At 33.1% G+C, this 115,343-nt stretch carries 113 protein-coding genes and 5 pseudogenes (2 of these 118 cut by a window edge); 29 read left to right on the top strand and 89 right to left on the bottom strand.

Features of this window, described 5'->3' with window-relative positions; genetic code table 11:
* The 12 genes from argS to ACF91D_RS07800 form a co-directional block, all read right to left on the bottom strand.
* Positions 1 to 352, bottom strand: the start of a protein-coding gene (argS, locus tag ACF91D_RS07745) for an arginine--tRNA ligase (protein ID WP_107527007.1). It extends 1,316 nt beyond the left edge of the window; only the first 352 of its 1,668 coding nucleotides appear in the window; its start codon is at positions 350 to 352; its stop codon lies off the left edge, out of view.
* A complete protein-coding gene (locus ACF91D_RS07750) occupies positions 349 to 765 on the bottom strand; it encodes a YwiB family protein (RefSeq protein ID WP_042738089.1) in 417 nt (138 codons plus the stop codon). The genes argS and ACF91D_RS07750 overlap by 4 nt, the downstream gene beginning before the upstream one ends.
* Positions 766 to 947: 182 nt before the next feature.
* Positions 948 to 1,475, bottom strand: coding sequence for a YwhD family protein (locus ACF91D_RS07755; RefSeq protein WP_107527018.1), 528 nt, complete (start codon positions 1,473 to 1,475; stop codon positions 948 to 950).
* Between the two features lie 106 nt (positions 1,476 to 1,581).
* Positions 1,582 to 2,898 (bottom strand): HD domain-containing protein, encoded by a 1,317-nt coding sequence (locus tag ACF91D_RS07760; RefSeq protein WP_182475061.1) that lies wholly within the window; start codon positions 2,896 to 2,898, stop codon positions 1,582 to 1,584.
* Between the two features lie 20 nt (positions 2,899 to 2,918).
* Positions 2,919 to 3,395 carry a GNAT family N-acetyltransferase gene (locus ACF91D_RS07765; protein ID WP_107527008.1) on the bottom strand — a complete coding sequence of 159 codons (477 nt, stop codon included), beginning with the start codon at positions 3,393 to 3,395 and terminating at the stop codon, positions 2,919 to 2,921.
* 132 nt (positions 3,396 to 3,527) lie between these two features.
* Complete coding sequence (locus tag ACF91D_RS07770; RefSeq protein ID WP_107527009.1) at positions 3,528 to 4,073, bottom strand: flavodoxin family protein; 546 nt, start codon at positions 4,071 to 4,073, stop codon at positions 3,528 to 3,530.
* 453 nt (positions 4,074 to 4,526) lie between these two features.
* Positions 4,527 to 5,465, bottom strand: a complete 939-nt coding sequence (locus tag ACF91D_RS07775; RefSeq protein WP_107527010.1) for an aldo/keto reductase — start codon at positions 5,463 to 5,465, stop codon at positions 4,527 to 4,529.
* 465 nt (positions 5,466 to 5,930) lie between these two features.
* A complete protein-coding gene (locus tag ACF91D_RS07780; protein ID WP_107512339.1) occupies positions 5,931 to 6,278 on the bottom strand; it encodes a YuzB family protein in 348 nt (115 codons plus the stop codon).
* A gap of 365 nt (positions 6,279 to 6,643) precedes the next feature.
* Positions 6,644 to 7,612 carry a sugar phosphate isomerase/epimerase family protein gene (locus tag ACF91D_RS07785; RefSeq protein ID WP_107527011.1) on the bottom strand — a complete coding sequence of 323 codons (969 nt, stop codon included), beginning with the start codon at positions 7,610 to 7,612 and terminating at the stop codon, positions 6,644 to 6,646.
* Between the two features lie 19 nt (positions 7,613 to 7,631).
* Positions 7,632 to 8,672, bottom strand: a complete 1,041-nt coding sequence (locus ACF91D_RS07790) for a Gfo/Idh/MocA family protein (RefSeq protein ID WP_107527012.1) — start codon at positions 8,670 to 8,672, stop codon at positions 7,632 to 7,634.
* Between the two features lie 21 nt (positions 8,673 to 8,693).
* Complete coding sequence (locus ACF91D_RS07795; protein ID WP_107527013.1) at positions 8,694 to 9,410, bottom strand: ThuA domain-containing protein; 717 nt, start codon at positions 9,408 to 9,410, stop codon at positions 8,694 to 8,696.
* Positions 9,411 to 9,423: 13 nt separating this feature from the next.
* On the bottom strand, positions 9,424 to 10,509 hold the full coding sequence (locus tag ACF91D_RS07800; protein ID WP_107527014.1) for a Gfo/Idh/MocA family protein: 1,086 nt from the start codon (positions 10,507 to 10,509) through the stop codon (positions 9,424 to 9,426).
* Positions 10,510 to 10,730: 221 nt separating this feature from the next.
* Here ACF91D_RS07800 and ACF91D_RS07805 point away from each other — a divergent pair, with 221 nt between their 5' ends.
* A complete protein-coding gene (locus ACF91D_RS07805) occupies positions 10,731 to 11,498 on the top strand; it encodes a MurR/RpiR family transcriptional regulator (protein WP_107527015.1) in 768 nt (255 codons plus the stop codon).
* Between the two features lie 65 nt (positions 11,499 to 11,563).
* On the opposite strand, the gene ACF91D_RS07810 is transcribed toward ACF91D_RS07805, so the two are convergent.
* The 6 genes from ACF91D_RS07810 to pta all read right to left on the bottom strand — a co-directional run bounded on the left by ACF91D_RS07810 (position 11,564) and on the right by pta (position 19,039).
* Positions 11,564 to 13,195: an alpha-glucoside-specific PTS transporter subunit IIBC gene (locus tag ACF91D_RS07810; RefSeq protein WP_107527016.1), complete on the bottom strand. Its 1,632-nt coding sequence runs from the start codon at positions 13,193 to 13,195 to the stop codon at positions 11,564 to 11,566.
* Between the two features lie 251 nt (positions 13,196 to 13,446).
* Complete coding sequence (locus tag ACF91D_RS07815) at positions 13,447 to 14,523, bottom strand: phosphomevalonate kinase (RefSeq protein ID WP_042738076.1); 1,077 nt, start codon at positions 14,521 to 14,523, stop codon at positions 13,447 to 13,449.
* Between the two features lie 12 nt (positions 14,524 to 14,535).
* Positions 14,536 to 15,519, bottom strand: a complete 984-nt coding sequence (gene mvaD, locus ACF91D_RS07820) for a diphosphomevalonate decarboxylase (protein WP_107512332.1) — start codon at positions 15,517 to 15,519, stop codon at positions 14,536 to 14,538.
* Between the two features lie 5 nt (positions 15,520 to 15,524).
* Positions 15,525 to 16,448, bottom strand: coding sequence for a mevalonate kinase (mvk, locus tag ACF91D_RS07825; protein WP_107512331.1), 924 nt, complete (start codon positions 16,446 to 16,448; stop codon positions 15,525 to 15,527).
* Positions 16,449 to 17,213: 765 nt separating this feature from the next.
* Positions 17,214 to 18,050, bottom strand: a complete 837-nt coding sequence (locus ACF91D_RS07830) for a lipoate--protein ligase family protein (RefSeq protein ID WP_042738073.1) — start codon at positions 18,048 to 18,050, stop codon at positions 17,214 to 17,216.
* Positions 18,050 to 19,039: a phosphate acetyltransferase gene (gene pta, locus ACF91D_RS07835; RefSeq protein ID WP_162846339.1), complete on the bottom strand. Its 990-nt coding sequence runs from the start codon at positions 19,037 to 19,039 to the stop codon at positions 18,050 to 18,052. Before pta ends, ACF91D_RS07830 begins: the two co-directional genes overlap by 1 nt.
* A gap of 160 nt (positions 19,040 to 19,199) precedes the next feature.
* Here pta and hemQ point away from each other — a divergent pair, with 160 nt between their 5' ends.
* From hemQ to ACF91D_RS07850, 3 genes are all read left to right on the top strand, one after another.
* Entirely contained in the window at positions 19,200 to 19,949 is a 750-nt protein-coding gene (hemQ, locus tag ACF91D_RS07840) for a hydrogen peroxide-dependent heme synthase (RefSeq protein ID WP_042738071.1), read from the top strand.
* A gap of 576 nt (positions 19,950 to 20,525) precedes the next feature.
* Positions 20,526 to 21,299, top strand: coding sequence for a threonine/serine exporter family protein (locus ACF91D_RS07845; RefSeq protein ID WP_107512329.1), 774 nt, complete (start codon positions 20,526 to 20,528; stop codon positions 21,297 to 21,299).
* Between the two features lie 11 nt (positions 21,300 to 21,310).
* Complete coding sequence (locus ACF91D_RS07850) at positions 21,311 to 21,769, top strand: threonine/serine exporter family protein (protein WP_042738069.1); 459 nt, start codon at positions 21,311 to 21,313, stop codon at positions 21,767 to 21,769.
* A 337-nt stretch (positions 21,770 to 22,106) separates the two neighbouring features.
* Here ACF91D_RS07850 and ACF91D_RS07855 read toward each other — a convergent pair whose 3' ends face one another.
* The 6 genes from ACF91D_RS07855 to ACF91D_RS07880 form a co-directional block, all read right to left on the bottom strand.
* A complete protein-coding gene (locus ACF91D_RS07855; RefSeq protein WP_107527375.1) occupies positions 22,107 to 23,504 on the bottom strand; it encodes a DHA2 family efflux MFS transporter permease subunit in 1,398 nt (465 codons plus the stop codon).
* 120 nt (positions 23,505 to 23,624) lie between these two features.
* The gene (locus ACF91D_RS07860; protein WP_107527374.1) at positions 23,625 to 24,080 is read right to left on the bottom strand and encodes a MarR family transcriptional regulator; all 456 of its coding nucleotides are present in this window, start codon (positions 24,078 to 24,080) and stop codon (positions 23,625 to 23,627) included.
* 178 nt (positions 24,081 to 24,258) lie between these two features.
* Positions 24,259 to 25,746 carry an APC family permease gene (locus tag ACF91D_RS07865; RefSeq protein WP_107527373.1) on the bottom strand — a complete coding sequence of 496 codons (1,488 nt, stop codon included), beginning with the start codon at positions 25,744 to 25,746 and terminating at the stop codon, positions 24,259 to 24,261.
* 54 nt (positions 25,747 to 25,800) lie between these two features.
* The gene (locus ACF91D_RS07870) at positions 25,801 to 26,163 is read right to left on the bottom strand and encodes a DUF423 domain-containing protein (RefSeq protein ID WP_107512341.1); all 363 of its coding nucleotides are present in this window, start codon (positions 26,161 to 26,163) and stop codon (positions 25,801 to 25,803) included.
* Positions 26,164 to 26,187: 24 nt separating this feature from the next.
* Positions 26,188 to 26,571, bottom strand: a complete 384-nt coding sequence (locus tag ACF91D_RS07875) for a DUF5327 family protein (protein ID WP_107527372.1) — start codon at positions 26,569 to 26,571, stop codon at positions 26,188 to 26,190.
* A gap of 3 nt (positions 26,572 to 26,574) precedes the next feature.
* Entirely contained in the window at positions 26,575 to 27,231 is a 657-nt protein-coding gene (locus ACF91D_RS07880; RefSeq protein WP_107527371.1) for a uracil-DNA glycosylase, read from the bottom strand.
* Positions 27,232 to 27,400: 169 nt separating this feature from the next.
* On the opposite strand from ACF91D_RS07880, the gene thiD reads away from it, so the two are divergent.
* On the top strand, positions 27,401 to 28,231 hold the full coding sequence (thiD, locus tag ACF91D_RS07885) for a bifunctional hydroxymethylpyrimidine kinase/phosphomethylpyrimidine kinase (RefSeq protein WP_042738062.1): 831 nt from the start codon (positions 27,401 to 27,403) through the stop codon (positions 28,229 to 28,231).
* Positions 28,232 to 28,571: 340 nt separating this feature from the next.
* The gene (vraX, locus tag ACF91D_RS07890) at positions 28,572 to 28,742 is read left to right on the top strand and encodes a C1q-binding complement inhibitor VraX (protein WP_042738061.1); all 171 of its coding nucleotides are present in this window, start codon (positions 28,572 to 28,574) and stop codon (positions 28,740 to 28,742) included.
* A 706-nt stretch (positions 28,743 to 29,448) separates the two neighbouring features.
* On the opposite strand, the gene ACF91D_RS07895 is transcribed toward vraX, so the two are convergent.
* The 8 genes from ACF91D_RS07895 to nagB all read right to left on the bottom strand — a co-directional run bounded on the left by ACF91D_RS07895 (position 29,449) and on the right by nagB (position 36,524).
* A complete protein-coding gene (locus ACF91D_RS07895; RefSeq protein ID WP_107527370.1) occupies positions 29,449 to 30,861 on the bottom strand; it encodes an MFS transporter in 1,413 nt (470 codons plus the stop codon).
* A gap of 190 nt (positions 30,862 to 31,051) precedes the next feature.
* Positions 31,052 to 31,315: a hypothetical protein gene (locus ACF91D_RS07900; RefSeq protein WP_119624527.1), complete on the bottom strand. Its 264-nt coding sequence runs from the start codon at positions 31,313 to 31,315 to the stop codon at positions 31,052 to 31,054.
* Positions 31,315 to 31,680 (bottom strand): hypothetical protein, encoded by a 366-nt coding sequence (locus ACF91D_RS07905; RefSeq protein ID WP_107527648.1) that lies wholly within the window; start codon positions 31,678 to 31,680, stop codon positions 31,315 to 31,317. The genes ACF91D_RS07900 and ACF91D_RS07905 overlap by 1 nt, the downstream gene beginning before the upstream one ends.
* Positions 31,637 to 32,794, bottom strand: coding sequence for a thiolase family protein (locus ACF91D_RS07910; protein WP_107527647.1), 1,158 nt, complete (start codon positions 32,792 to 32,794; stop codon positions 31,637 to 31,639). The genes ACF91D_RS07905 and ACF91D_RS07910 overlap by 44 nt, the downstream gene beginning before the upstream one ends.
* Positions 32,791 to 34,164, bottom strand: a complete 1,374-nt coding sequence (locus ACF91D_RS07915) for an AMP-binding protein (RefSeq protein ID WP_241958657.1) — start codon at positions 34,162 to 34,164, stop codon at positions 32,791 to 32,793. Before ACF91D_RS07915 ends, ACF91D_RS07910 begins: the two co-directional genes overlap by 4 nt.
* A 327-nt stretch (positions 34,165 to 34,491) precedes the next feature.
* Positions 34,492 to 35,040 carry a 6-phospho-3-hexuloisomerase gene (gene hxlB, locus ACF91D_RS07920; protein WP_107527649.1) on the bottom strand — a complete coding sequence of 183 codons (549 nt, stop codon included), beginning with the start codon at positions 35,038 to 35,040 and terminating at the stop codon, positions 34,492 to 34,494.
* A gap of 2 nt (positions 35,041 to 35,042) precedes the next feature.
* The gene (gene hxlA / locus ACF91D_RS07925) at positions 35,043 to 35,675 is read right to left on the bottom strand and encodes a 3-hexulose-6-phosphate synthase (protein ID WP_107527645.1); all 633 of its coding nucleotides are present in this window, start codon (positions 35,673 to 35,675) and stop codon (positions 35,043 to 35,045) included.
* A gap of 108 nt (positions 35,676 to 35,783) precedes the next feature.
* The gene (gene nagB, locus ACF91D_RS07930; protein WP_107527644.1) at positions 35,784 to 36,524 is read right to left on the bottom strand and encodes a glucosamine-6-phosphate deaminase; all 741 of its coding nucleotides are present in this window, start codon (positions 36,522 to 36,524) and stop codon (positions 35,784 to 35,786) included.
* Positions 36,525 to 36,895: 371 nt separating this feature from the next.
* Between nagB and ACF91D_RS07935 the strand changes: the two genes are divergently transcribed.
* The 5 genes from ACF91D_RS07935 (at position 36,896) to ACF91D_RS07955 (ending at position 40,534) form a co-directional block, all read left to right on the top strand.
* Positions 36,896 to 37,255: a YojF family protein gene (locus ACF91D_RS07935; protein WP_107527643.1), complete on the top strand. Its 360-nt coding sequence runs from the start codon at positions 36,896 to 36,898 to the stop codon at positions 37,253 to 37,255.
* A 12-nt stretch (positions 37,256 to 37,267) separates the two neighbouring features.
* Positions 37,268 to 37,933 carry a bacillithiol biosynthesis deacetylase BshB2 gene (bshB2, locus tag ACF91D_RS07940; RefSeq protein ID WP_107527642.1) on the top strand — a complete coding sequence of 222 codons (666 nt, stop codon included), beginning with the start codon at positions 37,268 to 37,270 and terminating at the stop codon, positions 37,931 to 37,933.
* Positions 37,934 to 37,947: 14 nt separating this feature from the next.
* Positions 37,948 to 38,826 carry a GTP cyclohydrolase FolE2 gene (gene folE2 / locus ACF91D_RS07945; RefSeq protein WP_107527641.1) on the top strand — a complete coding sequence of 293 codons (879 nt, stop codon included), beginning with the start codon at positions 37,948 to 37,950 and terminating at the stop codon, positions 38,824 to 38,826.
* Between the two features lie 803 nt (positions 38,827 to 39,629).
* Positions 39,630 to 40,139 (top strand): helix-turn-helix transcriptional regulator, encoded by a 510-nt coding sequence (locus ACF91D_RS07950; RefSeq protein ID WP_133170336.1) that lies wholly within the window; start codon positions 39,630 to 39,632, stop codon positions 40,137 to 40,139.
* A gap of 59 nt (positions 40,140 to 40,198) precedes the next feature.
* Positions 40,199 to 40,534, top strand: coding sequence for a transcriptional regulator, SarA/Rot family (locus tag ACF91D_RS07955; RefSeq protein WP_107512761.1), 336 nt, complete (start codon positions 40,199 to 40,201; stop codon positions 40,532 to 40,534).
* A 227-nt stretch (positions 40,535 to 40,761) separates the two neighbouring features.
* Here the strand turns inward: ACF91D_RS07955 and ACF91D_RS07960 are convergent, their stop codons facing one another.
* The 3 genes from ACF91D_RS07960 to tadA all read right to left on the bottom strand — a co-directional run bounded on the left by ACF91D_RS07960 (position 40,762) and on the right by tadA (position 42,812).
* Positions 40,762 to 41,328: an NADPH-dependent FMN reductase gene (locus ACF91D_RS07960; protein WP_042738047.1), complete on the bottom strand. Its 567-nt coding sequence runs from the start codon at positions 41,326 to 41,328 to the stop codon at positions 40,762 to 40,764.
* A 19-nt stretch (positions 41,329 to 41,347) separates the two neighbouring features.
* Entirely contained in the window at positions 41,348 to 42,220 is an 873-nt protein-coding gene (locus ACF91D_RS07965) for a Cof-type HAD-IIB family hydrolase (protein ID WP_107527299.1), read from the bottom strand.
* A 100-nt stretch (positions 42,221 to 42,320) separates the two neighbouring features.
* Entirely contained in the window at positions 42,321 to 42,812 is a 492-nt protein-coding gene (gene tadA, locus ACF91D_RS07970; protein ID WP_042738045.1) for a tRNA adenosine(34) deaminase TadA, read from the bottom strand.
* A gap of 62 nt (positions 42,813 to 42,874) precedes the next feature.
* Here tadA and ACF91D_RS07975 point away from each other — a divergent pair, with 62 nt between their 5' ends.
* The gene (locus tag ACF91D_RS07975; protein ID WP_042738044.1) at positions 42,875 to 43,492 is read left to right on the top strand and encodes a deoxynucleoside kinase; all 618 of its coding nucleotides are present in this window, start codon (positions 42,875 to 42,877) and stop codon (positions 43,490 to 43,492) included.
* The gene (locus tag ACF91D_RS07980; protein ID WP_107527301.1) at positions 43,485 to 44,147 is read left to right on the top strand and encodes a deoxynucleoside kinase; all 663 of its coding nucleotides are present in this window, start codon (positions 43,485 to 43,487) and stop codon (positions 44,145 to 44,147) included. Before ACF91D_RS07975 ends, ACF91D_RS07980 begins: the two co-directional genes overlap by 8 nt.
* 69 nt (positions 44,148 to 44,216) lie before the next feature.
* On the opposite strand, the gene ACF91D_RS07985 is transcribed toward ACF91D_RS07980, so the two are convergent.
* The 7 genes from ACF91D_RS07985 to ACF91D_RS08015 form a co-directional block, all read right to left on the bottom strand.
* Positions 44,217 to 44,606, bottom strand: a complete 390-nt coding sequence (locus tag ACF91D_RS07985) for a hypothetical protein (protein WP_042738042.1) — start codon at positions 44,604 to 44,606, stop codon at positions 44,217 to 44,219.
* Between the two features lie 87 nt (positions 44,607 to 44,693).
* Positions 44,694 to 45,386: an HAD family hydrolase gene (locus tag ACF91D_RS07990; protein ID WP_107512764.1), complete on the bottom strand. Its 693-nt coding sequence runs from the start codon at positions 45,384 to 45,386 to the stop codon at positions 44,694 to 44,696.
* Between the two features lie 186 nt (positions 45,387 to 45,572).
* Positions 45,573 to 46,649 carry a branched-chain amino acid aminotransferase gene (locus ACF91D_RS07995; RefSeq protein ID WP_107527302.1) on the bottom strand — a complete coding sequence of 359 codons (1,077 nt, stop codon included), beginning with the start codon at positions 46,647 to 46,649 and terminating at the stop codon, positions 45,573 to 45,575.
* Between the two features lie 251 nt (positions 46,650 to 46,900).
* On the bottom strand, positions 46,901 to 47,941 hold the full coding sequence (locus tag ACF91D_RS08000; protein ID WP_107527303.1) for an NAD(P)-dependent alcohol dehydrogenase: 1,041 nt from the start codon (positions 47,939 to 47,941) through the stop codon (positions 46,901 to 46,903).
* A gap of 417 nt (positions 47,942 to 48,358) precedes the next feature.
* Entirely contained in the window at positions 48,359 to 49,318 is a 960-nt protein-coding gene (locus ACF91D_RS08005; protein ID WP_107512766.1) for an NAD-dependent epimerase/dehydratase family protein, read from the bottom strand.
* Positions 49,319 to 49,620: 302 nt separating this feature from the next.
* Entirely contained in the window at positions 49,621 to 50,247 is a 627-nt protein-coding gene (locus ACF91D_RS08010; protein WP_107527304.1) for an LPXTG cell wall anchor domain-containing protein, read from the bottom strand.
* A 216-nt stretch (positions 50,248 to 50,463) separates the two neighbouring features.
* Positions 50,464 to 51,354 (bottom strand): LysR family transcriptional regulator, encoded by an 891-nt coding sequence (locus tag ACF91D_RS08015; protein ID WP_119624526.1) that lies wholly within the window; start codon positions 51,352 to 51,354, stop codon positions 50,464 to 50,466.
* Positions 51,355 to 51,479: 125 nt separating this feature from the next.
* Between ACF91D_RS08015 and ACF91D_RS08020 the strand changes: the two genes are divergently transcribed.
* Positions 51,480 to 52,667 (top strand): MFS transporter, encoded by a 1,188-nt coding sequence (locus ACF91D_RS08020; protein WP_042738036.1) that lies wholly within the window; start codon positions 51,480 to 51,482, stop codon positions 52,665 to 52,667.
* 432 nt (positions 52,668 to 53,099) lie between these two features.
* Here the strand turns inward: ACF91D_RS08020 and ACF91D_RS08025 are convergent, their stop codons facing one another.
* Both ACF91D_RS08025 and ACF91D_RS08030 read right to left on the bottom strand, forming a co-directional pair.
* Complete coding sequence (locus tag ACF91D_RS08025) at positions 53,100 to 53,573, bottom strand: SRPBCC domain-containing protein (protein ID WP_107527877.1); 474 nt, start codon at positions 53,571 to 53,573, stop codon at positions 53,100 to 53,102.
* 95 nt (positions 53,574 to 53,668) lie between these two features.
* A pseudogene (locus ACF91D_RS08030) lies at positions 53,669 to 55,069 on the bottom strand (amino acid permease).
* Between the two features lie 604 nt (positions 55,070 to 55,673).
* Between ACF91D_RS08030 and ACF91D_RS08035 the strand changes: the two are divergent.
* Positions 55,674 to 56,678, top strand: coding sequence for a fatty acid desaturase (locus ACF91D_RS08035; RefSeq protein WP_107527798.1), 1,005 nt, complete (start codon positions 55,674 to 55,676; stop codon positions 56,676 to 56,678).
* Positions 56,679 to 56,947: 269 nt separating this feature from the next.
* On the opposite strand, the gene mmuM is transcribed toward ACF91D_RS08035, so the two are convergent.
* The 10 genes and pseudogenes from mmuM to ACF91D_RS08085 all read right to left on the bottom strand — a co-directional run bounded on the left by mmuM (position 56,948) and on the right by ACF91D_RS08085 (position 69,290).
* The gene (gene mmuM, locus ACF91D_RS08040; RefSeq protein ID WP_107527799.1) at positions 56,948 to 57,856 is read right to left on the bottom strand and encodes a homocysteine S-methyltransferase; all 909 of its coding nucleotides are present in this window, start codon (positions 57,854 to 57,856) and stop codon (positions 56,948 to 56,950) included.
* The gene (locus tag ACF91D_RS08045; protein ID WP_107512600.1) at positions 57,857 to 59,194 is read right to left on the bottom strand and encodes an amino acid permease; all 1,338 of its coding nucleotides are present in this window, start codon (positions 59,192 to 59,194) and stop codon (positions 57,857 to 57,859) included.
* A gap of 581 nt (positions 59,195 to 59,775) precedes the next feature.
* Complete coding sequence (locus ACF91D_RS08050) at positions 59,776 to 61,683, bottom strand: BglG family transcription antiterminator (RefSeq protein ID WP_119624525.1); 1,908 nt, start codon at positions 61,681 to 61,683, stop codon at positions 59,776 to 59,778.
* 36 nt (positions 61,684 to 61,719) lie between these two features.
* Complete coding sequence (locus tag ACF91D_RS08055; protein ID WP_107527488.1) at positions 61,720 to 63,105, bottom strand: glycoside hydrolase family 1 protein; 1,386 nt, start codon at positions 63,103 to 63,105, stop codon at positions 61,720 to 61,722.
* Positions 63,106 to 63,113: 8 nt separating this feature from the next.
* Positions 63,114 to 63,431 (bottom strand): PTS sugar transporter subunit IIA, encoded by a 318-nt coding sequence (locus ACF91D_RS08060; RefSeq protein WP_042738027.1) that lies wholly within the window; start codon positions 63,429 to 63,431, stop codon positions 63,114 to 63,116.
* Between the two features lie 6 nt (positions 63,432 to 63,437).
* Positions 63,438 to 64,732, bottom strand: a pseudogene (celB, locus tag ACF91D_RS08065) (PTS cellobiose transporter subunit IIC).
* A gap of 16 nt (positions 64,733 to 64,748) precedes the next feature.
* On the bottom strand, positions 64,749 to 65,060 hold the full coding sequence (locus ACF91D_RS08070; protein WP_107512596.1) for a PTS sugar transporter subunit IIB: 312 nt from the start codon (positions 65,058 to 65,060) through the stop codon (positions 64,749 to 64,751).
* A gap of 313 nt (positions 65,061 to 65,373) precedes the next feature.
* Positions 65,374 to 66,258 (bottom strand): DNA/RNA non-specific endonuclease, encoded by an 885-nt coding sequence (locus tag ACF91D_RS08075; RefSeq protein WP_107512595.1) that lies wholly within the window; start codon positions 66,256 to 66,258, stop codon positions 65,374 to 65,376.
* A 217-nt stretch (positions 66,259 to 66,475) separates the two neighbouring features.
* Positions 66,476 to 68,938 (bottom strand): heavy metal translocating P-type ATPase, encoded by a 2,463-nt coding sequence (locus tag ACF91D_RS08080; protein ID WP_232161485.1) that lies wholly within the window; start codon positions 68,936 to 68,938, stop codon positions 66,476 to 66,478.
* 31 nt (positions 68,939 to 68,969) lie between these two features.
* Positions 68,970 to 69,290, bottom strand: coding sequence for an ArsR/SmtB family transcription factor (locus ACF91D_RS08085; protein ID WP_107527487.1), 321 nt, complete (start codon positions 69,288 to 69,290; stop codon positions 68,970 to 68,972).
* Positions 69,291 to 69,513: 223 nt separating this feature from the next.
* Between ACF91D_RS08085 and ACF91D_RS08090 the strand changes: the two genes are divergently transcribed.
* The 4 genes from ACF91D_RS08090 (at position 69,514) to ACF91D_RS08105 (ending at position 74,368) form a co-directional block, all read left to right on the top strand.
* Positions 69,514 to 70,758 carry a Glu/Leu/Phe/Val family dehydrogenase gene (locus ACF91D_RS08090; protein ID WP_107527486.1) on the top strand — a complete coding sequence of 415 codons (1,245 nt, stop codon included), beginning with the start codon at positions 69,514 to 69,516 and terminating at the stop codon, positions 70,756 to 70,758.
* Between the two features lie 229 nt (positions 70,759 to 70,987).
* Positions 70,988 to 71,935, top strand: a complete 948-nt coding sequence (locus tag ACF91D_RS08095) for an agmatinase family protein (RefSeq protein ID WP_107527485.1) — start codon at positions 70,988 to 70,990, stop codon at positions 71,933 to 71,935.
* A 16-nt stretch (positions 71,936 to 71,951) separates the two neighbouring features.
* The gene (locus ACF91D_RS08100) at positions 71,952 to 73,175 is read left to right on the top strand and encodes an Nramp family divalent metal transporter (RefSeq protein WP_107527484.1); all 1,224 of its coding nucleotides are present in this window, start codon (positions 71,952 to 71,954) and stop codon (positions 73,173 to 73,175) included.
* Between the two features lie 413 nt (positions 73,176 to 73,588).
* Positions 73,589 to 74,368, top strand: coding sequence for a MurR/RpiR family transcriptional regulator (locus ACF91D_RS08105; protein WP_241958667.1), 780 nt, complete (start codon positions 73,589 to 73,591; stop codon positions 74,366 to 74,368).
* A 237-nt stretch (positions 74,369 to 74,605) separates the two neighbouring features.
* On the opposite strand, the gene ACF91D_RS08110 is transcribed toward ACF91D_RS08105, so the two are convergent.
* Positions 74,606 to 75,016, bottom strand: coding sequence for an Lrp/AsnC family transcriptional regulator (locus ACF91D_RS08110; protein WP_107528055.1), 411 nt, complete (start codon positions 75,014 to 75,016; stop codon positions 74,606 to 74,608).
* Between the two features lie 115 nt (positions 75,017 to 75,131).
* On the opposite strand from ACF91D_RS08110, the gene ACF91D_RS08115 reads away from it, so the two are divergent.
* Entirely contained in the window at positions 75,132 to 75,893 is a 762-nt protein-coding gene (locus ACF91D_RS08115) for an MBL fold metallo-hydrolase (protein WP_119624524.1), read from the top strand.
* 13 nt (positions 75,894 to 75,906) lie between these two features.
* Positions 75,907 to 76,311, top strand: a complete 405-nt coding sequence (locus ACF91D_RS08120) for an ester cyclase (RefSeq protein ID WP_119624523.1) — start codon at positions 75,907 to 75,909, stop codon at positions 76,309 to 76,311.
* A gap of 510 nt (positions 76,312 to 76,821) precedes the next feature.
* On the opposite strand, the gene ACF91D_RS08125 is transcribed toward ACF91D_RS08120, so the two are convergent.
* The 10 genes from ACF91D_RS08125 to ACF91D_RS08170 form a co-directional block, all read right to left on the bottom strand.
* Positions 76,822 to 76,917: a type I toxin-antitoxin system Fst family toxin gene (locus tag ACF91D_RS08125; protein ID WP_107527822.1), complete on the bottom strand. Its 96-nt coding sequence runs from the start codon at positions 76,915 to 76,917 to the stop codon at positions 76,822 to 76,824.
* 158 nt (positions 76,918 to 77,075) lie between these two features.
* Positions 77,076 to 77,816, bottom strand: coding sequence for an SDR family NAD(P)-dependent oxidoreductase (locus ACF91D_RS08130; RefSeq protein WP_119624522.1), 741 nt, complete (start codon positions 77,814 to 77,816; stop codon positions 77,076 to 77,078).
* 27 nt (positions 77,817 to 77,843) lie between these two features.
* Positions 77,844 to 78,719, bottom strand: coding sequence for a MurR/RpiR family transcriptional regulator (locus tag ACF91D_RS08135; protein WP_119624521.1), 876 nt, complete (start codon positions 78,717 to 78,719; stop codon positions 77,844 to 77,846).
* 65 nt (positions 78,720 to 78,784) lie between these two features.
* Complete coding sequence (locus tag ACF91D_RS08140; RefSeq protein WP_259335662.1) at positions 78,785 to 80,392, bottom strand: BCCT family transporter; 1,608 nt, start codon at positions 80,390 to 80,392, stop codon at positions 78,785 to 78,787.
* Between the two features lie 70 nt (positions 80,393 to 80,462).
* Positions 80,463 to 81,983 carry a xylulokinase gene (locus ACF91D_RS08145; RefSeq protein WP_119624520.1) on the bottom strand — a complete coding sequence of 507 codons (1,521 nt, stop codon included), beginning with the start codon at positions 81,981 to 81,983 and terminating at the stop codon, positions 80,463 to 80,465.
* Positions 81,984 to 81,995: 12 nt separating this feature from the next.
* Positions 81,996 to 82,679 carry a hypothetical protein gene (locus tag ACF91D_RS08150; protein ID WP_119624519.1) on the bottom strand — a complete coding sequence of 228 codons (684 nt, stop codon included), beginning with the start codon at positions 82,677 to 82,679 and terminating at the stop codon, positions 81,996 to 81,998.
* A gap of 21 nt (positions 82,680 to 82,700) precedes the next feature.
* Positions 82,701 to 83,027, bottom strand: a complete 327-nt coding sequence (locus ACF91D_RS08155; RefSeq protein ID WP_119624518.1) for a cupin domain-containing protein — start codon at positions 83,025 to 83,027, stop codon at positions 82,701 to 82,703.
* A gap of 26 nt (positions 83,028 to 83,053) precedes the next feature.
* Positions 83,054 to 84,409, bottom strand: a complete 1,356-nt coding sequence (locus tag ACF91D_RS08160) for a flavin monoamine oxidase family protein (protein ID WP_119624517.1) — start codon at positions 84,407 to 84,409, stop codon at positions 83,054 to 83,056.
* Positions 84,410 to 84,433: 24 nt separating this feature from the next.
* Positions 84,434 to 85,330 (bottom strand): dihydrodipicolinate synthase family protein, encoded by an 897-nt coding sequence (locus ACF91D_RS08165; protein ID WP_119624516.1) that lies wholly within the window; start codon positions 85,328 to 85,330, stop codon positions 84,434 to 84,436.
* A gap of 219 nt (positions 85,331 to 85,549) precedes the next feature.
* Positions 85,550 to 86,881, bottom strand: a complete 1,332-nt coding sequence (locus tag ACF91D_RS08170) for an aminotransferase-like domain-containing protein (RefSeq protein ID WP_119624515.1) — start codon at positions 86,879 to 86,881, stop codon at positions 85,550 to 85,552.
* A 147-nt stretch (positions 86,882 to 87,028) separates the two neighbouring features.
* Between ACF91D_RS08170 and ACF91D_RS08175 the strand changes: the two genes are divergently transcribed.
* Positions 87,029 to 87,934 carry a DMT family transporter gene (locus ACF91D_RS08175; protein WP_119624514.1) on the top strand — a complete coding sequence of 302 codons (906 nt, stop codon included), beginning with the start codon at positions 87,029 to 87,031 and terminating at the stop codon, positions 87,932 to 87,934.
* 445 nt (positions 87,935 to 88,379) lie between these two features.
* Here the strand turns inward: ACF91D_RS08175 and ACF91D_RS32450 are convergent.
* From ACF91D_RS32450 to ACF91D_RS08190, 3 genes and pseudogenes are all read right to left on the bottom strand, one after another.
* Positions 88,380 to 88,565 (bottom strand): annotated as a pseudogene (locus ACF91D_RS32450) (ISL3 family transposase); the annotation flags it as partial.
* Positions 88,566 to 88,776: 211 nt separating this feature from the next.
* Positions 88,777 to 89,424 carry an ArsR/SmtB family transcription factor gene (locus tag ACF91D_RS08185; protein WP_338133712.1) on the bottom strand — a complete coding sequence of 216 codons (648 nt, stop codon included), beginning with the start codon at positions 89,422 to 89,424 and terminating at the stop codon, positions 88,777 to 88,779.
* Between the two features lie 77 nt (positions 89,425 to 89,501).
* Positions 89,502 to 90,749: an MFS transporter gene (locus ACF91D_RS08190; protein ID WP_392436835.1), complete on the bottom strand. Its 1,248-nt coding sequence runs from the start codon at positions 90,747 to 90,749 to the stop codon at positions 89,502 to 89,504.
* A gap of 254 nt (positions 90,750 to 91,003) precedes the next feature.
* Here ACF91D_RS08190 and ACF91D_RS08195 point away from each other — a divergent pair, with 254 nt between their 5' ends.
* The 4 genes from ACF91D_RS08195 (at position 91,004) to ACF91D_RS08210 (ending at position 93,626) form a co-directional block, all read left to right on the top strand.
* Positions 91,004 to 91,612, top strand: a complete 609-nt coding sequence (locus tag ACF91D_RS08195; protein ID WP_119624511.1) for a recombinase family protein — start codon at positions 91,004 to 91,006, stop codon at positions 91,610 to 91,612.
* 106 nt (positions 91,613 to 91,718) lie between these two features.
* On the top strand, positions 91,719 to 91,877 hold the full coding sequence (locus ACF91D_RS08200) for a hypothetical protein (protein WP_182475621.1): 159 nt from the start codon (positions 91,719 to 91,721) through the stop codon (positions 91,875 to 91,877).
* Positions 91,878 to 92,234: 357 nt separating this feature from the next.
* Positions 92,235 to 92,783 carry a recombinase family protein gene (locus ACF91D_RS08205; protein WP_119624614.1) on the top strand — a complete coding sequence of 183 codons (549 nt, stop codon included), beginning with the start codon at positions 92,235 to 92,237 and terminating at the stop codon, positions 92,781 to 92,783.
* Positions 92,784 to 93,206: 423 nt separating this feature from the next.
* Positions 93,207 to 93,626: a hypothetical protein gene (locus ACF91D_RS08210; RefSeq protein WP_107527101.1), complete on the top strand. Its 420-nt coding sequence runs from the start codon at positions 93,207 to 93,209 to the stop codon at positions 93,624 to 93,626.
* Between the two features lie 116 nt (positions 93,627 to 93,742).
* Here the strand turns inward: ACF91D_RS08210 and ACF91D_RS08215 are convergent, their stop codons facing one another.
* From ACF91D_RS08215 to ACF91D_RS08235, 5 genes and pseudogenes are all read right to left on the bottom strand, one after another.
* On the bottom strand, positions 93,743 to 93,838 hold the full coding sequence (locus tag ACF91D_RS08215) for a type I toxin-antitoxin system Fst family toxin (RefSeq protein ID WP_107510030.1): 96 nt from the start codon (positions 93,836 to 93,838) through the stop codon (positions 93,743 to 93,745).
* Between the two features lie 363 nt (positions 93,839 to 94,201).
* A complete protein-coding gene (locus ACF91D_RS08220; protein WP_332299599.1) occupies positions 94,202 to 94,303 on the bottom strand; it encodes a type I toxin-antitoxin system Fst family toxin in 102 nt (33 codons plus the stop codon).
* A 355-nt stretch (positions 94,304 to 94,658) separates the two neighbouring features.
* A pseudogene (locus ACF91D_RS08225) lies at positions 94,659 to 94,706 on the bottom strand (type I toxin-antitoxin system Fst family toxin); the annotation flags it as partial.
* Positions 94,707 to 94,745: 39 nt separating this feature from the next.
* A complete protein-coding gene (locus ACF91D_RS08230; protein ID WP_107527099.1) occupies positions 94,746 to 96,467 on the bottom strand; it encodes an ABC transporter ATP-binding protein in 1,722 nt (573 codons plus the stop codon).
* A gap of 150 nt (positions 96,468 to 96,617) precedes the next feature.
* Positions 96,618 to 97,577: a helix-turn-helix transcriptional regulator gene (locus tag ACF91D_RS08235; RefSeq protein WP_107527098.1), complete on the bottom strand. Its 960-nt coding sequence runs from the start codon at positions 97,575 to 97,577 to the stop codon at positions 96,618 to 96,620.
* Between the two features lie 100 nt (positions 97,578 to 97,677).
* Between ACF91D_RS08235 and ACF91D_RS08240 the strand changes: the two genes are divergently transcribed.
* Positions 97,678 to 98,160 (top strand): GyrI-like domain-containing protein, encoded by a 483-nt coding sequence (locus ACF91D_RS08240; protein ID WP_107527097.1) that lies wholly within the window; start codon positions 97,678 to 97,680, stop codon positions 98,158 to 98,160.
* Between the two features lie 243 nt (positions 98,161 to 98,403).
* Here ACF91D_RS08240 and ACF91D_RS08245 read toward each other — a convergent pair whose 3' ends face one another.
* The 5 genes from ACF91D_RS08245 to eda all read right to left on the bottom strand — a co-directional run bounded on the left by ACF91D_RS08245 (position 98,404) and on the right by eda (position 103,387).
* The gene (locus ACF91D_RS08245) at positions 98,404 to 99,225 is read right to left on the bottom strand and encodes an SDR family oxidoreductase (protein WP_107527096.1); all 822 of its coding nucleotides are present in this window, start codon (positions 99,223 to 99,225) and stop codon (positions 98,404 to 98,406) included.
* Positions 99,225 to 100,256, bottom strand: a complete 1,032-nt coding sequence (locus ACF91D_RS08250; RefSeq protein WP_107527095.1) for a mannonate dehydratase — start codon at positions 100,254 to 100,256, stop codon at positions 99,225 to 99,227. The genes ACF91D_RS08245 and ACF91D_RS08250 overlap by 1 nt, the downstream gene beginning before the upstream one ends.
* Before the next feature lie 2 nt (positions 100,257 to 100,258).
* Entirely contained in the window at positions 100,259 to 101,665 is a 1,407-nt protein-coding gene (gene uxaC / locus ACF91D_RS08255; protein WP_107527094.1) for a glucuronate isomerase, read from the bottom strand.
* 129 nt (positions 101,666 to 101,794) lie between these two features.
* On the bottom strand, positions 101,795 to 102,766 hold the full coding sequence (locus ACF91D_RS08260; RefSeq protein WP_107527093.1) for a sugar kinase: 972 nt from the start codon (positions 102,764 to 102,766) through the stop codon (positions 101,795 to 101,797).
* Between the two features lie 3 nt (positions 102,767 to 102,769).
* Positions 102,770 to 103,387 (bottom strand): bifunctional 4-hydroxy-2-oxoglutarate aldolase/2-dehydro-3-deoxy-phosphogluconate aldolase, encoded by a 618-nt coding sequence (gene eda / locus ACF91D_RS08265; protein ID WP_042737998.1) that lies wholly within the window; start codon positions 103,385 to 103,387, stop codon positions 102,770 to 102,772.
* A gap of 142 nt (positions 103,388 to 103,529) precedes the next feature.
* On the opposite strand from eda, the gene ACF91D_RS08270 reads away from it, so the two are divergent.
* Positions 103,530 to 104,474: a LacI family DNA-binding transcriptional regulator gene (locus ACF91D_RS08270; RefSeq protein ID WP_107527092.1), complete on the top strand. Its 945-nt coding sequence runs from the start codon at positions 103,530 to 103,532 to the stop codon at positions 104,472 to 104,474.
* Between the two features lie 676 nt (positions 104,475 to 105,150).
* Here the strand turns inward: ACF91D_RS08270 and cidR are convergent.
* From cidR to isaB, 3 genes are all read right to left on the bottom strand, one after another.
* A complete protein-coding gene (gene cidR, locus ACF91D_RS08275) occupies positions 105,151 to 106,026 on the bottom strand; it encodes a cidABC operon transcriptional activator CidR (RefSeq protein ID WP_107527091.1) in 876 nt (291 codons plus the stop codon).
* 116 nt (positions 106,027 to 106,142) lie between these two features.
* Entirely contained in the window at positions 106,143 to 107,003 is an 861-nt protein-coding gene (gene bla, locus ACF91D_RS08280) for a class A beta-lactamase (protein WP_107527090.1), read from the bottom strand.
* A 183-nt stretch (positions 107,004 to 107,186) separates the two neighbouring features.
* A complete protein-coding gene (gene isaB / locus ACF91D_RS08285; protein ID WP_107527089.1) occupies positions 107,187 to 107,747 on the bottom strand; it encodes an immunodominant staphylococcal antigen IsaB family protein in 561 nt (186 codons plus the stop codon).
* A 364-nt stretch (positions 107,748 to 108,111) separates the two neighbouring features.
* Here isaB and ACF91D_RS08290 point away from each other — a divergent pair, with 364 nt between their 5' ends.
* On the top strand, positions 108,112 to 108,336 hold the full coding sequence (locus ACF91D_RS08290) for a GntT/GntP/DsdX family permease (protein ID WP_259335672.1): 225 nt from the start codon (positions 108,112 to 108,114) through the stop codon (positions 108,334 to 108,336).
* 61 nt (positions 108,337 to 108,397) lie between these two features.
* Here the strand turns inward: ACF91D_RS08290 and ACF91D_RS08295 are convergent, their stop codons facing one another.
* The 8 genes and pseudogenes from ACF91D_RS08295 to ACF91D_RS08330 form a co-directional block, all read right to left on the bottom strand.
* On the bottom strand, positions 108,398 to 109,240 hold the full coding sequence (locus tag ACF91D_RS08295; protein WP_107527088.1) for a sialate O-acetylesterase: 843 nt from the start codon (positions 109,238 to 109,240) through the stop codon (positions 108,398 to 108,400).
* 99 nt (positions 109,241 to 109,339) lie between these two features.
* Complete coding sequence (locus ACF91D_RS08300; RefSeq protein WP_042737991.1) at positions 109,340 to 110,254, bottom strand: 5'-nucleotidase, lipoprotein e(P4) family; 915 nt, start codon at positions 110,252 to 110,254, stop codon at positions 109,340 to 109,342.
* Between the two features lie 197 nt (positions 110,255 to 110,451).
* Entirely contained in the window at positions 110,452 to 111,405 is a 954-nt protein-coding gene (locus tag ACF91D_RS08305; RefSeq protein ID WP_107527681.1) for an ornithine cyclodeaminase family protein, read from the bottom strand.
* A gap of 9 nt (positions 111,406 to 111,414) precedes the next feature.
* Entirely contained in the window at positions 111,415 to 111,837 is a 423-nt protein-coding gene (locus tag ACF91D_RS08310; protein WP_107527682.1) for a hypothetical protein, read from the bottom strand.
* A gap of 82 nt (positions 111,838 to 111,919) precedes the next feature.
* The gene (locus ACF91D_RS08315) at positions 111,920 to 112,696 is read right to left on the bottom strand and encodes a 3-hydroxybutyrate dehydrogenase (RefSeq protein ID WP_107527683.1); all 777 of its coding nucleotides are present in this window, start codon (positions 112,694 to 112,696) and stop codon (positions 111,920 to 111,922) included.
* Between the two features lie 9 nt (positions 112,697 to 112,705).
* Complete coding sequence (locus ACF91D_RS08320) at positions 112,706 to 113,353, bottom strand: 3-oxoacid CoA-transferase subunit B (protein WP_042737987.1); 648 nt, start codon at positions 113,351 to 113,353, stop codon at positions 112,706 to 112,708.
* Positions 113,346 to 114,050: pseudogene (locus ACF91D_RS08325) on the bottom strand (CoA transferase subunit A). Before ACF91D_RS08325 ends, ACF91D_RS08320 begins: the two are co-directional and overlap by 8 nt.
* 376 nt (positions 114,051 to 114,426) lie before the next feature.
* Positions 114,427 to 115,343, bottom strand: partial view of a DegT/DnrJ/EryC1/StrS family aminotransferase gene (locus ACF91D_RS08330; protein WP_269667719.1) — the 3' portion only. 217 nt of this gene lie beyond the right edge of the window; the window shows 917 of its 1,134 coding nt (coding positions 218–1,134); the start codon falls outside the window, past its right edge; the stop codon is at positions 114,427 to 114,429.

Below are 115,343 nucleotides of genomic sequence, written 5' to 3' on the forward strand. Positions count from 1 at the left end.
CAGTATAACCAAATTCATCACCTTTTTGGATGGCTTGCGCAATAATTTCAGTTAGATATGCATTATCTAAATAAAAGTTAATAAAACCAGGACCTGCAATGTCGACCTTTTCAACATTAGCTGCTGTCGTATCTAAATTATCTACGATTGCTTGAGCAATTTCTCGAGGATTACGTTTCGCAATTTTAGTCAGTACCATCGCGATATTCGATGAGTAATCTCCATTTTTATTATCTTTAGGAATTTCTATTTTAATTTCTGGAATTTGCTCTGAATCCGCCAATTGCGCTTTTTGAATACTATTATTAATTTCATCGATTAATGTCTGTTTCACTTGTTCAATGATATTCATTTCGCTATCTCCTTGTATATTATTTCATATTGATACGTTCCCATTTTTTCTTCATCTTGTATTAAATCATAATGTACCTTCAATTTACCACCATCTGCTGTGACAAACTGTATAATTGAATGCGTTCTTACAGTTAGTGGAATTCGACCACCGGTGATTTCATAGAGTGTAATCGTGTCTTCACCTTCAACAAAATGGAGATTCATCTTGATATCACCTTTGCGAATAATCTTAACACCACTATCTTCTATCTTAACTGTGACTTGTACTTGTGCCTCATCAATTTGTTCATTATAACGTATAAATTCTGCATTCCTTTTTTGCCATGAACCTTGAGTAGAATGGGAAAATTTTTCTTTGTTCCCGTGTTGTTTAACGACTTGTTTCGTCTGGATATTCACATTGTTTTCCAATGGATGATTCACCCTACTTTTTAAAATAATACACACCATTATAGCATATTTAATTTGTCGGTTACAGTTCGTATGACATTTTATCAACGTCAATTATCCTTTACCACTATGATGTATATGGCTAGCTATATAAAAAAGGAATCAAACGATATAAAGTTTGATTCCTGATAAATTTAAATATGTTATTGTAAAGCCTCATGTAACGCTTTATCTGAATTATTCCACATATCCTGATCATGTTCCATTAAAAATGCTTTAAGTACCGCTTTATTTTCCTCACCAATATGGTCAATTTCGATTTGACGTTTCATTGACTTATCCATCATATTGACATGCTCTGGCATACTTTTATAACCTCGACGAATTGATTTATTAACCAAGAGATAACAAGCCGTCAAGCCTGCATAATAGGGGCCGTTTTCTCCTCGTTCTGTAGTTACCCAACAAAGCCAATATTCTTTCGCTTCATCACCTTCTACAGTAGCTTTATCATCAATCCATTTTACACCCTTTTCAACACTTGCTCGTGCATGCATGCCACCAATATCTATAAAAGCATCTTTATTCTCAACATCGATAAAGACTGGCGCTATATTATCTAAACTAATGGACCCAATATTCGTACCTTTATGACCGTCTAGTGGATCATTCTTAACAATGTTAAATTTAAAGCCCTTTTTATCTGCCACCAGAAAGTACCTCCTATCCATCATTACTATTATTCAAATTATTTATTATACATAAGTAATTTCTACAAGTGTATTCTACTACCTCGAAGACCTATTTCTCAACCAAAGCAGCAGCAATATTCACACATTAGTTCAATTCATTTAAAATACCAATAATCGCATTTCTTACATCATCGTCTTCAATTTCTGTGATGAGTTCTTTAGGGTAATATAATTTATAGTCTTCTCTATTTATCCCTGTGATACTTGAAATGACTAATGACTGACTGCTTATTTCCTTTATCTTGCCATTCCGTCTTAATAAATGAATGGGCTGCCTATTTGAACCCGGACGATCATAATCATATGGTAAATCTGAAAATGACTCACTTACAAAATAATAATTAGGATCGATATCAGCTTGGATAAATAAATCCGTCAACTCTGTGATTGTAATTATCGAACCATCAAATGGCATATGTTTAAATAAATCTCTATTTATAAAACGACGTGATAAATCACTCAGTATTTCATCATCTTCTCGAACCCATGCCTTCAAATAGTAGACTACAACCGCTTCATCTAATTCAATGTATTGCTCAATTGTCATAGTGCCTTCAAAGAATGGTATGAAATCTGTCGGTTCCATCTTAAAATGATAACCTTCATCGTATAATTGCTTTGCACGCTTTAAACAATTATTGAGTAATACCTCTCCACCGCGGCTTACTGGGTGAAAATAAATCTGCCAATACATTTGATAACGGCTCATAATAAAGTTTTCTACGGCGTGCATGCCACTCTCTTTAATCAATACTTCATCTTTAGAGGGTCTCATTAATCTTAAGATTCTTTCCATATCGAACTGACCATATGAGACACCAGTAAAGTATGCGTCACGCTGTAAGTAATCCATTCTATCCGCATCAATTTGCGACGAAATCATAGAAATAACGAGTTTATTTTTATGTGTTTTGTTGATTACATCCGCAACTTGTTGAGGAAAGTCATCTGATACACGACTTAAAACTTCGTTCACTTCAGTTGGTCCAGTAATAATCGCTTGTGTAAAAGCCTCATGATCTGTATTAAAGATCTTTTCAAAGCTATGTGAAAATGGACCATGCCCCAAATCATGTAACAAAGCAGCACATAGCGCGAGCGGTCTATCATCATTATTCCATGCTTCACGACCATTAAATGAATCATCTATAATTCGGCGTACTATCTCGTAAACACCTAATGAGTGTCCAAACCTACTATGTTCCGCCGTATGAAATGATAAATATAAGGTACCTACCTGCTTAATTCGTCTCAAACGCTGGAATTCCTTTGTCTTTATCAAATCCCAAATCACTTGGTCTTTAACGTGAATATATCTATGAATCGGATCCTTAAACACTTTTTCTTCGGGTAATTTCTGAGTAGCATATGTTGTAAATGTCAATTTAGTCCTCCTCTCCATTCACTAATCCTTTATTGAAATTATTTTAAGTTTTTTTTCATTAAAGCTAAGTCCATTTCTTCCCCATACATTACATGTTTATATGAACGTACTATTTCGAAACCTTTTTTATTGTAAAATGATACCGCATCATCATTTTTATTATCTACTTCAAGATAAATTGCCTCATAATTATCAAAGTAACCCAAACCTTCTTTCAATAACTCTGAACCATAACCATGATGTTTCCAAGAAGGTCGCACATAGTGTGCAGATAAATATAATTCTGTTCCACTAATAAAATTAGCAAAACCAATTATTTCATTGTCTTCTTCAACGACTAAAAAGAGTTGCTCATCTAATCGCTTTAATAAATGTTGTTCATTATAAGAAGCAGCCAACAGTTCATTTACCGTCTTTGCTGCATAAATATTTAAATACGTATTATACCAAGCTTTTGTTGCGACATCTCTGATACCTACAACGTCATCTGCCGTTGCTTTTCTTACTTTATGCATGTTGCACTCCCCTTATTTCTAATCGGTCTTAACAGTCTAATTATACCATATTTCCAATAGTCAAAATACTTATCCTTAAAGATAAAAATAGTTTGAACGATGCGTACATCATTCAAACTAAAGTTTAGCTATTTATTTATTAGCACTTAATGTTTCTTGCCATTCTTCTGCTCTATTTAATGCGTAGACATCTTTTTCAATATCACCAGGTCTTTCAGCCGTTCCAATAATGTAGCCAGATAAGCTAGCACCTAAAAATTCTAAACTATATTTCACTTGTGTAATACATGGTTTCGCCTTTACTTTAGGGCAGTCACCACCAACGATAATCAAGCGGAAATCTTTCTCTGCCATCTTAGTTTTAAAATCTTTATAATTAGGGTCCACAAGTGTTTCTGACCAATGATCAAAAAATGCTTTCATTGACGCAGATAAGCTATACCAATAAATTGGTGAAGCGATGATTACCGTATCACTCGCTAATACTTTATCAATAATCTGTTTATAGTCATCATCATAAGTTTCAATAGTCGTATTGTCATGTCTTACATCTCGAACTGGGTTTAATTGGTATTTTGTTAAGTCAATCCACTCATAGTCATATCCTTCAACGGCCATCTTAGTTAAATAAGCTGTGTTACCCTCTGGGCGACTTCCTCCGAATAAAACTGTAATCATAATAAACTCCTTCTACTATCTTTAATGATTTACACATTAAAAATTATCAATATACATTGCATATCAATGCACCAAACTTAATTAATAATCCTACACTAAATTGCTCAGTTATTAAACAGTTTAATTAAAATACATTAATATATTAAGTTATTTGCTCATAAATCATCAAATTTTTTATATATTAAAATGTATATTCCCTAATTTTTCGTTTTTAAATATTTAAATTGTTACGATTTTTAGAACTTAAATAAATTGAATAACATCCATTTATTTATCGTGTTGTTACACAACTTAAAGCATATGTAAATTTTATAATACAACCTGAGCAAAATTTATTTCTATAATTGTGCTTATCAGTGGTGACTATACTAAAACAAAACAAGCAGGCAGTTTCAAATTATGCATTTGAAACTACCTGCTTCCTATTTCACGTTTATTCAAAATGGCTATGCCTTATTTTTCAACAGGAAAAATCGACTCAATATGCTTAATCTCTTCATCAGTTAATGTCACATCTAATGTTTGTAAGTTATCTACTACTTGATCAGCACGTTTGGCACCTGGAATGACCACATCTAGTGAAGGTCTCGTTAAATAAAATGCTAAGACCACATGTGCCACATCGACACCATGATTATTTGCAATTCCTCTCAATTCATCTACTTTTTTAAGGTTTTCTTTAAATTTTTCACCTTGGAATTCTGGATTTTCAGAGCGTAAATCATCAAATGTACTATTTTCATTATACTTACCTGCTAAGATACCAGACACTAGTGGGAAATATGGAATAAAGGTAATATTATTTTCTGCAGTATAATCGAATATTGCTTCATTTTCTCTGTTTAGTAAATTATATTCCATTTGAACAACATCAACATATCCATCTTTATTCGCTTCTTTCAATTGTTCTAAACTAAAGTTAGAAACACCAATCGCTTTTATCTTTCCAGCATCTTTCAATTCTTTCAATGCTGCCACTGCTTTATCTTTAGGTGTGTTTTCATCAGGGAAATGAATATAATATAAATCAATATAATCTAATTGCAAGCGCTCTAAGCTTTTTTCAACTTGTTCTTTTAAAAATTCTGGATCATTACTTTGTTGTACGTTACCTTCTTCATCAAAGTAGTGTGAACCTTTTGTAGCAATAGCATATACATCACGAGAAAATTCTTTCACCGTTTCTCCTACCAATTCTTCAGAACGTTCAGGTCCATAGATATATGCAGTATCTAACAAGTTAATGCCATTTCTTATAGCTGTTCGAACTACTTCTTTACCTTGTTCTTCATCTAGGTTGTTATATAAGTTATGTCCACCTACTGCATTAGTCCCTAACGCAATTGGATTTACTTTAACATCTGATTTACCTAATTGTACTTTTTCAGTCATATGTTACCCACTCCTCATCTTAAATGTCATTACAATTTGTTGCGGTATACATTCACTGATTCTCACATTTCTAAACATCCTTTTCTCAATCACTTTATTAGCAAAAGGCATGTTAAATATATACGCTAGTTAAAACTTAGCATGAATAATGACCAATATTAAAATAAACTGCTTACAAAGCTGACATGTTTTATATGTTATTTATAAAGTATGCCAATATATGAGGCACTGAAATTTTATACCATATCCCTAAAAAAATAGTTTCTAATTAGCATGATCTAACAATAAAATACGGCAGTTTAGTAACACCGATTTATAGTGAATCTCTGTCTAATATAGAAACTATATAGTTACAAATTAGGTTATTCAGTTATTTTTATGAAAAGTTCAATTTTAACGTAGGAGTTGAACATTTTATATTCTGCAATAACATTTTGACTCAAATTGCTTTCACTTATCGTACTGCTATTGCTTACTTTTCGCTTTGCGCTGAGCTAATTTTTCCTTTAACTTTCGATCTTGTTCTTCTTTACGACGTTTGCGCTCTTCATTGCGCAATCTCAAGCGTTCTTCTTCTTCAGGATCTCTTGGCTTTTGCAATTGTTTCGTAACCTTTTCCATAAGTTCATCTTCGGTTAGGGCTGCTAAAGGTCGGTTGTTTACAAAGGCAAACGTCTTTCTTCTACCCGGACCACAATAGGACTGACAACCTATTTCAATTTCAGCGTCTGGATCTAACTTAGTTAATTTTTTTTCTAATGATTTACAATTAACACCTTGGCAATCATCACAAATTAAAAATTTATTTTGCATTTCCGCCCTCACCTTTCTCCTCAGATTGACTTTGATATCACTTTACAACAATTGCTAGTTATAATTTATTTTACCGTTAAACGGAGCATACGCTCAACAATCATATACGCTATTTACAACTCTAATTATTTTACTCTTTTTGGTGAAAAATTCAAGCTTTAATTCTATGATGTCATAATTACATTATTAATCTTTAACGTTTCATACTCCTAGCTTTACTATCATTTCTTAATATTTCATAAGTTGTACGCCTTATATACATACTATGCGTTGCAATACGCATAAAAGCAATCGATATTTTCTAATTACCGATTGCTTTTATGATAATTTAATTAATAGATTGACAGCTTGAGCAATAATACATTTTACGTCCACCATAAATCTGGTGCTGGTTGTGTAATATTGACTGATTTTAAATTTTGAACAGCTTTATTAAAACCTTCTTCTATCGACATAATTGGATCTTCGTGTTCTATACTCATCACATAATCGTAACCATTCATACGTAATGCACTAATCATTTCTCCCCATTCATGTGGATTGTGACCATAACCGACAGTTCGGAAAGTCCAAGCTCTGGTCTTCACATTAGCGTATGGCTGCATATCTGTTAATCCGTACATATTGACATTATCTTGATCAATATACGTATCTTTAGCATGAAAGTGATGTATCGCATTTGCTTGTCCAAGGATTTTAATGGCTGCTATAGGATCAATACCTTGCCACCATAGATGACTAGGATCTAAATTCGCACCTATCGCGTCCCCAGTTGCCTCTCTTAGTTTCAATAAAGTATAAGGTGTATGTACTAAGAATCCAGCATGTAATTCTATACCTATCTTCACATTTTGCGATGCTGCATAATTTGCAACTTCTTTCCAATATGGAATGAGTTTTTCATGCCATTGCCAGTCATAAATTTCAGAATATACTGTTGGCCATGGTGTTACAGGCCAATTAGGATGTTTCGCTTCATCATCAGCACCAGCAATCCCTGAGAATGTATTCACCACCGGAACATCTAACAGTGCGGCTAATTTGATTGTTTTATATAACGTATCATGCGCGGTATCCGCTTCTTGTTGGTTAGGGGAAATCGGATTATTATGACAACTTAACGCACTAATCTCCAAACCACGACTTGTTATTTTATTTAAATATGCCTTTCTTGCCTGTTCATCATTTAACAATTCATCAAGTGGGCAAAATTGGTTGCCCGGATTACCACCTGTCCCAATCTCAATCATTTCGACACCTGCATTAGCTACATAGTCCAACATTTCTTCAAATGATTTATCTTGAAATAGAACTGAAAAAATACCTACTTTCATTATAATCACTCCACCCTAATTAATTTAGTCGTATACTCTTTCCTTCTGCGTCACTGCGATAAATCGCATCGATCAATTTGTTAATCATTTGAGCTTGCTCAGGTTGAACAACTAACGTTTCTTGGCCCAAACAACTACGTATGAAATTACGTGTCTGCCGTTGTGCCGCTATTTGTTCATCATGCTCAGCTGTGGCTTGTTCTACAAAGAATGTACCAAAGCGCGGTTGATAAATTTCAAATGGATATAAGTTAATTCCACCGTTAGCTCCAGAAATACTTAACATTCTCGTATCTTCTTTGATATTAGCAGACCAAGAACATTCAAATTGCATTGATGAACCATCTTCAAATGTGATGTAACTTGTAACATGGTCGTCAACTTCAAATTGTTCATAGTCAAACGGTCCCCAATCATTAATTTGGGATGGATTTTGACTTAAACGATTATATGTTTTACCAATTACTTCTACAGGCGCGATGTCGTTTAATAACCAAAGTGACAAGTCTAATAAATGACAGCCATAGTCAATCAAGCTACCACCACCTTGTAGTGCTTTATTGGTGAAGACTCCCCATCCAGGTACCTTTCTACGTCTCAACGCCTGAACTCTCGTTACCAATGGATCTCCTACTACACCTTCCTCAATTGCTTGTTTAGCTGTTTGTGCAGCATCCGTAAAACGATAGTGATAACCAATAGCTAAACATTTACCGGAACGATTTTTTGCATCAATCATTCGTTGACATTCATGTTGATTCATCGCCATAGGTTTTTCACAAAAGACATGAACATCTGCATCTAAAGCCGCTATAGCAATTTCCGCATGAAACTTATTGGGTGTACATATCATGATTGCATCAACCAAGGGAAATAGTGCCTGATAATCTGTTACAATATGTTCGATTTCAAATTCATCAGCTACAGCTTTCGCTACTTCCATATTGATGTCCTGTACAGCGGTAATTGTAACATCATCGCTCAGTGCTTTTAGTGTCGGCAAATGCCTGTCTCGCGCAATTCCACCACAACCAATCACACCTATTGCTAATTTAGACATAGGGACACTCCTCTCATTACATTATTTTTTCTTGATTGTCTCTAATGGTCGTGCATTACCATATTCAGGTGTAGGTGTTTCAATTGGACGCGCCCAGTTCACTCCATTTTTTATCACTTGTTGAATTTGTGGGTGATAATACGTTGGATAACTTTCATGACCAGGTCTAAAGTAAAAGACTTTACCTTTACCTCTCTTATAGGTCACACCACTTCTAAATACCTCCCCACCTTCAAACCAGCTAATAAATATCGTCTCATCAGGTGTTGGAATATCAAAATGCTCACCATACATTTCTTCCTGTGTTAATTCAATATAACTCGGTAATGATTCCGTTATTGGATGTGTTGGATCTACTACCCATAAGCGTTCTTTATCATCACTTTCGCGCCACTTTAAGTCACAAGACGTGCCCATCAATGATTTGAAAATTTTAGAAAAATGTCCTGAATGCAATACAATAAGCCCCATACCTTGTAACACACGTTGTCTAACCTTTTCTACTACTTCATCACTGACTTCATCATGGGCTTTATGTCCCCACCAAATGAGGACATCAGTCTTATTGAGACGCTCATCCGTTAAACCATGTTCGGGTTCGTCTAACGTAGCAGTTGCCACATTGTGTTCTGAACTTAGGCAATCAGCAATTACTTGATGAATACCATCTGGATAGATTTGCTTAATTGTTTCGTTCTCTTGTTCATGTCTATATTCATTCCAAATTGTAATATTCATAAATTAATACCCCCTATTTATCTTGATTAAGATATACTGCCTTACCAGTCTTTGCAGAGTGATAAATTGCTTCTAATATTTGCGTCACTACCAACGCTTCCTCAGGTTTAACAATAGGTTCTGTATCATCGATAATACACTGCACCCATGCGCGCGCCTCTTCTTCAGCTTCGTCAATTGACTCACTATCAAAGAAATCCACCCCAGGATTATCAATTTCAATTTGAGATGTATAAAGTGTGCCTAAGTCCTCACCATGAATACGTAGCCCATCTTTCATATCGGCACCACCGTGAGTACCTGATAATGAACATTTCGCTTCATCTACTTCAAGAGAATTAAGCGCCCAACTGGATTCTAAAATGATTGTCGCGCCATTTTTCATTTTTATAAATCCAAATGCAGAATCTTCAACATTAAACTGTTTTGGATCCCATGATCCCCATGCATTAGCAGCATTTTCTTGCTGTCCTAACTTATGAAACGTAGAACCCATGACAGATTCTGGTTCATAATTATCCATCATCCATAGGGTTAAATCTAAAGCATGTGTTCCGATATCAATTAACGGACCACCACCTTGTTTCTCTTCATCAAGGAATACTCCCCATGTTGGTACAGCACGTCTACGTATTGCATGTGCTTTACTGAAGTAAATTTCACCTAGGTCACCTCGTTGAGTAACTTTACGTAAATATTGACTATCACCACGAAATCTATTTTGATAACCAATTGTTAATTTTTTCTTATTACGTTTTGCTGCGTTTATCATTTCACGTGCTTCATCTGTAGTCTTGGCCATTGGTTTTTCACACATGACATGCTTTCCAGCATCTAAAGCATCCACTGTGATGGATTTATGCGTATTATTTGGCGTACAAATATGAACTACATCTATCGTCTTATCCGCCAATAAATCACGATAGTCTTCATATACCTTTGAATCATCACTTCCATATGTTTCGGCAGCTAGCTGCGCTTTTGCCTTATCAATATCACAAAACGCTACTAAAGAAGCTTCTGAAATCTTCTCTAAACTTGGTAAATGTTTGCCATTAGCAATACCACCACAACCAATGATTCCTATGTTCAACTTCATACACTCATCCCCTTATCATTATTCCTTTTATACAAAGTAAACGCTTACAAAATATTGCGTGTAATTTAAAATTGTTTACTAATTAAAGGTTCTTTTATTTCATATTAAATTATTACCTTAAACTCACCAATAAGTTTGACGTATTTAGAATTTATATATTAACATTAGAATATATTTTCAAATTCCGGAAATTTTTCCAACGAATAGGTGGCATCGTAACTATGGTTCTTGATCATCTGATTAATGAAAACTTTGAACAATTAACTGAAAATGATTTACATATAATGAGTATTATTCATCAGCATATCGACGAAATGACATCAATGAAAATTCACGATTTAAGTCTACTGACTCATACCTCTATTTCAACGATTCATAGACTCGTAAAGAAATTAGGTTTTGAAGGCTATAGTGATTTTAAATTTTATTTAAAAATGGAAAATCATAGTACGCCTACTGAAACTATCAATACAACACCAATAGTAGAAGATATCCAACGTACTGTTGAGCACTTGCAAATGTTTGATTATCAACCATTAAACGAGTTTATTGATGCCGCTTCATTTATTTATATTTATGGTACAGGCATGGCACAACAAAATGTTGCTCGAGAAGCACAACGTCATATGCTCTCAATTTCCAAGAAAGGCATTGTACTCAATGATGAAAGTGAATTTCGCTTAGCCATTCAACAAATGACACAAGATGATTTACTGTTTATCATTTCATTATCTGGCGAAACTGAAAATTTAAAGGCGCCTATTCAGCTATTGAAATCTCGAAATTACAAATACGTCTCCATTACCACACTACACGATAATTATATAGCTAAAAATGCTGCCTTTAATATTTACGTCAACAGTGCGCCTATTCAGTTCTTTAATAATACCGAGTACTATAGTTTCACGCCATATTATGTTGTTTTTGACTTTATTGCTAGAACTTACCATAATTACAAAGTCGCTCAACATAAATCAGACACAACGTAATTGATCCAAACCATTCGTTCGATTCATAATTATTATTAAATGTAATTTACATCGACTGTGCTAAACTATTGTGGTTCAGTCGATTGTGTTTGTCTATGAATTAATTGCTCAACAGCTTCTCGCACTTGAGGTACTGACAAGCCAACTATCACTTGTACATTGCCGCCACTTTTAACTAAGCCATGTGCGCCTCCATTTGCTTTAAAATAATCCACTGACTCAACCTTATTAGGTTCTTGCACGGTCACCCTTAATCTGGTAGCACAATTTGTGACATCAATGATATTATCTACACCACCTAAACCTTGTAAATATGCAGCTGCTTTCTCTTCGTATTCTGTAGTCATTGTCCCTTGCATCGTTTTATCTTGTTTGGACGCTTGGTAATCTTTTTTAGTGTACAATTTAGTATTTGTAGATGCTTCACTTTCTCTACCTGGCATAGGTATATCAAATTTCAGTATGATAAATCTGAATAAGAAATAGTATATAAAAATAAAGATAAAACCAATGATAAATTGGGCAATATAGATACTCCAATGATTACCAAATAATGGCACCCAATTTGTAGCTGCAATTTCGATTAATCCTCCACCTAAATTACCAACAAGTCCAAAGGCGTGCATTATCGTTACCATTGTGGCACCTAATAGCGCATGAATTAAGAATAAAAATGGTGCAATAAATATAAACGTAAACTCTAAAGGTTCTGTAATACCTGCAAACACCGCTGTCAATGTTGCTGCAATTAACAATGCTCCAACTTCTTTTTTCTTCTCAGGTTTTGCTGTTGAATAGATCGCCAGAGCAATACCGATGGAGCCGAACATTTTAATGTTGCCTTGTAAAAGGAATCCACCCCCTGGGTATATATCTTTCAATGATTGCGTCGTATTAGAATAATCATTCAAATGAGAAATCCAGTATGATTTGATTCCACCATTTACTACTGCAGGACCATATTCAAACGGTGTGTAAATAAAGTGATGGAGACCAGTTGGTATTAAAATGCGCTCTAAAAAATGGAATAACCAAACACCGACATAACCTGATGATGCTAAGAATACTTGCAAAGAAGCAATCCAACCTTGAACTATTGGCCAACCCCAACTTGTTAAAAATGCTAGAGGTATCATGACAAAAAAGGCACTCATAATCACGAAAGGTGAGCCTTGGAATATGCCAATAGACTCGGGTAATTTCTTGTCATAATAACGATTGTGTAACCAAATTGCGATACCTGAGATGATTAAAGCACCGATAATATTTGTATCTAATGTCTTGATGCCAACTAATTCAGTCAAACCTGTTCCGGCACCTGCTTTTTCATCAAAATTCACACCAAACGATTTACCCCACATCGATAAAATACTGTTGATAAAATAATTAAACATCATATAAGTTACAACAGAAGACATTACGGCATGTCCAGCTGACTTTTTTGCCAATGAAATAGGTAAACCAATGACAAAAATCAATTCAATATTTTCAAATACTGTCCACCCACCATTTTCAATCAATGTCCAAATTTGAAACCACAGACTATCAGGCTTTGCCATATGCCCCATAATGGCTTCATTCTTAAATAGCGTGGCAATACCTATAATAATTCCGAAAAAAGGAAATAATAATACAGGTACAATCATGGCGCCGCCAAACCGACGAATTGCATTTCCAAAATTTTGTCCAAATTTCATAGCCATCACTCTCCTAATTATATGTAAGCGCTTTCTTTTACTTAAAGGTGATGATAGACCTTTATCTTCCACGATACAAGCCTATTTAGATATTTAGATAATAGATAGCAAGCAAAGGTTGTGTTTTCATTTTGAGGTAAATTTTCCAGAGTCTTGAATATTTATTTCAGGCACATAAACTAACAGTCGCTATAAGACATAAAAATAAGACAACACCACGCTTAATTTTGAGCATGGGTTGTCTTCATTTATTATTGACCATTATAAATATTAAATTCTAACGGTTTCACATCATTTTCGAGCCATTCTTTGTATATAGCTTGTTTATTGATATCGTTTTTAATAATTGTAATACCACAATCTCCACCACCAGCACCTGATGTTTTAGCTGCGCCGCCATGCTTTTCAGCAATAGAGCACAATATCTTTAAATGTGCTGTTTCAATGTCTATCGTTGCTTCTTTATCCATAGATTGAATAATTTCACGATTTAAACGAATCATTTGTTGAACACCTTTAATATGATTGGTCTTAAAGGCATGAATTAATTTTTCTACACATAAATGTGAACGCTCTAAAAATTTACCGTAGAATGTTGGATCTGATTTCAATCTTTTAACTTCACTGACTAAATGTGGTGACGAAGCTGGCGAGCCTGTCCAACCAATTAATACTTCCATGTTTTCAGGAGCTTGTAATGGTTCAATATGTAGACCTGGCCAGTTTTTCTTTAATACATCATTTACAGAGGTATCTTCGATTTGTTGAGACACCCATTCATGATCAAATGTACTGTACGCTAACCAACCTGTATAAACACTTACCGCAATATCACCACATGAACTTAAATTTTGTAATTTCATATTGGCTATAACTGCCAATTTGTATATAAATAAGTTTGATAAATGCATATTGTAAAATTCATTTAAAGCTTTTACCACAGAAACTAATACTGCTGCACTAGAGCCAAGACCATATTTATGTCCATTTGCATCATCTAAATTACTATCTATCGTCAAATGAAAATGCTTTAATTTCGTATTGTTAGTACGGGCATATTGTTCAAATACTTCTATGGCTGTAATAACATATTTTAATTGTTTGGCAGCATGTACATCAGAGACTACAATTTCGTCTTGATTTCTTTGAAATGTGACTGGTTCATGATGTAATGTCTTAGAATGGATCGTACCTTCTACAGCATTAGATTCTTCAATCGTAGCTGTTACAAATCTATCTACTGCTATTAGTACAGATTTATACCCAGGCTCAGTAACCGCATATTCACCAGCTATATAGAGTTTTCCGGGTGCTTTAACTTGAATCATGTTATCTCTTCCTTATTTAATAATTTCGACGCCTTTATTTGTAATATCACTCATAATCACTTGTGTTTCATCAAATGATTTACGCAGTGCATCCACGACTGCAGCTTTATTCTTCTGTTCTACTAAAATCTTTACATTTGGGCCAGCATCCATCGTAAAGTAACATGGATAGCCTGCTTCACGACATTCATGAACAATTTCCATAACGCGATAACTTTCATCGACCATATATGTAAACGGCGGTTGTGCACCTAAGTTCGTCGCATGCATACGTAATCCATTTGCTTCAAAAACCTCACCCAAATGTTTAAAATCTTGGTTATTTATGGCATGTTTAACTTCCGCTATGTCTTCATCTACGTGATCTAACCAATATTGATAAAAACGAGACGTATCACGTGTATGAGACATACCGGCACGACTTGAAACCTTTTTCGATTGATTATTGATAACTACGAAAATCATAGCTAAATCAGATTCCCAACCATTCGCTTCAATTGGATGGCTATAAGATGTACTATCATCATGCCCTTTTTCCCATTCAACGAAACCACCGTATATACTTCTTGACGCAGAACCTGAACCTCTTCGAGCTAATCTAGATAAATCTTTACCCGATAATTCTAGTCCTAATGCTTCATTACATGCCGCTGCTAGTGCTGCATATGCACTTGCTGACGAGGCAAGGCCCGCTGCAGTGGGAACAAAGTTATCACTTTCAATATATGCATGAGCTGTTGTGCCACTTATTTCACGTACAACATCCATAAAGCGCTGTATCTTCACTGTTTCTTTAGCGTCTACTTCTTTACCATTTAACACTAGGGTATCTTTACTATACTGTGTGTCAAATGTAACTTTAGTCTCAGTGTAAAAACGATCTAACGTTACAGATAAGCTATTATTCATAGGAATAATTAATGCTTCATCTGCTTTCCCCCAATATTTTATGAGTGCAATATTTGTGTGTGCACGTGCTTTGCCACTTTTAACCAAAACGCTTAACCTCCTAAATATTCTATCCATGTATGATGTGCACCCAGTGCTTCAGCAGTCTTAGCTATACGCTCTGCTATTTCAATAGTAGTTGCAAGGACAATCATACTACCACCACGACCGCCACCAGTTAATTTACCAGCGATTGCACCTTCATTTTTACTTGCTTCTAATAGTGCTTCAATTTTGTCGTGACTTACCGTTAATGTTCTTAAATTTTCTTGGCATAAATTAAAAATCGAGGCTAACTGTTCAAAATTACGATGATTTATGGCATCACTTGCTTCAAATACTAATTGGCCAATATGCTCAACATATTGTAGATAAGCCGCATCTTCTTTGCACAAATTATGGACATCCTCTACAGCTTGTTTCGTTGAACCTCGTACACCTGTATCAATGACAACCATATAGCCCTTTAGTTCTAAGGGCTTTAAATTCTGAACTTCTCCCTTTTGAAACCAAACCGGCTTATTCGAAACAATGGTTTGTGTATCAATACCACTTGGTTTACCGTGTGCAATACGTTCAGCCCAATTCGCTTCTTCGATAAGTTGTTCATCTGATAATGGTTTATTTAAATAATCGAAACTCGCACGTACAAAAGCAACCGCCATAGCTGCACTAGAACCAAGTCCACGAGAAGCAGGTAAGTTTGTATCGATCGTTACTTTAATTGGATTATCAATTTGATATAAGTCTATAAAGCGTCTAATTACTGCTTTTAAGTGTTCGGGTGCGTATATTAACGCGCCATCATAAACATCACTTTTTATATATGAGGTCTCTGTGTCACTTAATGCCTCAATTGTTGCTCTAACTTTGCCGGTAGTAAATGGAATGGCTATTGCTGGCTCACCGAACGTAACCGCATGTTCACCTATTAAGATTACTTTCCCATTTGCTTCCCCGTATCCATGTTGTGCCATATTTTCAATCACCTTTAGCTATTCTTTAATTTTATGATTTAAGTTCTCAATCTTACTATAGACAAAATAATTACACAGTTCCTCATACTAACCTAAAATATTATACAAAATTTCCCAGGAAATTTAAGTTAAATTATTTTGGACAAGTCCTTTCAAATCACATTACGATTATTAACATTTTGCTACTATCGTTTTAGTATTTGCTTAATCACATTTCTATTTATTATCTCACAGTTTATAAATTATGATATACAACTATAGTCATACTTATGAAATATAACGTTATTCATTCACAGTTCATAAAAAACTTATTACCTGCTACTAATTATATACAATACGCTATTATTATAAATCGTTCACCAGCATATTCAAAATATAAACCGCTATACATCTTCACTTTTACTATATTACTTTTTTAGCTTACATAATTCAACAATTAGAAAATTGTAGTCGCTTGTTTTTATATTTTTTGAGTTATTGAATCATATAGAATGCTTTAATCTCTTCAAATAAAATATCACTTGTCAATGCTATTTAATTCGAACATTACTTTTATATTGAATGTAATAAGCTATACTTTTATTTTTTCTATTTACCACAATTTAACCACTTTAAATAGAATAACATAATAAAAAAGCACATAAAAAAGAAGCGTATGAGACAAAGCATAACTAAATGCAAGGTTATAACCGCATTTAATAAGACCAAAATTGGTACTTTGTGCTTCATACACTTCTCAAATTATATTTTCAACTTACGCTTGAACTAATTCATTTTTTGATTAATTTTAGCGTTACGTTCAATCATTTTATCAAAATAACCATCATAACGTGTATATTCTTCGTCGGTAATTGGTTCCATATTAAGACGGCTACCCAAATCCTTCAGCGCATATAATAATTGAAACATTACGTCTTGCACAGTAATTTCTCTACCAAGCAATGTTTCTAGTGATGCCATACACTGTGGGTCAATGTCCGGATATTTAAATTTAGTTGCAGCTCCATTTAAGGCATGCGCATAAAAGTCCTTCATCATGCTCGCACGTTCACTACCATCACCTTCGACACATAAATACACTTGTACTGCTATGCCACCTCGTACACGACGTTGTGAAATACCTGCAAACTTTTTCCCGTTAATACTTAAGTCAAATTTTCCTGGACAATATGATTGTTCTATCTCATGAGTTTCAATTTCTACATCTTCATCTTCAAACATCTTGGCAATCAATAAATACATCACCGTAAATGCCTCATCAATCGTCACTTCATTTTTCCCTTTAAAAATCAGGGAAATATTCAGAATACCTTGGTCCAATACCACACCAAGTCCACCAGAATTTCTAACGATAGCATTATATCCACGCACATCAGTCAAGTAACGAATGCCTTCATGTAAAAATGGCAATCTAGAATCATGAATCCCCAGAATCACAGTATGCTGATGAATCCAAGTTCGCACCACATTACTTGATGCACCATTACCTACACTTTCTGAAAACGTATCATCAAACGCAAAGGACTGCATCGGTTCTAAACCAGATGAATGATCAATATAGCGCCAATCAATACCATTAAAATATTTGCTTGTTAAATCCATTATTGTAATGTTTGAGCAGCAGTGATGATTGATAAGTTATAAACATCTTCAGTTGAACAACCTCTTGATAAATCGTTCACTGGTGAATTTAGTCCTTGTAATACTGGACCTACTGCGTCAAATCCTCCTAGACGTTGTGCAATCTTATAACCAATATTACCTGCTTCTAAGCTTGGGAATACGAATACATTTGCATCACCTTGAATTTGAGCTCCTGGTGCTTTTTTCGCAGCAACTTCAGGTACAATTGCAGCATCAAATTGGAATTCTCCATCTACAACGATATCTTCTAAATTATCAGCTTTAATCTTTTCTTGAGCTAAACTTACAGCATTCGACACTTTTTCAACGTCATCTGATTTTGCTGAACCTTTAGTAGAGAAGCTCAACATTGCAACACGTGGTGACATGCCAAAGCTTTGTGCAGATTTTGCACTTTCGATAGCAATCTCTGCTAAATCTTGTGCTTCAAGTGTTGGATTAATCGCACAGTCTCCAAAGATATATTGTTGATCATCTTTAATCATAAAGAAGATACCTGATGTTTTTGATACGCCTGGTTTTGTTTTGATGATTTGTAATGCAGGACGCACTGTATCTCCAGTTGAATGCGCTGCTCCACTTACTAGGCCTTCCGCTTTACCCGTGTAAACAAGCATTGTTCCAAAGTAGTTGACATCTTTCAACATTTGTTCAGCTTGTTCTTGTGTAGCTTTACCTTTACGACGTTCCACGAAAGCTTCAACGAGTTCAGCTTTTAATTCACTCGTTTCAGGGTCGATAATTTCTAAATTTGAAAGGTCTAAACCTTTTTCAGTAGCTAAAGCTTCAACATTTGCTTTGTTACCTAATAATACAGGTGTTACATAATCTGTAGCTTGTAGTTGTGTTGCTGCTGTTAATACACGTTCATCTTCTCCCTCAGGCAATACGATTTTAACATTTTTTCCTGAAAGTTTTTCTTGTAATACATCTAATAAAGACATAATGGCCTCCTCGAGTTTTTTATATTCACTTTTCACAATCATTATACGCCATTTTTTTATAGAATTCCATGTCACTAATTTGTAATCATTTACTTATGTTATACCACTACCTTTATGGTAAAATTTTTAAGTGTAGACAAGAATTTATAAAGGAGCGATTAAGATGCCACAAGCACCAGAAACGTTAGATGGATGGTATAGTTTACATTTATTATATGCTATTGATTGGACAGGTTTACGTTTAGTTCCAAATGAAGAGCGACAAGCGCTTGTTGAAGAATTACAATCATTTTTAAACAAGCATGAATCAGCACGTACAAACAATACTGGTGATCATGCATTTTATAATATTACCGGTCAAAAGGCGGACATTTTATTATGGGCACTACGTCCAGAAATGAAAGATTTAAATGCCTTTGAAAATGAATTTAACAAATTAAAAATTACGGATTACTTAATTCCAACTTATTCATTTGTTTCTATCATTGAATTAGGAAATTATCTTGCAGGGAAATCCGATGAAGACCCATATGAGAATCCACATATTAAACCACGCTTATTCCCTGAATTACCAAGATCAGAATATATCTGTTTCTATCCAATGGATAAACGACGTAATGAAACGTATAACTGGTATATGTTACCTCTAGAAGAAAGACAAGAACTTATGTATAACCACGGTAAGATTGGTCGCAAATATGCAGGAAAGATCAAACAATTTATCACTGGTTCTGTTGGTTTCGATGACTATGAATGGGGTGTAACACTTTTTGCTGACGACCCATTACAATTCAAGAAAATAGTATACGAAATGCGCTTCGATGAAACAACAGCACGCTATGGTGATTTTGGTAGTTTCTATGTAGGTCATGTAGTTACAAAAGACGAATTACAAGATTTATTTAACGTATAAACTACTTCGAATTGTAATTTATGATAGCCAAAGACGCCCTCAAATAATGAGGTCGTCTTTTTTTGTTGTCTTCTATATGTATTTACTAAAGTTACTTTAATAGCAACCCATTCATTTCAATTGGCATTTATAAGTTCTAACGATAGATAAGCACTAACTGACATACAATAGCTACAAAAAAAGAGGGCCCGTTGAAACATTCAGTTCAATGGGCTCTCTTTTTACTAGGATACTCACCCTAGCCTGTTTTGTGTAGTGTGTTTGGGAGAACTTTAATCACTACTTAATTTAATTATTAACTGCTAAACAAACTGTGAGATTGTCGCTACTCAACATCAAGTTGTAACAGTTAACTAATATTATATTAACCTATTTGCAATAATTGAAACATATTTGACTTTCTAGAGTTGCGCTAAATATAATAGCTCTAAATTTTATAAACTAAACAAGCATAAATTTATGCTTATTTAACATAGATATCGTGTTAGAATAAACGTAATCTTAGTAATTTTTATTTCCAAGCTATTTAGGAATTAAACATCGCACAATTACAAAATCTTACTTACTGGTGATCTAATGACAAATTATTCTCAAACTATTGACAGTTATGATGAAAAGCTGGCCAAAGATATTATCGTCTTGGCTGGTAGAATATTGCTTGAGTCTGGCGCTGAGGGATCTCGTGTCGAAGATACAATGACCTATATTGCTCATACACTTGGTTATACCGAAAGTAATAGTTTCGTCACAAATACTGTTATAAATTTTATGCTACATGATGAAACCTATCCAAGAATTTTCAGGATAAAAACAAGAGATACAAATTTACATAGAATATCTGAAACCAATAGAATTTCTAGACGTTTAGCCAGTGGCGATATATCAGCTGAAGATGCTTATCAAGCACTAGGTAAAATTCGTACATCACAAAGCATTAACCATGATTTGCTGTTCAAATTTATCGCTGCCGCTATCATATCGGTAAGTTTCTTATATTTACAAGGAGGCCACTTTGTCGATGTAATTACAGCACTGGTTGCAGGTGCTTTTGGCTATTTAGTGGTTGAAGTGTTAGATCGTAAATTACAAGCACAATTTATTCCAGAATTTGCTGGTGCTATGGTTATTGGATTAATAACCGTTATAGGACGTGAATTATTCCCCGGTGGTTCCGGTGCAACAATCATAATTGCTGCTGTGATGCCAATCGTTCCAGGTGTATTGATAACCAATGCAATTCAAGATTTATTTGGTGGACATATGTTAATGTTTACGACCAAATCACTTGAAGCACTGGTCACTGCATTTGGTATCGGCGCGGGTGTTGGTACGATTCTCATAATTTTTTAGGAGTAATGTCTATGTTTTGGATATTAAATTTAGTATTTAGCTATACTGCTTCATTGTTTTTTGGAGTCATTTTCGATGTACCGAAGCGCTTGTATAACACGGTCGGCTTCGTTGGTGCAAGTGGTTGGATGATTTACACATTATTCTATGAAACCTTTGAATTACATACTATTTATTCTAGTTTCTTCGGCAGCTTAGTCTTAGGAATTCTCAGTCATATTATGGCACGAGTTAAAAAGGAACCAGTGATTCTCTTTATGATTCCTGGTATCATCCCTCTCGTTCCAGGAGGCTTGGCATTCGATGCAACGAAAAACCTTGTATTATTAGAATTTAGTAAAGCCATCAATACGATGTTAGAAGTTACGTTAATCGCTGGTGCCATTGCACTTGGTTTATTATTTGCAGATCACTTCTTTAAACTGATATTATCTGACAAATACAAACTCAGTCGCCACCGTAAACCTTAATACTTATACTCGCTTTCTAAATAGCGTTCATCGCTCACATGTGCCAGATTATATAATAGTTATTAACCTATAAATGTTTGAACTATAATTTCCAATTTCAATAATAGAAAACTATGTCTTGTTGGAATAATTCTCTTTTTATATAAAATCATAATTTTTCAATAGCTATTTTGGCAAGACAGCTACGATAAAAATACTAGTCAAATAGCAAGGGTACAACGCCTTATCAATAAAGCAAACCAACTATAAAAATATTATTTATTCTACGACCCATAAATGCGTTTATTTTCATTTATGGGTTATTTTTCAAGATTTATTTACAGTATATGTTTTTACATTATGTGTTGCTGTTCTCTTTTACACCTTCAATCATCCATGTCGGTATAAAGAGCAATAGGAATAGTACAAATGTTACGAAGAAAGCAACATGAAATGCTTGTAATTGATTTTGCAATAGTTGAGACATACTACTTACTAATGTTGATAGGATGGCAGCTCCGAAGCTCGCGCCCACATTCTCAATCATACTAATACCTACACCTGCTTCAGATAACTGGTGATCCTCCAAACCTTGGTAAGCATTTGTTGTAAAGGGCAACATAATACCGCCTACACATAATCCGCGAATGAATAATGCCACTTCAAAATAAATTATCGGTGTGTTTACAGACATAACAACAAACGGAATCGTAGACACAATAGAACAAACCAGGCTAATCATTAAAATTACTTTAACTCCATATTTATCAGCTAAAATACCAATAAACGGTCTAGCAATTAACATACCTAATCCTTGTGGAATCAATGCAATAGAAATACCAACTGTATTATAATCATTTAAATTGGCAATAAATAATGGAAATATGATCATCGGACCTAAAATGGCACAATTAGCAATAAATAAACCCATTGTCGAGCTTAAAAAATTACGTTTTTTAAACAAAGTTGTAGGTAAAATGGTCTGATAATTTCTAACTTTATTGTAATAACCATAACTCCATATCAGTATGATAGTTATTAGTGCAAATATAATAGTCACTCGGTTGATTAAACTTTGCTGGCTTGTTGCTTGTGTTATACATAACATAGTAGACAAACAAATCAATGTTAATAATAATATGCCTATCTTATCAAACCCTTTTTCTTTATTAAAAGGTTCAAAGTTAGGCAAAAAATAAATTAAAATGGGCACAATGACGACCATAATATATACATTAATATAAAAAATCCACTGCCAGTTTGCATATTCAACAATCATACCTCCTAATATTGGACCTAACATAGGCCCTAAAATCATTGGTGTCGTTACTATTGCAATGATTCTGTTTAAATAGGATTGATCAGTAACTTTCACTAAAAGTGTCATCATTAAGGTAGAAATAATGCCTCCGCTTAATCCTTGGAATACTCTAAATAGAATAAATAGTTGTACCGTCCCACTTAATGCCACACATAATGACATCACAGCAAATACAATTAATGCATATATATAAATCCACTTACTATTAAATTGATTCATTAACCATCCTGCAATAGGTACCGCTATTCCAATTGCGAGTGTATAGCCAGTAATACCCCATTGTATAGTCTTGAGCGTTGCATTAAAGTCGTGTGTTAAGTCTGAAATAGCAATGTTTATCATAGTAGCATCAAGCATTGGTGCAATGGCACCTAATACGATCAACCAAGCCATTAACATCATATGTCGTGGTATCTTCTTTAATGATTGCGTCATCCTGCAACCTCCTTATTGTTTCTCAGGAAACAATATACCTCTATTTTGTTTCCTCGTCAACAATAAATGTAAATAAAATGAACTCAATCATTGTTCAATTGAGTTCATGACCTTAGTTTATTAATTTCTGTCGTTTATTTCTTTCGTTAAATGCGCATTATACTTACTTAAAAAATCTAACATTACATCATACGCTTCATCAGTTACGGTATCAAATACTGGTTTATCACGTTCTCTAAATTTATTATGTAATGATGCATGAAGCACAGCCACTTCTTGTCCTTTATCAGTTAATTGAAAATAAATTTCTTTTTTGTTCTGTGTTTCTCTAAAACTTTCTATAGCACCTTTGTCGATTAATTTTTTAGTCAATTTACTAATCGCTCCACGAGTCATAAAAAGCTTTTTCGATAATTTACTTACATTAGGCTTATTCAACTTATCAATCGCATCAATACAATGCACTTCAGTTGGTGTATAACCCTTTAAATGTTCTTCCATTACAGGTTTATTAAGCCACACGATCTTATCATATACTTCCTTGATATCATTTAATAACTGTTCTGACTTATCCATGATATCACTCCTTTTCTACTCTACATAAACAATCACCATTAGCTTACTAACAATATATCATATCATATACCTCAAACATAAAAATCCTTACATCAATCAATATGATGTAAGGATTTTTATGTTTCGCCAAAAAGACAAATAAAATAATGTAATTTGCATTTATTATAACTAAAAAATATTATTGATTTACTTTAGTTGACTTATTTTCATTAATTAAATCTACCAACTCGTCTTCAGTTCGATTTAAAATAAGTTGACTCAATTTGTCATTATCCATCTGTTTCAATTTAGGATAACGGACAAAGAAGAAAATCAAACCAATGACCAACCAACCGGCTAAAGCAATATATGAAGGTATCGATAACGATGCCGGTGAGCCTGGAATCAATAATAAGCATAAGAATATAAATGAAACAATCGTTCCTAAAATAGCAAAGGTCTTGTAAATTGGCCCATAAGTATTGCTCGCTTTGTTATAGCTAAATAACTTAGCAGCTGATAAACAAGTTATAAAATATGCTATAGAAACACCTGTTGAAGACATATCTACAATCCATGTTAAAGCTGTTCTACCCAGCCATGGTGCAATTAAAGTAATTGTTACTAAAAAGATAATTGCTACATATGGTGTTTTAAAACGTGGATGCAGTTTACTAAACACAGTTGGCATGATACCTGCACGTCCCATTGAGAATAGCAATCGACTTGAACTCATTAAGAATCCATTAAGTCCAGTAAAGATTCCCATTATAATGGCGATTGCAAGTATTGCTAAGCCAATATAACCAAAGGCCTCTTGTGTTACTGCACCTGTTAACCATAAATTACCGTTTAAACTTTTACTTGATGTACTTAACCATCCAGTAAAGAAAATCATTACAACATAAGTGATTGCGGCAGCTAACAAGCTATAGACAATTAATTTAAATGTCTTGTTTGGAGAGAAATTAAATTCTTCAGCCGTCTGTGGTATGTTGTCAAATCCTACATATGCCCATGGCGCAACTGCTACGATTGCAACAATCGATGTTAACCACCCTGAATGCTCGTTAGTAAGTGGCTGTAAATTCTCTAATGAAAAGTTATTGCCAAAGAAAGAGCCGAAGAATAATAATAAAATTGTGATAACCATTGCGACACAGAAATAATATTGTAGCGAACCTGATACGCTAGCACCTACAATAGCTATAAACATAAACACAATTAATAATAGTGATGCAATAATAATTTCAGTTATGTAAACATCCCATCCAGCTACCGTATAAAGCTTGCCCGTTTTCAATACATCAGGCAATAGGAACTTAATTAATAAGCTAAAGGCTGTCGCATTTAAGGCAACAACACAGATATAACCAAAGGTTAAGAACCATGATGAGAAGAAACTAACATATCTACCAAATCCTAAAAAACTAAAGGCAAATGCACCACCAGAAACAGGAAATCGTTCTACTAAAGCACCATAACTAACTGCAATAAGTATCATTAGTAAGGCACCAATGACTAAACCAATCGCACTAGACACAGGACCAGATTTAGCAATCCAATCTCCTGGTAGGATAAATGCACCCCAACCTATACAAGAACCGTAAGCAATTGCCCAAACAAATTTTTCAGACAAGTTCTGCTTTAAGTCCCCTCTATCTACTTGCACATCTTTTTTATCCATAAATAAAATTCACCTCATGGAATGTATTTAACCACAAGATGAATTCTTAAACAATTATAATTTAACTGTTGCAATAATTAACATTAACCAACCTACTATAAACAATACGCCACCAATTGGAGTAATTGCACCTAATATACGTATTTGCGTCAATGCTAATATATATAATGAGCCACTGAAAAATACAATACCGAAGAACATCAACCAACCAGCCCAATTAACGTTAATTGAAGTCGTACCACTAATAATACCAATCGCTAATAATCCTAAACCATGATACATTTGATACGTTGTAGCCTTCTCCCAAACTGACATATATTTAGCTGACAATTTGTTTTCCAATCCATGGGCTCCAAATGCCCCCGTACCAACTGCCATCATCGCATTTAAAGCACCTAATATAATAAATAATTTCATCATGTTTGCTATATCCCTTCTATATTAAAAGTCAAAAATAGATTCGCCATTACCTAATTCATCATCAGTAACCATTCGATTTCCTGACACAGCGTTATCACTTGTCGTCGTTTGTTGCTTTGATGGTACATGACCACCCATCGCCTTCAACTCAGCCATTGATATTTCATCGCTCTTCGGTTGATTCGTTGTTACCGATGTATTTGATTGTGATAATCCTTGTGAATGTGCAGATTTAGATAATACCTGTCGTTGCTCATAGAATGATACATTGTTCGAATCACTTGTTACAAGTTCTGTCAATGTACGTATTGCATAGATATGTTTTTCAAATTCAACTTTACTACTCGCTTCATCAGCTTGCACAAGCTCTTGTTCAATAAGTTGAATTACTTTTTCCTTTTCCATATATTATTCCTCACCTTCACACCAGTTAACTGGACTAATTCCATGTGACTCAAGATATGCGTTCACTTGTGAATATGGTTTCGAACCAAAGAATCCTCTATATGCTGATAATGGGCTCGGATGGGGCGCTGTGATTACATGATGTTTCTCTGTATCAATTAGTTTGATCTTTTGTTGTGCAGGTTTCCCCCACAATACGAATACTACGTTCGATAAATAGTGAGATACTGCAGCTATTACTTCATCCGTAAATACTTCCCAACCAATATCTTTATGTGAATGCGCTTCGCCTTGGCGAACTGTTAATACCGTGTTTAATAATAATACACCCTCTCTCGCCCAATCTTGTAAGTGCGGAGAGTTTCTGTGGCAGCCAATGTCATCTTCTAATTCTTTATACATATTTCTCAACGATGGTGGAAATTTAGCATTGGGTTGTACTGAAAAAGCTAACCCGTGTGCTTGATTTGGTCCATGATAAGGATCTTGACCTAAAATAACTACCTTTACTCGCTCAAAAGGTGTTAAATCAAAGGCTTGGTATATGTCTTTTCTATCTGGATAAACGATTTGTGTCGTATATTCATTTTCCAAAAAATCATGCATCGCTTGAAAGTCGTGTTTTGTCGTAATTTCATGAAATATATCGGACCATTCCATATAGTGAATCACCTCATTGTATATATTAACATATAGCAAACTTCTACGTTACTACTACATCTATTAAACTCATTTAAACAATCCATAGATTATATAAATTCTCATTATTTAGAATAGTCGACAATCGTGGTATGATATTATCATATAAAAATATAGGGAGTGAACTTCAATGGCTTTAAAGAAAACACTAACAATTGCTGGTTCTGATACAAGTGCTGGTGCAGGTATGCAAGCAGACTTGAAAACATTTCAAGAGTTAGATACTTATGGCATGGTGGCGTTGACTTCTATCGTGACTATGGATACAAAAACATGGTCTCATGATGTTACACCATTGCCATTTGATGTATTTGAAAAGCAACTTGCAACTGCTATCTCTATTGGACCTGATGCAGTCAAAACAGGGATGTTAGGAACTGAAGAAATTATCAAACGTGCCGGTGAAGCATTTGTTGAATCAGGTGCTGACTATTTTGTCGTAGATCCAGTTATGGTTTGTAAAGGGGAAAATGAAGTACTAAATCCTGGGAATACAGATGCAATGATTAAGTACTTGTTACCAAAGGCAACTGTAGTGACACCAAACTTATTTGAAGCGGGTCAATTAGCCAACTTAGGTACATTGACTTCAATCGAGGACATGAAAGAAGCAGCTAAAATTATTCATGACCACGGAGCACAACACGTTATCATCAAAGGTGGTAAGGCTTTAGATCAAGATAAATCTTATGATTTATACTTTGATGGCGATAAATTCTATCAATTATCTACAGATATGTTCCAACAAAGTTACAATCATGGGGCTGGTTGTACTTTTGCTGCAGCAACAACTGCTTATTTAGCAAATGGCAAATCACCTCGTGAAGCAGTTATCGCTGCTAAAGCATTTGTAGCATCTGCAATTAAACATGGTTGGAAGATGAATGAATTCGTCGGACCTGTAGATCATGGTGCTTATAACCGTATCGAACATATTGATATCGATGTAACCGAAGTTTAAAGTCGCTTTAGAACGATATACAATCTCTCAAAGGTAGTTGCATACTCGCTATGCAATTACCTTTTTTGTTTGTGTCCATTTTTTCTTCAACTCATGGCTGCATTATTATATAGAAGGAACTCATGCTAATTTTTTCCCATAGACACTAAATTCATCATTTTAAATCCCTGCATAAATGCCATCAATGTTAGTGTCTGACATACCTTAAATATAGTTAACATGAACTTAACATTCTAGTACGACAATAGTCTGAATTAAAGTTGATACTACAGACTCATGATAAATATAACGTATTATATTACTATATTAAGTGTAGAGAGACAAAGGAGGGAATTACAACATGATTATCTACAAACAGACAATCGAAAATGGAAACCCAATTTATGAAATTATCACCAAGACCTTTAAATCGATAACTGTTAAATTTGATGAGAACTTTAGTAAAAACGAATTATATAAGTTACTCTCTCTACTTGAAGGTGATGTTGATAGTATGAAATTAAGCTATTAATCACATGATTGAACGAACATCAAAGACTAAACAGATAAAGCTCGATGAACAAATTCAGAAGAACATAAATAACTACCCCAAAAAAATATGAAGTTAAAACTCAAAAGTATGATTAAAGTTGTCCCCTTTAGTCTACTTTGCATAAAACATTCCTAAAAACACTCACCCTAATTGGCATAACACCCATTCGACCAAAGATTGTCCCCTTTGTCACTTGGAGAGCAGCTCGAAGTATTGTCGTTAACACATGTTATGCCAATAGAACAAGGAGGTTGTCATATGACAACCTCCTTGTTTTTTGCTCTTTAGTTAATTTAAATAAATATTCGTTAAGTTCGACACCTTATACTTCAAATAACTCGATTTACCAAAGTATGTATCATACACATTTCCGCTTACAATCGAAAGAGAATCGGTCATTCTATTCCTTTCGGTCTGACATCCATACCACACATATCTACTTAAATTAGAAAGCCATTTCTAAGAAATCAAGCTCATAAAACATAGTAGAGAATAGAAAAACACTCAGATAAATTGGATGAATTTATCTGAGTGCTATAGTTCTGAAATTTACAATCCAGAATCTCTTTTATTCAGTATAGTGCGATATTCCATGTACTTATTTTTTCATTCTTAATATTTCAATGTCCTAGACATGAAACAATTAAAAGTATATATTATTCGAATACTATTTTAATTCTTGTAATTAAACACGTTTGTCTTTAGCCCACCATAATGCTTTTTCTGGGTTGTTGGCATAATATTCATATTCTTTATCATTTTGTACGTTTGGATAAGAACCTTTTAATGATTTACCTGCCGTACTTACATGTAATAATGAAATTACAATTATTCCAACGACACTTATTGCTGCTAAATAATAAGCTGGAGATAATGGATCTCCCGTTTTCGCTACTAATGAAGAAGCGATTAATGGCGTTGTACCACCAAATAATGATACAGATACGTTAAACGTTACAGCTAAAGTTCTATATCTAATATGTGTATAGAACATTGTTGGTAAAGAACCAGGCATCGTCGCTTCATACGTAGATAAGAAGAAACCTAGAATAAAGATACCGATGATAATCAATACTAATGATTTAGATTGGAAGAATGAGAACGATACAACACTAAACAATGCTGTTCCGATTAATCCAATTAAGAATACTTTCTTTTCACCAATCTTATCGGCAACTCTACCAAACATTAACGCTAATGGAATCATAATCGCCATTACAATCGTAATTAAAAATGAAACAGTTGTGCTATCAAGTTTAATTATTTCTTGTAAATATGAAGGCATATATGAAGTTACCATATAGTTAGTACAGTTGAAGAATGCAACTGCTACAAAACAAACAAGAATATCTTTATAGTAATATCTTAAGATTGTAAAGAAACGAATGTTGTCTCTTTTCGGTTGTGTCGCAACATCATTTTCATATACCGGTGACTCTTCTAATCGTCTTCTTAAATAGAAACCAAAGATACCTAAGAATAGTCCAAGTATAAATGGAATTCTCCAACCCCAAGATGCCATTTGTTGATCATCTAAGAAGAAGAATAATAAACCACTTAAAACCGAAGCTGCTATGTAACCAGATAAAGTACCAATTTCTAGTCCACAACCAAGTGTATTTCTTTTATTATCAGGTGAAGATTCCGCTACGTACACCATCGCACCTGCATATTCTCCACCAGTTGAAAATCCTTGTAACACCCTACCAAATAACAGTAGTATAGGTGCCCAAACACCAATTTGATCATATGTAGGTAATAATCCGATTAACAATGTTGAAAATGCCATCATGATAATCGTGGTTGTTAATACTACCTTTCTACCATACTTATCCCCGATAATACCAAAGATGATACCACCAACAGGTCTAAGTAAAAATGCAATTGCAAACGTTGCAAAGGTAAAAATAGTTTTGAGTTGATCATTTTCTACCGAACTGAAAAAGTTTTGTCCGATTATAACTGCTAAATAAGAATACAAACCAAAGTCAAACCACTCCATCGCATTACCAACACCAGTGGCAAATACGGTTTTTTTGGCTGCTTTAGGATCTACCTTATTTATGTTACTTTTATCAAAATCCTTATCATAATCCATGAACATGTCACTCCCCTTAACATGTTATATTATTATACGTAGTTAATCTATTTTGTCAAATTGAATACAATTCTCTAATTTCCTATTTTTTATTTTTATTCATTTTGCAATAAATCAAAAAACAAGACAGAAGAATTTTACAATTTTTGAAAACCACTTTTTTAACTACATACAATTTATATACATACCTTTAAATTTTAAGGATGTGGATTTTTACCCTTTTATCCGAATTTGAAACAATGACATGACCTACTTCAGCAAGTTCAAACTGGATGGATTCATTTATTTCAACAGGTTCAACATATTTAATTTTATAATTTGTCCATGAAATATTAAGGCTTAATTTCGCTATTTCCACCACCATTTGACCTGGCACAACTTGTTGATGAATTGGATTTTTATCATGAACAAGTTGCAAATAATCTAACACTTCATTTTTTGCTATTTGAATCATTACGTCACCTTTCTCAAAAAAATTTGGGTAATATTAATACACTTTTTAGAATCTTTATTCATTTCTAACTTGTAAATATATTGGATGAATTGTTTGATTTTTCTTTGCTTTATCATTGTTAATTTTGCTGTATATTGATTTCCAACATAGATATCTTCAAATTGTTCAATTATTGTTTCTTGTAATAACAAAGTTTCTTGCTCAAATTTATGAAACATTTTAAACTTTGGCCAAATTCGTGCACATTGCAAAGGTGGTACTATATTGTTTATGGGTTGTTTGAAAAAGCTATAATATTGAACAACTTCCTCTTGAGAAAAGTTAATCTCTAACGTTTCCTCTCCATCGTTCAAATAAGACTGCATTCCCCATTCCACCTCCAATGCCCATTGTCGCAATCGTTCGTTGTTTGTTATTCATATAAAATAAACGTGTAACTATTGCTGCGCCACTCGCACCATAGGGATGCCCCATTGCTAGCGCACCTCCATATATATTCAATTTATCATCTGGTATTTTTAGAGCGTGTTGACTTGCGATGACTTGAGAGGCAAAGGCTTCATTTAACTCTACAGCATCGATATCAGCCATTGTGAATTCTGCATCAGTTAATAAACTTGTAACTGCCGGTATTGGACCTATGCCTAAAACTTCAGGTGAAACACCCTTAGTCTTGCTATGTTTAAATAGCAAACCTTGATCAAATCCATGATTTTTTGCTAATTCACGTTCCATAACTATAAGTAATGCTGCTCCATCATTTTTCATACAACTATTTCCAACTGTAACCGTTCCATGTTCTAATAATGGCTTAAAGCGATTTAAAGTATGTTCTGTTAAGTTAGGCTTGATACTTTCATCTTCATCAAATTGTTGACCTCTAATTTTCAAAGGAATTATTTCATTTGGTATAATGCCATCAGTGTAAGCTTGTATTACTTTTTGATGACTTTGCCATGCAAATGCATCCTGTTGCTCGCGAGACACTGCATATAATTTGGCAACATTTTCTGCCGCTTCAATCATCGATGGATCGATATGCTCAGGAGCAAATGATGCGCGCTCAAAAAATTCCGGAAGCTGTGTATCATAGACCGACTGCGGACGTTTAATCTTCCATGGCGAGCGACTAACACTTTCCACACCTCCGGCAATATAAATATCACCTGCACCCGCTTGAATCATACGACAAGCGTGAATGACAGACTCTAATCCTGAGCCACATTGCCTATCGATTGTAAGTCCAGGAATTTCATCACTTAAATGAGCTTCTAACAAAGCCTTACGTGCAATATTACCGCCATTTCCGACAACATTACCTAGCACTACATCATCTATTTTTTCCATAATAATTGGGTAAGTTTGTTTAAAATAATTGAATAAAGGGGCTAACAACTGCTCTGGTTCCAAATGGCGTAATTGTCCCCCGTACTTTCCAAATGCTGTTCGTTTAGCTGCGACAATAACTGGTTCTCTCATTCCTTATCCCCACTCTCTCTATACCATTGTTTCATCTTATGACGTGCTATCTTCCCACTAGCAGTATATTCAAATTGTTCAACTCTGATTAATTTTGATGGAATCTGATATCTTGGAATTTGCTGTGATAAGTAGCACTTTAAGTCAATGTAGTCTATTGATGTTGGGGCTTTGTACAATAGAATAGCTATCTCTCCAAATTTAGGATGTGCTTGTCCAATAACTAACACTTCATCAAACCATCCCGTACCTTTAATTGCTTCCTCAACTTCAGATGGATAGACATTCCTACCACCAATAATCAAACGGTCATGTTCTCGACCATGTAAATAGAGATAGCCCGCATCATCCATAGATGCAAAGTCTCCAGTGCGAATCCATTCATCTTGTTGAAACCCTTGATCTACGTATCCACTAAACACCATATTACTATTAATATTAAGTGTGCCAATCTGATCATGATCTTGGTTATCGAAACGTACAAATACATTATCAAATAATTTACCTACCGAGTTAGTAGGCGCCTGATTATTGTAATTGTAACTAATAAAACTCGCTTCAGATGTTCCGAAAAATTCTACAACAATTGCCTGAGGAAACATGAGTGACACTTTTTCCCTAATGTGTGGTGCTAATTTATCTCCACTACTAAATATAAAATGTTGCCCATTTAGTTGCTGATGACCTGTGAGGCATGCAATTAACATCGTAGGCACTAAAAATAGAGCAACTTGCTGTTGTACTGCTGTAATTTGATCTATAAATAATGCTGCACTAAATGTTTGCTGTCCTATAAATGTTCTCCCACTATATAATGCATAAATACATGCATATAGCGATAATGAGTGAGATAAGGGACCAGGCGCTAGTATTGTCGATATTGTTGTTGTTAGTAGTTTTTCATTTTCTACATAAGAATTTATCCAAGATGGTTCATCTCTATAATATGCCTTTGGTAAACCTGTCGTACCAGATGTAAAACCAATATGTAATAACTGTAACTCCGTATTATCATATGTATCTGGTTGTGAATAACCCGTAGTAATAACAGTTAATTTATCATCCATGACATATGGAATTTGATAATGAGCTAATATCTCCTTACATTGTTTATTCGTCCATCGAAAATCACATACGCATGGTATATTACCTTCACTTAAAACAGCTAGATAGTTAACAATCAGTAATAGAGGTTGTTGCATCGTTAATGCCACAATATTATTTGACTCCAACTTTGAAATTGGCTGTCTTGCTCGATTAATTTCAGCTTGTAATTGTGCATATGTTAATTGCTTTCCATCAAAATCAAGGGCAATCTGCGATCCTTGTTGTTCAGCATATTCTGCTATCTTGTTTAGTAATTGCATCATATTCACCCGCTTTGTAAACTTTTATATTTTATATATTAACATTTTATAGTCACTTTATGCTTTTGAAAAAAACACAAATAGGGTGACCGATGACATATTAATCCCTATTTTCAAACTCAACACTAGCAATTCATTATTGAAACAACAATATATTCAAGGATTTTGCTACAAAAGTGGTGTAGTTTCCCATTTATAGCGAGTAAATACACCTTGCATAAAAAATAACGCTAAACCACCAACTTAATCGTCGATGATTTAGCGTCACCTATCTCTTCTTATTTAAATAACATATAAGTCATTACTACAATACAATATTACACTTGTAACTTATTCTAAGTTTGCATGATTTTGTTGCATTGTTTCTTCGTCAACTTTCAATGCACTCATTAAGTCTAAGACAATACTGTCTAAGAAAATTTGTGCCGCTTGTTCAAATAAACTTCCTAAAGGTTGTGCTGAACCTTCTGCATCATACTTTGTACCTGCTGGAAGTTCAATAATCGCATTTGCTAAGTCACCAATTGGAGATGATGGTTTTGTTGTTAATAACACAACTTCTGCACCGACAGATTTCGCTTTATCCGCTAATAATCTTAAATGTTCTGTAGAACCAGAACCTGAAATAATAACGAATATATCTTTGTTAGTAATAGAAGGTGTCGTTGACTCACCAACAACATGCGCTACCTTACCCAATTGATTTAATCTCATTGCAAAGCTATTCGCTACAAACCCTGAACGACCTTTTCCAGATACAAATACCTGTTCTGCTTTAATGATTTGCTTTAAAAATGTCTCCGCTTCACTATCTTTCACATGCGATAATGTGTTATCAAGTTCATCAAGTATTAAACGGTAGTTTGTAATTTCAGTCATCATTATTTTCCTTCAATAGCCGCTTTACATTGTTTTGCAGCTTCAACAGGATCATCAGCATTTGCAATGCCGCCACCAACAATAATTAGGTCAGGCTCTTCAGCCACGATATCTTTTATTGTTTCTGGCTTAATTCCACCTGCTACAGCTACTTTTGAATTGCTAATTACTGATTTAACTTGACGTAAACTATCTAACGGAGAAACACCTTCTGCTTGTAAATCATAACCAGTATGGACAGCGATATAATCTGCACCTAATGCATCAAGTTCTTTCGCACGTTTTTGTAAATCTTGTACTGCAATCATATCTACTAATAATTGTTTACCATGTTTGTGTGCTTCCTCAACAGCTGCTTTTATTGAAGCGTCTTCAGCTACACCAAGAATTGTAACTACATCTGCACCATATTTAACAGCTTGGCTCACTTCATAATCCGCAGCATCCATTATTTTTAAGTCAGCTAGAACTTTCACACCATCAATATTATCGCTTAAATGTTTTACAGCTGGTAAACCTTCGTTAATTACAATAGGAGTACCAATTTCTACGATATCCACATGATCTTTAACTTTATTTGCTAATTCTGCAGCATCCTCTTTATTTAATAAATCAATTGCTAGTTGTAATTCCAATATAATCATCCCTTCTATTGTAATAAATGTGTTTATCTACTTACACATTACATTTAAACATTAATTATCTAACTTTACACATCATTTGTTTACCCTTAGTTATTTCTATTAAACGACCGACTCAATTCTCGGTGCTGAATCATCATCTACATATATTTCTACATTAGGATGTGCATGTAAGATGGTTGCTGGTACCTCTGGGTCTACTTCATTGTTAGTTAATGCCTCAATGGCTGCCCTTTTTTTCTCACCAAAAGCAATTAGAATAATTCTCTTAGCCTTGAGAATCGTTGCTAAACCCATCGAAATTGCTTGTTTAGGTACTTCAGACTCATCGGCAAAGAATCGACTATTAGCTTGTATAGTACTTTCTGTTAGATTGACAATATGTGTTGGACTGTTAATATCTGTTCCTGGTTCATTAAATCCAATATGGCCATTCTCTCCTATGCCTAGGATTTGAATATCAATTGGCCCTTGTTGATTTATCAAAGTTTCATACCTTGTCGCTTCTATTGTTAAATCGGATGCATTTCCTTGTGGAATATGGATCAATGACGCATCGAAGTGAGGATATCGACTAAATAATTGCTCCCTCATGTAAGTGTGATAACTTTCTTTATGTTTAGCATCTAGTCCGACATATTCATCCAAATTAAATGTTTCAATCTGCGAAACGTCTAATTGATTCTTGTGTAATAAATCGACTAAATATTGATAAATTTGAACCATTGTCCCTCCCGTTGCTAAACCAAGTTTACTGTGGGGATGTTGACTCATTTGTTTATATAATTCACACGCTACGTAAAATGATGCATATGAACGTGTACCTAAATTTGTAATTTTCATACCAATTCCCTCCATTAAAATGCTATATCATTCTGCAACAAATTAAGAAGCACTTGTCGATTCCTATACTATAGAATATTGTTGATTTTTAACAGAATAAGCTCTTTTTCACAGATTATTATTAAAAATTTAAAATTCTTTGCGAATAATTGAGCAGAGAGTTACATTTCTGTTACTGTTTTTAGTAAAATAGGAAGATAATCATTAATAAAGTAGGATTGTTATAGATAAAATTCACATTACTAGTAGAAAATGTATACAAGTCCGTTTACACTAGAAGATATACTTCTAAATTCTAAATTATTTTGCAATACGCAATGACTATAATTGAATTTTGTAATGTCCGTTTCTAATGGCAAGGAGGCAAAATTTTGGAAGAAATTAATGTTGAAAAAGTACAGACGCTACTTTCATCATATGAAAATAAACCAGTATATATACATGTAGAAACAACGAACGGTGCTTATGCTGCACATTTCGATCAACGTGTATTTAACGCAGGAACATTTTTACGTAATATACAAGTAACTTATGAACATGCACAACTTAAAGGCGGAGAAAAGGATCCATACAGAGTTGGATTAAAGCTCGTTAACAACGGTTGGGTTTATGTTCAAGGATTAACGCATTATGAAGTAAATGACAATGGTGAATTTCTATTAGCAGGCTTTAACTATGAAGGACAACTCGCTGCTGCATTAGAAATTAGTACACAACCATTTGAAGTTTAAGGAGGGCGAATCATGACAGAGGAAAGCCACGTATTAGTAATCTTCCCACATCCAGATGATGAATCGTTCTCATCTGCTGGGACACTAGCACGTTATATAGACAATGGCATCCCAGTTACTTACGCATGCTTGACATTAGGACAAATGGGGCGTAACTTAGGGAATCCACCTTTTGCAACACGAGAATCATTACCACATATTAGGGAAAAAGAATTAGAAAATGCAATGGCAGCAATTGGGATTACCGATTTACGAAAAATGGGATTACGCGATAAAACAGTGGAATTCGAACCACACGATGAGATGGATGCCATGGTAAAATCTTTAATAGATGAATTGCAACCATCCGTAATCATCTCATTCTATCCTAAATTTGCTGTACATCCAGACCATGAAGCTACTGCAGAAGCGGTAGTTAGAACTGTAGGTCGAATGGCAAAAGAAGATCGACCACGCTTACAACTCGTAGCATTTAGCAATGACGCAAAAGAAAAACTTGGTGAACCTGACATTCTAAATGAGATCAGTGATTATAAAGAGGTAAAACTACGCGCATTTGAAGCACACGCATCACAAACAGGTCCATTCTTAGAGCAACTTGCAACACCTGATGTTTCTGGACAAGTAAAGAGCTTCTTAGAAGTAGAACCTTATTGGACTTATAACTTTGAATCTTAAGTGGAGGAAAGAGCATGACTGAATTTGACTTATCAACGAGAGAGGGTCGATGGAAACACTTTGGTTCTGTCGATCCTGTCGAAGGTACTAAACCAACCGTTAAAGAAAAAATGAAAGACTTACAAAGTACGCATAAAGATTTCTTGTTTGAAATAGAAGAAGTAGGCATTAAGAATTTAGTTTATCCCGTTCACGTGGACCGTTTCCAAACTGCTGGAAACTTCAGCTTTTCAACAAGCTTAAACCAAGATGAAAAAGGCATTAACATGAGCCGTATATTGGAAAGTGTGGAAAAGCATTATCACAATGGTATTGAGTTGAATTTTGATACTTTATATCATGTATTACGTAGCTTACAAGAAAGCATGAATCAATCTTCAGCCGGATTAGATGTTTCTGCAAAATGGTTCTTCGACCGTTATAGCCCAGTTACACAAATTAAAGCTGTAGGTCATGCTGATGTAACGTATGGTATCGCTATTGATGAAAAGGACGTTACACGTAAAGAAATTACGATTGAAGCTGCAGTGACAACACTTTGCCCTTGCTCAAAGGAAATCAGTGAATACTCAGCTCACAACCAAAGAGGTATTGTTACTGTAAAAGCGTATCTAAATAAAGATGTCGTATTAAATGACGATTTCAAAGATGTAATCTTAGATGCAATGGAAGCAAATGCGAGTTCAATTCTCTATCCAATCTTGAAACGTCCTGACGAAAAAAGCGTTACCGAACGCGCTTATGAAAATCCTCGCTTTGTAGAAGATTTAATTCGTCTTATCGCAGCAGATTTAGTTGGTTTTGATTGGTTAGATGGCTTTGATATTGAATGTCGTAATGAAGAATCAATTCATCAACACGATGCATTTGCAAAGCTTAAATATAGAAAGTAATCTGTTATCACGCTTTAATTCATATGTGTCATAAATAAATGACACATAATCACTATATTAACTCGTTAAATAATCGACACAGTTTACAGGCCAAATATAAAGCGACACTTTCGTTACACTCATTAGCTGAGCATGTATACGGAAGTGTTTTTTTATTCCTTTAATTTAAGTGATATGACATCGATCAACACACACATTATGTATTAACGAAATATTTATGCAAACCATACCGGTTCAACTACCTCTATATAGGATTGTTAACATTTATTCAATCCATACCGATACCGACTATAATTACTAAAAATCATTAACTTTGAATAAACAGCACCTCGATTTTTAACAATTCTCTCCCCTTATTGCTTGATAAGTCAATTTTTTTACAAATTCTGTTTAAATATTGCTACAAACCGTAGCATATTAACATTAAATATTAAAAAAACATGTGTCACTTTTTAAATTTTTTCGATGTTCATTATACGTCTTCCATATTAAAATTTAACTAATCTAATTCCGGAATATTTATAAATAGGAGTGAGTATAAGATTTCAGAAATTGACTTTCAAATACATTATTTCAATAACAAAGAACTACCAAATAAAGATTTGCGTACACTATATTTTGTAAATATTTATTATTTATTAGATGGCAATTTAACTATTTTAAACGACACTTGTTTAATAAAATATCAGGAGAAAGAATTATTTTGGGTCCATGATTACGACAATTTTAAGTTAATTGACTTTACTGGCACATTAGTGCGTTTGACTTTTAACAATTTCTATTACCATGAAATAACTCGTAATTTGAGCTTAGAACAAATCGTCAAGCAATCTCCACCGTCACCTAATACAATTGAGCAACAATTCAATACAGTTGTAACTGCTAAAATTACACATCATTCAACGATGATTCAAACTGCTTTGAACCAATTGATTCAGTATATTTTCCATGTAGATGTACATCATAAAGCTGCCGATGTTACAACTTCCAATAGTGCTATTATTGAAGCAATCGTCAAGCACATTAATCAATGTTCAACTGATAAACATAGTTGTCTTTGGTTTGCACAACGCTATTACTTAAACTATAGTTACCTATCACGTGAATTTTCAACATTTATGTCCTGCCCACTCTCTGAGTATATTTTAGGCTGTAAAATACATGCCTCGACATGCGAATTATCTAGAGGATGCCCTTCAGAACAACTTTGGGAAAAGTACAATTTCAAATCACATCAAGATTACATTGCTCATTTCCAAAGATTTCATCACTGTTCCCCTCATGAAATTGTTCGCCCTGTAACTGATAGATAAATATAACTTCATTGCATCATACATAGCAATATAACTATTTTAATATTGAGGTGTTGAATATGAATTTCATTAATTACGAAGAAAGAAGAAAACTTATCAAAAAAATTATTAAACAAAATCTTCAACTTACATTCGCAGATATCATTATTTTAGACAAGTTATATCAGTTAAATAAAACACAACTAGATTCCACAGAATTAAAGCAAATCTTATTCAATCGTAATATGCCCTTCTCAGTACAATTGAATAATTTAATCAACTCTGGATATTTAACAAAAGTCCGTAATGATTCAGATGAGCGACTGATTATATTAAATGACATTAATTTAACTAAAATTAAACAGACACTCGAACAATACCACTATATCGTGCAGTCCATACTTGAAGATAATTAAAAATCAACGATGTACAATCATCATTACTAAACATACTCATCATCTTGATAACTATAATTTAAAACTACAATTATTTTCATCAAAAAAACACTTCCGCTGCGATACATTGTCTTAAAATGTATTTAACGGAAGTGTTTTTAATTATTTTCGTTAATACGTGTCACTTAGCACATTTATGCTTGCTCGTCATCTATCGATACATTAAATAAGTCATCAATTCGTATGATTTATTTTAAATGTTCGTATGGACTATTTTTAACAAATGAAATAATTTGATCAACGAATAATTTAGATCTTAATTGGAATTCACTATTATCTAAATAAAGTGTACCATTATCTAATTTATTATAATCTGTATCATGTGTTGCGATTTGAGTAGGTACTGCAATTCCCAATAATGTACGTACGATTAGTCTTAAATGTGACAATGGTTCAGAACTTACGATACCGCCACTATTACCAATTAATCCAACAGGTTTCATCTTAAAGTCATCCATAGTTAAGTGATCTAATGCATTCTTTAAGATACCTGAATATGAACCATGATAGTTCGGAGTACCTAAGACGAAAAAGTCTGCTTCTCTTGCCTTACTTTGTAAGTCTTGTAAATTCTGTTTATAGTCTTCACTTGGATTTGATGCACCTGATACGTCTAATTGATGGATTGGACGCTCAGCTAAATCGAATATTTCTGCTTCAAAATCATGTTCTTCGAAATGTCCCTTTAAAAAATGAGCTAAAGCTGTAGTATGAGAACCTATTTTTGCACTTCCTACAATAATTAAACCTTTCATTGATTCATTCACCTCTATATTATTTCTCGTTATTTTCTTGTATTAATTTCATAATGGCTTTACCTACACCACTTTGTTCATTTGTTTCTGTTACATATTTAGCCACTTGTTTAACTTCTTCTGTTGCATTATCCATAGCTACTGGATAGCCAACACGTTCTAACATTGACACATCATTTAAATTGTCACCAATAGCCATTACGTTCTGCATATCGATGTTGAGACGCTCTGCAATAGTCTCCAAAGCAATTCCTTTTTGTGCATCAGAGTGTGTAATTTCAATATTGCCTCTTGAAGATGAAGAAACAGCCAAACTACCTGATTCAGCTAATTTACGACTGACACGTTCAATTTTAGATAAATCACTATCGAACGCTAATATTTTCATGACAATTTCACCCGGTGTTTTTTCAATCTTGTCATAATTCTCTACTACCTTTAACGTACCGTTATCAATACGTTTTTGTATGCCTTGCTTAATCTTTTCAACATCAGCAGTTTGCCCAGCTCGCTCTGCAATATCAATATAAATATCTAAATCTCTTTGGGGATTTTCAGTATAAATACCCAAGTTTGTGTAAACTTGATAATAAACATCCTCATGATTTAATTCTTCAGTAATTCTGTTTATCAATTCACGGTTTAAATTAGATGTACTCATTATATTAAATGATTCGTCTCTAACTTCCGCGCCATTCAAACAAATATATGGCACCTTTAAATCCGTCTGGTTCACAGGCGTATTCGCTTCATAAAACGCTCTACCAGTCGCTATAACAACTGTAATACCTAATGATTGTGCATATTTAATGGCTTGAATATTTTCCTCTGAAATTTCATGTGCCGCATTTAATAATGTACCATCCATATCTGTTGCAATTAGATTTATCATTCGTTTTCCTCATTTCCCTCTATTATCATTACTACAAATTTAACTACACACTCAATTTTTTAGACATAATTTTGTAACATAATTATATTCTAACAAAAGTTTAACTATTTGTATTATCCGCCGATTGGTCTATTTTTTTCTTATTTCTTAATTGCTTGAAAAATTGCTTCAATAACGTGCCACATTGCTCCTCTAAAATACCAGCAGTAACGCTCGCTCTGTGATTAAATCGCGCTTCTTGTAATAAATCCATCAAACTGCCAGCACACCCTCCTTTAGGATCACTTGCTCCATATACTACGCGAGGAATTCGGCTCATTACGATTGCTCCAGAACACATCACACATGGTTCCAAAGTTACATACAAAGTACAATCTTCTAATCTCCAACTTCCTATTTGGGCAGCCGCTTGTTCTATAGCTATGTGTTCAGCATGAGCAGTCGGCATTTGTGCTTGCTCTCTTAAATTATGGGCACGCGCAATAATTTCATCATTATAAACAATAATTGCTCCTATGGGCACTTCTCCCATTGCCCCCGCTTTTTCAGCCTCTGTAATTGCGAAATTCATATAATATTCATCAGTTGTCATGTGTCACACACCTTATATATGGTACAATACTTATTGTCTATTTTAACATTGGAGCGGTAAATATGAAAAAACCTTTTATAGCTATTGAAGGGCCAATCGGTGTTGGCAAATCATCATTAGCACACAAACTTAGTCAGTCACTTAATTATTACGAAGAAAAAGAAATCATTTCTGAAAACCCGTTTCTTTCTGATTTTTATGAAGATATCTCAAAATGGAGTTTCCAAACTGAAATGTTCTTTCTATGTAATCGCTACAAACAATTTCAGGATATTGCAAAAATGCATTCCGGTATCGTTAGCGATTATCACATTCACAAAAATAAAATATTTGCGAGCAATACACTAACAACAAAAGAGTTTGAAAAGTTTTCTCGTATCTATGATATATTAACTGAAGATTTAGAGATGCCAAACGTCATTATCTTTTTAGATGCTAAATTAGAAACATTAAAATCACGCATCGCTCATCGTAACAGAAGCTTTGAACATCAAATAGAAGATAATTATTTAATTAACTTAAAGCGTGATTACCAAGATTATTACGAATCGTTGAAAGCTGAAGGTCAACGTGTAATTCGCATCGACACTACTGATTTGGATTTTGTTAATTACAATGAGCACTATCAATATATATTAGAAATGATTGAACCATTGATTGGAGGAACAAATAATGAATAATTACGGAATCCCTCAAGATGCCGTCATCACAATTGCAGGTACAGTTGGTGTGGGTAAATCTACTTTAACAACAGCATTAGCTGAACGTCTCAACTTTAGAACATCATTTGAAAATGTAGATCAAAATCCATACTTAGATAAATTTTACAGTGATTTTGAACGTTGGAGTTTCCATTTACAAATTTACTTTTTAGCAGAACGCTTTAAAGAACAAAAGCGCATGTTTGAATATGGTGGCGGATTTATACAAGACCGTTCCATATATGAAGATGTAGATATTTTCGCAAAAATGCACGAAGAACAAGGTACGATGAGTCCTGAAGATTTCAATACCTACTCAGAATTATTTAATGCTATGGTTATGACACCATACTTTCCAAAACCAGACGTGCTCATTTACTTAGAATGTGATTACGACGAGGTCATCGAACGAATTGAGCGTCGTGGTCGTCAAATGGAGATTGAGACGGATCATGCCTATTGGCAAAAGCTCTTTAAACGTTATGACGACTGGATTAATGAATTCAATGCATGTCCTGTTGTGCGTGTAAATATCAATGAATACGATTTACACGAGTCACCTGATACGTTAGATCCAATTATTGATAAGATACGCAATGCAATCGAAGCTTATCGCAAAGTTGACCAACGTTAAATATCATTTAGAAAAATATATCGAAGCATACGGCAAGTGATATGATGTCGTCATGCTTCGATTTTTTTATTATTCAATATGACTACGGTAAATAATTTTCTCGATTTCTTCTTCTGTTACATATTTACTAAAATAATCCGTATCCGTTTTAGTTAAACCAAATGTACTTGCTTTATCTTCATCTTCTGTGCCGATATAATAATCGCCCTCTGTATCTTGATAGAGATCAAATACTGAACCCTCATAACGTGCTTCTTGAAATAACTCATATAATTCATCCAAGTCTGTTCTCGGCACTTGTTTAAAGTACAATGTATGATTTGAGTGATGCGTAGTTTGTGCTTCAAAACCATGCTCTACTGCATGATTATCTTCTGTTACTAGTACGACTTCTTGACTGATAATTTCTACAACTTTATATGTCTCGCCTTTGTAGTCAGCATACTTACCATCTATCATCCTACCACCCCTATTATTCAAATACGCTTTAAATAAAAAAGCCATAATATACGTTGAGTATATTATGACATAATTTAAGTACAGCGCCTATCGATTTATTAAGTTTATAATTTCATTAGCATTATCTACGATATAATCCGCTTGTGTTAATTCTTCTTTCAAACCAACACCTGTCAATACCGCTACTTTCAATCCTAGCTTCGCATTAATACCAGTTTGAATATCATTCGCATTATCTCCAACAATCGCAACATTTTCTGGCTTTACATCATATCTATAGAATAAAGGGTTTAGTACTTCAGGATTTGGTTTTTCAACTGCATCTGCTTCCGTTGAAATAATCAAATCGAAAAAGCGATCAAATTTTGTTACTTCTAAAAATTGATCAACACCAATTTTCGAATCACTTGTGACAATACCTAACTTATATCCACGTTGCTTTAGCGTCTCAAGTGTCTGTTCGATCCCTTCAACTAATTCATTTTCTGGCACACGTTGATCCACCAATGTTTGGCTGCGTTGTTGCGCCCATGTTGATACATCTTGGCCAGCGATTTCGCAGAATGCATCAATCATTTCATCCAAAGCGCCTGATGCCATAACAGTTCCAGGTTGTATCTCACCATCAATAACACCTAATGATTCGTAAGCTGTATCAACATCAGCAATATCAGCTTTATATGTTGTCAAAAAATCATCGACTAATTGTAAACCGATTTTCATCCAACTTTTATCAAAATATATCAAAGTACCATCTTTATCGAATAATATCCATTCCATCTCGTTAACAGCTCCTGTATTTTTAACTCTTAATACCAACGCTTACTATTTTAATATATTTTTCACTAATGAAACAAATGTTGAATTTGAAATAATAAAATAATTGCAGCTAATTCTATACTTTGTTATAAAAAAGACTTGCTCGAGTCATACATACCCGAGCAAGCCTTCGTATTATAATTCATATTAATATCTTGGAACTACAACTCTCCAACCCTCTGGATCATCTAATTTACCACTTTGGATACCAATATAGTTTTCATATAATTTTTGCGTAATTTCACCAGTCTCATTATCATTAATCACAATTTCAGTATCTTCATACTTTAATTGACCTACTGGTGAGATTACAGCTGCTGTACCTGTACCAAATACTTCTGTTAAAGCACCACTATTATGGGCTTCAATAAGTTCGTCAATTGATACACGACGCTCTTCAACTTCATAGCCTAACTTTTTAGCCAATTCGATAATTGTCTTACGTGTAATACCAGGTAAGATACTACCATTTAATTCTGGCGTAACTAACTTGCCATTCTCAACGAAGAAGATGTTCATACTTCCAACTTCTTCAACATATTTCTGTTCCACACCATCCAACCAAAGGACTTGGTCATAACCTTGATCTGCAGCATTTGTTTGTGCGAGTAAACTCGCTGCGTAGTTACCAGCCACTTTGGCATGTCCGACGCCACCTCTTACGGCACGCACATATTCATCTTCAACATAAATCTTAGTTGGTTGTAATGATGCACCACCATAATATGAACCTGAAGGAGATAATAAGATTAATAATTTATAAGAATAAGAAGGACGTACGCCTAAGATACCCTCTGTTGCGAATACAAATGGACGAATATATAATGATTGTCCTTCACCTTCTGGTACCCAGTCTCTTTCTACGTCTACCAATTGCTTTAATCCTTCAAGTAATAATGCTTCATCAATTTCAGGCATATCTAAACGAGCTAATGAATGATTGATACGCTTAAAGTTCTCTGAAGGTCGGAATAAATCTACCTCTCCCTCATGCTTATAGGCTTTTAATCCTTCAAACACTGCTTGTCCATAATGAAGCACTTGTGCTGCTGGTGAAATTTCTATTGGCCCATAAGGCACAATCTGTAAATCATGCCATCCTTGATCAATATCATAGTCGAAACTTAACATATAATCAGTGAAGTATTTCCCAAAACCTAAATCACTAGGATCCGGTTTTTCTTTTAAGTTTTCACGTTGTACAAATTTAATTTTTTCTGACATGATTCTTTCCTCCCAATGCTCATTTAAAGTATTTATACTAAATTATACCAATAGCAGATACGCTGTTCAATAATTTTCAAAAAATTTAAAATATATCAATTCTTAATGAATGAAAATCAATTCAATTGTATGTAGCCATTTTAATATTTTAAAAGCAAGATATAACAATTTTTATCAAAAGAAAAAGAACAGGCTGAAACATTAAAAATGTCTCAACCTGTGTCCAATTTACTAAGTAACTGAAATATCCATTACATCGTACTTGTATCTATTACGAAGCGATACTTAACATCTGATGCCAATACTCTTTCATATGCGTTATCAATATCATCCGCTGTAATTAACTCAATTTGTGGTTCTATTTGATGTTTTGCACAAAAATCAAGCATTTCTTGTGTTTCTCTAATACCACCAATTGCTGAACCAGCAAATGATCGGCGATGACCAATTAAGTTAGCAACATGTAATGAAATTGGTTCAGCAGGTGCACCAACATTAACAATAGTACCGTCCAATGCTAATAAACGTAGATATTCATCTAAATTTAAATTTGCACTAACTGTATTAATAATTAAATCAAATGAACTTGCAAGTTTCTCAAATGTCGCTGTATCATTTGTCGCATAGTAGTGTGTAGCACCTAATTTCAAGCCATCCTCTTTTTTATTTAAGGTTTGAGATAATACAGTCACTTCTGCTCCCATTGCGTGTGCAATTTGAACAGCCATATGACCAAGACCACCCATACCAATTACTGCTACCTTTTTATCTGAATTTGCATTCCAATGATTCAGTGGTGAATACGTTGTAATACCTGCACATAATAATGGCGCTGCAACATCCAGACCGATATTATCTGGTATTCTCAAGACAAAGTCTTCATGGACTACGATATGAGTTGAATAACCACCTTGAGTAGGTTCTCCATATCTATCTGTTCCCGCGTATGTGCCAACATTGCCTTTTAAGCAGTATTGTTCTTCACCATTTCGACAATGTTCACATTCGCCACAGGAATCTACCATACAACCTACACCCACACGGTCATCAACTTGATATTTACTTACTTCAGTACCTACTGCTTTAACAATACCTGCGATTTCATGACCAGGCACTAGCGGATAATGTACAGGTCCCCATTCTCCGTGCGCAGTATGAATGTCAGAATGACATATACCAGCATATTTTATTTCTATTAATACATCATGTGTATCAAGGTCTCTTCTTTCAATTTTAGTTGCGTAAAAATTGGAATCCGGACCACTTACCGCTCTTGCTTTAGCATTTATCATATTTTAATTCCTCCAGTGCTTAAACAATAGAATATCTCAATCATATTCTTCATTTACTATGATATGTCCTGGAGTGAACTCTAGGTCAATTAAAGTGACTTTGATTATACTATGAATTTTGTATTTTATTACACTATACAGCACTTATTTAAAAGGATTCGAAAAACAACTCATATGAGATATGTTACATATAAAAGAAATTGATAACATTCAAATCGTACCTCTATTCATTACAACAAGAATAAAATACAAAAACGTCAATCTCTATAACTATAATAGAAATTGACGTTCATTCGCTTATTTGAGACACAATGTCCCTCATACTTTCTACGTATTCATAACCTTATATACGCAGTGATATCATCTGACTTTAATACTATTTTAAAGTTGTACATTATTATTTAAAGTTAATAAACCTTATTGACTTACTTTTTCTTTTTTCTCAATCGCTTCTAACATAATCTCTGTCATTTTTTGTAAATCATGCTTAGGATTGAACCCCCACTCAGCACGTGCACAACTTACATCTATACTGTTTGGCCAACTATCAGCAATACTTTGACGCACAGGGTCCACATCATAATCTAATGTGAATTCAGGTTTATATTCTTGAATAGCTGCTTTAACCATTTCTGGTTCAATACTCATCGCGCTTAAATTATAAGCATTACGGTTGATTAATTTCACACCATCAGCTTCCATCAACTGAATAATTGCATCAATGGCATCGTCCATAAACATCATATCCATATATGTGTCTTTCGCAATATAACTAGTGTAGTGTCCTTCACGCACAGCTTTAAAATAAATATCAACCGCGTAGTCAGTCGTACCGCCACCAGGTTCTTTAATATGTGAAATTAGCCCTGGGAATCTAACACTACGTGTATCAACATTAAATTTATCAAAGTAATACTGACATAACAATTCACCTGCAACTTTATTCACACCATACATTGAAGTTGGACGTTGAATAGTAACTTGTGGTGTATTTACCTTTGGAGTCGATGGTCCAAACGCTCCAATAGAACTAGGTGTAAAGAATTGTAATTGATATTCACGAGCCGCTTCTAATGCATTCATTAAACCACCCATATTAAGTTCCCACGCAAATAATGGATTTTGCTCTGCAGTCGCAGAAAGTAATGCCGCCATATGCATGAACGTATCAGGTTGAAAAGACTCCACTAATTGATACATACGCGTTTTATCTGTAACATCTAAAATTTCGAATGGTCCATCCATAATTGGTGATCCAGCTTCTGGTTCTCTGATATCAGTTGCCAATACATTATCGTTTCCATATAATGCTCTACATTTCACAACAAGTTCCGTCCCTATCTGACCTAATGCCCCAGTAATCATAATTTTTTTCATAGTAATTATCTCCCTTGTATATTACAGAAATTGTAATGTATTCTCCATGTGTACAAAACAGTTATTATTAACCTCATTATAGTATATATGAATGTTTTTGTATACTATGAGTGTACAAAAGTTATGGATTTTGGTGAAATATTACTCATTACTTAAATTACCACTTTTCTATTTTTTGAACCTAATTTTCACCATAAAGAAACCGTCAACTGCCATTCAAAGCAAATGGATTTTGACGGTTTCAAAATTCTCATATCTATCTATAGCTTATCATTTCTTGACTTTAAGCTAATTAGAACGTTTTATTTTTCAAAATTATACTTTCTTGAAATCAGGATGGCCAAGCCACCTACAAACGCAAACAGTGTACCAATTGATAGGTTTAATACCGTATTATTTAACTTCCCTGTTGCGGGTAATTCATTACTTTTATTATGATTTCCATTTTGATGTTCTGCTTGTAACTTAGCTGTTTCCTCATAAACTGCACGGTTATACTCTTCTGTTGAGACATCATTAGGATTAGGAACATTTTGTTCTAATTGTGCATATTCTTCATTATTTATTCCATCTGGTGTGATGCCACCATAAGGTCTTTCTCCTTGTGTAGTTTGATGTTCACGCTGCTCTTGAAAAGCTTGATTATATACTTTAGCTACTTGTTCATTATATTCTACTTGAGATAATACATTATTATCTTTTTGTTGATTAAGATTAGCGATTTGCTCTTGATATTCTTGTGGTAACACAGAAGGATCAAAATCAACATTTGCCCAACCATCTCCATCTGGGTCGGCACTAGTTGGTAATGTTTCCCCCCACACGGTTTTTGCTCCATCATTATCCGCTGCATTTGCTACCCCTTGTATTCCAGTAAGTGCTACAGAACTTGCAAAAGTTGATGCTAAGATTAAATTTGATAATTTCATAAAATACCCCTTTCAAATTATGAATTTATCATCATTGTAACAAATAAGTTGTACCAAACCTATATTGTACATTATATTTTTCTGTTAAGATTTTTAATATTTTATTAACATGTTTTATTAGTTATTAAATGTTTAACAAACAGTTTGTTAAACGACAAATCTGTTCATATTGCTTTTAAAAGTACTTTGTTAACTAAATAATTTAATTTCGACCTATCAATACTTTAAATATTCAATAAATGTTTGAATCGTTTTTTTATGATTATTCTCTTTATTAGACAACGCGACAAAATAGATAAAATAATCAAACGGTGAACCCATTGGTAACTGTTCAATTAATTCATGCTCAATGTATGGATCATCTTCTAACATTAAACTAGAAACGATACTAATACCTAAGCCTTCTGACACTGTTTTAATTAAAACACTAGGATTATTGGTCCTAAAAACAATTTTTAAAGGACCGTTTTCCTCTTCAAATTCCTTTAAGTTATCGTGATAAAAATTACGATCATAAAGTACAAAAGGATATTGTTGTAAAACTGTCAAATCAATATTGTCTTTCAACGATAATTTTGATTTTTTAGGTACAATGAGTCTAAAATCAGTTGATAAATTAAGGGGGTATATTTTTAACCCTTTGCTAAATGGCTCATTCTCTCTCTTTCCAATTAGTCCTATATCGACCTCATTATTATTTACCATAGTAATAATATTAGCTCTGTCACTCTCTATGACTTCAATCTCTATATGTGGGTAATCATTTTTAAACGCCGAGAGCGCTTTTGGAATTATTTTATTAAAAAGTGTAGGTATTGTAGCAATTTTCAAAGCGCCGGTTAATTTACTATTCAATGCATCAATCTCACCCTCTAAATCATCCCGCGCATCTAGAATATCTATAATAAATGGAATTAATCGTTTTCCAACCTCCGTGGGAAATGTTCCCTTTCTAGAACGTTCAAATAATTTATAACCTAGCTCTATTTCCAAATTTGCAATAGATTGGCTCATTGCCGATTGACTAATATGCAATGCTTGAGCTGCATGAATAATAGATTCGACTTCATAAATTTTCTTTACGTATCCCAACTGTTCAAAGTTCATTTCTTCACCTCAATATAAGTGTAACTTATATAAATATCATAAATTCTAATTATACATTAGTTATTGTGATTCATATAATTATAGATGTAGGAAAAATTTAATACAAATAAAAGGAAGGTCTTTCTATGTATAACAAACTATGGTCAAAAGATTTCATCCTTATAACAATTGTAAATTTTTTAATGTATTTGATTCATTATACTCTCATTGTGACTGTGACAAAATTCGCAATTAATCAATACCATGCCTCTGAAAGCATGGGAGGTTTAGCTGCGGGTATTTTTATTATAGGTATGTTGTTCGGACGATTGTTTTCTGGAAGAATCATAGATAATTTGCCGCCGAAACGCATTCTATTTGGTGGTATTATTTTCTCAATTATCGCAGTCGGTCTTTACTATACAATTCAAAGTTTATCACTATTAATGATAATTCGACTTGTACATGGTATTGCTTTTGGTATCGCCTCAACTGCTACAGGCACTATTTCTTCAAGAATTATTCCAGACGATAGAAAAGGTGAAGGTATTGGTTACTATGCATTAAGTGTAACGTTAGCATCTGCAATCGGTCCATTTTGTGGTATTGTCCTTAATCAGCACTTTGGTTTTGAATCTATCTTCAATGTAAGCCTTATTGCTATTTTACTTGCTTTAATTGCTACAATTTTTATAAAAAGTTTAAGTAAATCAGAAAATCAAAATTCTTATAACCAAGAAACAAAAGGCATTTCGGCCTATTTACAAATAGAAGCATTACCTATTTCAATTTTTGTCGTTTTTGTAGGCATTGCATATTCTAGTGTATTATCTTTCTTATCTGTCTATACAGAACAGTTGAATCTAGCAAACGTCTCCAGTTTCTTTTTTGTCGTTTATGCATTGAGTACCTTTGTTACTAGACCCTTTACTGGGAAAATATATGATCATTTTGGTGAAAACAAAGTGATGTACCCAGTGCTAATCAGTTTTATTATTGGTTTACTATTATTAGGTGGTACTACAACCGGTATAATGTTGCTCATATCCGCTGTCTTTATTGGCATTGGCTATGGCACCATCATTCCTAGTGCTCAAGCAATTGCAGTGCAACAATCACCTAAAGATAAAGTAGGTCTAGCTACTTCGACATTCTTTATGTTTGCAGATTTCGGTGCCGGTATTGGTCCATTTATTTTAGGCGTTATAATTCCTTATGTCGGATACAGTAATTTATATCTTATTATGGCTCTTGTTGTTCTAGCTTCTGTCTTACTTTATTATGGTTTACACGGTAGAAAGTCACATCCTCAGAAATCACAAACATCTCAATAGATAGAAATGATAAACAACCAAACACCTTATCAAGCATAAATAAACTTATAGTTAGCACAAAGTTTAGTATGATTGGCATTTAATTAGAATGAAAAATATTGTATCTGAATTATAAATTCCAGTACAAAGCACTCAGATAAATGCATTCAATTTATCTGAGTGCTTTTTATTCACAATTCATATTTTTGGCTCGCTTTCCTAGGGGACAGCTTCAGCCTGTAGTCTTCAGCTTGTCCTGTTCCCTCAGGAGTCTCGCCAAAATACGTTGTATTAATAAGTGATTTTCACAGTAACATCCACTTAAAATCACATACTAAATTTGACTTGTTATTGTTGCTATATCAATCAGTAAATGCACAATATATTATATACTAGCCTTTTATTTAATATTTGGTATTATGAGTTCGCTTTCCCAAGGGAAAATACTTCTATCTATAAACGTAATTTTTGTGCAATTTCTTGCTGGTTTGTTTCAAAATCAAAATCTGACTGTGCTAAGATCTCACCTTGCTCGATTAAGTTTTTCAAACTGTGCATTTGATATTGCCAACCAGAAAAATCAAGCGTAATGTGTGGAAATTCATACGGCAAATATTCTTTTAGTGTCAACAATGTTTGACCTTGTTGCTCGCTTAACTGAAATTTCACAGTACCAATATCCCAACTGAATTCAAAAGTATACGGTTCATCAAATTGTAAAATTTCCATTCTTAAATCTTCATCATCTTCAATATGGAAATATAAGTTTCCGTGTTCACTTCTTTCCTCAACATATAATTGAGGAAACCATTGTTGAATACCCTCTGTCGTAGATAAATAATTAAAAATAATACTTGGTTTTTCATTAATTAAAACATCTATTGTTTGATAAACACCTTTATCATTCTTAATATAATTGACTTCCATAGCAATACCCTCCTCAATATAAACAAACCAGAAATAGCAGTAAGATAGTATCTCAAGACACTTTAAACGCTATGTCTGGCTCATGTATTTATACTCTACCCGTTTTCTTTATTAGGTAGCTGAATATTCTGTTTTGAAGCTCTACTTTCATTTGATTTTTGCAAACGCCAATATAATATACCTAAAATGATAAACCAAATAGGTGATAATACGACACCCATACGTGTGTCTGGCATAATGAATAGTACAACAAGGACAAATACAAAGAATAGTTGCACTAGTCTTGCAGCATGCAAGCCACCTGGTAATTTGTAAATACTTTCTTTATGTGCATTTGGATTCCTTTTAGTGTACATTGCATAAGCATGCATAATAAACATCCAAACAATTATTAATAGAATTGTCGATATTGCAGTCACATAGAAAAATACTTGTGTCGCATTAGGAATAAAATAGTTCATAATTACCGTAACCGACAATAAGATGCAAGTTACAATAATCGCTATATATGGTACACCGCGTTTATTAGTCTTCATCATCAACGGATGCGTTTGTTCCTTTTCAGATAAGCCAAAAAGAATTCTACTATTAGCAAATATACCACTATTACATGCCGAAGAAGCTGCAGTTAATAATACAAAGTTTATTAATCCAGCGGCAAACGGTACACCTATCAATGCAAATAAGCTCACAAATGGACTATCATCCGCTTTGATATTTTGCCATGGAATAATGGACATCATTACAACTAATGCTCCAACATAAAAGAGCAAAATTCTAATTGGTACACTATTAATCGCCTTTGGAATTGTCTTTTCAGGATTCTTGGTTTCACCTGCTGTAATACCTAATATTTCAATACCAGTAAATGAAAATACAACCATCTGGAACGACATTAAAAATCCATTAGCACCATTAGGAAAAAAACCTTCTTTGGTTACCATATTGCCAAGTCCAGTATGTCCAAAAGGTGTCTTCACTGCAAATACAATCATTACAATACCAACTACAATTAGAGCAACTATCGTTAATACTTTAATAATCGCAAACCAGAATTCCAATTCTCCAAACATTTTTGTACTTGTTAAATTAAATGCCATCAAGAGTAAGATACAAGCAAGCGACGTAATCCAATTGGGTAAATCAGGCACCCAATATTCCACATACTTTGCTACAGCTGTTATTTCTGCCATACCAGATGTTATCCAAGTTAACCAATATGTCCAACCGGTCATAAATCCTGCCAATGGACTGATTTAGTCATGTGCAATATCAGCAAAAGTTTTATACTCTGTATTAGCTAATAATAACTCTCCCATCGCACGCATAAACATAAATAATACGAAACCTACAATAATATAAGTGAGTAGAATCGATGGACCCGTTAAACTAATGGACTGGCCAGCCCCTAAAAATAAGCCAGTCCCTATAGCTCCACCAATCGCAATAAGTTGAATATGTCTATTACTCAACTCTCTGCTTAATGAATTCGACATAACAATTTGCTCCCATTCATTTGGTTTAAAGCATAATCAACATAAAAAATTGATTCACATACCCCTTTGTTTTTATGTAATAATCAATAAATTTAGATAAGAATGTAATTTTCAAGTATAGTGATGAGCGATATTTATGGTTGCACTCACGCATATTCCACTTTACTTAATTATGTTCAAAATAGCTCAACCACGCCTTTCTCAAGTCTTTAATTGATCATTATATTGCTATCTAAATTAAATCTTGATAATGCTTGGTTGTATAATATTCCTTTTATCAGAAAATTACAACTAATTATGCAAAAAAATTTAAATAATATTGCACTCTTTAATTAATTGCCATTTTAACGCAATAAATTAATTATATAAGAAAAAATACACTATAATAATTAAATATACATAATTTGTAATATAAATGTATTTTATGTTTGGATGCAATATTTGTTTTCCATTTAAAATAGTGCTATTTTGCAATTAAATCAGTTAATTTACACTATTCTTCAACTAACTTTTGTAATAGTAACCACTTTTATATACAATTGATTCATTGCTTTGTAATTAAACATATTAATTTATATTACTTAGCACAGAAAGTATGGTGAATATGGAAGCAGAAAAAAAGAAATTATTACGCAAGATGGTTAAACCTTTCGAGAAGACAAGTTATACGAAAAGTACGATTCAAATTATAAATACATTATTACCATTGTTGGCACTATTAATAGCAAGTGGATTACTATATCAACTTCATTGGTCATTAGCCATTTTATGTAGTGCTGTTGCAGCAATATTTTTAATTCGTACATTTATAATCTTTCATGATGCTTGTCATGGATCTTATCTCAAGAAACAAAAGCATAACGATTTATTAGGCAATGTCACTGGATTCTTAACATTTTTCCCTTATAGAAAATGGCGAAGAGAACATTTAATCCATCATGCAGGTAGTGGAAATCTTGAAAAGCGTGGAATTGGTGATATTTGGGTTATGACAGTAACTGAATATAAATGCGCATCAACAACAAAGCGCTGTCTCTATAAAATCTATCGTAATCCTTTTGTCATGTTTGTCTTGGGGCCTTTTTTCTTGGTACTTATATCTAATAGATTTAACGCAAAGGATGCAAAATTTGGCGAAAAAAGAAATACTTGGTTGAACAATATTGTCCTTATCATATTATATGGCAGTCTTATCTACTTATTAGGTGCTGGACAATTTTTCGCAATTTTCGCACCAATGGTCTTTATTGCTGGTATGATTGGCATTTGGTTATTTTATATACAACATACCTTTGAAGATTCATATTTTGAAGAACCATCTGAGTGGGATTATGTAAAGGCAGCAATTGAAGGTAGCTCGTATTATAAATTACCTAAATTAATCCATTGGATTACTGGAAATATTGGTTATCATCATGTACACCATCTCAATCCCAGAATCCCAAATTACGCCTTAGAAGCGACCCATAAAAATGTAAAACCGTTACATCATGCAACATCTATTACCTTGATAGAAAGTTTGTCATCGTTAAAATTCAAATTATATGATGAACAGAAAAAATGTTTCATCACATTTAAAGAATTTTCACTACGTTATAAGATGGCATAATCTAAGAAAATATAATAAATGTCTGTAGTACAGTAACTTTTGAATAAGCCTCCCAAAAGTTATCTTTTGGGAGGCTATCTTTATACAAGTCCTTCAACTTAATCAAATTCTCTTTACAATTGAATATATGTCGATGCTCAGTCTCAATGACTCAACTTGTTACCTTTGCTATCTCACTTCAATCATTAAACTTTATAAATTAAGACAAATGCACTTAGCAAAAAATTATCGTCACTGATTTCTTCAAAGCAAGTATTTCCAATCCTTTATTATTCATTGATTAACTTAGCTATTTGTTTAATATCTTCAGGTGTTGTTTGACAACAACCACCGATAATTGTTACCCCTTTGCTAATCCAAGTTGGTATACTTTCTAATATTGCGCTTGTATCACCTTCGTCTTGCCATATTTTCTCATTGGCATCATAGATTGCACCACCATTAGGATACAAAGCAAGCGTTTGTGGTAAATCCTGTAAACCTTTGTCCAATGCTTTATTTACAGCACTAACATGAGAACAATTGATACCAAAAACCGGTACTTCACTATGATGCAACGCAATATATTCACAAACCTTTTCAAAAGGTGTGCCATCGGACAAATCACCTTCTGCATTGACCGTCACCGATATCCAAAATGTACACGTTGGATACTTCGGTATGATAAATTCCACCAATGCCTTGATTTCATTAAAATTAGGCACTGTTTCAAATACAAAATCTACGATTCCTTTTTCGACTAGACGATCAATACGTGTTTGATGAAATTGATAATAATCTATATTACTTAAATTATAATCACCTGTATATTCTGAACCATCACTTAAATACGAACCATAAGGCCCAAGACTCCCCACTATCACTTGTTGAGTTGTAGTTGCATGATAAACCGTTTCTATCGCAGTATTATAAATATGGTCAATATCTTCAATTGTTAAGCCAATATCTAAAAAGGTCGCTGCACTTGCTTGATAGGTACTAGTTAATATAATTTCAGCTCCAGCATCTACAAATGCTTGATGCGCTTTATAAATCTCTTCGGGCTGTTGTCTCAACACTTCACTAGACCATAGCGTTGAATTTAAATTGCATCCAGCTTGCTCTAAAGTAGTAGCTAAACCACCATCTAACACAATTGCCTTTGAACCTGTGTGTTTGATTTTTTCTAATAGTCGCATTTAAATAGCCCCTTTTTTATTGTATTTAATAAAATAATAAATGAGTGCAATCAGCGCAAATGGCACCCCAAAATATAGTGCTGGCGCTTGATTAGGATCAAATATCATTCCAACACACGACACAAAACATAAACAAAACCCTGTTACCGGTACCCATTGTTGTATCTTTAACGATTTATCGCGACGCTTAGCATTAAAATATGCTAGACAAATACTCATCCACACAATTACAACTGCTAACCCTGCTATTGATACCAACACAACATATAATGAATCTGCAGCATAAACACTTGATAGCAATGCCAACAGACCACCCAACATACTAAATAATGTTGCACGAACAGGCATTTTAAATTTATTTAACTTACCAAACCATACTGGGAATAACCCTTCATTTGATAAACTCCATATCATTCTACTAGCTGCATACAATCCAGAATTTGCCGCTGAAAGCAATGCTGTTATAATTACAAGGTTCATTAAGTCGCCCGCATAAGGAATACCCATTCTTTGAAATATAACAACAAAAGGACTCTCTAATGACTTACCTTGGTAACTTGGAATTAATATAGAGATAATAACCATCGTGCCAATAAAGAAAATAACTAGACGCCAAAGTGTTGCTTTGATTGCCTTAGGAATAACTTGTTCAGGATTTTTAGTTTCACCTGCAGCAATACCAATTAATTCTGTACCACTAAATGCATAATTCACTGCCAACATTGTCAAGAATACCGAACCTAAACCATGTGGAAATGTTGGATCTGTATAACGATGCTTAATCGTCTCAATACCTTGATAACCATTATAATGTAATAAACCAACAATAACTAAAGCTCCCAACGCTATAAACACAAATATCGTCACAACTTTGATTAATGAAAAGTAAAACTCAACCTCTGCATAAAAACGTGTTGATACAATATTAAACACTAGAATTAACAGGATTGCTAACGTAGCGAATACATAAACTGGTATATGAGGGAACCATTTTTGCATTAATAATCCAACAGCAGTAAATTCAGATCCTAAAGCTACTGTCCATGTTAACCAATAGAACCAAGCTACAATATAACCAATTGCTGGATGAATATATTTATTTGCATAAATATGAAAACCTCCCGTTTCAGGATGTTTCATCGCAAGTTGCCCCAAACATAACATCACTAAATATACTAATAACGAACCAATTACATAAGACAATACAGTTCCTAATGGTCCCGCTTGCTGTAATGTATAACCAGAACTTAAAAACAACCCAGTACCAATGACGCCTCCAAAACTAAGTAACATTAAATGCCGTTGCTTCATCGCTCGTTTGAATCTCACTTGTTCCATACTTTCACCTGATCTCTATGTAATTTTGTGCACTATCCTTTTATGTATAATTAAACATTTTATTAATGTCTGAAAATTTAGTCAATGGTAAATCAATAAGATTACTCAGGAATAAAAGTAAAAATACTAAATTGATGTTAAATTTTTACTATTTAAGTTATAACGCCTATCAAACACTTATTTTATTATTATTTCTATTTTTCAAATTCTGTTCATCCATTACATTCAAAATAACTATTATAATTTTACACTTGCAAGGTTCGATTTTGTCAGTTATATATTTAATAACCCACATCAATTTGTATAATTGCATCGATCAATTACACAAATATCAATAATTATCGTATTTTGGCAAGACTCCTGAGGGAACAGGACAAGCTGAAGACTACAGGCTGAAGCTGTCTCCTAGGAAAGCGAGCCAATAATACTAAAATATTTAATAAAAAATCCCTAAGATAAATGAATTATTCATCTTAGGGTTATTTTTTTCAGGATTAATATACTAGACGCTTAAAATATAAAATAATAAATTATTGCTATTTATCTTTCATAACTATTATTTATAGGTGTCCATTAACACCTTAATTTAATTTTGTTTCATTGCTTATCGTTTTATAAGCCAACCTTAAGTCAGCATTATTTTGTTGACTTATTAAATTCAACACAACATTAAAGTCATTAATAATATAACTCAATTTTTTAAATATAGGTTTCATATCAACAGTAGTATGTTGTTTCAATCCAAGACAAAATATAAGTTGCACTTCCTTAGTCTCCCACTTTATCGGTTTATCCAGTTTAATTACATATATAAATGACTGTTTGGCTTGAGGTGTGACTGGATGTGGCACTGCAATTAAATTTCCATATGCTGTTGTTGCTACTGCCTCTCTTTCATACACTTGTTTCAAAAAATTGGGTTCGATGTAATCTAATTGCTTTAAATCACTTTCTATTGCGGTTAATAATGTTTCTTTAGAATTGATACCATTTTTCAAATCAAATATTTCTATCAGTTGCTCATTCTCATTTTTATCGTAATTGTTTATAAAATGATTTAATTGCAAAATATCCTCTTGAGTTAAAATTGTATTAACAGTGATAACTGGCACATCATATTCCCTTGATAGTGGTACTGTAGCAATGATTAAATCTGTATTTTTAAGTGTTTCTTTACTCAATTCATACATTTGTTGAGAATTTGTCATAGTTAATGCATTTCCAAAATTCTCAAGTAATTTATACTTTATTAATTCTGAACTTGCCATGCCAGAAGCACAGACGATAGTCGCTCTGATTTTTTCTGTTACTGATTGCGATTTTTGTAATACTAATTGAAAATGTAATGCTAAAAACCCAATCTCGCTCTCTGAAATTTTTATCTTAAATGCTTCTTCAATAACCTTTCCTCCAACTAAAGCAATATCAAATGCATAGGGATAATTCTTCTTTATCTCAGTTAAAATAGGGTTTCTAATATTCATCTTGTACTTATAACGATTGATTGAAGTAGATAAGTGTAATGCCAAATTTTTCTTTAATTCTAATTCATTATCCAAATTAATTTGAAAAACATCCTGAATTTTATTAAACATTTGATGAATTAAATCGTTAATTTCTTTACGATCTATGAGTTCATATTTCTTTGAAACTATTCCAGATGCCGCAATATGTGCTTTAATATATTGTTTTTCTTCAATTGGCAATATAACATCATAACGTTGTTCGAGCAGACCTACAATTGCTTGAAAGAAATGTTTCAATTCAGCATCGTAATATTCAAAATTCTGAAATATATTATCTTTATCGGCTATCATAAATTTATTGTCAACTCTGAACATGGCAATATAAATATGAATTACCAAATTTTCAAGTTTAACGTCTGGAATTGTAATTTGAAATTGATTTATTAACTTAATCAGTTGTTCTTTTAAATCATTGATTTTATCTGTATCAAATGTGTGTTTGTGATAAGGTTTATCGAGCAACATATTTGCAATGGCATATCTTTTTTGAAATTCAGAACCTTCTATTTTCAAACCATAGTACGGACTGGATATCAGTTGTAATTCATATTTATCAAGTTCGTTTCTAATAACCTTTAAGTCCTTTTTCACTGTCGTGTCACTGACATACATACGTTCACTCAAACGTTCTATTTTGACGTAATTATCTAATATGAGTAATTTACTCAATATAAAATGCACTCTGCTTTCCTGATTATTAAAATTCAACAACTCATCTTTAAGATATTGATTATTAATGAATAAATTGAATTTGCTTTTATCCTTTATATCGATTTTGTAACCAGCGGATTTTTTTGATTCAATATAAAAACCATGCGTTGCTGCGATGCCGTTGATCATTTTTATATCATTTCTAATTGTCCTTGGTGAAACGCTTAAACTTTTAGCTATAAATGCTCCTGAAACATAACAATTTGTGTGGTTATATAATAGTCTGATAGTTTCTAATGCCCTTTTATTCATGCGCTCACTTCCATTATCTTTATCGTTTTAAAGGGACTATACTTGATAATCAAATTGGTTCGTTTCAGCTAAAGCTTTAAACCAATAACCACTTTTCTTAATTGTTCTTTTTTGATTTTCTAAATCTACTGAAATAAACCCATATCTATTTTTATAAGCATTCATCCATGACCAATTATCCATAAATGTCCACATATGATAACCATGACAATTAGCGCCTTCATCAAGCGCTCGATGTAACCAATATAAATGATCCTGTAAAAAACGAATACGATAATCATCTTCAATACGCCCATCTTTTAAAAAGCGCTGTTCATTTTCTACTCCCATACCATTTTCAGAAATAAATGATTTGATATTACTATAATTTTGTTTCAAGTTAATCATTATATCGTATATCCCTTTAGGATAAATTTCCCAACCTCGATATGGGTTCATCTTTCGACCAGGCATTTCATAATTGTCAAAATAATATTCCGGTTTAAAAGGTGCATTCGGGTTTGGTAAATTATCTTTTGCTTTGATTCTTCTTGGTTGATAATAATTTACGCCTAGTAAATCAATCGTATTTTGCTTTATCACCTGTAAGTCTTTCGCTTCATACTCAGGTAACAAATCATGCTGTTCTAATATTTCTATTAAGCTACTAGGGAATTCTCCTTTTGTAACAGGATCTAAAAAGCTTCTATTAAAAAATAAATCTGCAATTTCGGCAGCTCTAACATCAGCATGGTTATTACTTCTTGGATATGAAGGTGTCAAATTTAATATAATGCCTATTTCACCTTGATAACCTCGTGATTTAAACAGCTCAATTACTTTAGCATTTGCTAAAATGGTATGAAACGCAAATTGAATACCTCTTTTAGCGTCGTTCACGTCTGGATAGTGAAAATTATAAAAATAACCACCTTCTACTGGAACGATTGGTTCGTTAAACGTAAACCATTTCGTTACTCTATCTCCAAACAATTCAAAGCATGTTTGTGCATAATCTAGGTAATGTTTCACCACGACTTTGGATTCAAATCCACCTTGTTCTTGCTGTTTCAATGGCATATCAAAGTGATATAAATTAACAAATGGTTCAATATCATTACTAATTAATTCGTCAATTACTTTATTATAAAAATCTACTGCCGCTTCGTTTACATCACCTGTCTCTTGATTAATCAATCTAGTCCATGAAATTGATAACCTAAATGAATTATGTCCAGTCGCTTTCATCAATTGAATATCATCTTTATAGGTATAATAAAAATTAGATGTTACATCCGGACCGACCTGATCAAAAAAGCGATTTGGTTCTTGTTGATACCAATAATCCCAATTTGTTTGATCATCTATATTTTGTGTCCCTTCAGTTTGTGTTGCACTAGCTGCACTTCCCCACCAAAAATGTTTTGGAAATGAAATATTCATCCTATCACCTATCCCTTTTCATTAATATATTGGTACAAATCGATAAATTCATTGGCCATGTCTTTAATCGTTATTGCATTCATTAAGTGATCTTGTGAATGAATCAAGATTAAATTAAGTTCATAGTTCTTTCCTTGTGCTTCCGCTTGTAATAGTTTGGTTTGGAAGTTATGGGCCTTATTTATTTCTGATGCTGCTTCTGCTAATTTTTCTTGTGCAGCATTGAAGTCATTGTCCTTTGCAAATTGTATTGCTTCCATAGCGCTTGATCTACCATTTCCCGCAAGCAAGATGATTTGAAAAGCCATTTCTGTATTATTCTCCATAAAGCATTACTCCTCATTCTGTTTATTTTTCTGCTCTTGTTTAAAGTAACCATTATCTAGTACCTTAAAGAATGGTAACCAAATGATAAAAGTAACTAATAAATTGACTAATTGTAATACAGCACCTTGCCATGCATTTCCTGTTGCTAAATAACCACTTATAAATATTGGTGTCGTCCACGGAACTATAACTCCAGAAGGTTTAGGTACTAGCCCTAATTGCATTGAAAAGTAGGTAATTAAAGTTACAACAATGGGTGCAATAACCCATGGTATAACTATGATTGGATTCATTATGATAGGTAGTCCAAACAATATCGGTTCGTTTACATTAAATATAGAAGAAGGTGCACCAAGCTTACCTATTTCTTTATTTTGTTGACTACGTGCAATAATATAAATTAATAAAATTACTGCCATTGTGCCACCAGTACCACCCATACCTACTAAAAATGTATCAACAAATTGCTTTGTTATAATATTTGGCAGTTCTTGATGTGCTTTAAATGCTTCTAAATTCTCATTATTTAAGGAGTACCAAATCGGATCGAAAACAGTATTGACAATGATTTGACCATGTAACCCGAAAAACCAAAATACTTGTATCAATAACACTGCAACAATTGTTGCAGGCAATCCACTACCTAATGCTGTCAATGGTTGCTGTAATACTGTATATATAAGATTTTGTAAAGTTTCAAATGGTGTAAATGAAACTATAATTCTAATCAATAACACTATTGTTAAAGTGGCAGAAATAGGTATCAATGCACTAAATGACTTTGATACTTGCTCCGGTACACCATTTGGCATTTTAATCGTAATTTCCTTTTTACATAAGTAGCTATATATTTCACAACTCAACATCGATACAATTAATCCTAAGAACATTCCCTTTGCACCTAGAATTTCAACAGGTATCACACCCTGTGTTTTCCCTACAATTTGTGGCGTCAAAATCAGCACACTACTTAAAGCAGTGACTGCTCCATATATTCCTTCAAACCCATTTTTTTGGTTAATTTATATCCAATACCGATAATGACAAATAGTCCCATTATTGATAATGTTGATTCTGATGCTGGACCTACGAGTTGTTGCCATGTAGCAAATTGCTGTTTGGATAAAATTTTATCTAAAAATGGAAAATTTGAAATTACAATGAAAATTGATCCAAATATGATTAATGGTAAAGCCACCATAAAACCATCACGTAAACTTGAAAGGTACTTATTATTATTTAATTTATCGGCTATTGGTAATAAAATATCTTCCAATTTTTCCATAAATTTACTTTCCATACTTTCACCCCCCTTATTACTCAATTAAATTCAGTGCTTGTTTTAGCACTCCAGCACCATCAATGCGTCCATAAGCAACCGTATCTATAACATCAATAGGAATACTAATATTTTGTTCTTTGACATGTTTTTCAAATTTTCTCTTCATAAATCGCATTTGTGGACCAATTAATAAGACGTCATAACTATTTAACATTGAGAAAGCATTGTCACTAGACACCGCATCAATTTGAACTGATAAATTTTGCTCTTCTGCTACCTCTTTCATTTTTGAAACTAACAAGCTTGTAGACATACCTGCCGAACAGGATAGTAATATTTTTTTCATCATTCATCATCCCTTTCTTTATGTTGAACCCATCATACAATGTATACGCTTACATATTAATGATTACTTTTTCCACTATTAACGGCAATTTTGTTTACTGCTTAAAATGCTTATATCACTCAACAGCTAAACTATACTTTTATCTAACGCTATAACGATGTAAATTAAAGCCAGGTACTGACTTATATACAAGAACATCATCACTTAATAAACGGACACATCAAAAAACCTTTCAATGAAATAATTTCATCGAAAGGTTTTGAGTTTATTTTTGGTTACATCTATTGTTAATTGCTATTTTGTTACATAGGCTTTAGCCATTATGTGTGCCATCTTGATAATTAATTTTTACACCTTTTTGTGTGTTAGACACCCATACATTTATATTTACTGTTTGACCTTCGTCATTTACAGAATAAGCTCTTACGTGCGAACCCCTAGGAAGTAACTCACTGCCTTGATAAACTGGTGTCACTTTATAATACACTTTAGTTTGTGGATGTTCGTGAATCGCATTACGAATTTGTGTTTCAGCATAACCCATTCCTCCACCATTACGGTCTCGATTAGTCCCAACATTTTGTGCGCGTGTACCCAAGGTAAGATTATGTGTTTCCATATCTCCTCCTAGTGACCAAGCTAATGAATGTGATTTATTATAAATATAGCCTCGATAGCCATTTAACTGCAAAATTTCGTTATTAGATTCTTCTCCCTTCCACGCTTGCTTTTCAGGATTGTATACACCGTCTTTATATTCACCAGCAATATGTACACCATAATCAAACGCTGGTCGCTTTCTAACCTTTGAAGAATGACTTTCCACAGACTGCTGCGTTACTAATGCAGTAACAGTTCCAGCTCTACCATATTGATCTAATTTCGGATAAATTACCCAGAACTTTTCACGACTATATTTATCAAGTAACTTATTATCTGCTGTTGTTAAATTTGTTTTATTATCATTAATATAGGCATAATTTTCACTATTAGTATTAGCGTTAATCAGATCAATATCTGCCTTTGTAACCTCAGGCTTGGATGTATCGTCTGAGTCTTGTTGTAAATGCTTAGTTAAGGTTTCTAATCCTTGCTCTACCTTATCAAAATCTGATTGTGTAAAGTTCCCATCACTATCACATGCGGTTAATAATGTTGTCGTTAATATAATAAGGGCAATTACTTTAAGTATTTTCATGATAGTTGAACTCCTGCTTCAATTTAATTTATAACACGATTTAAATTAACTCTATTCGCTTACTTACTTCAATGATAAAGACTATAACTGATTTTAAAAGAGGCATAATTACATCAATTATGTGTAACAAACAATTTTAAGGTACATTTATCGTTTTTTCACAACAAGACATTCATATGAAATTCATTTTTTAATAATTTCATTATATATTAAGACATCATATCTTGATTCCTTTCAATAACCTCAATGCATTCAAGACAACTAATACTGCAGCCCCTGTATCACTTAAAATGGCTAACCACAGCGTGAGCCATCCAGGAAAGACAAGCATAAAAGCAATTAATTTTATAATAATAGAAAAATAAATGTTTTGTTTGATAATTGCAGTCGTTCTTTTACTTAATTGTATCGCATAATGAACATACTCTAATTTATCTGTCATCAACACTACATCTGCCGTTTCCATTGCTGTATCTGTACCGATACCACCCATTGCAATACCAATATTACTCGTTGCTAATGCTGGCGCATCATTTATGCCATCTCCTATCATACCGACAACTTTACCTTGCTGTTGAATCATTGCTATTTGGCGCAATTTATCTTCTGGTAATAATTCAGCATAGTATGATTTTATGCCCGAACTTCGCGCAATATTTTTCGCGGAACCTTTATTATCTCCTGTTAACATTATCGTTTCTTCAATACCACAACGTTTTAACTTCAGCATAGTTGCCTGTGTTCCTTCACGTACTTTATCACTCAAAGTAATATAGCCAAGTAATTGTGACTGACTAACAATAACGACTACCGTTTCGCCTTGAGTCATATGATTTAAAATAGCATGCTGATATTGAGTAACTTTGTCATTTATGCTAGCTACAAATGACATATTACCCGCGAAATATCTTTCACCCTTTATGACAGCACTAATACCTTTGCCAGGTATATTCTCAAATGTTTCAGGTTGCATTGAAGTTAAATTATTCTGCGCATCAGTATAATTTAATATTGCTTGTCCAATCGGATGAGATGATTGTGATTCAAGGACTTGTGCTATTGCAATCAACTGCTGTTTGTCACTATCAATTTCTACAACTGATTGAACCGTTGGCTCTCCTGTAGTCAATGTGCCTGTCTTGTCGAACGCCAGAACATTTAATGAACTAAGCTGTTCTAGATAACTGCCCCCTTTAATTAGAATACCGTTTTTAGCAGCATTACCTATAGCAGTCACAATTGCGACAGGTGTTGAAATCACTAATGCACATGGACATGCGATGACCAGTAATTCCAATCCTTTATAAATCCAGCTCCCCCATGTACCAACGGCAAATAATGGAGGCACTATCATAACAAGTAGAGCCAATACAAACACTACAGGTGTATATATTTCTGCAAACCTATCAATAAAACTCTGTGTTGGTGCCTGTTGTTCTTGTGCAGTTTCAACTAAATCAATAATGTGTGCCAGCATGGTTTGTTGTTCTGTTTTAGTCACTTCAATTACTAATGTATTATCCTCATTAATAGTACCAGCATAGACCTCATCACCCATACTTTTATTTACAGGTATAGACTCACCTGTTATTGGAGCTTGGTTTATCGCTGATGTACCTTCTATAATCACACCATCTAATGGCACACGATCACCTGGTCTAATTTGAATTATGTTTCCAACAGCAATACTGGCAACGCTTTGTTCTGACCAATCATCTTCTTGTTTAACTCGTGCTACTTGTGGTGTTAGATCCATAAGTGATTGGATAGACGCCCGGGTCTTTTCTATGGAAGCTTGTTGTAAACTTGTGCCTATTACAAATAATAAGATGACCATTGTCGCTTCAAAGTATTCTCCAAGTAACACAGCACCTATAATTGCAACTGACATCAATACATTCATATCTAATCGTTTAGCCTTCAAGGCAAAAATGCCACTTTTTACCGTTTTAAATGCGCAAATGATAATTGCAGTTAGTAGCAATGTATTAACTAAAATATCTGACATATTAAAGTAAGTGAATAACCAAGCACACAACAGTAATATTAACGATATCAATGGCAATTTAAATAAAGTCAGTATCGACTGTTGTTGGGTTTGTTCATTTGATAGCGTCGCACTATATCCCAACTTAAATACTTCTTTAATAACCTGTTTGGGCTGTCCATTATATTGTAAAGCTAACTTTCCAGTTGCAAAATTAACGTTCGCTCGATCTACATAATCTAATTGACTCATATGTTGTTCTATCGTTTTGGCACAATCATTACAATCCATACCCTGAATCTTAAATACTGTTTCAGTACCAGCATTACTAAGTACGCTTACACCATAGCCTAACTGTTCAATCGTTTGTATGACTTGCTGTATATCTTCCTTGCTATTAACATTCAAATGTAATTTTCCATTTGCAAAACTAATACGCGCATCTTGAACAACATTTAGCTTTAGTACTGATTGTTCAATGGTCTTAGCACAATTATTACAATCCATACCTGTTATTTTAAGAATATAATTTGTTTCTGCTGAATGTTTAACTGTTTGAGAGTCAGCTTCACTGTTATTGCTATGATCATTCACTTCATGTAAATTTGTTGTGCAACAATGATTATCGTGCGCTTCTACAGCCTTATCATGATGCCCTTGCAAATTGTTGCCTTTATACTGTTGACGACTCACTCATATCAACTTCTTTCTATACTAATACTAATTATTTAATATGATACTGACATTTTTTTGTATCATCTTGCGTTTCTATAATCACTGTATCTATAAGTGTTAACAATGTTTTCACACTATTCGTTGTGAGCTTATAATACACATACTTACCTGCTTGTCTAGAAGTAACTAAACCACAGCCTTTGAGGCAAGCTAAATGTTGCGACACGCTAGATTGACTAATTTGAGTTGCTGACACAATTTGATTTACGGTACATTCACAATCTTTGATTAATTCTAATATTTGTAGACGTATAGGATTGGATAAACCATGAATAAAATCTGCCCTCTCCTCAATTGTTATAAAATCCAAATCTCCACCTCATATTATTTCTATTTAATATGTTTCATATTATCATTTTCTAATATGAATGACAAATGCTGTCATGACGCGATCTTCATAATTTTTCTTGAAAATATTTTCTGAATTTTTCGATAAATATATAAAATTTTATTGATTTTAATTCTCAATAAGGCTAATATTTGTATTTCAAGTATGTATAAATATAGAAGATATTTAATAAAGGGGTTATATTATGACGGAAGAAAGTAATTTAGTGTTATCAACGCAACAAGTAACTAAAGCTGCTTTACATAAATTAGGTTTTGATGAGGGAATGTACGAATTAATCAAGGAACCATTACGATTTCTCGAAGTACGTATCCCTATTCGTATGGATGACGGAACAATGAAGACATTTACCGGATACCGTGCGCAACATAACGATGCAGTTGGTCCAACTAAGGGTGGTATTCGTTTCCATCCGGATGTTAATAAAGATGAAGTAAAGGCACTATCAATGTGGATGACATTGAAATGTGGTATTACCAACTTACCATATGGCGGTGGTAAAGGCGGTATCATTTGTGACCCAAGACAATTGAGTCAACAAGAGTTAGAACGCTTATCTCGTGGATATGTAAGAGCAGTGTCACAGTTCGTTGGACCTTCTAGTGATATTCCTGCACCAGATGTATATACAAACCCACAGATTATGTCGTGGATGATGGATGAATACAGTAAGATCAACCGTTCTAATGCTTTTGCGTTTATAACTGGTAAACCATTGGCACTCGGTGGCTCATTAGGCAGAAATCGTGCTACTGCATTAGGTGCTGTAATAACTATTGAAGAAGCTACAAAACGTAAAAATATTAATATCTCAGATTCACGTGTCGCAATTCAAGGTTTCGGAAATGCTGGTAGCTTTATTGCTAAAATTTTACATGAAATGGGAGCAAAAATTGTTGCAATTTCAGAAAGCTATGGTGCCCTGTATAATCCAGATGGGTTAGACATTGAACATTTAGTGGAATTAAAGGAACAACACGGTCGCGTAACACATTTATTTGACGATGTGATTCCAAATTCAGATTTACTTGAGTTAGATTGTGACATTCTAGTACCTGCCGCACTATCTAATCAAATTACAGCTGACAATGCACCAAATATTAAGGCAAACATTATTGCAGAAGCTGCTAATGGTCCAACAACACAAGAAGCAACTGCAATATTAAACCAACGTGGTGTACTATTAATTCCCGACGTTCTTGCTAGTGCAGGTGGCGTAACGGTATCTTATTTTGAATGGGTACAAAATAAGCAAGGTTATTATTGGTCTGAAGATGAAGTAGAATCAAAGCTACGTGACAAAATGGTCGAAGCATTCAACACAATTTATGATTTAGCTGAAGATAGAAAAATGGATATGCGTTTGGCAGCTTATGTATTAGGTATCAAACGCACTGCTGAAGCATCTCGTTTCCGTGGTTGGGCATAATACAACCTTTTGATATTACTTCACGTTCCATAACACTTCGCTATTACATCACTGCGGTACAATGCTTAAATCTTCGCAAAATTACGTTCCCTATTCGCCTTTAAACTAAACTTAGTTTCTAACTTTCCCAGGTAATATAAATTATATAAGTAATTGAGTATTTACATTCATTTGAAATACAAAACAATAATTTATATAATTATTTACAACAAAGGGGAGGAATTACATTATGAAAAATAATATATATGGTAATATACCTTGTTTTTTAAATAGTAAGAACCTAACTAAGTCACAAACATTAGATACGGATGTCATCATTTATGGTGCACCATTTGAAGGTGAAAGTACTTGGGGAGATTATACAGGTGTCGAATTAGGACCTAAACAAATTAGATCTAGTTCAGCACGTTATAGTCAGTATTTACCGGAATTGAATCACATCAATATTAGTGATCATTTATCACTGGGTGATGTAGGCGATGTCCCATTTGTAGCCCATGACAATAAGCAAAGTTATGAAAATATTGAAGACTTTGTAAAGCCTTTATGGGAAAGTGGCAAATTTCTTGTCGGCTTTGGTGGTGAGCATGGTGTTACATATCCAATTTTAAAATCCTTAACAGAAACTACAGGAAAAAAAGTTGGTATTATACATTTAGATGCACATTACGATAATATGCCAGATTATGAGGGTGAAATTTACGCACGTAACACACCATTTATGCACTTATATCATACTGATGGTATCAGAAATGAAAGTATTATTCATACCGGTATTCATGGTCCTAGAAATAAACCTGAAACCGGAAAATACGCAAATGAAGCTGGCGCAGTTACAATTACTATAAACGATATTCGTGCTGCAACTAACTTAAAACAATTCGCAAGAGACATATATAAGCAAGCAAGCAAAGATGTCGATGTCGTGTACTTAACGATTTGTAGTGATGTTTTAGACTTTGCCTTTAATCCTGGTGGACCAGTTGATGGTAATGGCATGACCTCATATGAATTACTAACGATGATATACGAATTCGGCACACTCGGATTATGTGGTATGGATTATGTTGAGGTTTATCCAATGAATGATCCAAACCAAAATTCAGCTCATTTTGTATCTACTGCCGTACTGTATGTACTTGCTGGACACGTTGCCTATTTAAATACAACTAAATAACTGAGGAGTGGTGTAGATGTTTAAGGATGCGAAGAAACTATTTAAGTCTATTGGTCCTGGAATGATAATCACAGCCTCATTTATCGGTCCTGGTACTGTCACAACAATGACCCAAGGTGGCGCAGGATTTGGTTATAGTTTATTATGGGCGGTTGTCTTTTCAATTGTAGCAACAATTGTTTTACAAGAAATGATTATTCGTTTAAGCCTTGTTACACGAGAAGGTTTAGGCGAAGCGATTCAAGATTTATTCGCCAATAAGATAGGTAAATTAATCATCGTTTGGTTTACATTAATTGCCGTAACACTGGGGTGTGCCGCATATATAAGTGGTGATTTAATTGGTACTTCACTTGGTGCTGCTTATTTATTACATTTGCCTGAAAATGCAGTAGCCCCCATCATTGGTGTAATTATTTTATTAATTGGTCTGTTTGGTAACTATCGTTTTTTAGAGAAAATCATGATATTCCTAATGGTAATCATGGGCATTATATTTATTACAACAATGATTGTCATCAAACCGGATATTATTGGAATCTTAAAGGGTATCTTTGTGCCGACTATTCCTAACGGCTCAATTATAACTATTATCGCATTAATTGGTACCACAGTCGTTCCTTATAATTTCTTTATCCATTCTACTGCAGTACATGAACGCTTTGGTGATATCAAAGAATTAAAATTTGCACGTTGGGATACAATCATATCAATTTCCATAGGTGGTATTATTTCAGCTGCTATTCTTATCGCAGCAGCCACTTTAATCAAAGGTAAAGAAGTTACCAGTATCATCCAACTCGCAGGTCCATTAGAACCCGTGTTAGGCAATGCAGCACCATTTGCTATAAGTATTGGTTTATTTGCAGCTGGATTATCTTCAGCAATTGCCTCACCAACTGGTGCAGCTGCTACCATCAGTAGTTTACTCGGTTGGCAAGGTGGCATGGAAAGTAAAAAATACAAATTTGTATTCACATGTATCATTATTATTGGTATTATTACATCCGCATTAGGATTCGAACCATTGCAAGTATTACTTGTTGCACAAGCACTAAACGGTATCATCTTACCAACAGTGGCCATTCTGATATTTATTGTAATTAATAAAAGGAATTTAATGGGCAACTATGTCAATACTGTGTGGCTTAATATCATCGGTGGTATCGTCGTAATCGTCGTGACATTCTTAGGTGTATACAGTCTTATTGATGCAATTAATAGCTTTATACAACGTTAATATAAAGTTATAGTTCAAAATGTAATTTAACTTATTCTGCTATTTCATTGCATATCTAATATTTATCAGCACCTAATTTTAACGAGCAACGCCATTAAATGAATTTTCCAATTCATTTAATGGCGTTTTTTCCTACTATAATATTTATGTCAATCTTTCTAAATTACAACTATTACGATGAATGAATAGTAAATCATATTAATACAAATACTCGGTCTCATGCCATTTTATATTCTAATTATTTAATTCTGTCACAACAACAGTTTCTGTTATTTTATTACTCTGAATTCTATACTGTAATATTAAAAGTTGATGACGAGTAAAGGGGCAAACGAAAGTTATGAATCAAACTTTTGATCTAAAAGCTAAAATTGTAAGTACCAAAAAAACAGCAAAAGCTATGCGATTACATTTTGAAACACTTCGAAGATTTAGGATTAGTGACTATCAAAGAATTAGCAAAAGATGCTGAAGTCGGTATTTCCACAGTTATGCGTACCATACACGCTTTAGATTATGACAATTCCAATGACTTTCGCAGAGATATCTACAATAGCGCAATACCAAATGATTCCAAATTTTCTCTTAAAAATGCATTTATCGAAGGTGGTAAAGTAAAATCCCATACATTGACACACGTATGGGATAAAAGTCTTTCATTGCTAAATCAATCACTGAAACCTGATTTAATTTCATCATTTGACCAAGCAATCAATTTAATTGAACAAGCAAATAATATTTATGTATTAGGTACACGACCTTATAAAACAACAGCACTCTACTTAGAACATTTATTAAATGAATTTAATTTAAGTATCCAGCAACTGAGCTATGATACAGATGCCATATTTGATAAAACTAAAAAAATGACTAACAGTGACTTGCTTATTGCATTTTCATTCGAACCTTATACTTATTCAGTAATAAACGCTGTCAAAGAAACCAAACAACAGGGAAACGACATCATCTTAATTACCGATCATGATACATCACCATTAATTGAATTTAGCAATGTTACATTAAAACTATCTGTAAGAAAGGATCATTTTTCTATTTTGCCAATCATCGCCTTAATTGATGCCATCGTATTAGAATTAGGAAAAAGAACCTCCGAAACATCCCTTAAACATTTAGAAAAACTAGAAGAAGTATTGAATAGAAATCACGTCACTTACAATACTTCTAATAACTAGTTAATTATATTGATAAATTAAAAAATTGAAACATAAATACTAAAAAGCCAGTAAATGATATCAATACGCATTTACTGGCTTGAGTTTGACCTATTTATATTAAAAATGGTTTTAATCTTTCGTAAATATAAATTAGATCCATATATATTATTGATATTATCACTCCATAATATTTCAACCTATGAAATAGCTATAATTTAGAAATAAATAATTATCATATGCTTTAATTTTTAAATTCTAGTATAAAACAGTTGAAACTTTGTAATTGGCAAATTGATTTAAGGTCTCTAAAAAATCATTAAGATGTTTATTATTAGGAAATCTACATTCTAGTAAATAACATCCATCTCCAATAATTTTATAATCATTTAAAATATATATGTTTTGTTCATTTATGAACTCCAAATAAGGTTTATGTGAAATTTTATGCATATAGATATTAATAAAAGCATGTATATCACAATCTAAGCTCTTTTGATTAACAACAATTGTATAGTTTTGTATAACTCCATCATCTTCTAAACGAGCAACTCTTGTATTAACAGCTTGTCCTGTTAAATTAACTTTCTTTCCTAAAGACTTCATTGTAATTTTAGAATTATTTTGAAGCTCTTTGATAATTAACTTGTCAGTATCATCTAAATTCATATTATCCCGCCTTTTTCAAATATCAATTAAATATCCAAAATCCTTTTCAAAAGATTATGTTTTTTATTTAGTAATCAGAATAGAATTACAGTATAACAAATAGGAGGTTTTTATAATGAATATAACTCATGTAAGAAATGCAACTTTAATAATTGAATATGCAAATAAGACAATTTTAATCGATCCTATGTTAGGTGAAAAAGGTTCATTTCCGCCATTTCCAAATGCACCAAGAGATGATCAAAATAATCCATTAGTTGAATTACCCATGGAAATTAACGATATTATATCAAATATAGACATTGTGATTTTAACACATTTACACTTAGATCACTTTGATGAAGCTGCACAAAGATTGTTGCCTAAAGATATTAAAATATATACACAAAATAACGAAGATGCAGAAGAAGTTAAAAATGTTGGTTTCTTAAATGTAGAAGCATTAGAAACTACAAATCATATTGACAACATTAATATTATTAAAACACCTGCACAACATGGTCGAGGTGAAATTCTTCAAGTAGCTGGTAATGTATGTGGTTTAATATTACAAAATGAAAATGAACGAACATTATACATCGCTGGAGATACAGTATGGTATGAAGAAGTTGAAAAAACATTAGAATCTTACCAACCAGAAATTGTTGTCGTTAATGGAGGAGATAACCAATTTAATATGGGCGGCTCTTTAATTATGAATGAAGTGGATATTCATAAAGTTGCCAAAACAGTGCCTGATTCCAAAATTATTGTTGTCCATATGGAAGCTGTTAACCATTGGAACTTATCAAGAAAAGATTTAAAACAATTCGCTGCAACAAATAATTTTGATTCGCAAATTATTATACCGGATGATGGAGATAAATATAAATTTTAAGTGAGGTAATATTATGGAAAATAGAGAAGAAATGATAAAAGGATTTTATAAACTCATTGAAAATGAAAATTATGATGAATTAAAAGAGTTTTGTCATAAAGACTTTGTATTTTATCCACAAATAGATACACCTTTTTATGGTATAGAAGGATTAAAAGCTTCAGAAAGAAAAAACTTCTCTTCGTTTCCAGGTTTTAAAATGCCAGTGAAAGAAATTATTTTAGATAATAGTGATAAAGCGGCAGTATACTTAACCTTTGAAGGTAAACATACTGGGACACCTTTCAACGGTATAAATCCTACTGGAAAATTTGTAAAATTTTCACTAATGATGCTTTTAAAATTTAAAGATAACAAAATTATTGAAAAAAGATCACATGTTGATGTAAATGATATTATTAAGCAAATTAAAAAATAGAATTGCATAGATAAATAAGGAAAACAACTTAAACTATTAAGTTGTTTTTCTTATTTATTAGGTAAAATCATTCTCATATATCAAATAAAATTACACAACAATCTATTTTGTATGATTAAGATATCTTATATTTAATATCATCTAAAAAACATATTAATTTTTCACTAAGTATAAATAAAAAAGAGCAGAAAGGGTAAATAGCATCGTGAATAAACATCCAGATAATAAAATACTTGTTGCTCGCTCATTATAAAGTCCTTTTATTATATATAGTATGGCTGCAAAAGAAACAGTAATTACCATTGCCGTAAAGAAAACTATTACAAGAATTCCTATAATACTCTCGATCTTATTTCACCTCCTATATAAATACTATTTTTGCATTCCAAAACACTATGATGCTATAATGTAATTAACAAATAGAGTGTTTACATGGTAAACACCGAGCCCGATAACTATGTCAGTAGTTATCGGGCTCTTTTTTGGTGTATTGGTTATGTCGTCGTCGGATTATTGATCACGCTTGTTTAACCAATGTGAAAACAACGTAATTATAACTCCAACTATGATAGAAGCTACAAGTGCTACAAATAGAGTGTTTAACATGGTGTCACCTCCTTCCATGTTAATTAAAACACAGAAGTACAACGACGACTTTTATATTATACCATCTGTATCTTTTGAAACGTATGCACTTCCGATAATCATCTTTTATGTAAATTATTTGAAGGATCAAGTGAAATAATAATAAATTACTAATTTAATTAAGCATCAGTACCTAAAGTCATGCCACCATCCACGACTAGTTCTGCTCCAGTACAATATAAACTTTCATCAGAAGCAAAAAAAGCAATGGCCTTTGCTATATCTATTGGCTTTCCAATTCTATGAAGAGGTATGGAATCATAAAAAGAGTTTCCGCCTTTACTTTCCGAAAACATTCCTGTATCGACGCCACCAGGGTGTATCATATTAACGCGTATGCCATAATCACCTAATTCTATAGCTGCAGCTTTTGACATAGTAGAAATCGCAGCTTTTGTAGAGGCATATAGAGATGATTGATTAATAGGAGAGAAAGAAGAAATAGAAACTGTATTGATAATAGAACCTTGTTGTTGATTTTTCATTTGTGTTGATACAATTTTCATTCCTAAGAATACTCCTATTTGATTTGTATTTATCAATGCTTGGTATTCTTCTAATGAGGTATTTATAAATGGTTTACGTAAATACATGCCGGCATTATTTACGAGTACATCTATTTGGCCAAAAGTTTCTATTAGTTTATCTACGGATAATTCCCAATCTTTTTTATTAATAACATCTAATTTTAGAGGGATAGCACAACTTCCTAATTCATTAGAAACTTGCGTAGCTGCTTCTAAATTTCTAGCTCCAACACCAATTTTCGCACCTAAAGAAACAAAATACTTTGCTACTTCCTTTCCTTGCCCTCTATTTGCTCCTGTTATTAATACAACTTTATTTGTTAGGTCTGACAAACATACTCCTCCTTACACTAAATGAAATTATTTTTTATCATAAAGAATATTATTATTTTCTAAAGCTTCTTTTAAGTTATCTAATTTGTTAACAGCTTGATTCGAAGTTCTTTTTCCAATTTCTAAACTAATAACTTCTACTAAAGCGATAAGAGGAACGACAGAAAAACTATCTTTACTCGGTTCTAATTTCAATGTTACTTCAGCATAAGGTGCTAATGGACATGTATTATGGTTTGTAATTAATATAATTTTATTTCCTTGTTTATACGCTTGTTTCGCTGGGTTTACTACACTATTTGTATAAGGTTCAAAAGCAAAGATAACTAATATTTCTTCTTGGTTAATTTGCAATAAACGATCATAAATTAAATCAGGATCAGAACTTAATTGTTTTACGTTAGATATATACTCACTAAGTATTATTTCTAAATAAAGAGCAATCGCTTTATAAGGTCGTGATCCTAATAAATTTATTGATTTTGCTTCCATAATTATATCCATAGCTTTTTGGAAATTTTGAACTAAATCTACATTCAAAGAATTATCTAAAAGTTCGCTACTTTCTTGCCAAAATTTTACTAAAGTTCTAATCTCGTTGTTTTTATTATCAGGAATTTCCTCTATAAATGACTTTTGGGAAGATGCAAATCGAGTAGCTGGTACGGTATGATATTCATGTATGTCTGTTTTTAATGTATTAAAATCTTTATATCCTAATGCATTAACCACTCTGTTAATAGTAGAAATGCCGACCTCTGCTTTTGAAGATAAATCTCTTACACTCATCAATCCAATTTGGTTGTGATTTTCTATTATAAAATCACATAATTCTTTTTGTCTTTTAGGGAGGTTTTCTTTGATGTTTATGATATTTTTTATTGGTTCTTGTTTATTATTCATTATATCTCTCCATAATTTTTTGTGAAATATATAACTTTAAAGAGAGTATAACATATACATTATTCTCATCTATTTTCTTTGTTTCTGATATTATATTTCCAAGCTTTATCTTTATGCATCATTTTTATAGCTGCATAAATGGTTAAAAACTGAACAAAAATTATTGGTATTCCTAATACACCAGATAAAACCTCTAGTGGTTCTAGTCCACCTATCTTCATTAAAACAATAGTTACTATTGCTAGTACAATGGCTAAGATTATTCTTAAAGACTTGGGAGGATCTTCTTGACTCATGTTTTTTCTACTAGAATATGAAGCTAATGTATAAGTCGTAGAATCCAACGTTGTAATTAAGAACACACTTCCAATAAAAATAAATGCGATAACTACTAATAACGGTAATGGTAAAGAAGTTAAAATTTGTGGGATAACTGCCATAATATCTTTTTTGGCTATATCAGTAACTGGCACTTCTCCAGTTAAAAATCTATTTACCCCAAGGCCTCCTAATACGCCAGTAGTAACCCATGAAACAATAGTTGTCCCTAAAAGATAAGTTAATATCATTTCTTTTATTGTGCGTCCTTTAGAAACTTTTGCTATAAATACACTGCCAAGCATTCCCCAGATTGCTGTATACGCATACCAAAATATAGTATTACTTTCCATAAATGAAGTATTACCAGATTTCATTGAATGCAGTGGAATGGCAAAATCAAGGTAATGTTTTATAATAAAACTAAAACTTTCTGTGAAATAATTTATAATGAACAGTCCTGGACCTAATACGAGTATGAATATTGCAAAAGCTCCAGCAGCATACATATTAAATGTACTTAACTTTTTTATTCCTTTTTCTATTCCTAAATAAGCACTTAATGTAAATAATAAAATCCAAATTATAGTTATTACTAAAGATAATCCAAAACTTTGTTCTATATTAAAGATATAAGCAACACTGGAAGTAATAATAGGCGTTGAAAAACCTAAAGTTACGGCAGCTGCAGATAATATGCTGACTAAAAATACAACGTCTATTATTATACCACCTATACCATCTGTAATCTTGTTACCAAGGACAGATCTACATGCTTCAGATATTCTTAAATAAGGACTTTTTTTAACATGTAAAATATATGCTATTGCTGGAGCAGATGTTACAAATAAAGTGAAAATGAAAGGACTCCAAATAAACATGCTATAAGAGTTTCCCCATAGTAATGCTTCTGTAGATTCTGGTTTAACACCAGCAGGTGGATTTAAGGCAACATCTATCCACTGAATACTTCCAGTTCTCATAATAGATATACCTACGCCAGTGGAAATTAAAATAGAAGCATATTCAAACATTGAGAACCTAGGTTTTTCTACAGGATCTCCTAAAACAACTTTTCCATATTTCGAAAATGAAAAATACATAGCTGCTGCAAATAAAATAACCATATACCAAATATAACCCCATGAAAATGAAGAAACTATTGTATTAAATACAGAGTTTAATATACTAAAACTTTCTTTTTCAAAAAAGCTAAAAACTAATACAATAGTACTCATTATACATATAAAAGGAATGAAAATTTTATAATCTATAAGTGCTCCCTTAGCTTTACTCTCTTTTTTTACTTTATAATCTAAAGGTATATTTTGTACCTTTATTTGTTTTTGTTTCACTAGCTTATCCCCCTAGTTTACTTCATGAAATAAAAAACATAACCGACATGAAAGTAATCGCTTACAAAAATTAGTTTGTTTTATCGAATAACTGTGTCATATTTTCTTGTAATAATTTATAGTTTTTATAGGTGTTATCGTATATTATTTTACTTTGTGCTTCAGGATAATATATTTTTTCAACTTTTATAGATTGATGAATAACAGATTCAAATGAGGTCCATAAACCAATATTTACACCTGCTAACATTGCTGCTCCGTATGAAGCTGCGCCTTCCGTATCTTTCATTATATAAACAGGTAAGCCGGTTGCATTAGCTTTTATTTGGCACCATATATTACTTTTTGATCCCCCACCAAGTGATATTATTTCTTCAATATTGATATTCAATTTTTCTGTGGCTTCAATCATTCTTCTTAATACCATTGTTACACCTTCCATGATACTCCTAGAAAAACACTTTTTATCATGTGCTAATGTAATTCCAAAAAATACCCCTTTTGCTTGGTTGTTGGAATCTGGAGGCCCCGCCCCTTGTAAATGAGGTAAAAATATCAAACCTTTTGAACCTTCTGGAGCTTGTTTTACTTCTTCATCGATAATTGAATAAGCATTGATGCCGCTAATTTCTTGAATGTATTTTTCATTGACACAAAATGTATCTCTATACCACCTGTTAACCATACCTCCTGTAGAAAAAGCATGTAGCATATATTTTCCGGGTATTGCGGAAGCAAAGCAAGGCATTTCTTTATTTGGGTCTACCACAATGTCATCCAATATTGTCACAGAGGTTAATGCAGAACCTGTGCTCTCAGAAAAAACTCCAGGATTGATGTTTCCAACTCCTAGTGCGCCACATGATTGGTCTAATGCTCCGACAGAAACACTTAAATTTTTAGGTAAACCAAATTTACGTGATGCATCGTCAGTTACTGAACCTACAATCTCCCCTTGTTGAACAATTTTGGGTAATTGTTTCTCTTCAATTTCTAGGATTTCTAACATTTCTTTCCAATAATTTCTAGTATTAATATCCCACCACATAGTTGAGCATAAAATAGAATCTTCGCACACAAACTTACCTGTTAGTAAATAAATGAGATATTCTTTTATTAAAATAAATTTAGCTGTTTTTCTATAATTCTCCGGCTCATTTTTTTGTAACCACAACATTTTAGAAGCAGGCCAAATGGCGTCCATTCCTACTTGCCCTGTAACATTGTGAATATTCTCTCTACCTAGTTTTTCTTCAATAAATTTAGATTCTTCAGTTGCTCTATTATCCATCCAAACAATTGCATTTCTAATAGGTTTATCATTTTCATCTAAGCATATGAAGGTTTCTCCTTGTGCGGAAAAACCTATAGAAGCTATATCATTCTTACAGATTCCTGAATTATTAATTGCATTATTAGTAGCTTGCACAAACTTATTTACATAAGTTTGTGCATCAAGTTCTACAATACTGTTATCAGGAGTGATAAGTTGATATTCTTCAGTTGAGTTACCACATTCTTCTCCTAATTCATTGAAAATAGAAGCTTTAATAGCAGTTGTACCAATATCTAAACCTAAAATATATATCACTTTATCACCTCATTATTGTAACCTTTTATTTAATTGAATTACATATTCTAAATTGTCTCTGAAAGATCCTTCTTGTATAAATTGCCCTTCGAAAAGAGCCCCTCCAATAGTATATGCGAATGGAGAAATGTCATTCATTAATTTAATTCGTTCTACAGAATTTATACTTCCAGCAATGATGATTTTTTCTTTTCCGATTTCATTGATTACTGATTTTGCTAAAAATAATGGGTCTGCATCTTGTGATCTATAGGCTACGAGGTCAACACCATTAACCCCTTTATCTATTAATTCTTTTGAATCATTAATCACTTCTTCGATTGTTCCATTTAATTTAATTTGAGGTTCAGTGCTAACATTTCCACTAAATGGAAAATACTTAATGTTCTTTTCTTTTGCATATTCTAAAACAGAAGGATAAAAAACAGTACCTGTTAAATAATCTATATCGCATTCATAAGCTAATTGAACTGCGTCAATTCCATCTTTTTCTTCAAAAGAAACCACTTCTAAAACAGTAGTTTTTCCATTTTCTTTCATTACTTCATTTAATTTTTTGAGTTCTTTTGTACTAAGGCCTACGTCTTTGAACCCCCAATACTGAACGGGTAAATCCTTACAGCTTTCAAAAATTTCTAATGCATCTTCTCTCGTTTTATCATTATGTGTTAACATTGCAATAACTTCTGTCGCCATTATTATCATCCTTTTTGTTGTTTATTCGCTTGGAGCTAAACTCCAAGATACTTTAGCTATACATTCGCCGATATTAGTCAATTGATGTGGTGTATCTTCAGGAATAATTTGTGCATCTCCCTCATTAAGTTCATATAATTTTTCTCCACATCTTAATAGAACTGTTCCTTTTACCACATAGAATACTTCTTGCGAATTTTTATGTCCTTCATCAACTGCCCCAGTTACACCTGGATGTAATTCTGAAGTTCCAAAAGTGATTAAGTCTGTTTTTATATATTCTCTACAAACTTCTGAACCTTCTAAAAAAACGTCTGCATCTTCTGGTTTTACTATTTTTGTTTCCATTTTAATCACTCCAAATTTTAACTTTTCTATTTATTTTCTTTTTTAGTAACTAAAAAACTATTAATATTTTGAGCTGCGGTAAAACCTGTTTGAATTGCTGTTTCTGTATAATTAGTTCCAAGATAATCACCAGCAAGATAAATACGTCCAAAAGGTTGAGTTAATATTGGCTGTAGTTTTGATCTGCCTGGATGTACATATGCTGAACCAAAAGGATATTTCTTAACATGAGCTTCCACGACGTACTCTTTAAAATTTGGAAATATATCATTTAGATCATTTAAATATATATCAATGATTTCTTTGTCAGATTTATCGAATAATTTTCTTCCACTTTCACCAGGAGAAAATGTCATGAAACTACTACCTGGATTTCTTTTGATTTTTTTGTCATGCACCAAGTTGGATTGATGAAGTACAATGTCAAAAGATTTTTTGGGAGTTGCAATAGAATATATGTTATCCCAGATTTGTTTCCCTTTTTCATTTGTTAAAAATGCAGCACTAACGTGTGGACCATATTTTATCTCACTTAATGCTTTATCCATTTCTTCATCTAAATTCTCCACTATATTTCTAGTAATAGATGGAGGAGTAGCTATAACAACAAAACGTGAGTCTACTTCATATTTTTTACCGTTAACGTTATAAATGATTTTGACATGATTATCAAATTGTTGAATATTTTCTACACTGGCATTTAATTGAATTTGATCTTTTAAAATTTTTCCAATTGTATCTGTTAACGTAGAAGGTCCACCTAGTATGTTTCTTCCTAAACCTTGGTCTTTATTCCAAACTGTATGAAAATACCCAATACCTGATCCTGCTGTCATAGTTTCAGGTGTTCCAGTTGATCTACTTACTGTTGGTCTAAAAATAGCATCGGCTTCTGGAGGTAACTGACCTGTAAAATCTGAAAACGTACGATTTTCCATGAATTCTAATACTCTTTGTTGTTGTTCGCTATAATCTTCATTTGGGCGTTTTTTAGCAACTTTTCCATATTTTATAACTGCTGCTCTTACTTTAGCTCCTTTCCACATCATAGCCATTCTAGCTTTCCAAGACATAGGAGCCATAAATGGATATAACTCAACTAAGCCATTTAATAAAAGTTTTCCGTTTAAATACATGCCCGTTAATTTACCTGGCACAGGTAAAGCAGTTATACCAACTGATTTAATCAGCTCATCTGTGGCTGATTCTGGACCAGCAAATAAATGCCCTCCCCAGTTTAACCAATAATCACCACGTCTTTCAGAGTTAATTCTACCTCCTACGCGATTTTCAGTTTCTAAAAGTAAAATATCTTGATGCTTAAGTCTCCATGCGGACGATAATCCTGCAAGACCACCACCGATAATAACTACGTCTTTCATGATTTACACCTTTTTTCTATATAATTATTGTGTTATTTCAAAACTTTGAACTTCAATGATTTTATTTTTTACTCTTTCTTTTAAGTTTTCAGTAGCAGGTAATAATGGTTTTCTTGGTGTACCGCCGTATAAATTAATGAAATCTAATCCTACTTTGACTGCCGCAGGCGGTGGCTCTTCTTCAAGTAAATCTATAAGTTGCGTTAAAATATGATTATATTCAGAAGCAACTTTATTGTTAGCGCTTACAAAATTATCGTGCATTTTTACGTACTGTTTAGGAACAATATTCATAGCCAAACCGACGGCCCCTTTTCCTCCTATTGAAAGTGTAGGTAAAATCAATTGTTCAAATCCTGTTAATACTGAAAAATCGGGGTTATCTTTTGTTAAATTAACTAATTTATTTGTATGCATTTGATCAATTGTATTTTTAATACCAACAATTCCTGGTATTTCACTTAATTCTTTAATAAATTCGGGAGAAAGTTCTACGTTAGTACCTTCTGGATAATGATATATAACTACGCCAATATTTAAATTTTTAGTAATTTCTTCATAATAATTTTTAATACCTTTCTCATCTGTTTGCATATAATAAGGTGGTAGTACTAATACGCAATCAGCTCCACATTCTTCCGCATATTGGGATAATTTAATAGTGTCCTCAGTTGGATGACATGACGTCCCCACCATTAATGGTTTGCGTTTATTATTCTTTTCCGCTACAAACTTAATAATTTGTTTTCGTTCTTCTAATGTCATTAAGGAATATTCTCCTGCGCTACCTAATGACAATAAACAATGTACTCCACCATCAATAACATGTTCAATATTACTTTCTAAGCCCTCAAAATTAATTTCGCCATTTTCTTTAAAAGGCGTTGGTAATGCAGGAATCATCCCATATGGTTTAAACATAAAAAAACCTCCAATATTTAATTTGTTGAAATATTCTATCAACTTTTCTAAAATATAACACTAAAAGGGAATGATGTAAATCTAAAAATTTTAAAAAAGGAATGTTTCGGTTCTGTAATTTCGATTTTTCTTATATATGAAGTATTTTAAATCAATAATAAAAAGGATTCTTTTTCGAAAAGAATCCTTTTTATTATTGAACATATATAATTTATTACTTTAGTTTATTTTCATATTTTCAACTGTTTGAGCTATTAACTTTATACCTTTTTCTATTTTATCAATTTTAATAGAAGATGCACAAAGTCTTATGGAATTATATTGATTATTAAAATTTAAATACATATCTTTGCAATCCTTAACATGCACATTATTAGCATTTAAAGTATTTGTAATTTGGGTTGAATCTACACTTACTGGAAGATAAATAGTAATGAAAAAACCATTATTAGGAACGCTATATCTTATATTCCTCCCTAAATATTTATTGCAATAAAAAAGTAAAATTTTTATTTTTTTCTGATATAGTAGTTTTAACTTCTTTAAATGTTTCGAAAACATACCATTTTTCATGTAAATTTCTAAAGCGCCTTGAGAAAGGATAGGACTATTAAAGTCATGTGTGAATTTTAAATTTTTAAATTTTTCTCCTAAAGATTTAGGCATAACTGCACAACCTATTCTTAAACCCGGCATATATATTTTAGAGAAGCTTTTTACATATATTACTCTATTTGAATTATCATAATAATAAAATGTATGGGATTTATTATTAAAATCTAAATCTCCTAAATAATCATCTTCTATTAAATAAACATCATATTTGTTCAAAAGAGAGACTATATATTTTTTTTCGTGTTCGCTGTAACTATGTCCTGTAGGATTTTGAAATCTTGTCATTAGATAAAATATTTTGATATCATGATTTTTAAATATTTCCTCTAATAAAAACAAGTCTATTTTTTTAGTTACATCTATCCCAAATACCTTATTTTTATTATTTTTAACAATTTCCATTGCTCCATGGTAAGTAGGTTGTTCAACAAGTATGTTTTTTCTATCATTAGGGAATTCCATATTTAATAGTATATTTATAGCTTGTTGAGCTCCTGTTGTAATATGTATATTTTGTGTATTTGTGAAAATTTGAAAATCCTGAAGATATTTTTTTAATTGCTCTTTTAAACTATAAAGCCCTTCTATATTATAGTATGCAAAAAGCTCTTTTTTATAGGATCTTATGGCAGTATTCATACAATGTTGAAAGTCTTTATAAGGTATTAATTCTGTATCTGGAACTGCTGATAGAAAATCAAAATTTTCTTTATTAGAATCTTGATTATCCTGATGTTCAACGACATAATAGCCACTTTTTGCAATTGAATAAATATAATGTTTATCTTCTAATTCTTTATAAGCTCTTATTATAGTACTTCTACTACAATTAAACTCTTCAGATAATCTTCTTATAGATTGGATTTTTTCACCTGAATTTAAACTGCCGTTGTGTATCAATTCAATTATGTATTTTTCAACACTTTTATATTTCATTCTAATACGCTTCTTTCATGTTATTTATAGTTTTGTACCGGTACAGTGGTTATTATTCAACATTTAATTAATAGTATTTATACATTATCATAAAAATAAGAATTTAAAAGGTATCTTTTAAATTCTTATTTTTAAAGAGGTGATAATTTGTATAAATCACAAAATCGAAATTTAGGTATTTTTTTAGCTGTTTTAGGAGCGTCTTTATGGGGACTAGGGGGTACTATATCTGATTACCTTTTCTCTATTAAAAACATTCAAATAAATTGGTTTATGACATCAAGACTACTTATTAGTGGCTCTTTTTTACTGATTATACATAAAATTTTGTATAATCAGACAGATATTTTTAAAATTTGGAAATCTATATCAACTATTATTCCTTTAATAATCTTTAGTATATTAGGTATGTTGTTAGTTCAATATTCTTTTATGGCTTCAATTAATTATGGTAATGCTTCTGTAGCAACAATGTTGCAATACATAGCACCTATTTATGTTATTTTGTGTTTTTCTCTTCGTGATAAAATTAAATTAAGTTTATTTGACTTTATAACAATTTTTCTAACTTTAATAGGTATGTTTTTATTATTAACTAATGGATCTTTTCAAGTATTAATGGTGCCTTCTCCTAGTTTAATATGGGGGATTATTTCAGGATTATCATTAGCTTTTTACACTATTTACGTCAATAGGTTACTTATTAATTTTAATTCTTTGCTTATAGTGGGATGGTCAATGATTATTTCAGGATTAATAATGAACTTTATCCATCCAATATGGGGAATTAAACCTGACGATTTATCTGTAATAACTATCATGGCCTTACTGTTTAGCATTTTTGCAGGTACAGCTTTAGCATTTTGGTTTTTTATAAAAAGTTTGGAATATTTAAGTTCTAAAGAAACTACGTTATTTGGAACAGTTGAGCCAATTGTAGCAATTATTTCTAGCTTTCTACTATTAAATGTAACCTTTTATAAATGGCAATTTATAGGAATAATTATTATACTTTTTCTGATAACGTTAATTTCATTAAAAAAGCCAACATAATTTATGTAATAAAGTATGAAAACAAGTATTATTGAAAATAATACTTGTTTTCATACTTAATAATAATGATTGTTAATAATACTCCCATAAGGATTATTATTACAGAGATAATTGTGATATATGGATAAGATGAATTAAAAGATAAAAGTATTGTACTTAAAATAGCTCCTAAGAAATTAGCTAAATTAAAAACAGCAGCAGCTACTGTGCCTGATAATAAAGGAGCTTCTTTTGCGGTTAAAATAATCTTACTATTTAATAAAGGTAAGGTGCCAAAGGTACCAATACCAAATAGTAAACATATTAAGAAGGCTGTAACAGTAAATTTCAATGCACTTACAAACATTAATAAAACGATTATTAATAAAAATAAAACAAGTAAAAGTGATTTTGTTAGGTACTTTTCTTTTACTTTACCTGTAATAATATTTCCAATAACGCCACCATCTATAATTTTATGCGAAGTCGCATCACAAAAAATAAAACTCATAGCGCTGTCTACTTGTTTAACACTTTTAAATTCATCCATTAGTATATGTTTCGGTAATGTGCTGAATGGCAAATGTTTGATATCTTGTGCAGCATGATTAATCACACGTGAAACGGTTGAATTAGATACACCACAACTTTCACAATAATCAGGCATATATGTAACTTACGCATAATAGCACTTAAATCTTTCTCCTTTGTATTCAATTTCTTCTAGTTTATTTGATAGGACATTTAAATTATAGAGATTTTTGCGCTTTTTTGGTATCAAAAAACAGGACTGATTTTTATATCAGTCCTGTTTAGTATAGAGCATATAAAAGTCCCTTTTATATCGAAAATAATCTTTTGATTTATTTTATTTTTTTCCAATCCAAAACATTGTCTTCTAACTTAAACGCTTTATAACCTTTTTTATTTAGTATTTCTACTGCTTCTAGAGAAGTTAAACATAAATTTCCTCTACAATAAGCTGCTATTTGAACATTCTGTGGAAGATCACTCAATTTTTCTTGTAAATCTTCTAAAGGTATAGAAATAGCTCCCGGGAAGTGGCCACTTTCATATTCTTCAGTAGGTCGTACATCTAATAATAATATTTCACCTATATCAACTTTTGCTTTTAATTCATCCAACCCTAAGACTTGGAGTGGTTCATCATTAATAAATTTTTCTTTTATATTCTTGATATTACTACGTTGATTTTCAGAGATTTGATAAAACGCTGCTAAGAAATCGATAATTTTATTACTAGCCAATTGGTAATATACATAGTTTTTTTCTTTTGTATATATAACTAAATTAGCCATTGATAAAGTCTGTAAGTGTTTTGATACATTAGCTACAGACATCTGTGTTATATGTGCTAATTTCTCAACACTTTTAGGGCCACTAATAAGTAAATCTAAAATCTCGATACGCTTAGGGCTTGATAAACATTTTCCTATGTTTGAAAATTCATTGAACATTAAGTCTTTAAACTTTCTATCTTGTAACATCATATTACACCACCATTCAATAAATAAAATAACAATTTTCAAGTACAAAAGGCAAATATATTTTGCCAAATTGATTCGTTTTATTTATTTCCATTAAAACGTAAAAATGGAAGAATTAATAAGGATAAAATCCCTCCAATGATTGCTAGAGTCATATAATTACTTTGTGCCATGACTATACCTGATAAAGCGCCACCCGCGGCGCCTGATAATGCTATAAATACATCTATTTGCCCTTGTACTTTAGCACGAATATCTAAGCTTGTAGATTGAACTATAATTGCAGTACCACTAATAAGTCCAAAATTCCAACCTATTCCTAAAAGAGATAAACCACTAGCAATCCAAAACACTGAATTTTCGGGTGAAAAAGCAGATACTACTCCTGCTAAAAGTAAAGTTAAGGCAGAGGCAACACTCATAGATTTAGCGCCAATTTTATCAACTAATACACCTGTAATTAAAGAGGGAAGATACATAAAACCTATATGTAATCCTATAACAATACCAATAGCATTTAGTGTGTGACCATTGTGTTGCATATGAACAGGGGTCATTGTCATAATAGCAAGCATAACAATTTGGGTTAACACCATAATAAAACCACCAAAAATCACACCGCTCTTATTATTAAGTGTACTATCAATTTCTTGTTTGTTAGTATCCAATGTACGAATATGTTTTGCCACTAAATAAGGATCGGGTCTAAGCATAATAAACAATACTACTCCTGCCAGTATATAGGCTACTGCCGCTAAAATAAATGGGCCACTTAAGGACGGTAAGTTTAAACCATCAGCTATAGTTCCCATTACTTCAGATGTATTAGGCCCTATAACAGCACCAAATGTAGTCATGACCATTGTAATACTTATAGCCTTTCCTTTTTGATGAGGTTTTGCCAAATCTGTACCTGCATACCTCGCTTGAAGATTTGTAGCAGTACCAGAGCCGTATATAAGCAATGAAAATAATAATAACCAAATATTACTAAACATAGTTGCAATAACAACTCCAATTGCACCTACACCACCAAGGGCAAATCCAATAGATAGACCTATACGTCTTCCAAATTTTTGAGAGAATATACCTACCATCATTGCTGCCCCAGCAGATCCTAAAGTAAATAAAAAGGATGGTACGCCCGAATATGCATCTGTACCAAGTATATCTTTAGCAATTAAGGCACCAACTGTAATACCTGCAGCAAGTCCCGCCCCCCCAAAAATCTGTGAAATACTTACAATCGTTAAAACTTTTTTATAAAAACTTCTCAGTTTTGATTCATTATTTATCAATTCATTAAATTTTTCTGTAGAACTTTTCACTTCTAAACCTCCTTAAATCACCATTAAACTATTCAACTATTCAACTATTCAACTAAATAGTTTAATAGTTTAATGGTGATTAGTCAATGAGGAAATACTTCTGAAAATTTCGTTTATAAAACAGAATTTCTCAATTAATTAAGCAAGTGTGTTTTTGTATGTTTAAAGTCTACCCAAAACGAACTATAAAAATCCCTTGTAAAATGCTATTTCTATTTGTGTGATTAGGGTGTATGAAAAATAGGAGGGTAAAAATGATTGTTGGTTATGCAAGAGTTTCAACTATTGATCAAAATTTAGACAGACAAATTGAAAATCTTCAGTTCTTTGGTGCTGAAAAAATATTTACTGAAAAACAATCAGGTAAGTCTATAGAAAATAGACCTACTTTTCAAGAAACGCTAAGTTTTGTACGTATGGGAGATCGTTTAATTGTAGAGTCTATTGATCGTCTAGGCAGGAATTATGATGAGATTATTCAAACTGTTAACTATTTAAAAGAAAAAGAAGTCCAATTGATGATTACAAGCTTGCCTATGATGAATGAAGCAATTGGAAATCCATTATTAGATAAGTTCATGAAAGATTTAATCATTCAAATTTTAGCAATGATTTCAGAACAAGAAAGAAATGAAAGTAAGCGTAGGCAGGCACAGGGTATTAAAGTGGCTAAAGAAAAAGGTATCTATAAAGGCAGACCTGTACTTTATTCACCAAATGCAAAAGATCCTCAAAAACGTTTGGTCTATTACCGAGTTATAGAAATGTTAGAACAAGGAATTTCTATTAGTAAAATTGCGAAAGAAGTAGATATTACAAGACAGACAGTTTATAGAATTAAGCATGATAATGGTTTATCTTAATCTAATAATTCTCAATGTAAATGAGAGATTCTCACAGAGTTTAAAAACTCATTTGATTTTTTCATTATAAGGTTTTAATAAAAATACAAGAAAAGAGGAAAAGAAAGTGTTAAAAAAAGCTCATGTTTTAATATTATTATCAGTATTTTTAGTAGGATGTAACAATACAGAAGAAAATACTAAAAAGAAGAAAACAGCAGTAAACAAGAAAGTACTGGAAAAGAAGATAGCCATACACAAGATTACATTGAAAAGAAAAAATTAAAAGAGATCACAAATTTTGATGGAAATTCCAACGTTATTTTAAACAATGATTATAAACGTATAATTTTATGGAAAAATAATGATAAAGAAAAATACGATTAAAATTATAAATGAAAAGCAAGATGAACAAATTTATTATGGAAATGTTAATTAATTTTCGTTTTTGACACAAAACCTCTTAACTATAAATTAAGAGGTTTTTCTTTCATATTTCAGTTTCTAAGCTTGTATTATAATCAATGTATCATCAATATCAAAAAATATGAGTTTTCAGACGATGAGAGCCGCGTTTATTTGCATCGAGAACTAGATTTCATTAGTAAGTACTCATAAAACGATTAAAAGAGGTGGTATTCAAATGGCTAAAATTGGTTATGCACGTGTATCAACGCAAGATCAAAGTCTTGATGGACAGATTGATACACTTGAGGAATATGGTTGTGAACGTATCTTTAGCGAGAAAGCGAGTGGTCGCAAAACGAAACGAACGGAACTTGATAAATGCTTAGATTATTTACGTGAAGGCGATATTTTAGTTATTTATAAATTAGATCGTCTTGGGCGTACAACAAAACAGTTAATTGAGTTATCTCAATGGTTAGATGATAACAGTATTAATTTACATATTATAGATATGAATGTATCAACCAAAGATGCGATGGGAAAGATGTTCTTTACAATGATGAGTGCATTTGCAGAACTTGAAGCTAACTTATTAAGTGAACGTACAAAGAAAGGTTTAGAAGCAGCAAGAGCAAGAGGCCGAAAAGGTGGAAGGCCTTCATTACCTGATCATAAGAAAAGAGAAATTAAGTTTCTATATGATGAACAAAAACTTACGGGTGAAGAAATTGCTAAACAAACAGGGGTAAGTCGTTCTACTGTGTATAGAATAATTAAAAACTAGTGTGATAATACCATATATAAACGTTTTATATTTTTGGTATAATATATAGAATAAGCTAATATGAAATACACAGAAATTTTCACTAGTTCCTTACCATTACTTGCTACTTTGGTTACTATTATCGGTGGACTTGTAGCTACATCAAAGGCTGTTCTTAAATTTACCAAAAGTGAAGATATGACTATTAAAAAAGTTAAAATATTTTTCAGTACACTTATTCTTTTTTTCACAAATTTATTAGTTTTAATAATACTTTTTACAATTTATATAACTGTATCCTCATCTACTAATAATGAGTCAACGGTAAATAATACTTTAACTACTTCAACAATAGTTATATTTTTAATTGGGTTAATTTCTTTAATGATTAAGATACATGTTGAGAACAAGTATTTATTGACTATAAATTCAAATAGATAGCACATGGATGTTGATTACGAGAAGAACCATTCTACAAAAACATCAAATTTATTATCGATAGAGACAGCTAGTTTAAATAGAGATAATAAGCAAATAAAATCAAAAATACTCGAGATGAATAACACTTTTAAAAATGAAGTTTCTTATAAATTAAGTACAATCTATAACGTATTAGTTTTTATAAGCTTTTTCTGCTTACCTTCTGTAAATCTTTTGTTTTTTCTACTTTCTTTATATAAAAATAACAATAAAATTGACTTACCTAGTATTATTACTACAGTTATATTAGTAGTATTTAACATTGTGCTAATATATAGAGATATAGGAATATCTAAAGGTATATTCTCAATTACTAACTCTATAGTAAAAGGTCATATTAAACGTTATCAAAAAGAATTATCTAAGAAAGGTATTAAATTATAATTTTGCATTCCTACCGACTATAATGTTATAATTCATTTAACAAGGAACTAGCATAGATACACCAATCCCCTCACTATTGCGAGTAGTGAGGGGATTTTTTCGGTGTGACTAGTCGCCTATTTGTCATCACGCTTGCGTAGCCAATGCGTAAATAGCGCGATAATACAACCACTGATGACTGCAATCGTGATCTGAACAAGGATTTCTAGCATAGATTAGCACCTCCTCTCTACGTCAATTGACGCCTGAGAGATAGGCGACACTATTATTATACCATCAGTATATGTTCAAATACTGATGCACTAATGATTACTTTTCTTTGTATTCCAACGTTTTAAAAATATGAACCTCTCTGCTTAATTATTCTAGAATTTGTAGTTATCGTTTCATATTTAAAACACTTCTTAGTAACTACAGATTGTTCCGCTTTCATGTTAATTTTAAAAAGTCCATTTTGCATTCCTGCCCACTATGATGTTATAATATGTTCAACAAAAAGTAGTTCCATTGGAACACCGAACCCTCAACCTACTGGAATAGGTTGAGGGTTCTTTTTGGTGGGCTATGTCGCCTTATTATTTATTACGATTGTTTAGCCAAAACGTAAAAATCGTAATTATGCACCCTGACACAACAGGTGCAATTATACAAACAAAAAGTAGTTCCACTGGTTTCACCTCCTTCCGTCGAATATATCGCCGGAAGTTAAGGCGACTTCATTTTTATATTATTTGGGAAAGTGTAAGCACATCTACTCACTATGAGTTGGATAAGGTTAAAAAATATCATTTAAATATTTAATCCAATCTAAACTTACAAAAATAAAGTTGATTAATTTCATGTATGTTCTATCATTCATATTTCAACATTAAATAAATATTCGTGTTTCTCGTAAAGATTTTTTGAAAGTGGTCTTTTTGCATTCCTACCTGCTATGGTGTTATAATGCAATTGACAAAGATATCTGCATTTTATGCACCAATCCCCTCACTATGGCTGTAGTGAGGGGATTTTTTCCGTATGATTAGTCGCCTATTCGTCACGTTTGCGTAGCCAATACGTAAACAGCGTAACGAGACAAACACTTGTTTAGTTACTTCAATATATTGCGTTTTAAATTTAAAAGGTATCTATCTCATGAAATTGGGATAAATAAAGTTGTTTATAAGGACCATCATGTTGCATCAATACCTCATGACTACCTTCTTCTAATATTTGCCCATCTTTTACAAAGACAATGCGATCTACATCTTTAATTGTTGATAAACGGTGTGCAATGATGAGTGATGTACGATTTTCAGACAATTTTTTAAAGGCAGCTTGAATTTTGTTTTCAGTCTCAATATCAAGTGCGCTAGTGGCTTCATCTAATATAATGATTGAAGGGTCCTTTAAGAACATACGTGCAATCGCGATACGTTGCTTCTGTCCACCGGATAATTTCGTACCTCTTTCTCCTACCATCGTACTTAATCCTTCAGGTAAACTCATTACAAATTCTTCTAGTTGTGCCTGTCTAATTGCTTTAAACAACAATTCTTCACTTGTATCTAAATTACCGTATATAATATTTTCTCGTAATGTGCCGGAAAATAAAAAGACGTCTTGTTGTACAACACCAATTTCTGAACGAAGTGAACGCAGTTGTATATTTTTTATATTTTCACCATCAATCATGATAGCCCCACTATCCACCTCATAAAATCTTGGCAATAGTGCACTAATAGTGGTCTTACCGCTACCACTAGGTCCAACGAGTGCAATTTTCTCACCATGTTGTACCTTTAAATTTAGTCCATTTAGAATCTTATCTTCTCCATAACCAAAGGTCACATCTTGATATTCAATCTCTCGAAGCGCCTTGGGCATTTGTACCGCATTTGGTTCATCCTTAATTTCAGGATCAACTAATAATATTTCTCTAAAATTCTTAAATCCAGCAATAGCCTTAGGAAAGAGTTCAATAATCATATTGATTTGTTCGAGTGGCTTAAATAGTACATTTGTAATCATAATAAATGCAACGATACCACCATAAGATAAGTCTCCATGTAACACAAAGTAACTACCGACAATTAATACAACAATCAAGGTGATTTTTTGTGCAATATGACTAATCGTAATGTTCCAAGACATATAGTTATAAGCCTTTAACTTAGTCGCTCTAAAGTTATCATTAATATTACGGAATTTATCATTCTCGTAACGTTCATTAGTAAATGCTTGAACCAAACGAATACCACCTACATTATCAGCTATCAACTCATTAAATCGAGATACATTAGCGAATAATTTTTTAAAAGCGCGTGACATTTTTTGGCTAAAGAAAATAGCTAACACAAAGACAATCGGCACCACACAGAATGTTATCAATGCTAATTTCACATCAATAGTTAGCATGATGACAAAGGCACCTATAAGTGTCATTATTGATAAAAAGACATCCTCGGGTCCATGATGTGCCGCCTCACCAATATCCATCAAATCATTAGTTAATCTACCAATTAACTTGCCTGACTTTTGATTATCAAAGTATTTGAAATTCAATTTTTGAATATGCCCATATAAATCATTACGCATATCACGTTCAATATTGGTTCCTAATTTATGCCCCCAATATGTGACGATAAATTTGAGTACTGCTTCAACTGCAAAAACAAATAATAATAACAATCCGAACAAAACAATTAAATTCCAATGATTTGTTGGTAATAATTTATCTATATAAACACTTGTTATTAATGGAAAAATTAATTCTAATAATCCTACAAAAATTGCAGAACTAAAATCTAAGAAAAACAATCCTTTATAAGGTTTGTAATATTGAAAGAATTCTCTCACGCTAATTCACCTATTTTCTCTATCTATCTTAACCAATCCCTTACATTATGTATTAAATAATTTTTATTTTCAATAAAATAATAAAATATTTAATTGAAGTTGATAATTTCAGTCTAAAGAAAATAGTTCAGTTGTTCAATTTATATAATATTAATTATACAATTGACTTCTATTTCGTAATTTTTTTGCTATTTGTTCAGGCAAATCCACTATGGTTATATCTTGTCCTAAAAATAAAATCCAGTTTACCAATTCATCTAAGGTCTTATCATCTTGAAGATTGACTGACATTTTTAAGACGCCTGTTGTTTGAAAGGGATCCATATAAGCAATTGACACCTTAATTGGTTGATATTTTTGATATTGTGCAATGCCATCAGGACCTAATATGATTTCAACATTCGTTTCTGGTTGCGCGCGTGCAATCATTTTTAATATTTTTGGTTTCGTCCATTTTGCTGAAGGTTGAAAAGCTTCTACATGTGTGACTTTATCAAGCGTAAATACCATTAACACTTTACTGTTTAAGTCAAATCCCTCTACCATCCATAAATGCTTTTCTCTATATAAATGTAGAACAAATACTGGATAACTTTGTTCTGCTCCATTACTAATTACCGTAATATTTATAAATTGACTATATAAATATATTTGTATCAGCTGCTCTAATAATGGATGTGCAATATCCGATAACTCCAATAAGTCAGGATTTTGTACATTGGTTCCCTCAAAAATAAGAAAATCATTTAATGAAACGAGCACTTCTTGTTGATGCTCAGGTATCAAACCTAATAATTTTTCCGCTATTGATTGTCTACTTTCCAAAAATGGCAATTGTTGGTTGCGTGATGCCATAAAAGCAATAAATAATGCTTTTACCTCATCATCTGTAAATTGAATAGGTGGCAACATTGAATTATTCATTACGATGAACCCACCGCTTCGCCCTACTTCTGATATGAGTGGCATACCCATACTTTCTATTTCCTTTATATCGCGAAAGGCAGTCGACCTTGAAATGTCGAATTCCTTCATTATTTCAGTAATTGTGAAAAATGATCTATTATTCATATAACGCATCATTGTATTTATACGTTCAACTTTTTTCATGTTACCTCCTAAACATAGTCATTTTTTGACATGATTAAATGCTAATATAAATTTAGCAAAAGATAAATGGGTATGACTTATATTAAAAGAGGAACTTATGATGACAAACTATTCAATAGAAACAAAAGAAAATTTTACCGTGTTAGGTGTTGGAACAGAATTAAAAAGTGATTATACAGATTATGCTGGTATTAATAATGAAAAGACTGCCTTTTGGAATGATATGGTTAACAAAGGTAATATAGATAAATTAAAATCTATAGCTACAAATGATTATCTTTTTATCGTTAATGAGGCAGTAAATAGTAAAATGATGTACTATGTTGGCGTAATGACTAATGAGACACTTCCTGAAGCAACGCGTCAAATTGAATTTCCGTCAAGTGAGTATCTAGTCGTTGAAGGAGAAGCTCAAAGTGAAAAGAAACTCAGTGATTTACTAACTGGGCGCGCTTTTGGAGAAGTGTTACCTTCAAATTCTGATATTTCCTATGTAGGCGGACCAAACACTGCTGTTATCAAAGGAAATAATGAGGATCTAGTATACGGAGAAATGTGGATTCCTATTATGAAAAATAATTAAATCGTCGAAAAAGTGTGATGAATGCCTATGTCATAGACACATTTGAACGATGTTAATAACAGTTGAAACATCATAATTAGAGCCAGTAATAAAACCCACGACTAAGACATTGTTAAGTATGTACTATAACCATTGGACTACAATCCAATATTTATTGGTACATGTGCTTTAACAGACTTTATCGTGGGTTTTTAATGTTTCAAACTTTAACTTACTGCAATTATACTGTACAAATACTGTGGATTAAACGCCAGAATACGAATTAAATCCTCCATCAACAGGTACGACGATTCCTGTCACAAAGCTACTCGCGTTATAATCCATCAACCAATATAATGTACCTAGAATTTCTTCTGGTTCACCAAATCGATTCATTGGTGTTTGAGATAATATTTTGTTTGCTCTATCAGAATAGGAACCATCGGCATTCCTCAATAGCCCTTTGTTTTGATTGGTTTCAAAGAACCCAGGAGCAATCGCATTAACTCGAACCTTACCTGAGAAATAAGTGCTTAACCATTCAGTGAAATTACTCACTGCTGCCTTAGCACCACTATATGCTGGAATCTTTGTCAGTGGTGTAAAAGCATTCATAGATGAAATATTAATAATCGAACCTTGCTTTGAGGTAACAATATCTTGCGCAAACACTTGTGATGGCAGAAAAGTTCCAACATAATTCAATTTAAATACTGCATCAACACCGGATTCTGTTAAATCAAAGAATGTGTTAGTTCCTTGAGCATCATAAAATTCATCACTGGTAGTTGCGTTCGGATGATTGCCACCTGCACCATTAATCAGAATATCAATCGTACCAAATGTTTCATTAAATCTTTGTTTTGCTCGTTCTAATTCTACTTTATCTAATACATCGGCTACTAAATCCACTGTTTGTGCTTTAGCTTCACCTAATTCATTCTGCAATGCAGTAATTTTTTCTTCTGAGCGACCTAATATACCGACATTCGCACCTTTGGCAACCAATCCTTTTACAAAGGTACTGCCAATCACACCAGTGGCACCTGTAATAATGACATTTACACCTTTAAATTGAGCATCCATTAATCACTCACCCCTTCGATTAAACCATTAATATATGTTGCACCAAGCGCTCTATCAAACAGACCATAACCTGCCTTACCAGTTTCACCCCATATCATACGACCATGATCAGGGCGGATTGTTCCCTTATAGTTAATAGCCAACAACGCTTGTGTTACAGCCTTCATATCTACAGAACCTGTTTCAGACAAATGACCCGTTTCGACAAATGACTGCGCATCTAATCTTTTCACATTACGCATATGTACAAAATGGATATGTTTGCCAAATTCTTTAATCAGCTCGGGTAAATTATTTTCAGCTAAGGAACCTAACGAACCTGTACAGAAACAAATGCCGTTATTTGAAGCTGGATTGATTTTAGTTAATCTTAAGTAACTGTCCTTATTTTTAATAATTCGAGGTATACCAAAAATAGACCAAGGTGGATCGTCTGGATGAATAGCTAGGTTTACATCATGCTCTATAGCCGTTGGAAGCACAGCATCTAAGAAATATTGCAGATTATCCCATAATTGATCCTCTGACATTTCACGATATTTCAAAATGAGTTTATTCATTTCGTCACGTGTATAACTTTCATCCCAACCAGGTAAGTTTAAATCGGTCGTTAACGGATCAATATCCTTAATTTGCTTGTGATCATATATCAGTGTATTCGAACCATCTTCAAGTTGATAGTCTAGTTGTGATCTCGTCCAATCAAATACTGGCATAAAATTATAAGTAACTGTCTTAATACCACAGTCAGCTAAATTTTTAAGTGATGTCTTATAATTTTCAATTAACGCATCGCGTTTTGCAGTACCTAACTTGATATCTTCACTCACTGGTAAACTCTCAACCACTTCAAATTTCAAACCTGCAGCTTCAATGGTTTCTTTTAATTTTTGAATACGTTCTTTCTCCCAAATTTCACCAACAGGTACATCATATATTGCTGAAACGATATGTTTCATATTGGGAATTTGTCTAATATTATCCAACGTGACAGGGTCATCTTGTCCATACCAACGAAATGAAAGTTTCATCATTATACCTCCTTAATTCCTTCTATTTTGAATAATTTAACTGCATTGTTATAACAAATATCCTTTAACATTTGTTCAATCGTTGTATTAGATAATGCAATTTCACCACGTTCTATCTTTTCACCAATAAAGTTACAAAGAATTCTTCTAAAGTATTCATGTCTTGTATATGAAATCATACTTCTAGAGTCTGTTAACATACCGACAAATTTAGATAATAAGCCAACAGTTGCGTAGTCTACTAGGTGACGTTCCATACCTTCTTTTGTATCATTAAACCACCATGCTGCTCCAAGTTGTACTTTATGCGCACTGTTACTAAAGTTACCTGCAGTCGCTTGTACCATTAAATGATCATTACCGTTATTCGGATAAATAATCGTATCAGATAATGCATCATTTAATTCTAAGTGATTCAACATTGCATTTAATGTCTTTGCATTGAGCTGGTTACCCACACTATCAAATCCACTATCTGTGCCTGCAATGTTTAGCATTTTCGTATTATTATTTCTGATTGGACCTAAGTGGAATTGTACGACCCATCCGAGAGAACGATAAACTTTACTAATTTCAGTTAAAATATATCCTGCTAATTCGTATTGTTCTGTTTCAGAAACAGTATGACCTGCTGCTAACTGGTTATAAATGGCTTGTGCTTCCTCAGTTGTTGCTGTCATTAATGGCACCTTTTCAAAGCTTTGATCCGAACTTTTAGCTCCTTGGCGATCAAAATAATATACACGTGCTTTCAAGGCATTAATATATGAATTCAAATCAGTGATTGTCCCATCAGTAACTGCATCTAGTTTTTCTACTTTCTCTTCGAACGATTGCTCATTTAACAGCACATAACTATCTGGTCTAAATGTAGGACATACTTTAAAGGTTACAGTGTCATCTTGACTTAATAATTTATGATATTTTAAATCATCACATGGATCATCTGTTGTACACACCACAGAAACTTGACTTGCTTTAATTAATGATTGAGGCGTGTGTGTTGATTTAGCTAATTTTTTATTTAAAGTCTTATATAATTTTTTAATATTCACCTTATCTAAATCAGTGTCCTCATTAAAGTATCGGTTGAGTTCTAATGCACACCAGTGATACATCGGATTCATAGCAGCATACGGTAACATCTCCATAAATGCTTGGAATTTTTCAAAATCATCTGCGTCACCTGTGATATAGGCTTCATCAATACCAAATGCACGCATTAAGCGCCATTTATAGTGATCTCCAGATAACCATAATTGTGTAATTGTTTCATATTTATTATTTTCATATATTTCTTTAGGATCTAAATGGCAATGAAAGTCATAAATTGGTAAATCTTTTACTTTCTGATAAAGTTTAATCGCTGTCTTGTTGTTCAATAAAAAATTGTCATGAATTAATGTCATACTTTAACCTCTTTTCTGTATCGTACATTACAAACTATTTGTAATAAGTCACCTTTATAATAAGGATTACAGTTACAAAATTATCTGTATCCGCTTACAAATACTGTTAAAAATTTTTAATAGTTCTAACTAACGTTTCAACGAACCTGCATATTGTGCTAAATTGAGCACTTCATCCACTTGGCATGACAATGCATCTTCCTTAGTCGTGTGCTGTAATACGGCGCATTTTGTAGCAAAACCCAGTGTATCTTCTATCGGATATTGCTCAATTAATCCGTGTATGATACCTGACATAAATGCATCACCTGCACCAATACGATTTAATACTTGGTAAGGATATATCTCCCCTGTTATAAACGTATCCCCTTGCAATATAACCCCTTGTAGAGTACTGGCCACAATATCTCTATTACTAGAGGCGAGCATTGGAATATGATAGTGATCCTGAATTGTTCGCGCGCAAGTTTCCATACTATCAATTTCTGAATTTAAACTTAATAAATGCGTAGCATCCATCTTGCCAAAGAGCAACACATCAACTAATGGGAGTATCGATTCAACAGTTGCCTTTGCCACTTCTTTATCCCAAAGATTACTTCGATAATTAATATCAAATACAATGTGTGCACCACGTGCTTTGATCTGCGTTAACAATGTAATAATATTATTACGTAACATTGAATTCACTGCTAAAGTAATACCTGTTATCACAAAGTAATCTCCAGCTTGCATTTGTTCTATATCAAACAATGTTGCTTCAAATTCTGCAAATGTTGAATGTTGCCTATCGTAAATAACCTTGCTACTGCGAAAACCAAAACTTTCTTCTAAGTAATAAGTACCTAAGCGCCCTTCACGATATTTAATATTTCGGGTTCCAATCTTTGACTGTGCCATTTTCTGTAATGGGATTTTTGCTAATTCATGCTCAGGCAACACTGTAATCATTTCGGTAGGATGACCAAAGCTTGACAATGATATGAGTGTGTTTAATTCAGCACCTCCAACTTGCACATCAAATGTATGTGCATTTTTCAGTAAACTATAATCGGGTGGCGTATACCGTAACATGACCTCTCCTAAACCATAGATAGTCATTCATTACACCTCACTTTTCAAATCAACAATATATTGTTCTAGTGCTGCTCTACCTTGCTCTTGATATACTTTCGTTATTTCACTACCAATGCCTACAGCAAAGCTACCAGCATTTAACCACGCTTTATGATTGGCTTTGCCGATACCTCCAGTTGGTACAATTTCTATTTGTGGTAACGGCCCTTTAAAATCATTAATTGACTTTGGTGAGAATTGCGTTGCCGGGAATAGTTTCAATAATTTACAGCCATACTTTAAAGACTCTACCATTTCCTTCACTGTCATACAGCCTGGAATATAAGGGACATCGTAAAGGTTTGCTACTTTTGCAGTTTCCACATCAAATGAAGGACTGACTATAAATTTGGCACCATTTAATATGGCATTTCGAGCCGACACACTATCAAGGACTGTTCCAGCACCTATCAATGCATCATCTCTTTCAGATAACTTACTAATAATATTTAATGCTTGAGGCGTTGTTAATGTGACCTCTATAATCGTTAATCCATTATCGATAATTGTCTGTGCGATTTCTATAAATGTATTGGGTTCATTCGTTCGCATAACAGCGATGTGCTTACCTTTATTTATTGCCTTTAAAATTTCGACGGAATTCATAATTACAGCCCCTTATCAGAGAAATTTATCCTTTACTTAAAAATAACAACGTTGTTATTTTTGTTCAAAAAAATATTGTAACGCTTACCTCTATGTTATAATTAATTCTATCTTAAATCAAATACTTTCAAGGAGACGTTCTATGGCTGTAACTTTAAAAGATGTCGCCGAAGCCTGTGGCGTCAGTTATTCTACAGTAAGTAAAGCATTGAAAAATTCACATTTGGTAAAGCCAAAAACAAAGCAAATGATACAACAAAAAGCACTAGAAATGAATTACATAGCCAACCAATCTGCCAGATCGTTAGTCTCAAAAAAGAGTGGCACAATTGGTTTAATATGGCCTTCTGTTGACAGAATAGCTGTAACGCACCTCATTTCTGAAATTAATCACGCTATCAAATCTTATGGTTATGCAATGTTTGTATCTATAGATGATGTCTCTACTGCGTCCAAAAAGTTTGTTGAATTTGGATGCGATGGTATCGTTATCTTTGATGAAGGCGAACATACTAATCTACCACCTGAGATTTATCATAATATTTCAGTCGTCGCATATGGTGCAGATAGAAATACACCTTACCCAATTATTAATGTCAATCATGCAGAAGCAATGATTATGGCTATTCAAGCATTACAAGAAAAGGGCATTGAATCCATTGATTATATCGGTGATACGGACACCAATGATGTGCGTCAAATCACCAAAAAGCGTGCCATTGAAACATATTGCACTGCGCACAATATTGACTATCGCCTTATCAATTCCAAAGGATTAAATTCCATTGAAACAGAAACTTCTATCAAGAAATTTCTACAGACAAACAGCTTAGCGTCAGGCGTAATTTGTGGTAGTTATGATATAACAGTGGGCACTATTAATGCTTTAGATGAAACACAACAACCTATTATTTACTCATATGATAACATTCCACAAATAAAAAAATTAGATTATCCAGTAAACGCAATTGGGGTACCAACATCACAAATCGCAGAACAAATCGTTGCAATACTAAACAAAATTATTAACGGCGAAGACACAGAAGCATCCTATGACTTACATCCAGAACTTCAAAATAATATGTAACATTCATATACAAATAATAAAACGCCTAAAGTACATTGGACAGATGTAACTTTAGGCGTTTTACTTGAGAGAGATAGTTATCTAGAGGGTCAGAATAGTTTCATTATTTCAACGAATCGCTAAATACTAATGTCTTAACAACAACACATTAAAACAAAGGTACGATACAACAATCGAACGTAACGGCTCAAAATACTTCGACTCACGTAATCTCATTCACTTAGCACCATACTAATGATTACGCTTACATTTTTATAAATCATACCTTCGAATATGCGATGCTTAACATAGCATAATTAAGTTATGAGTTCTGACTAATTAACATAAGTCATCGTAATACTTAGGTGTATCAACTTTTGAATAGTTTGAAACTGACTTATTGATGAATCATCGTGAATAAATTATCATTACTCACAACCCTCTACACCCTTATTATATAACCTGTTGAACCATGATTAAAATACATAGTTGGAATACAAACCATTCCTAAAAGGAATACTTAAGGCAAAATGGCACGCTTTTTCTCATTCTATACGTGTCATATTCATTTGTTACCTTGTGCTATCTCTACCTACTTGTACAAAACAATCCATTCATCATTACATTTTCCAGTAAAAGAGTAGTGACTCATCTAGTATGTTTATACCTTGTTAAGCACATTGTTACCTTTAATGGTTTATTGAATATTTGAAATAAACTTAATCCACTCATTTGTAACATAGTTCATATAACTATCTTTTTTCCATACAATACCTAAATTCCATGCAACGTCAGCCTCATCCAACTCAATACCAACCACTTCATTACTTAGTACATTAACTATACTTTCTGGTAAAATACTTACTCCTATGCCATCACGTATCATATTTTCAATAAAGGTAATTTGAGACATTTTAGCTACCGTTTTGGGATGAAAGCCAACCTTTCGACAGCTTTCTATTATTTGATCTTTCAAATAATAATCATCGTGGAACATAATAAAGCTTTCTCGTTTTAAATCACCCAAATGCACGACAGTTTCTGTAGCAAAGGGGGATTGTTTATCAACAACGAGCAACAGTTTCTCTTTATATAAAGGTACAGCATGATAAATATCATTATCTACAGGTAAGGTTGTAATACCAACATCAATATCATCATTATTTAAATAGAATTCAACTGCCTTTCCCCCACCTTCAATGACCTCATAAGTCACATTTGGAAATTGTTGATGGAATTTGTTTAAACTCTCTGTAAATAATCTGACATTCATAATAGCGGATATACCAATTCGAATATGACCGCGTTCAAGATTGGTAACATCCCCCATTTGTAAAGACAAATCGTCTATGACCGCCAAGGCCTCTATGCATTTTTCATAAAAAATGGCTCCCACATCTGTTAAGACAATATGCTTTTTCGTTCGATCAAATAATTGTATATTAAATTCACTTTCCAAGCTCTTAATATTTTTACTAATCGTAGACTGCGCAATAAATAAATGTTCTGATGCTTGCGTCATTCCACCATGTTTCACTACCTCAACAAAGTATTTCATCTGCTTAATTTCCATATCGCACTTCCTTAATCTCATTCCAATTTGCTTTCATTCTATATTCTAAAATTGAGATGAATTGAAGTATACTCACATCTTCAATCCATCTATACTAAAGAACGATTCACAATAATTTAATGCTTCAAATACTTAATCGCAATTTCAGCTGTCTTTGCTATAACTTCATCGTTAGGTTTCGCATTTTTATCACTTTGCTTGGTATAAATCGCTAATATAATTGGTTTTGATTGCCCCTTTGGATAAATAAATGCTAAGTCATTACGCGTTGCATAAGTAATACCTTGTCCGCTCTTATCACCAACGATATCATCTTTAGTAGCACCTGCTTTGATTAAGCTATCTCCTGTTTCATTTTCAATCATTAGCTCTTTTAAGAACTGTAAATTGCCCTTATGCATATTAGAATGCGTTAAAATGTAATTAAGTGTCGTAGCTGCAGCACGCGGTGTTGTCGTATCAGCAATTTTCTTAGGATCATAATTATTCAAATCCGGCTCTAACCTTTGTGGTTCTGATACACAATCACCTAGCTGACGTAATTCTGATTTAAATGCATTCACGCCACCTATTGCTTGAATTACTTTATTATTTGCAGTGTTATCACTTTTCAACATCGACGCTTCAATGAGCTGTCTAAGCGTCATCGTCTTACCAATATATTTTTCTGTAACCGGTGAGTATGTAACAATATCTGATTTTTTAATTGTTACCTTTTGATTCAAATCTTGTGGTGAAAGTTGATTCAATAATATGCCACTTGCAATAGCCTTGTAAGTCGATGCAAAAGCAAATCGTTCATCCGCATGATGCTCAATTTGTTTACCATCTTGCGTATTTATCCCATAAACACCTATAGTCGTATCATAAGTTGTTTCTAAATCTTTTATTGATTTACTTTCGCTGGCATCCACACTTTGTGCCTTCATAACTAACGTTATCAATCCGACTAACACCATAATAGTAATTCGTTTCATAACTATCCCCTTTTTTATACAATTTATATACAAAATCGTTCTATTATATATATTATAATTCTCTAAAAATTATAAGACAATGATTTAAGATATACATTATATGACAAAGAACCCCTATTATAATAATTACAATAGAGGTTCGCTACTCCTATCAAATCAATATAGCCTAATATTTAATTCAATTTATTGTCCAATTGTAATTTCCATTAACTTATCATTTTGGTCAAAGAATGCTGTATATGAGCCGTCATTTGTTCCATATTTAACAAATGTACCGTCGCCATTACCTAATTTTCCTTCATCTACAATTTCATTTGAGCTGTGTGCATCTTTGAATGTTGCTTTAGATACAGCATCTGGTTTCGTAAAGAATGTAATTTGAACTACTTCATCATCGCTATTAAATTCAACCGTTGTATCATAAAGTTTTTTAGAATGATCAAATTCAGCCTTTGCATCTGTATCTACTTTATAACCATTAATAGTTACGTTGTCATATTTTAAAGCTCTAACAAAGTTATAATCTTGTGTGAAATCTGCATCATATGACGTATAACCTTCATATTTATACCATGGGAGTTCTGCTTTAGCTGACACACCACTTGTTCCATAACCCCATGTTGCTTCTTTACTTGCCTTCGCTTGAATCTCAGGTCCATTAGCCGTTAGATATACTGTAGACGTCCCTAATACCAATGCAGATACGATTGCTGTGGAAGATAACATTTTATTTATTTTCCGCATAATAAACACTCCTCGTATTAAAATTACGCTATTGGCAAGATATAAAACTACTTTATTCGCATTATAGATACGTCATTATGTTGAGCTATATCCTACATGCTAAAGTGACATGTAACACATAGCACCAAGTCTTAAGATAGCGAATCAACACGAGTGACAAGTTACCGAACTTATAACAATGCGGGAGATCCAATACTTGAAATCAAAGCGGCATAGTATAGCAATGATTCACCTAACTTTAAACTCACTCCTTCTTTAAGTCCCTAATCCAAAGTGTAATTATTCACCTTTTATCTTACTCCGATTTTAACTAAATTCAAGTAATAAACTTTAACTTTATTTTTATAAAAATTTATTTCCATTAATTCAAGCCGACTCCTCTATCAATGTCGAGTTGCTGACGATTGCCATTGGATCAGGCTCTTTATTCTTTAATTATGTTAACCATGGTGGATTTTGGTTAGTGAAAGAATCTTTCGGGATGTCCATGGGAGAAACCTTTAAGACTATTACAATCGTACAATCCATAGTCGGATTATGTGGATTAGTCATGGTGTTACTACTAAATGCAGTTATCAATTTATTCTAAATTTTAATATTTAAAAGGTGTCATATGTACAATTCGATACTGTACATACGACACCTTTATTTTATGATTGCAATTTAGCCATTTCAGCCGCAAATGTTTCAAAGTTAATCTCACTCTTTGAAAATGATTCAACTAACTGATACATTTGTTCATTTTTAGTATATTCCGTTTTATATAATAGCGTGTCTGCGTGTTCTTCCTCTAATAATGGTTCAGGAATATGCGTTTGTTGATTAAATGCTGCAAAATAACGCATTCCTAATAAACGTTGTGATGCTGCATCAATGTGAATGCCATCTGGGTTAGCCTGCAATCCAGAACCTGTAACGTAATAGCAATGCTCTACATCATTTGCTACATCTCTTAAGCATTGATTGATTTGACTATATTCATTAGCACTTAAACCAAATCCTGATTTTCCTAGATAATCTCCGAGCTCACCTATAATAAATGGTAACTGCGGCAATGCTAATTCAGAGCGGTAAACCTCAATCAATTGTTGTAACTTAGAAGCGTATGTTCGATATTTTCCACCAGAACTATCACTTTCACCTTGATGCCATAAGATACCGATTAATTCACTCGTTTCTAACGCAAAGCGAGTTTCCATTAATGCATGACGTGTTAACACGCCATCCTTTGACCACTCATCAATCTCTGTACCTCCATCAGCACAAGGAATTAAACCAAGCGTTTCACCGGGATGTGCATCAACCCACATTTTAGCAAATGAAGCTGCTGGACCAATACCCGCAACAGATCTGTCACCATGAATAGGTTCAGCCATCATTTGCCAACGACCATTTTTCAATACTTTGATACGCTCATCAATAATCGGAGATACGCTATCTATAAAGCCACGTCCAGCCATATTAGATTGACCAATTAATAATATTGATTTCATTTTTCTTAACCACCTTATACGCATTTAACTTCTATTCACCATTTACTAGTCATATGATATTGGATTATTGTCACATTTTAGTGGCTCTACCTGCAACTATTAATTGCTATTTGTTGTTTGACCTTGCTTAATTGCACTTGTTTCAGGGTCAAAATATTGGATAGACTGCTTACGTAATTGATCCTTTTTAGCATCAGATTGACTGAAGTCATTATTATATAACACTGATTCCCAACTACCATACATTGGATTAGGGAAAATAATATACTTCTTACCAAAATCTTTTTGGTGTTTATTTACTAATTGTTCACGTGAAGCTTGTGTCGGTTGTTGAGGATCATCAAAGTCCAATAAATTATCACCAAATAACATAACTAATTTATGATTTTTTCTAACTTTATCGCGACGCTCTGCTTTGTTTTTGTCATTCTTACCTTTTAACATAATATGTTGATCTGTTGCTTGTGGTAATCCTTGCGCAATTAAATTTTCTTTAGTTGCTTTAAAATCTTTGTCCTTATCGCGATCAGAAATATAATAAATATCTACACCTTTTTTATCAGCATATTGCAAGAAATCTTTAGCACCATAAACTGGTTTAGCTTTAGCTGCTTGAATCCATTCATGCCAACCTTCTGGATATGATTTATTATGTAATGCAGAATAACCTTGATAAGGCGAATTATCCAATACTGTTTCATCAATATCTAATGCAATCGCTAATTTCTTATGTCCATTATTCTTTTTATGTTTTTTCAATTCTTGATCTAAATTCGTCTTTGCTGTGTTATACCCCTGTAAATATAAAGCCTTAGCTTCAGCAGAATTTTGATACCATGAAACTGCCATGATATTCTCTGCACCTAGATTAACCTGTTGCTCAGTTGATGCTTGTTGCTTTACTTCCGATTGTTTCGTTGCTGTAGTAGTGTTTGCATCTGCAGTCACCGTTGTCGATAAAGTCATAGTACTTGCTAAAGAAAAAACTGTTAAATACTTTGCGATTTTATTCAATTACGCCACCCCTAATTATTATGTATATTTCTTATCACTATCTTACTATGCTATAAATTAATTTTAAATATTAATTTGGTTACACAATAAAGTTTTTATATATTAAAAAAAGAGGCCCCATCGCTGTTATGACACTTTTAATATTGCATTCGCAAACTAAAGCACGCCAATGGTCAACCTCTTATGATAGATTACTATTATGCATTTAACTTTTTACGATAAAAATAATTTGCTACCACAATATCTACTATAGCAACACCTACAGATTTAAATACCGTAATTTCGTCATCTGAGACTCTGCCTTCCAAGCGTTTTGCAACGATATGTCCCAATTCGCCATGCAAATCATTTGCCGTAAATTCACCTTCTGATATAGGTGTAAGCAAATCGCCTGTTTCTTCTAAAGCAGCAGATTCAGCTTCTACAACTACCTTATCCGCGTTCGCGATTAATTGAGATGGCAACTCTTGCATATCTGGTTTAAATGAACCTACCGCATTAACATGTACCCCAGGCTCTAACATTTGGTCAAACACTGGTGTCTGAGCATTGGTTGCAGTAACAATCACATCAGCACTAGCAATAGCATGCTCTACTCGCTCATATACTTCAACCTCTATTTTTTTATGTTGTTGCTGTACCATCTCAGCAAATTTCACAGCTTTGTCATACGTACGATTAAAGCACTGAATTCGCTTAATATCTCTCACTGCAAGTACCGCTTCAATGAGTCCTTGAGCTTGATCACCTGTACCAATAACACATAAAGTCGATGCATCATTGCGCGCAAGATACTGAGTGGCTACACCAGAAATTGCACCCGTACGAATTTTAGTTAAATAAGAACCTTCCAGAACAGCCAACGTTTCACCAGTTTCATAGTCTGATAAAATAACCGAACCAACAATTGTATTCTTACCTTGTTTTGAATTATTAGGTGCAACCGTCACCGTTTTCAAGCCAACTATTTTTAATTCATCTGATAATGCCGGCATTACTAAATAGCGATTATCCTCATTAAATGGTAATACGTAACGCAACGGCGTATCCGTCTTGCCTTCAGAATAAGCACGCAATGATTGTGCAACCGCATCAACGACTTCTTCCATATTTAACAATTTCTCTTGTTCCTCTGCATTAATATAAAGCATAAAACACCCCTACTGTTCATGATTATCACTAAAGACAAATGAGCGTTTACCCAAGATACTTGTAATAAATATTAGCAGGCAAATCACTCCCACAATACATGCTATAACTACAATATTTACTGGCCACTGCCAAAATAAAATCGTATAAATGATACCGACAATACACATCATAAATATTATGTATAAAGTAAAGGCCAACCACAAATCTGCCTTCACCGTTATAAACACCGGTTGCCTTGTATGTCGATAATTATCAATAGCCTGTACCGTAGTAATTAGCTTTCTAATTACTACGTACCCAAAAACAATTACATATAGTGTCATTAATACTAAATGATATGACGATTTATCTATAAAGTTTGATAATAAGACCAGAATAACTGGTACTATTATAGTAAGCATTTCTGAAAATTGCGCATCATACCGTTTCATGTTTATTACACCTTATCTGAATACTATTTCTTCAAACATAACATAAAACATGACAACTCTAAATCACACATATTTATAATAATTATTGTGCAGTATAACCACCATCAATTAATATAGATTGACCTGTCACACTCTTTCCGCCATCACTGCATAAGAACAACGCATAATTCGCAACATCAGCAATATCAACCAAACGCTTTTGTGGAATCAATGGGTATAATACATCCTCAAGTACCGCTTCCACACTCACACCTCTATGCTTAGCTAAATCAGCCATCTGATTTCTAACTAATGGTGTATCTATATATCCAGGACAAATCGCATTCACAGTAATACCATCTGTAGCCGTTTCCAATGCTGTTACTTTCGTCAAACCAATAATGCCATGTTTCGCACTATTATAAGCTGCCTTTCCAGAAAATCCTATCACACCATTAATTGAAGCCATATTTAAGATTCTGCCACTTTGTTGCGCCTTCATAATTGGTAAAGCATATTTCGTACCAATAAAGCTTCCCGTCAACATAATATCAATCATTTGTCTAAATTTATCTGTTGGAAATGACTCTATCGCTTCAACATGCTGAAGTCCAGCATTATTAAACAATACATCCAAACGACCATATTGCTCTACGGTCTGGTCTATCATTTGTTGAACAGCCATTTCATCTGTGACATCTACTTGAATTGCCATACAATCGTACCCCGATGCAATTAACTGCTCTACCTCACTAGTTAATTTCTCTTTATTCATGTCAGCCAATACGACCTTTGCTCCATGTTCAAGAAATACCTTTGCAATGCCAAGACCAATACCACTTGCCGCACCCGTAATTATCGTCACTTTATCTTTGACCATTGTTCACACCTACTTTAAATGATTTTCAAAGTACGCGTCAGTACTTGCTTCAACTTGCTCTAACGTCGCACCCTCTTGTAGTTCTATTAACTGCATCACACCATGTTCAAATTGAAATACTGCCAAATCAGTAATTAATGTATCCACCACTTGCGCACCAGTTAACGGTAACTCACACTGTGCCTTAATTTTAGACTCTCCATGCTTATTCATATGATCCATTATCACAACCACTTTCTTTGCGCCAACGACTAAATCCATGGCGCCACCCATACCTTTGACTAATTTCCCAGGAATCATATAATTTGCTAGATCACCCTTCTCAGAAACTTCCATACCACCTAGAATGGCCAAATCGATATGACCACCTCTAATCATGGCAAAGGACTCTGCATTATCAAAGAATGATGCACCTTTAGCAGCAGTAACCGTCTCCTTACCCGCATTGATTAAATCAGCATCTACTTCATCCTCCGTTGGATAAGGTCCAATACCTAATAAACCATTTTCAGATTGGAAGTAAACATTCTGCACATGATCATTAAGCTCATTGGCAACTAATGTCGGCATACCGATACCAAGATTAATAACCATATTACTTTCAATTTCTTTCGCTGCACGTTGAATAATCCTTTGCCTTTGGATTTGTTTACTCATGATTAGCCTCCTTTACAGTGCGTTTCTCTATTCTCTTTTCAAAATACTTCCCTAAATAAATATAATCCACATAAACACCAGACAAATGTACCTCATCTGGGTCAATTTCACCAATTTCTACTAATTCCTCAACCTCAACAACTGTAGTCGTTGCAGCCATGGCACATAGCGGATTAAAATTACGCGCAGTCTTCTCAAAGACTAAATTACCAAAAGTATCCGCCTTTTTCGCCTTAACAATGCCATAATCCCCTGTTATTGCTCGCTCCATAAGAAATGTTTCACCATCAAAGTCACGCGTTTCCTTACCTTCAGCGACAAGCGTACCGACACCCGTCTTCGTATAAAATGCCGGAATACCAGCACCACCTGCACGCAATTTCTCAGCTAATGTACCTTGTGGCGTTAATTCCACATCCAATTCACCATTAATTAACTGTTGCTCAAAGATTTTATTTTCACCTACATAAGAACTAACCATCTTATCAATTTGCTTATTTTCCAGTAATCTACCTAAACCAAAATCATCTACGCCTCAATTATTACTCACCACTGTTAAACCCTTCGTCCCCTTAGCACGAATTGCTTCAATTGAATGCTCCGGTATACCACACAACCCAAATCCACCTGCTAATATCGACATGCCATCCGTTAAGCCCTCAAATGCAGATTCTAAATTTTGAATTACTTTAGACATCATATCCCTCATTTCTATCGTTGATAATTACATATTTCATTTAGGTATTTAGCACCTAGTACTAATATTTATTATACTTTATCTTCAGTTGAAAGTCTTTTTATAGCAGTTCGTATACTTAGAAGGATTGATAAATGGTATTCTAGTTAAATATTGCACTGCCATTCTGCACACAGTAATTGCGCTAATTATTAATTGTTTGCTTTAACAACAGTTAAAGATATTAATTTGACTTTTTAAGGTGAAAAAAACAGGCTAAAACATTGTTACTTAATGTTTTAGCCTGTTTCGAAATTCAGTGATAAATCACTATTATAAAATGACAGAACATCAACAACTATACTTAATTCAGTATAAATTGTTATTACTAATTTTATTATTTTAGTTCTTTGATTATAGCAATGACTTTATCTTGTTGTGCTTCAGTCATATCTGATCCAGATGGTAGACAGACACCATGATCAAATAGGAATTTAGCATTATCCTCATGATCAAAAATAAAGTCATAATCTTTATATAGTGGTTGTAAATGCATAGGCTTCCATACTGGTCGTGCCTCAATATTTGCTTCATCTAATTTATGAATTATGTCATTTGCAGAGAAACCAGCTTTACTTTCATCAATAGTCAACGCTGTGAGCCAGCGATTTGATTTGGAATCTTTTAATTCAGGTTGGAATTCGAGCCCTTCGATATTACTTAGTTCACGTTGATATTTATCAAAGATTGCTCTTCTTCTTTCAACTCGCTTATCTAACACTTTCATTTGTCCTCTACCAATTCCAGCAGAAATGTTACTTAATCTATAGTTATAACCTAACTCACTGTGTTGATAATGTAACGCTTTGTCTCGAGCTTGTGTAGACAAGAACAATGCATGATCTCTATTAGATTTACTGTGAGTTACTAACATTCCTCCACCACTTGTTGTGATGATCTTGTTGCCATTAAATGAAAATATTCCATAATCTCCTAAGCTACCACTCATTGCACCTTGATACTCAGACCCTAACGATTCAGCCGCATCTTCAATCAATATAACCTTATATTGGTCACAAAGTGCTTTTATTTTATCTAATTGTGCAGATTGACCATATAAATTAACTACAATCACAGCTTTAGGCAATTGGCCCTTTGCTGCGTATTTTTCAAAAGCTTTTTCAAGTGCATTTGGAGACATATTCCAAGAATCTAATTCAGAATCGATAAGTACGGGTGTTGCACCTTGATATAAAATAGGATTAGACGTCGCACAAAATGTTAATGATGAACAAAATACAATATCTCCTACAC

This window comes from Staphylococcus sp. 231237_7MaSpsaltlick (assembly GCF_043107035.1).

Coding starts and splice junctions, on each gene's coding strand:
- hemQ (WP_042738071.1), top strand. CDS start 19,200: ATGCCACAAGCACCAGAAACGTTAGATGGATGGTATAGTTTACATTTA.
- bshB2 (WP_107527642.1), top strand. CDS start 37,268: ATGACAGAGGAAAGCCACGTATTAGTAATCTTCCCACATCCAGATGAT.
- cidR (WP_107527091.1), bottom strand. CDS start 106,026: ATGGAAATTAAGCAGATGAAATACTTTGTTGAGGTAGTGAAACATGGT.
- ACF91D_RS08025 (WP_107527877.1), bottom strand. CDS start 53,573: ATGGAAGTCAATTATATTAAGAATGATAAAGGTGTTTATCAAACAATA.
- ACF91D_RS08205 (WP_119624614.1), top strand. CDS start 92,235: ATGGCTAAAATTGGTTATGCACGTGTATCAACGCAAGATCAAAGTCTT.
- ACF91D_RS08095 (WP_107527485.1), top strand. CDS start 70,988: ATGAAAAATAATATATATGGTAATATACCTTGTTTTTTAAATAGTAAG.
- ACF91D_RS08050 (WP_119624525.1), bottom strand. CDS start 61,683: ATGAATAAAAGGGCATTAGAAACTATCAGACTATTATATAACCACACA.
- ACF91D_RS08010 (WP_107527304.1), bottom strand. CDS start 50,247: ATGAAATTATCAAATTTAATCTTAGCATCAACTTTTGCAAGTTCTGTA.
- ACF91D_RS07960 (WP_042738047.1), bottom strand. CDS start 41,328: ATGAAAGGTTTAATTATTGTAGGAAGTGCAAAAATAGGTTCTCATACT.
- mmuM (WP_107527799.1), bottom strand. CDS start 57,856: ATGCGACTATTAGAAAAAATCAAACACACAGGTTCAAAGGCAATTGTG.
- ACF91D_RS08250 (WP_107527095.1), bottom strand. CDS start 100,256: ATGAAACTTTCATTTCGTTGGTATGGACAAGATGACCCTGTCACGTTG.
- ACF91D_RS08235 (WP_107527098.1), bottom strand. CDS start 97,577: ATGAAAAAAGTTGAACGTATAAATACAATGATGCGTTATATGAATAAT.
- ACF91D_RS08060 (WP_042738027.1), bottom strand. CDS start 63,431: ATGGAGAATAATACAGAAATGGCTTTTCAAATCATCTTGCTTGCGGGA.
- mvk (WP_107512331.1), bottom strand. CDS start 16,448: ATGGCACAACATGGATACGGGGAAGCAAATGGGAAAGTAATCTTAATA.
- ACF91D_RS07795 (WP_107527013.1), bottom strand. CDS start 9,410: ATGAATATTACAATTTGGAATGAATATAGACATGAACAAGAGAACGAA.
- ACF91D_RS08135 (WP_119624521.1), bottom strand. CDS start 78,719: ATGAATAATAAACAAGAACCAATAAAAAATATCATAAACATCAAAGAA.
- ACF91D_RS08165 (WP_119624516.1), bottom strand. CDS start 85,330: ATGTTTAAACCATATGGGATGATTCCTGCATTACCAACGCCTTTTAAA.
- ACF91D_RS07805 (WP_107527015.1), top strand. CDS start 10,731: ATGGTTCTTGATCATCTGATTAATGAAAACTTTGAACAATTAACTGAA.
- eda (WP_042737998.1), bottom strand. CDS start 103,387: ATGAATTCCGTCGAAATTTTAAAGGCAATAAATAAAGGTAAGCACATC.
- ACF91D_RS08215 (WP_107510030.1), bottom strand. CDS start 93,838: ATGCTAGAAATCCTTGTTCAGATCACGATTGCAGTCATCAGTGGTTGT.
- ACF91D_RS07990 (WP_107512764.1), bottom strand. CDS start 45,386: ATGGAATGGATATTATTCGATAAAGATGGTACTTTGATATATTTTGAT.
- ACF91D_RS07895 (WP_107527370.1), bottom strand. CDS start 30,861: ATGGATTATGATAAGGATTTTGATAAAAGTAACATAAATAAGGTAGAT.
- ACF91D_RS08100 (WP_107527484.1), top strand. CDS start 71,952: ATGTTTAAGGATGCGAAGAAACTATTTAAGTCTATTGGTCCTGGAATG.
- ACF91D_RS07905 (WP_107527648.1), bottom strand. CDS start 31,680: ATGCAGTCTTATTTGAACGATGGAGAGGAAACGTTAGAGATTAACTTT.
- ACF91D_RS08270 (WP_107527092.1), top strand. CDS start 103,530: ATGGCTGTAACTTTAAAAGATGTCGCCGAAGCCTGTGGCGTCAGTTAT.
- ACF91D_RS07975 (WP_042738044.1), top strand. CDS start 42,875: ATGAAAAAACCTTTTATAGCTATTGAAGGGCCAATCGGTGTTGGCAAA.
- ACF91D_RS07860 (WP_107527374.1), bottom strand. CDS start 24,080: ATGGATAAGTCAGAACAGTTATTAAATGATATCAAGGAAGTATATGAT.
- ACF91D_RS08310 (WP_107527682.1), bottom strand. CDS start 111,837: ATGAAACGGTATGATGCGCAATTTTCAGAAATGCTTACTATAATAGTA.
- ACF91D_RS07830 (WP_042738073.1), bottom strand. CDS start 18,050: ATGGATTTAACAAGCAAATATTTTAATGGTATTGATTGGCGCTATATT.
- ACF91D_RS08195 (WP_119624511.1), top strand. CDS start 91,004: ATGATTGTTGGTTATGCAAGAGTTTCAACTATTGATCAAAATTTAGAC.
- ACF91D_RS08240 (WP_107527097.1), top strand. CDS start 97,678: ATGACAAACTATTCAATAGAAACAAAAGAAAATTTTACCGTGTTAGGT.
- ACF91D_RS08210 (WP_107527101.1), top strand. CDS start 93,207: ATGGATGTTGATTACGAGAAGAACCATTCTACAAAAACATCAAATTTA.
- uxaC (WP_107527094.1), bottom strand. CDS start 101,665: ATGACATTAATTCATGACAATTTTTTATTGAACAACAAGACAGCGATT.
- ACF91D_RS07755 (WP_107527018.1), bottom strand. CDS start 1,475: ATGGATAGGAGGTACTTTCTGGTGGCAGATAAAAAGGGCTTTAAATTT.
- ACF91D_RS07760 (WP_182475061.1), bottom strand. CDS start 2,898: ATGGAGAGGAGGACTAAATTGACATTTACAACATATGCTACTCAGAAA.
- vraX (WP_042738061.1), top strand. CDS start 28,572: ATGATTATCTACAAACAGACAATCGAAAATGGAAACCCAATTTATGAA.
- ACF91D_RS07865 (WP_107527373.1), bottom strand. CDS start 25,746: ATGGATAAAAAAGATGTGCAAGTAGATAGAGGGGACTTAAAGCAGAAC.
- ACF91D_RS08185 (WP_338133712.1), bottom strand. CDS start 89,424: ATGATGTTACAAGATAGAAAGTTTAAAGACTTAATGTTCAATGAATTT.
- ACF91D_RS07850 (WP_042738069.1), top strand. CDS start 21,311: ATGTTTTGGATATTAAATTTAGTATTTAGCTATACTGCTTCATTGTTT.
- ACF91D_RS08120 (WP_119624523.1), top strand. CDS start 75,907: ATGGAAAATAGAGAAGAAATGATAAAAGGATTTTATAAACTCATTGAA.
- ACF91D_RS08155 (WP_119624518.1), bottom strand. CDS start 83,027: ATGGAAACAAAAATAGTAAAACCAGAAGATGCAGACGTTTTTTTAGAA.
- ACF91D_RS08245 (WP_107527096.1), bottom strand. CDS start 99,225: ATGGATGCTCAATTTAAAGGTGTAAATGTCATTATTACAGGTGCCACT.
- ACF91D_RS07995 (WP_107527302.1), bottom strand. CDS start 46,649: ATGTCAGAAAAAATTAAATTTGTACAACGTGAAAACTTAAAAGAAAAA.
- tadA (WP_042738045.1), bottom strand. CDS start 42,812: ATGACAACTGATGAATATTATATGAATTTCGCAATTACAGAGGCTGAA.
- ACF91D_RS07845 (WP_107512329.1), top strand. CDS start 20,526: ATGACAAATTATTCTCAAACTATTGACAGTTATGATGAAAAGCTGGCC.
- ACF91D_RS08320 (WP_042737987.1), bottom strand. CDS start 113,353: ATGAGTAAACAAATCCAAAGGCAAAGGATTATTCAACGTGCAGCGAAA.
- ACF91D_RS08045 (WP_107512600.1), bottom strand. CDS start 59,194: ATGGAACAAGTGAGATTCAAACGAGCGATGAAGCAACGGCATTTAATG.
- ACF91D_RS08015 (WP_119624526.1), bottom strand. CDS start 51,354: ATGAACTTTGAACAGTTGGGATACGTAAAGAAAATTTATGAAGTCGAA.
- ACF91D_RS08305 (WP_107527681.1), bottom strand. CDS start 111,405: ATGCTTTATATTAATGCAGAGGAACAAGAGAAATTGTTAAATATGGAA.
- thiD (WP_042738062.1), top strand. CDS start 27,401: ATGGCTTTAAAGAAAACACTAACAATTGCTGGTTCTGATACAAGTGCT.
- ACF91D_RS08075 (WP_107512595.1), bottom strand. CDS start 66,258: ATGAAAATACTTAAAGTAATTGCCCTTATTATATTAACGACAACATTA.
- ACF91D_RS07780 (WP_107512339.1), bottom strand. CDS start 6,278: ATGCAAAATAAATTTTTAATTTGTGATGATTGCCAAGGTGTTAATTGT.
- ACF91D_RS07815 (WP_042738076.1), bottom strand. CDS start 14,523: ATGATTCAAGTTAAAGCACCCGGAAAACTCTATATAGCTGGTGAATAT.
- ACF91D_RS07785 (WP_107527011.1), bottom strand. CDS start 7,612: ATGAAAGTAGGTATTTTTTCAGTTCTATTTCAAGATAAATCATTTGAA.
- ACF91D_RS08315 (WP_107527683.1), bottom strand. CDS start 112,696: ATGGTCAAAGATAAAGTGACGATAATTACGGGTGCGGCAAGTGGTATT.
- ACF91D_RS07880 (WP_107527371.1), bottom strand. CDS start 27,231: ATGGAATGGTCCGATATATTTCATGAAATTACGACAAAACACGACTTT.
- nagB (WP_107527644.1), bottom strand. CDS start 36,524: ATGAAAATTACAAATTTAGGTACACGTTCATATGCATCATTTTACGTA.
- hxlB (WP_107527649.1), bottom strand. CDS start 35,040: ATGACTGAAATTACAAACTACCGTTTAATACTTGATGAACTTGATAAC.
- ACF91D_RS08110 (WP_107528055.1), bottom strand. CDS start 75,016: ATGAATTTAGATGATACTGACAAGTTAATTATCAAAGAGCTTCAAAAT.
- ACF91D_RS08150 (WP_119624519.1), bottom strand. CDS start 82,679: ATGGCGACAGAAGTTATTGCAATGTTAACACATAATGATAAAACGAGA.
- ACF91D_RS08070 (WP_107512596.1), bottom strand. CDS start 65,060: ATGAAAAAAATATTACTATCCTGTTCGGCAGGTATGTCTACAAGCTTG.
- ACF91D_RS07870 (WP_107512341.1), bottom strand. CDS start 26,163: ATGAAATTATTTATTATATTAGGTGCTTTAAATGCGATGATGGCAGTT.
- isaB (WP_107527089.1), bottom strand. CDS start 107,747: ATGCGGAAAATAAATAAAATGTTATCTTCCACAGCAATCGTATCTGCA.
- ACF91D_RS08090 (WP_107527486.1), top strand. CDS start 69,514: ATGACGGAAGAAAGTAATTTAGTGTTATCAACGCAACAAGTAACTAAA.
- ACF91D_RS08160 (WP_119624517.1), bottom strand. CDS start 84,409: ATGAAAGACGTAGTTATTATCGGTGGTGGTCTTGCAGGATTATCGTCC.
- ACF91D_RS08005 (WP_107512766.1), bottom strand. CDS start 49,318: ATGAAAAAAATTATGATTACTGGGGCATTAGGTCAGATAGGGACGGAA.
- ACF91D_RS08115 (WP_119624524.1), top strand. CDS start 75,132: ATGAATATAACTCATGTAAGAAATGCAACTTTAATAATTGAATATGCA.
- ACF91D_RS08035 (WP_107527798.1), top strand. CDS start 55,674: ATGGAAGCAGAAAAAAAGAAATTATTACGCAAGATGGTTAAACCTTTC.
- ACF91D_RS08000 (WP_107527303.1), bottom strand. CDS start 47,941: ATGATAAATGCTAAAGCAAGAGCGGTAAGTGGTCCGGATTCCAATTTT.
- ACF91D_RS07770 (WP_107527009.1), bottom strand. CDS start 4,073: ATGATTACAGTTTTATTCGGAGGAAGTCGCCCAGAGGGTAACACAGCT.
- ACF91D_RS07810 (WP_107527016.1), bottom strand. CDS start 13,195: ATGAAATTTGGACAAAATTTTGGAAATGCAATTCGTCGGTTTGGCGGC.
- ACF91D_RS07900 (WP_119624527.1), bottom strand. CDS start 31,315: ATGATTCAAATAGCAAAAAATGAAGTGTTAGATTATTTGCAACTTGTT.
- ACF91D_RS07790 (WP_107527012.1), bottom strand. CDS start 8,672: ATGTCTAAATTAGCAATAGGTGTGATTGGTTGTGGTGGAATTGCGCGA.
- ACF91D_RS07955 (WP_107512761.1), top strand. CDS start 40,199: ATGAATTTCATTAATTACGAAGAAAGAAGAAAACTTATCAAAAAAATT.
- ACF91D_RS07875 (WP_107527372.1), bottom strand. CDS start 26,571: ATGGAAAAGGAAAAAGTAATTCAACTTATTGAACAAGAGCTTGTGCAA.
- ACF91D_RS08295 (WP_107527088.1), bottom strand. CDS start 109,240: ATGAAATCAATATTATTAATTGGTCAATCTAATATGGCTGGACGTGGC.
- ACF91D_RS07980 (WP_107527301.1), top strand. CDS start 43,485: ATGAATAATTACGGAATCCCTCAAGATGCCGTCATCACAATTGCAGGT.
- bla (WP_107527090.1), bottom strand. CDS start 107,003: ATGAAACGAATTACTATTATGGTGTTAGTCGGATTGATAACGTTAGTT.
- ACF91D_RS07855 (WP_107527375.1), bottom strand. CDS start 23,504: ATGACGCAATCATTAAAGAAGATACCACGACATATGATGTTAATGGCT.
- ACF91D_RS08260 (WP_107527093.1), bottom strand. CDS start 102,766: ATGACTATCTATGGTTTAGGAGAGGTCATGTTACGGTATACGCCACCC.
- ACF91D_RS07965 (WP_107527299.1), bottom strand. CDS start 42,220: ATGATAAATCTAATTGCAACAGATATGGATGGTACATTATTAAATGCG.
- ACF91D_RS07800 (WP_107527014.1), bottom strand. CDS start 10,509: ATGAAGTTGAACATAGGAATCATTGGTTGTGGTGGTATTGCTAATGGC.
- ACF91D_RS07985 (WP_042738042.1), bottom strand. CDS start 44,606: ATGATAGATGGTAAGTATGCTGACTACAAAGGCGAGACATATAAAGTT.
- ACF91D_RS07765 (WP_107527008.1), bottom strand. CDS start 3,395: ATGCATAAAGTAAGAAAAGCAACGGCAGATGACGTTGTAGGTATCAGA.
- folE2 (WP_107527641.1), top strand. CDS start 37,948: ATGACTGAATTTGACTTATCAACGAGAGAGGGTCGATGGAAACACTTT.
- ACF91D_RS07910 (WP_107527647.1), bottom strand. CDS start 32,794: ATGAGAGAACCAGTTATTGTCGCAGCTAAACGAACAGCATTTGGAAAG.
- ACF91D_RS08020 (WP_042738036.1), top strand. CDS start 51,480: ATGTATAACAAACTATGGTCAAAAGATTTCATCCTTATAACAATTGTA.
- ACF91D_RS07915 (WP_241958657.1), bottom strand. CDS start 34,164: ATGATGCAATTACTAAACAAGATAGCAGAATATGCTGAACAACAAGGA.
- ACF91D_RS07775 (WP_107527010.1), bottom strand. CDS start 5,465: ATGACTGAAAAAGTACAATTAGGTAAATCAGATGTTAAAGTAAATCCA.
- ACF91D_RS08170 (WP_119624515.1), bottom strand. CDS start 86,881: ATGAAATATAAAAGTGTTGAAAAATACATAATTGAATTGATACACAAC.
- ACF91D_RS08055 (WP_107527488.1), bottom strand. CDS start 63,105: ATGAATATTTCATTTCCAAAACATTTTTGGTGGGGAAGTGCAGCTAGT.
- ACF91D_RS08125 (WP_107527822.1), bottom strand. CDS start 76,917: ATGTTAAACACTCTATTTGTAGCACTTGTAGCTTCTATCATAGTTGGA.